This is a genomic window from Streptomyces sp. NPDC050534, assembly GCF_044457745.1.
In the GTDB taxonomy this organism is placed as follows: Bacteria; Actinomycetota; Actinomycetes; order Streptomycetales; family Streptomycetaceae; genus Streptomyces.
Genome location: NZ_JBITHF010000006.1, coordinates 227,486 through 337,900, shown reverse-complemented (window position 1 = coordinate 337,900; position 110,415 = coordinate 227,486). Strand labels below are relative to the sequence as shown.

Genomic DNA, 110,415 nt, shown 5'->3' with positions numbered 1-110,415 from the left:
GTCGGGCTGCTGCACGCGGGTCCGACGATCGCGGCCGAGGGGACGCCGGAGCAGCGGGCGCGCTGGCTGCCGCCGGTGCTGCGCGGTGAGGAGGTCTGGTGCCAGGGCTTCAGCGAACCGGACGCCGGCTCCGACCTCGCGGCACTGCGCACGCGCGCGTGGCGGGACGGCGACGACTACGTGGTGCGCGGGTCGAAGATCTGGACCTCGCACGCCGAAGTGGCCGACTGGTGCGAGCTGTTGGTCCGCACCGATCCCGCGGCGCCGAAGCACCGGGGCATCAGCTGGCTCGCGATGCCCATGGACGCCCCGGGGATCACCGTACGGCCGCTGCGGACGCTGGCCGGGTCGGCCGAGTTCGCCGAGGTGTTCCTCGACGACGTGCGGGTGCCGGTCGCGAACCGGGTCGGCGAGGAGAACGACGGCTGGCGCGTGACCATGGTGACGCTGTCCTTCGAGCGCGGCACGGCGTTCGTGGGCGAGGTGGTCGCCTGCCGGCGCGTGCTGGGCGAACTCGCAGCCGAGGCCCGCGGCAACGGCCGCTGGGACGACCCCGTGCTCCGGCGGCGGCTCGGCAGGCTCAACGCGGAGTTCCGGGCGCTGTGGCGGCTGACGCAGTGGAACGTCAGCGAGGCGGAGGCCTCCGGCGGGGTGCCGGGGGTGGGGGGTTCGGTGTTCAAGCTGCGTTACTCGCATGCTCGGCAGGAGTTGTACGACGCCGCGGCGGAGGTGCTGGGGCCGGACTCCCTGGACCTGGACCGGCCGTGGATGCCCGACCGGCTGTCGTCGCTGTCGTACACGATCGCGGCGGGGACTTCGCAGATTCAGCGGAACATCGTGGGCGAGCGGGTGCTCGGGCTGCCGAAGGGGAGGTGAGCGGTGCGGTTTCAATTGACGGAGGTTCAGCGGGCGTTGCGCGGCGCTGTGCGGGCTGCGATCGGTCGTCGCGCGGCCAACGGTTCGTCGTGGCTGGTCGCGCCCCGCGGCGGAGCCGCAGATCGATACAGCCCCGCGCCCCTGAACGGCACTGCACGGACCGGCGATTCACAGCACCGTCTGGATCGGGATTTCTGGCGGGAACTCGGTGAGCTGGGGTTCTTTTCGCTGCGCATGTCCGAAGCAGACGGAGGAGCCGGACTCGGTCTGCCCGAGGCTGTGTTGGTGTTCGAGGAGGCCGGGCGGGCGTTGGTGCCCGGGCCGCTGATCGCCACGCACCTCGCCGCCGGGGAGGTCCCGGGCGCGGCGGAAGGGGAGGTCGTCGTGGCCGCCGCCGACGGGCGGCTCGTGGAGTGGCTGGACGAGGCCGACGTCGTGCGGCGGGGCGCCGAGGGGGCCGTACCGATGAAGTCGGTGGACCCGCTCACGCCCCTGCACCGGGTCCCCGCGCCGGCACGCACCGACCCCGTCGCCGTTCTGCTGACCTCCGCCGAGCAGCTCGGCACGGCCACGCGGGTGTGTGAGCTGGCCGTGCAACACGCCCGGACGCGCGAGCAGTTCGGGCAGCCGATCGGGGCCTTCCAGGCGGTCAAGCACCTGTGCGCGCAGATGCTGGTGCGGGCCGAGGTCGCCCGCGCCGCGGTCTACGCGGCAGCCGTCACCGCCGACCGGGCCGACATCGCCGCGGCCCGGCTGCTCGCGGACGAGGCCGCCGAGCGCGGCGCCCGCGACTGCCTCCAGGTGCACGGCGGCATGGGCTTCACCTGGGAGAGCGAGGTCCACCTGCATCTGAAGCGGGCCTGGGTCCGGGCGCAACGTGGCGGTGACGCTACGGAGAGTGAGGAGCTGCTCGCGGCCGATCTGGCCGTATGACCGGCACGGGCCTGCGATGTCACGGAATCCGACCTCGCAGATGTCGCGGATTGTGGCATACCGGAATTACGGAGCGTTGATATCGGGTTGTGTCCTATGCGTGACCCGTCACGTCCTGGAGTCGGCGCCCCGCTCCGGTACCTTCTGTGGGATGCGAGTCGTTCCGAGCGCGTGCCGTGCCGGTGTCGCCCCCGGGGTGATGCCCAAACAGGCCTGTTCGACTCCTCGCGGTGAGCGTCGCACAGTATGCCGCACGGGTACTCCTTCGCGCTGGAATATGCCCGAAGCGCTTGTTGGCGTGACTGTACGTCAACCATGCTGTCGTTTAAGGGATTCACGTTCCGTGACCCCTGCTCTGGGCTCTGTACTGGCCGTTGTTCTGGCCATGCAGAAAATGGCTACGATCGTGGCCCTCGTCGCGGCGCGGACGTGGCACGGGGTCATGTGTCCGCCGGTTCGGATGGTGTGAGCGGTGCAGGTGCTTCAGGTGCAGCTGGAAGTCCGGCCCGACCCTGCGGAGGTGGGGCGAGCCCGAAAGTGGGCCCGTTCGCGTCTCGCCGGGTCCGGCATAGAGGCCGACGAGCCGCTCGCCGAGACGCTGATCCTGCTCGTCTCCGAACTGGTCACCAACGCCGTGGTGCACACCGGCTGTCCGGCCGTCCTGCGCCTGTCCCTGCCCGGTGTGGCCGGTGAGTCGGCCACCGTCCGCCTGGAGGTGGCCGACAGCAGTGACCGGGCCCCCGTGCCCCGCTGCGCCGACGGTGACGCGACCGGCGGCCGCGGCCTCGCCCTCGTCGACGGTCTCGCCGACCGCTGGGGCTGGAGCCCCGAGGGTGCCGGCAAGCGCATCTGGTGCGAACTCGACCGCTGCGCACAGTCCCGCCAGGAGGCGGAGTCCTGCATGGGTGGGGCGCCGTTGTACGAGGGGCTGGCGTTCGAGGCGGTGTGACCGGCGCACGGAAGCGGGGAATCCGGTCAGGTCGGTGCACGGTCGCAAAGACCGCTGTCCTGTCAGGTCCGGCCGGGTGCGATGCGCCGGGACGTGCTTCTGTGCGCGCCCATGGCAAATCAGGGCTTAAGTAATAAATCCCCGTAGGGGTGTTGACGCAGCGTGTCCGTTTGATCACCCTATTGGTCTGCGGGTCGCCGTGAGGGGACGGCAAGGGCTTCGGTGACGGGAGCCCTCGTCGAGCGCGGGTCGCGGTTCGGCGCCGGTTCCGCCCAAGGGCCAGGCGGAATCGGCGGGGTGCGCCGAAGTCGGTCGGCGGTGCGTGGTGCCGCGCTCGGGACGGTGGGGGTCCTTCCCGCTCGAGTGCAGCAGAGAGTGGGAGGTGCGCCGCCGGCCGTATGTCCTTACAGGACGGCGACCGGCGCCACGGGGGTTCCCGTGGCGCCGACGAACGGCTCGGGCATCGCCGAGAGCAGGAACGCGTACCGGCCAGCTTCTCCACAGGCTGTGGACAACTCTTCGAGATTCCAGTTCTGGCCCTGCAGCATGCCCATCTCCACCAGGTCGAGCGCGTGCACGGGCAGCCACAGATCCTCGATCTCGGGAGGGAAGATCTCGAAGGTGAGGGTGTCGTTGGCCACGGCGGCGACATCGCGCGCGTGGAACCACTCCGGCGTGCGGACCGAGAGGCCCGGTGAGGGGTAGCCGTACGCCTCCCTGTCCCCGGCGAGGCAGACCTGGATCTGCCCGGTCCGTACGAGGACGATGTCGCCGGCCCGCACGCGGGTACCGCCGAACTCCTCCGCGGCATCCAGGTCCTCGGGGGTGACCGCGTGCCCGCCCGCCAGCCGGTCCACGCCCCGCGCACGGGCCACGTCCAGCAGCACCCCGCGCGAGACGATGTGCCGCGCCTTGTCGATGCCGGCGAACTCGGCGCCGCCGTGCGCCGTGACGGTGCCGGCCGGGCGGCCGTTGTAGAGCCGTCCCGAGTGCGAGACGTGGGGCAGCGCGTCCCAGTGGGTGGCCGCCTGGAGGCCCATGGTCACGGCGTCGTCACTGCAGGCGACCGTGCCGGGACCGAACAGCTCCTGGTTGATCTGCACCATCGTGTGCAGGGGGTTGACCCGGCCCGGGATCATCCCGGTCTGCACGCCGTCCTGCCTCAGGGGCAGGGCGAGCGGGACGCGACGGCCCGTGCGGACGGCCGCGGCGGCCTCGCGCACGACCTCGTCGGTGATCAGGTTGAGCGTGCCGATCTCGTCGTCGGAGCCCCAACGGCCCCAGTTGTTCACGCGCTTGGCGATCTCGTGGAACGAATCCGGCAACGACATCGGTCCTCCCCGGGGGCTTGTCTCCAGGTATCTGACGGGTCATAAAATCTAACGGTCCGTCAGAAACCGCGGGAAGGGGCCGGACGTGGGGAACTTCTTGGCAGGCAAGGTCGTCGCCGTGACGGGCGCCGGGCGGGGCATCGGGCGGGCGGTCGCACTGGCCGCGGCGGCCGAGGGCGCGAGGGTCGTGGTCAACGACTACGGCGTCTCCGTCGACGGCGCCTCCCCGGCCAGCGAGATCGCCGAGGCCGTCGTCAAGGAGATCGAGGCGGCGGGCGGGGAGGCGGTCGCCGTCGCCGACGACATCTCCACCATGGCCGGCGGGCAGCGGGTGGTGGATGCCGCGCTGGCTTCGTACGGGCGGCTCGACGGGGTCGTGTGCGTCGCCGGGATCCTGCGTGAGCGGATGCTGTTCAACATGTCCGAGGAGGAGTGGGACCCGGTCGTCGCCACGCATCTGAAGGGGACGTTCACCGTGTTCCGGGCCGCCTCGGCGGTGATGCGGAAGCAGCGGGCGGGGACGCTGATCGGGTTCACCAGCGGCAACCACCAGGGGTCGGTGTCGCAGGCCAACTACAGCGCGGCGAAGGGCGGGATCATCTCGCTGGTGCGGAGCGCCGCGCTCGGCCTGCACAAGTACGGGGTGACGGCCAACGCCGTGGCGCCTGTCGCCCGTACGCGGATGTCGGCGAACGTCCCGACGGAGCTCGCGGAGATGGGGGAGCCGGAGGACGTGGCGGCTCTCGTGGTCTATCTGCTGTCGGAGCGGGCCAAGGAGTACGGGGTGACGGGGCAGGTGTACACGATCGCCGGGGCGAAGCTGGCGGTGTGGGCCCAGCCGTACGAACTGCGTTCAGCTTTCGCGGAAGGGGGTTCCTGGACGCCGGAGACGATCGCGGAGTTCCTGCCGGGGTCCGTGGGAGTGGATCCGATGCCGATGCTTGAGCGGCTGGCGGCGATGGAGAGGGCGGCGGTGCGGGGGGAGCGGCCCAACGCCTAGGGGGTTGGGGGTTCTGTTGTGTGGCGGGTGCGGGTCTGGTGTGGCTTGTCGCGCAGTTCCCCGCGCCCCTAAAAGCCTTGCAGCTAGGGAGTCTCCGTGGATTTCGGGTTCAGTGGTGAGGACGAGGCGTTTCGCTGTGAAGTGCGGGAGTGGCTCGGGGTTCATGCCTCGGGCGCGAAGGACCGGCGGAGCTGGGAACAGACCCTTGGCGTGGACGGGTGGGTCGGGATCGGGTGGGGGGAGGCGGGGTTCGGGAACCGGACCGCCTCGCTCACTCAGCAGGTGGTCTGGGCCGAGGAGTACGCGCGGTCGGCCGCGCCGCCGCGGTCCGGCCACATCGGGGAGAACCTGCTCGCGCCGACGCTGCTGGCGCACGGGACGGACGAGCAGAAGGCGCGTTTCCTGCCGGAGATCGCGAGGGGGCGGGAGCTGTGGTGCCAGGGGTACAGCGAGCCCGGGGCGGGATCGGATCTCGCCGGGATCCGGACCAAGGCCGAACGGGGCCCGGACGGGACGTACCGGATCAGCGGGCAGAAGATCTGGACCTCTCTCGCCCATGAGGCCGACTGGTGCTTCGTGCTGGCGCGGACCGAGCCCGGATCGACGCGGCACCGCGGGCTGAGCTTCCTGCTCGTGCCGATGGACCAGCCCGGGCGCATCGAGGTGCGGCCGATCCGGCAGATGACCGGGACGAGCGACTTCAACGAGGTCTTCTTCGACGGGGCTTGTGCGCGTGCGGAGCATGTCGTGGGTGGCCTGGGGGGCGGCTGGCAGGTCGCCATGAGCCTCCTGGGGTTCGAGCGGGGGGTGTCCACGCTCGCCCAGCAGATCGGGTTCGCGGCCGAGTTGGGGCGGGTCGTCGAGGCGGCCGTGAAGTCGGGGGCCGTCGCCGACCCCGTCGTACGGGAGCGGCTGGTGCGGCAGTGGGCCGAGCTGCGGGCCATGCGATGGAACGCCCTGCGGACACTGGGGAGTTCGCGGGACGCCGGGGCGCCCAGCGCGGCGAAGCTGCTGTGGGGCGGCTGGCACCAGCGGCTCGGGGAGCTGGCCATGGAGGTGCGCGGGGCGGCCGCCGCGGTCGGGCCGGCCGACTGGTCGTCCGCGGCGCCGTACGAACTCGACGCGTTGCAGCACCTGTTCTTCTTCTCCCGGGCCGACACCATCTACGGCGGCTCGGACCAGGTTCAGCGCACGATCATCGCCGAGCGCGTGCTCGGCCTGCCGAGGGAGCCCAAGGGAGTCGCCTGATGCGCGGAGTGCTGTTCGACGGCAAGCGGGTCGAGGTCGTGGACGACCTGGAGGTGCGGGACCCGGGACCGGGGGAGGTGCTGGTCGCGATCTCGGCGGCCGGGCTGTGCCACAGCGATCTGTCCGTGGTGGACGGGACCATCCCCTTCCCCGTCCCCGTGGTGCTGGGGCACGAGGGGGCGGGCGTGGTCGAGGCCGTCGGCGCCGGGGTCACGCATGTCGTGCCCGGCGACCATGTGGCCCTGTCCACGCTCGCCAACTGCGGTACGTGCGCGGAGTGCGACCGCGGGCGGCCGACGATGTGCCGGCAGGCGATCGGGCGGCCGGGGCGGCCGTTCTCGCGGGACGGGCGGCCGGTGTACCAGTTCGCCTCGAACTCCGCGTTCGCGGAGCGGACCGTGGTGAAGGCGGTGCAGGCGGTCCGGATCCCCAAGGACATCCCGCTGCCGTCCGCCGCCCTGATCGGGTGCGGGGTGCTGACCGGGGTGGGGGCCGTGCTCAACCGGGCGCGGGTGGACCGCGGGGAGTCGGTCCTCGTCATCGGCACCGGCGGCATCGGGCTCAACGTCATCCAGGGCGCCCGGATCGCGGGGGCGATGCCGATCGTCGCCGTCGACGCGAACCCGGCGAAGGAGGCGGTGGCCCGGCAGTTCGGGGCGACGCACTTCCTGACGTCGACGGACGGGGTGAAGGACATCCTGCCCACGGGGGCCGACCACGCCTTCGAGTGCGTCGGGCGGGTGGAGCTGATCCGGCAGGCGGTCGACCTGCTGGACCGGCACGGCCAGGCGGTGCTGCTCGGAGTCCCGCCGGCGACCGCGGAGGCGTCCTTCCTCGTCTCCTCCATGTACCTCGACAAGTCCATCCTGGGCTGCCGGTACGGGTCCTCACGGCCGCAGCGGGACATCGCCCTCTACGCCGAGCTGTACCGGGCCGGGCGGCTGCTGCTGGACGAGCTGGTGACGGAGACCTATCCCGTGGAGGACTTCGAGAAGGCCGTGGCCGACGCGGAGGCGGGGCGGGTCGCGCGCGGGGTGCTCACGTTCTGACGCCGGTGGCCCTCACATCCTGACGCCGGTCCGGAAGGTGCGGCGGTAGGCGGTGGGGGTGACCCCGAGCGCCGTCTGGAGGTGCTGCCGCATCGACTGCGCCGTGCCGAACCCGGCCTGCTGCGCCACCTGGTCCACGGACAGGTCACTGGACTCCAGCAGGTGCCGCGCCCGCTCCACGCGCTGCTGGGTCAGCCACTGGCCGGGGCTGACGCCGACCTCCTCGCGGAAACGACGCGTGAAGGTGCGTACGGACATGGACTCCTGGGCCGCCATGTCGCGCAGCTGGAGCGGCTCGTGCAGCCGGCCGAGCGCCCAGGCGCGGGCGCCGGTGGTGGTGGCCAACTGGGGCTCGGGCACGGGGCGTTCGATGTACTGCGCCTGCCCGCCGTCCCGGTGCGGCGGCACGACCGTGCGGCGGGCCACCTCGTTGGCGACCGCCGTGCCGTGGTCGCGGCGCACCATGTGCAGGCACAGGTCGATGCCGGCCGCGACGCCCGCGGAGGTCAGGACGTCGCCGTCGTCGATGAACAGCACGTCCGGGTCGACGTCGATCTTCGGGAAGAGGCGCTGGAGCTGGTCGGTCTCCGCCCAGTGCGTGGTCGCGGGCCGGCCGTCCAGGTAGCCGGCGGCGGCGAGGACGAACACGCCGGTGCAGATCGAGGCGAGCCGGGTGCCGGGCCGGATGTGAGCGAGGGCGGCGGCCAGCTCGGCGGTGAGCACGCCCTCCTCGAAGACCGGGCCGAGTTCGTACGACGCCGGGACGACCACGGTGTCGGCGGTGGCCAGCAGTTCCGGGCCGTGCGCGACCGTGATCGAGAAGTCGGCGTCGGTCCGCACCGGGCCCGGCGGCCGGACCGAGCAGGTCATGACCTCGTACAGCCGGCGCCCCGCCGCGTCCTTGGGGCGCCCGAAGATGCGGTGCGGGATGCCCAGCTCGAAGGGGAGCAGTCCGTCCATGGCGAGGACGACGACGCGGTGCGGGCGGAACTCCGTGGCGGTGTCCATGACCGTATCCATGGCCCGATTCTAACGAATGCTGTCCTTCGGGCCAGTGGTTGCGATCGCTTCCGGCCTGGATGCTCTATGTCGTGACCCAGACAACCGAGGCCGCAGCCGCCGCAGAGGACACCCCGACCAGCAAGAGGCCGCGCCCGCGGCGGAGCCGCAGAACGTCACTGCACATGGCCTGGTTCGTCGCCGCCGTCACCTTCGTGACGATCATCGGCGCGGCCGCCTTCCGTTCCCTTCCCGGGCTGCTGATCGACCCGCTGCACCAGGAGTTCGGCTGGTCGCGCGGCACCATCGGCGCGGCGGTCTCCGTCAACCTCGCGCTCTACGGCCTCACCGCCCCGTTCGCGGCGGCCCTGATGGACCGCTTCGGCATCCGCAAGGTCGTCGCCGTGGCCCTGACCGTGATCGCGGTCGGCTCCGGCCTGACCGTGTGGATGACGGCGGCCTGGCAGCTGATGCTCTGCTGGGGGCTGCTGGTGGGCCTCGGCAGCGGCTCGATGGCCCTGGCCTTCGCCGCCACGGTCACCAACCGCTGGTTCACCGAGCGCCGGGGCCTGGTGACGGGCATCCTCACCGCCGCCTCGGCCTCCGGACAGCTGATCTTCCTGCCCGTACTGTCCTGGATCGTCGAGAAGCACGACTGGCGGCCGGCGGCCGTCACGGTTGCCCTCGCCGCCCTCGCGGTGGTCCCTTTCGTCTGGCTGCTGCTGCGCGACCACCCGGCGGACGTGGGCCTGAAGCCGTACGGCGCGCAGGAGTTCGTGGAGAAGCCCCCGCCCGCGCAGGGCGCCGCCCGCCGAACGATCAACGTCCTGGTGAAGGCCTCCCGCACCGGCACCTTCTGGCTGCTCGCCGGGACCTTCGCGATCTGCGGTGCCTCCACCAACGGCCTGATCCAGACCCACTTCGTGCCCGCCGCCCACGACCACGGCATGCCCGTCACGGCGGCGGCCTCGCTGCTCGCGGTCATCGGCGTCTTCGACGTCGTCGGCACGATCGCCTCCGGCTGGTTCACCGACCGCTTCGAACCGCGCCGCCTGCTGGCCGTCTACTACGCCCTGCGCGGCATCTCGCTGCTGTTCCTGCCGATGCTGCTGGCGCCGTCGGTCCACCCGCCGATGCTGTTCTTCATCGTCTTCTACGGCCTCGACTGGGTCGCCACCGTCCCGCCGACCGTCGCCCTGTGCCGCGAGCAGTTCGGCGACGACAGTGCCATCGTCTTCGGCTGGGTGCTCGCCTCCCACCAGGTCGGCGCCGCGCTCGTGGCCTTCCTCGGGGGCGTGGCCCGTGACGTCTTCGGCTCCTACGACATGGTCTGGTACGCCTCCGGCGCCCTGTGCGCGGCGGCGGCGCTGATGGCGCTGGTGATCCGGCGCAGGCCGGCGCCCGTGCCCGCGGCGGTCACGGCGACGGCGTAGAGGAACCGGCCTGGACGAACCGGCCCTTGTGGAAGAGCAGCGGCTCCCCGTCCTCGTCGCCGGCGCCCAGCGCGTCCACCCGGCCCACCACGATGAGATGGTCGCCTCCGGTGTGCACCGCGTGGATCGTGCAGTCGATCCACGCGAGCACGCCGGCCAGGCGCGGGGAGCCGGAGACCGGTGCCGCGTCGTGGGCGACGCCCGCGAACTTGTCCGCGCCGCTCACCGCGAAGGACCGGCACAGTCCGCCCTGGTGGCCGGCGAGGACGTTGACGCAGAAGACGCCCGCACGGGCGATGCGCGGCCAGGTCGTCGACGTACGGCCGACCATGAAGGCGATCAGCGGCGGGTCGAGGGAGAGGGACGAGAACGACTGGCAGGCGAAGCCGGCGGGGGCGTCCTCGCCGGGGGCCGCCGGGGCGGTGACGACGGTGACGCCCGTCGCGAAGCTGCCGAGGACGCGCCGGAACTCGGCCGGGTCGACCGGCGCCCGCTCGTCCTCGCCCACGCATCTCAGTTCCGGTCGCGGCAGAGCGTCCACGGGGACCGGAGCCCCGGCCGACCTGAGGTAGCGGACGGCTGCTGCGGCCGCCCCTGCGTGTCCCATCACGTTCTCCATTGAAGCTGACGGTGCGTCAGATGGGAAGGGTCAGCGGCCCCTGTACTCGGGGGTGGTGCGCTGCACGAAGCTGCGTACGCCCTCCCGCGCGTCCTCGGTCGTCATGTTGATCTCCTGCGCGGCCGCCTCGGCGGCGAAGGCGGTGGCGCGGTCGGAGTCGAGCGAGGCGTTGACGAGCTGCTTGGTGAGGGCGAGGGCGCGGGTGGGCCCGGCGGCCAGCCGCGCGGCCCACTCGCGGGCCGTCTTGTCGAGCTCCCCGTCCGCGACGACCCGGTTGACCAGCCCCAGGCGCTCGGCGTCGGCGGCGCAGAGCGCGTCACCGAAGAACATCAGCTCCTTGGCCTTCTGGGGGCCGATCAGACGCGGCAGGAGGTACGCCCCGCCGCCGTCCGGTACCAGGCCGCGCCGTACGAACACCTCGATGAAACGCGCCGATTCGGCGGCCAGTACCAGGTCGCAGGCGAGGGCGAGATGGGCACCGAGTCCGGCCGCCGTGCCGTTCACGGCGGCCAGCACCGGTTTCTCGCAGTCGAGGACGGCGGCGACCAGCCGCTGGGCGCCGAGGCGCAGGGTGCGGGCCACATCGCCCGCGACCCGCTCGCCCGAGCCCCCGCCGCCCCGCAGATCGGCCCCCGCGCAGAAGCCGCGGCCCGTGCCGGTGAGGACCACGGCCCGTACGTCCGGGTCGGCCGAGGCGTCCGCGAGCAGGGCGATGACGCGGTCGCGCTGCCCGGGGGTGAGGGCGTTGAGGGCCTCCGGCCTGTTGAGCGTGATGTACGCGACCCGGCCCGCGGTCTCGTGCAGCACCCACGTCTGCTCGTTCACCGGCACACCGCCAGCGCGTCCAGGGCCACGGCTCCCTGCCCCTGCGGCAGCACCATGAGCGGGTTGATGTCGAGCTCGGCGAGGTCGTCCCCGAGTTCGAGGGCCATGCGCTGCACCCGCAGCACGACCTCGACGAGGGCGTCGAGATCGGCCGGCGGGCGTCCGCGCACCCCGTCGAGCAGGGCCCGCCCGCGCAGGTCGCCGAGCATGTCCCGGGCCTGGTCCTCGCCGAACGGCGGCACGCGGACGGCGACGTCCCGCAGGACCTCCACCAGCACCCCGCCGAGCCCGACCGTCACCGTCGGCCCGAACAGCTCGTCGTGCGTGACACCGACGACCATCTCCACGCCCCGCTCCACCATCTGGCACACCAGGACGCCGTCCAGGGCCACCCCCTCGTAGCGGGCGATGTCCGTCAACTCGCGGTAGGCGTCGCGGACCTGGCTGGCCGAGGTGAGCCCGATCTTCACCAGCCCCAGTTCGGTCTTGTGGGCGATCTGCGCGCCGGACGCCTTCATCACCACCGGGTAGCCGACCAGGCTCGCCGCGCGGACGGCCGCCGCCGCGCTGGTCACCAGCTGCTCGCGCGGGACACGGATGCCGTACGCCCGCAGGAGCTGCTTCGCCGCGTGCTCGCTGAGCTGCCGGCCCGGGCACATCAGGGCCTGCGCCTTGCGGAAGGAGGGGGAGGTGGTGCGGGGGGCCTCGTCGAAGGGCGAGCGGTAGCCGGCGACGAAGCGGTGGTGGTCGAGGTAGGCGCGCACCGCGGTGATGCAGTTCGCGACGGTACGGAAGGTGGCGACCCGGGAGGAGCCCAACAGGATCTCCCGGTAGGCCGGTTCGGTGCCCACGGGAGATCCCCAGACCACGCAGACCAGCTTGTCCGTCCGCTCGGCCGCGTCCACCAGGTCCCGCACCAGACGGTCGCTGAGCGGTGGGAAGGGGCCGGTGATCGGGCAGATCAGGACGCCCACCCCGGGGTCGTCGAGGATCGCGTCGATGATCTTCCGGCCGCGGTGGTCGCCCACCGGGTGCCCGCCGTTGTCGACGGGGTTGGCCACGCTCAGGTACTCGGGTATCCACTGGTGCAGCTCTGTCTGCTTCGCCTCGGACAGCACCGGCAGCCGCAGTCCCGCCTCCGTCGCCAGGTCGGCGAAGTGGGCACCGGTGCCGCCGGAGATCGAGTAGACGACGACGCCCTCGGCGCGCGGCGGCCGGGCGCGGGCCAGCAGGGCGGCGGTGTCCTGGAGTTCGTCCAGTCCGTCCACCCGGATCACCCCGAACTGCCGCATCGCCGCGTCCACCACCGTGTCCGCGCCGGTCAGCTTGCCGGTGTGGGAGGCGGCCGTGCGGGCGCCGGTCTCGGTGCGTCCCACCTTGACGGCGACGACGGGCACCCCCCGCCGGGCGGCCCGGTCGGCGGCGAGCAGGAACGACCGGCCGTCCTTCAGCCCCTCCACGTAGCAGGCGATGGCGCCGACCTCGGGCCGCTCGGCGAAGTAGGAGATGAAGTCGGCGGTCTCAAGGTCTGCCTCGTTGCCGGTGGGCGCCCAGTGGGAGAGGCGGATGCCGAGCTCCTGGAGGGAGAAGACGGGGCGGCCCTGGTGTCCGGACTGGGTGATCAGCGCGATGGCCGGCCCGTCGAGGTCGTCCCGGAAACGCTCGAAGGCGTTGAGGTTGGTGTTGGGCCCCAGCAGCCTCATCCCGGAGCGGGCCACGGAGGCGGCGAGCCGCTCCTGCGCGGCCGCGCCCTCGGCGCCGGTCTCGGCGAACCCGGAGGCGAAGACGACCGCGAACCTCACCTTGGCCTCGGCCAGTTCCTCGATCACGGCGAAGGGGTCGGCGAGCAGCAGGACGGCCAGGTCGACCTGCTCGGGCAGCTCGGCGACCGAGGGTGTGCAGGGGATGCCGAAGACGGACGGGCGGCTGGGGTGCACGGGGTGCAGCCGCGCCCCGACCCGCTCCGCCCACGCCACCAGCTGACGGGTGATGCCGGTGTTGGGCCGCCCCTCGGTGTCCGAGGCGCCGATCACGGCGACGGACTCGGGACGGAAGAACCGGTCGAGGTCGGGTACGTCGGCGTACAGCGGCCGCCCGCCGACGTCGAGGTCGTCGACGTCCGCGGGCCGGCCGTGGACGGCGGGCCCGGGTTGCTCGCCGCAGGCGATGACCCGGGCCCGGCGGGAGTCGGTGGTGAGGGTGCCGTGGGTTGATCCAAGCATCGGTCCGCCCGCTCCTGTGTGACAGCAAATAACTGACGCTCTGTCAGATTACTGAACTGACGCCCAGTCAGGAACGGGTCGGGCCGCAAATGGTTGCGGCCGGCTACAACTCCGCCAGCACTTCCTTCGCCACCCGCTCGCCCGAGCGCACCGCTCCGTCCATGAATCCGTTCCAGTGCGTGGAGGTCTCGGTGCCCGCCCAGTGGATGCCGCCGACCGGCTTGCGCAGGGAGGCGCCGTACTCGGTGAGCACGCCGGGCGGGGCGTAGGCGACCGGGCCGCCGCGGGAGAAGCCCTCGTTGTCCCAGCGCTGGAGGACGAAGGCGGTGGGCGACTTGGCCTTGTCGCCGAAGTAGTTGGCGTAGTCCTTCAGGACGGCGGCCCTGACCTCGTCGGTGCTCGCGGCGTCGTAGGCCCGCATCTCGTCGGCCTCGATGAAGCCCATCAGGGCGCCGTAGGAGGTGTCCGGCGGGGAGTTGTCGAAGGTCGAGCGGACCACGCCGGAGTCGCTGACGACCTGGCCGTTGAGGCCGTCGGCCCGCCAGAAGGGGCTGTCGTAGACGGCGATCGCCTTCCCGATGGAGCCCATCGGCAGGCGCTGGCTCAACTGGTCGCGGGCGGCCGGGAGCAGGGGTTCGTAGGAGATGCGGGCCGCGAGCGGCGGCGGTACGGCGACGACGACCTTCTTCGCGGTCACCGTGATGCCGTCGGCCGTGACGAGGTACGTGCCGCCGGACTGCCTGATCGAGCGCACCGGCGCGCTCAGCACCACGCGGTCGCCGAGGGTGGCGGCCAGCTTGACCGGCACCTGCTGGGATCCGCCGACGAAGCGGGACTCCTGGGCGCCGTTCGCCGTGTCGGTCAGGCGCTCCAGGCTGCCGACGTTCGACTCGTTGCCGGCGGCGGCGATGTAGAAGAGGACGAAGAGCAGGGAGAGTTCGCGGGGCTGCGCCGAGAAGACCGACGTACAGGCCACGTCCAGCAGGAACTTGGCCGACGGGACGATCGCGTTGGCGTTCAGCCAGCTCTCGAAGGTCTGCTTGTCCCACTCGGCGGCCTTCGGCGCGGTCCACGGCGCGTCCAGCGGGATCTGCTTGGCCATGTCGTCGAGGGACGCCTGCACGATCGCGGCGTTGGCGAGGCCCGCCGCGTCGATCGGCGGCACCGAGCCGAGGATGCCGTCGGTGGCGTACGGGGTCCTCGTGCCGTCCTTGTAGAGGAGGTTCTTGCCGGTGTTGTAGGTCGGGAAGGTCGCCACGCCCAGCGAGTCGGCGAGGGCCTTGATGCGGTCCTGGGTGGGGCCGATGAACTCGCCGCCGCCCTCGGTGAAACCGCCGCCCGGCAGCGGCAGGTTGACGACCCGGCCGCCCACGCGGTCGCGGGCCTCCAGGACGGCCACGGTCTTCCCGCCTGCCACCAGGTCGCGGGCCGCCGTGAGTCCGGCGAGCCCGCCGCCGACAATCGCGACGTCCACGGTCCGCGAGCCGGCCGCGGCCGCAGGGCCGGCGGCGGTGCCGGTGAGGGTGACGGCCCCGGCGGCGGCCGCACCGCCGAGCAGTGAACGCCGGGTCACAGGGCGGGGGTTGTGCTGTCTTTCGCGTGCCACGTGCATCCTCCGGGTGGAGAGAGTGTGGAGCCAGAAAGTGAGCAGTGTTCAGATTCTGGCCCCGCAGGGCGGCACGCTTCAACGCTCCCGTCACATCTGGCGCATGCGTAACGGGAGCGCTGCTGCGATCAGTTGGGGGTCTCTACCTCACCGGAAGCCGCGAGAGCGTCCCTGCGCTGTCCTTGGCCACGGCCTTCGCGATCCGCTCCACTGTGATCGCCATCTCGCGGAGATCGTCGTTGAGGGGGCTGGAGACTGACTCGCCATTCGTAAGTTCGGTCAGATCGTTCTCTGCGGCCCCCATCAAGGCCAGGACACCGGTACGGATCTCCCCGGCCACCTGAAGAGGCGGGATCAACGGGTGGCGGTAGACCTCTGTGCCAGGTCCGGAGGCCGCCAGGTGACGCATGAGTGTCTGCCAGGCCCCGCTACGGAACCAGACCCCCTGTCGCTGCCGGAGCGCCTCCGGGTCGCCCCGGTCCGCCAGCTGTGACCATTCCATGCCGTGGCGAAGCCGGTGCAACATGCCGTTGAGAGCCGCCCGCAGATCGAGTTTGGTCATCGAGAAGTGCCGCGGTCCGTGGAACTGAGTGATGACTTCCCGCGCCTCTTTCCACTGGGCCTCGGTCACGTCCGGCGGCACAGGGATGCCGCTTTCGTGATGCCAGTTGGTGACCTTGCACGACGCCCCGGAACGCTTGACGAAACGATGTGTGTCAGGGATAACCACGATCCGGAACATGTCAAAGATCTCTCGCTTCTCGGCCTGGCTCAGATCCGCCAGCTGCTTCCGGGAAGAACGAGCAAGGGCGGCAACGGCGTTGGCTTGGATTCGGACCTGGGCATGCTCGGCCTGCCAGTGCCGTACCTCTGCGAGTTGAACCTCCCAGCCGTCCACTTCCTTCTGCAATTCCCTCACTGCGGCCGCTGCCACCTCCGGGTCCATTCCGGCCTTGATGTACTGGGGGACGGTGCCGGCGATCAGCTGTTTCTGCTCTTCGATAAGCGCCCTGAGGCTTTGCTCCCGCTCGGCGTACTTGTTCTGGCTGCCGGGGCGGATATCGACCCACCGGTCGGCCAGGGCTGTCATCCGGCCTTCGTCTCGGAGAAGTCCCGTGACCTTGTTCCAAACGGTTGCTTCGACTTCGGCGGCGTCCAGGTTCGTACAGTCGCATCCCGGCTTCTTCGCAGCCCTGCCGTTCTCCATGACGACTTCAGGGCGCTGGCCCTGGCAATAGTAACTGCGGTGCTTCACCCGGCCGCCGCCGACGTAGACCCTTCCGCAGCCGCTGGCGATGTGGCCGCTCAGCGCGTAGATGCGAGCCACGTTCTGCGGCGTGTCCAGTGAGCGGCCCTTGAGGGCGTCCTTCAGCTCCATGTTCCGGCAGGGTGTGAGGACCTCTGGAACGGCGATACGCACTGGCTTGCCGTAGACGGGCGTGCCGTCCTCGCGCAGCTTGGTGGCCTTCTTGCGGTCACCGCGGCCGGTCTTGCGGTACGTGGTGCAACCGTCGAAGGTTTCCGCGTGCATCCGCTGGTAGAGATTCGTGCAGGTCCAGGGCTTACCGCTGCGCGTATACATCATCAGCCGGTTCAGCTCGGCGGAGGCCCCCTCGAAGCTCATCCTGTCGTCGACAAGGAGAGAGACGGCCTTGAGGATGACGCGAGCTTCGTCCTCGTTGATGACCAGGAACGAGCCCTTCTGCCCCTTGCCCCCGATCCTGTACCCGTACGGTGCGGGCCCGCCTGGCCAACCTCCGTGTTCGATCTTCTTGTTACGCCCGTCCAGCGTGCGTTGGCGGATGCGGTTCCACTCCGTCTCGGAGAAGAACACGTACTGCTGGAACAGTGCCCAGCCCAGTTCGGTACTGGTGTCGATGCCCTCCTCGACGGAGATGAAGTGGACGCCGATGTCCTGCATGCGCCAAGCCCAGTTGAAGGCGGCTCGTGCGGTACGGCCCACACGAGCCACATTGGCAACCACGATACGGTCGGCCTGCCCATCCCGGGCTCGCTGTTCCAGGCGAAGCATGTCCGGGCGCTGGTCGAGAGAACCGCTGACTCCCACGTCCGAGAAGACCTCGAGGAGAGTGCGGCGGGGATCTTCCGCTTCCCAGGCCCGAAGAACATCGTGCTGGACCTCGAGGCCGTACCCCTTGAGCTGCTCCTCGGTAGAACAGCGCTTGTATCCCAGGGCGACCACTTCCCGGCCCGAGGTGTTTGGGACGGGCAAGTGCGTACGCTTGGTCATGTCAGTCCTTCCGCGACTGGCCGGGCCCCGGGGTATGTGGCGTACCGCCGGGGTCATCCATGTGGCGCAAGACATTTAAGCCGCCGCACTGTCGCTGCGGGGTTGAACCAGGCCCTCATCAGGCTTTCTGATGAACTGTCATCCTGTTTGTCGGTGACTGCCCGCCCGTCCTCTGTCTGGTCGTCGGCGGCGAGACCGGCTGTGGTGCCGACTACGACGGAGGGGCACCTCGGATCTCACGGAAGACGGGAGAGCCTTCCGTCGTCGTTCCGGGCAACGGACTTCGCGATCTTCTCCGCATCGATCGCCACCTCGCGGAGATTGCCGCTGATCGGGTTGGTGTAGCCCTGGAAGTAGAGGCCGGGCGCGTGCTTGGAGGTGCGGGCGCCTTGGACTACCGGCCTGCCCGAGGCGTCCAGTACGCCGAGGTGGCCGACGAGGTCTTCGAGCCCACGGACGTATCCGGTGGCGGCGATGACGGCGTCCGCAGAGACACGGTTGCTGTCGGCGAGGATCACCTTGTCGTCCTCGAAGCCGTCGACGGCGGCCACGATCTCGACGCGGCCCTCGCGCACGGCGTCGATGAGGCCGACGTCGAGGACCGGGATCGCCCCCTCCTTGACTCTGCTGTACAGACCGGTGTCAGGACGCGGTAGCCCATGGGCCGACAGGTCCGGCACGCTGAGCTTCGCCACAGGCCTGGCGAGCCGGTCGACCAGTCCTACCGGCAGCCGCCGCACCAGGATGCTCGTGCGCTGTGCGGGCCATCCCGCGGTGGATCTGCGCACGATGTGCGGAACCGTTCGGACTGATACCCGTACCCGCGAGGCCCCGCCCTCCACAAGGTCGACGGCTATCTCGGCACCAGTGTTGCCGACGCCGACGACCAGCACGTCGCGACCGGCATAGCGAGCCGAGTTGCGGTACTCGCCGGCGTGCAGAAACTCGCCCCGGTATGTCTCCCGACCGGGCCAGTCCGGGACGTAGGGCGTGTGGTTGTACCCGGTGGCCACGACCACGGCGGCCCCGGTCAGTTCGCGCCCGCCGGTGGCGTGCAGCAGCCAGCCGGTGCCGTCGGGGGAGCGTTCGACGCGGGAGACCTCGACGCCGGTGACGATCTCCAGCGCGTGGGCCTCGGCGTACTTCTCCAGGTAGCGCACCATGTCGTCCCGGGCCACCCAGCGCCCGAAGCGGCGCGGTATGGGCAGCCCCGGAAGGGCCGACAGGCGCCGGGTGGTGTGCAGGCGGAGCCTGTCGTAGTGGCGCCGCCAGGCCGCGCCCACGCGGTCGGACTTCTCCAGGACGACGGCGCGTATGCCCCGGACCCGCAGCGTGTGCGCGACGGAGAGTCCTGCCGGGCCGCCGCCGATGATGTAGACGGGGCGGTCCGTGGGGGTTGGGGACGGTATGGAGTCGGCCATGTGCGCGAGCGTAATCACGCACCCGGTTGATGGGTCTCGGTCAAGACCGGAATTGGTTTCGGATTGATCACGGGTGTAGGAGGAGTGGGTGGGGCTTGTGACGTAGGCCACCTCGTTGTGGTGGTTCGGCGGGCGGCCCCACCCGCCCCGTCCTACTTCCCGGACCTGGCGCGGTGGCCCGTCACCTTGGCGATCCAGGTGATGAAGTCGCCCGGGTCGGTGTTGGCGCCGTGGCCCTGGTCCCAGTAGTAGAGGTGGTCCACGTCGTCACCGAGGTCGTCCAGGCGGGCCGCGAGGTTCGCGGAGATCACGTGCGAGGTGTCGGAGTCGTTGGTGCCGAGGCGGATCCACCAGTGCTTGGAGCGGCGGCCGTTGACCTTCTCCACCAGGTGGTACATCGGGTTCATCAGGTGCAGCTTCTCGGGGATGTCGGCGGCGACCCGCCTGGTGCCGAGCCCGGGGGTGTCGTTCTTCGCGCCGTACGCCGTGAAGTGCCGGTTCCCGGTGGTGCCGGCGCCGAACTCGTTGTTCTCGCCGGCCGACAGGTCGAAGGCGTCGAAGGCCGGGACCGTCTTCTTCCGGGCGCCGACGTGGGTGAGGAAGTCCTCCCAGGTGAAGGACGCCCTGCCGTTCTTCCAGGAGATGAAGGTGTTCTTGGCCAGATATGCCGTGCGGTCGGTGTCCGACAGGGCGGCGAGGTACCGGGTCGCCGACGGCTCCAGGTACTGCTCGACCAGGTACGTGTCGTAGTTGCGGGCGGTCAGCGGGCCGAAGCCGTTCAGGCCGCGCAGCCTCAACTGCGCCTGGTATTCGGCGAACTGGGCCTTGAGCGCCTTGGAGACCGTCTGGTCCACCTGCCTGCCCGTGCTCAGCGCGCTGGTGCCCCAGTTCCACTCGTAGGCGCCGTCGGCGTGCTCCAGGTCGGTGATCGGGCACCAGGCGCCGACCGCGAAGACCGCGTCGGAGGCGTCGGCGGCGCCCAGTTCCTTGAGGTACTTCTCGTAGACCGGGCTGTCGCCGGACGCGCCGAGCAGCGACGACAGGGCGCCGCCCGCGCTGGTCCCGGCGGAGACGATCCGGTCCACGTCGCCGGGGATGCGGCCCCGGTTGTGCTTGATGTAGCGCACCGCCGCCTTGAGGTCGACGATCGCGGCCGGGGCGGTGCCGTAGTACTCGCCGGAGGAGCTCTTGAGGCTGCGCCCGCGGGCGCCCGGCTCGACGACGACGTAGCCGGCGGCCAGCGCCAGGAGCTGGTTGGAGGCGGTGGCGCCGCCGGTGGCGTTGGTGTTCCCGTTCGCGCCCGGCGCGGACGCGGAGGCGCTCGGTGCGGCGCTCCCGCTGGGCGCACCGCCGCCGGGGGCGCCGCCGCCGGACATGCCCCCGGCGCCGACACCGGTGGCGTCCGCGACGGAGGAGGGCATGTAGCCGCCGATGGAGTTCGCCAGCAGGATCGGCGCGTTCGCGGGGTCGACCGTCGCGCCGTCGATCTCGACCGGGGCGCTGACGATGAGCGACTGGTACGTCGCGTCCACGGGGTCGGCGACATAGGTGATCGCCTTCCAGAAGTGGTACGTCACCTGGTGCTCGTCGCCGTCGGTGTCCGTGACGGTCGTCGTCAGCCTGGTGTACGCGTCCGGATCGAAGACCAGGCCACCCGCGGAGGACGAGGACTTCGCGTCGCCCGACGCCTGCGCGTCGAGCGCGACGCCGCCCACCGTGGCGACGCCCGCGGCGGCTCCGATGCCCATGACCACGGTCCTGCGACTGACTGCCCTGTGTTTCACGATTCGACTCCCTCAAGGATGCTCGGCCTGCGTCTGTGAAGGTAGAGGGAGTGCAAACAATATTGCCAACAATCTGCCCGGATTCACGGAGGATGCACAGCTTCACGGTGTGGTGGTCGTCGAGGCTGGGCAGCGCACCGTTGATGGCGGGTCAGGCGTCCAGGCGGCGCTCGGCGAGCCAGGTGACGATCTCGGGGTCGTGGTGATCGAAGAACAGCGAGCTGCCGGTGTCGAGGGCGGCGATCTGGGCCATCTGCTCGTCGGTGAGCCGGAAGTCGAAGATGTCGATGTTCTCGGCCATGCGCTCGGCGCGCACGGACTTGGGGATGGCGATGACGCCGCGCTGGGTCAGCCAGCGCAGTACCACCTGGGCGACCGACTTACCGTCCGCCGACGCGCAGGGTTCCGGGAAACCCTCATCTGACGTACCGTCAGATTCATGGACTCGATCTGGCTCAGTGGCGCTGAGTGGCTGGCCGTGCTGCGCATCGGCCTCGGGCTGTGGTGGCTGGAGAGCTGGCGGCACAAGGACCGCAAGGCCTGGTTCGAACGCGGCACCGGCATCGCGTGGGCGGCGTCGATCGCCGCGAAGCACCGCTGGGAGGCGGTACGGTCCGGCTTCGAGGTCATGGTGGCGCCGCGGCCCCGGACGATGGCGTACGTGGTGGTCTACGCGGAGCTGGCGATCGGCCTCGGGCTGGTCGCCGGGTTCCTGACACCGGTCGCGCTGGTCGGCGGACTGCTCCTGAACGTCCTCTACTTCACGCTCATGATCCACGAGGTGGCCGAGCAGGGGCAGAACTCGATGATGGCCCTGATGTCGGTGGTCGCGCTGTTCGCGATGTCGTGGCAGACCTGGTCGCTGGACAGCGCTCTGGGGCTCTTCGGATGAGCGCTCCCCACTTCGACGTGCCCGAGGCCGACGCCTTCACGCGGACGTACTGGGACGCGGCGGCCGAGGGCCGGCTGCTGATCCGCCGGTGCGGGGCGTGCGGGCGGGCGCACCACTACCCGCGGGAGTTCTGCCCCTTCTGCTGGAGCGAGGACGTCGCGTGGGAGCGGGCGAGCGGCCGGGCCGTGCTCTACACCTGGTCCGTGGTCCACAGGAACGACCTGCCGCCCTTCGGGGAGCGGACTCCGTACGTCGCCGCCGTGGTCGACCTCGCGGAGGGGCCGCGGATGATGACGGAGGTCGTGGGGCCGGTGGAGGACGGGCTGTCGGCGGGGATGGAGCTGGAGGTCGCCTTCCGGGAGGGGGCGCCGGTGTTCCGCCCGCGCGGCTGACGCGGTCAATGCCGGTGCGCGGACGAGCCGTACGGGTTTGAATGGGCCGGTGGCCTCCACCGGCGAGCACCTCACCGCGGTCCTGCCCGAACTGCACGGTCCCGGCATCCGGCTGCGCGGTTGGGACGCGGAGTCCGACGCCGATGTCGCGGCCTGGCTGCGCGGGATCACCGACCCGGAGTTCCGGCGCTGGAACACCCCCCACAGGCCGATCACCGATGCCCGCAGCGCCCGGGATTCCCTGCGCTCGAAGACACGGCTGACGGCGGAGGGGAGCGCGGCGTCGTACTGCGTCGTCGCCACCGCGAGCGGGACGGTGCTGGGCCATGTCGGCGTCAATGCCATCGACACCGTTCAGCGCGTGGCCCGCGTCGGCTACTGGGTGCTGCCCGAGGCCCGGGGGCGGGGCGTCGCGGTCGGCGCCCTGGCCGTGGCCTCCCGATGGGCGCTGACCGAACTGGCGCTGCACCGGCTCGAACTCGCCCACGCGCTCGGCCACGAGATCTCGTGCCGGGTCGCCGAGCGGTGCGGCTACCGGTACGAAGGGACCCTGCGCGGCGCGATGTTCGAGTCGGGGCGCTACGACACCTTCCGGGACGTCCATCTGCACGGCCGGCTGGCGACGGATCCGGAGCCGGGGATCCCGTAGGCCCCGGCGAGGGCTCCGAAACAGGAAGGCGCCCAGGACCGCCGTGCGGGATCATGAAGCATGCGCCCCGACGATTGGCACCTCATCGACGACCTGCCCGAATTCCTCGCCCGCGCGGGGGAGTTCCTGCGCTCCAGGCCCGCCCTGCACACCGTCCCGCTGACGGTGACCGAGGGTCTGCGCACGCGCGGACCGGACATGTACGGCGACGAGGCGCCCTGGTTCGGCGTGCTGGAGCGCGCGGGCACGGTCCGGGCGGCCTACTTCCGCACCCCGCCCTACCCGCTCCAGGTCACGCCCCTCGCCTCAGGGGAGGCCGACTCGCTCGCCGTCCACCTGGCCGGCCTGGGCCGCCCCCTGCCGGGCGTCTCCGGCGAGAGCACCACGGCCGCCGCGCTGGCCCGCGCCTGGCAGCGGCACACGGGCGCGACGGCGGCGCTGCACGAGCGCAACCGGCTGTACCGGCTGGGCACGCTCACGGTTCCGCAGCCGTGGCCGGCCGGGCGGGCGAGGGTCGCCGGGGCGGCGGACCGGGAGCAACTGGTGCGCTGGCACCGCGAGTTCACGACGGTCATCGGTCTGGAGGTGCCCTCGCGCGCGGAGAGCTGGGCCGACGCGCGCATCGCCTCCGGCGGGCTCACGCTCTGGGAGGACACCGGCGGCAGCCCGCTCTCCATGGCCGGCACCACCCCCATGGTGGCCGGCCAGATCCGCGTGGCACCCGTCTACACCCCGGCCCCACTGCGCGGCCGCGGCTACGCCGCAGCGGTCACGGCCGAGGTCAGCCTGGCCGCGCAGGCGGCCGGGGCGGACGAGGTCGTGCTCTTCACGGACCTCACCAACCCGACCAGCAACGCCCTGTACCGGCGGATCGGATACCGGCCGGTGGCGGACTTCGCGGTGTACCGCTTCACCGGCTGAGCCCTACGGCCACAGCAGCTCGCGCTCCCAACCCTCGTGCGAACGCCGGTAGTTCAGCCGTACGTGCCGCCGCCGCTCGTCGCCCTGGAAGAACTCCACGGTGTCCGGGTCCAGGCGGTACAGGGTCCAGGTCGGGACCGGTGCGTCCGGTTCCCGCCGAGCCTGGTCCCAGGCCGCCTGCGACATCTGCGCCAACTCCTCCAGCGAGCCGAGGACTTCGCTCTGCCGGCCCGTCAGCGCGGCGGCCAGTGCGCCGGTGGAGCGGGCGTGCAGATCGCCCTGGGAATCCTGCGCCGGTGCGGCGGTGACCGGGCCGCGGAGGCGGACCTGGCGGCCCAGCACGGGCCAGTAGAAGGCGAGGGCGGCATGCGGGCGGACCGCCAGCTGCGCGCCCTTGTGGCTGCTCGCGTGGGTGGCGAACGACCAGCCGTCCTCGTCCGCGCCGTGCAGCATCACGATCCGCACGTCCGGCAGGCCCGCCGCGTCCGACGTGGCCAGCGACATCGTGTGCGGCTCCCGCTGGCCGGCCGCCACCGCCTCGGCGAACCAGGTGGTGAACAGGGGCAGTGGCGCGGCGGGGGCGGCCGCCGGGTCGAAGGGCGGCAGCGCCGTCACCTCCGGGTCCCACACCCGAAGCGACCTCAGCAGTGCGTGCAGATCCGTTCCCATGCGCCGATTGTCACCTGCGGCGCGGCTCAGACCGTACCGAGGTCCGACGACACCCAGCGCTCGGGCCGCATCCGGACGACGACCTGCTCGCCGTGGTTCTTCCAGGCGAAGTCCACGTAGCCGTCGACCTTCCCGGCGGGAAGGTAGCGCGCCGACATCTCCCTGAGCTGTTCGACGGTGGCGGGTTCGGTCGCCGTCACCGGGCCTTCCACGGACACATACCGGATGGTGGGCTCCAGCCGGTCGACCATGAGGCAGAAGCGGCCCGCGGCGGCGATCAGCTCGTTCTTGCGGGACACCTTGCCCGTCATGATCCACACGCTGCCGCCGGGCTCGTACTGGTACCAGATCGGCACGGTCAGCGGGGCGCGTCCCTCCCCCGCGTCCACCGCCAGCGCGGCGATGTGCGGCTCGGCGAGAAACGCCTCGCGTTCTTCGCGGGTCAGGGCCATGTCGGTTCCTCCATACGCCGAAGGGGGTTCGCCCGGTACGTTGAGCCCGGCCTGCGGAGTTCTTCGAGGGAGAGGCGGGGCGAACCGGTGGATCGCACACGGCACTTCAGGACCGCGGTCCTTGCCGGTGTCCTGCTGCTGCTCGGTGGCCTCACCGCCTGCGCCGGCGACGAGAAGGTGTTCTCCCTCTCCGCACCCGAGATCTTCTACGTTCCGGCGAACGGCGGCAAGAAGGTCTTCCCCCTGCGTGTCGACGGCCCGGGGCCCTACACTCCGGGTGCCCGGCGGCTGACCGTGGACGTCGCGCCGAGCTCGCGGCGCGCCGTGCGGCTGCGCGCAAGCAGCCCGCATTGCACGGGGAGCGCCGCTCACGTCGTCTGCGAGGGTCCGGCCGCGAGCCTCAACGGCCTGACCACGGACGTGTTCGCCCCGGTCGCGGCGAAGGGCAGCAAGGCCGGTGACGCCGGGCTCCTCCGGTTGTCGTACGTCACGACGCAGGGCCGCAGGCTCACCGCGCGGACGCGGGTGATCGTGGGGGAGCCGGTGCTGGAGCTGCTGACTCCCGCACCCGCCACGGGGGTTCGTCCCGGCTCCGAGGTGACGTCGCCGGTGGTCGTCCGCAACACCGGCGACGTGCCCGTGCGTGGGCTGGCCCTCGCCGTCGACGCCGGAGATCTCGAGTTCGTGCGGCGCTACGCCAACTGCCGGTACCCGGACCTGCAGCACGGCAGCCAGGCGGTGTGCGGCTTCCCGGGCGTGCGGATCGCGCCCGGCAGGAGCGTCACCGTCCGGCCCGGCCTGCGCCTGCGCGCCTCCGGGGCGGCGATGTACGGCTCCTTCGGCCGCATGGTCTGGCCGCTGGAGGCGGGACCGGGCCCCTACCAGACCATCTCCAAGGGGGGTGGGCACGGGGACGGGCCGGCCCTGCGGGCCGAGGCGGTGAAGACGCCTTCCGGTCGCTTCACCAGGGCGGAGGACCATGTCGACGTCCTGCTCGCCGCCCGCGCCGACTACGCGGTCTCCGGCGCGGACCTGCACGGCGACCCGGGCGACACCCGCAAGGTCCGCCTCGTCGTCCGGAACGACGGTCCGGGCGACCCCGGCGACTCCACCCGGCTGATCTTCGACCTGCCCCCGGGCGCCGCGGTCCTCGAGCAGCCCATGACGGAGATCGACGACGGTGACTTCGAGCCGTACTGCACCGACGACGGGTCCGCGTACACCTGCGACGTCGCGCGCCTGGAACCGGGCAGGACCCGCACCTTCGAGTTCACCCTGCGTCTGGGCGAACCAGGCGCGGGCAGCGTGCGCCTGGAGGACAAGCGGCCCAACCGGTCCGACCCGGCCGACCTGCGGGGCAGGTCGGGGCGGCACGATCCCGACGCGAGCAACGACACGGCGTCCGTCGACGTCACCGGCTGACCGACGGGCGCCTCACCGGCCCAGCACCACGGTCCCCGAGGAGCAGAACCAGCCGCCCGTGCCGGACGCCACGCCCAGCCTCGGCAACTCGCCGTCGTGCGCCCGCACTTGACGCGCCCCGGCCTCGCCGCGCAGCTGCCGCACCGCCTCCACCAGCAGGAACAGGCCGCGCATCCCCGGGTGCTGGGCAGACAGGCCGCCCCCGTCCGTGTTCACCGGCAGCTCCCCGCCCTCGACCCGCAGCCGTCCCTTCTCCACGAACGCCCCGCCCTCGCCCTTCGCACAGAACCCCAGGTCCTCCAGCGTCACCAGCGTCATGTACGTGAAGGCGTCGTAGAGCTGCGCGAAGTCCATCTCGCCGGGCCGCACGCCCGCCCGCTCGAACGCCAGCCGCCCGCTCACCGCCGCCGGGGAGACCGTGAAGTCCCGCCACTCCGACATCGCGGCGTGCGAGACGTGCTCCCCGGTGCCGAGCACCCAGACGGGGGCCGTGCGGCAGTCCCGTACGAACTCCTCGGCCGCGAGCAGCACCGCCGCCCCGCCGTCCGAGCGGATGCAGCAGTGCAGCTTGGTGAAGGGGTCCGCGATCATCGGGCCGGAGAGCACGTCGTCGACGGTGACCGGGTCGCGGAACATCGCGTCCGGGTTGAGGGCGGCGTTCGCCCGCGCCTGCACGGCCACCTCCGCCAACTGCTCGATCGTCGTGCCGTGTTCGATCATGTGGCGGCGCGCGGCCATGGCGTACTTGGCGATCAGCGTGTGGCCGTACGGCACCTCGAACTGGAGCGGGCCGCGGGCGCCGAAGGACAGGTTCCCGGTGCGCCGGCCCGCCTTGACGTCCGCGCGCGCGGTGGAGCCGTAGACCAGGAGCACGGCGTTCGCGTGCCCCGCCGCTATCGCGTCCGCCGCGTGCGCCGCCATCACCTCCCAGGTGGAGCCGCCCACGGAGGTGGAGTCGACCCAGGTGGGGCGCAGGCCCAGGTACTCGGCCACCTCGACGGGCGCCAGCGTGCCGAGCCCGGCGGAGGCGAAGCCGTCCACCACCTCGCGGCCGAGCCCCGCGTCGGCCAGCGCACGGCGGGCCGCCTGGGCGTGCAGGGCGTACGGCGTCGCCTCGTCCACCCGCCCGCAGTCCGACAGGGCCACACCGACCACGGCGACTTTCCGGCTCCCGCGACTCATGAACGGCCTCCTGCCCCTGGGCATATCGCTTCGGCCCTCCTAATATGACGGACCGTCAGATGCGTAGGGAAGAGGGGAAGGCCATGGACGCCGGCTTCACCGCGGAGCAGGACGAGATCCGCCGCACCCTGCGCGAACTGCTCCACAAACGCTGCGGACCCGAGGAGCTGCGCGCCGCCCTCGACACCCCGGCCGGACACGACCCGGCTCTGTGGGCGGCGCTGGCCGACCGGCTCGGCCTGCCCGGACTCGCCCTCCCGGAGGCGTACGGCGGTGTCGGCTGCACGGTGACCGAACTCGCCCTGGCGGCGGAGGAGACGGGCCGCGCGCTCGCCCCCTCCCCCTTCCTCGCCACCACCGTCCTCGCCGCGCCCCTGATCCTCGCCCTCGGCACCGGCGCCCAGCGCGCCGCGCTGCTGCCCCGGCTGGCCTCGGGCGCCCTCACGGCCACGCTCGCGGTCCCCGGCGCCGCGCTCGCCACCGCCCTCGCCCTGACCGGCGACAACGGCGGGGAGTGGGCGGGCGGCGGACGTGCCGGCGGCGTGCAGGCCCGGCGTGCGGGGGAGCGGTGGCGGCTGTACGGGCAGGCCGAGCAGGTGCTCGACGGGCACAGCGCGGGCCTGCTGCTGGTCGCCGCGCACACCGGGGGCTTCGCCCGCTCGCGGACCCTGCTCTTCCTCGTGCCGGGGGACGCGGACGGAGCCGTGCGGACCCGGCAGACCGCGCTGGACGCCACCCGGTCCCTGGCGCGTGTCCAACTGCGCGACGTGGAGGCCGAGTTGCTCGGGGACGAGGGCGCCGACGTGCTCGGGGCGCTCGCCCGCACCGGGGACACGGCCGCCGCCGCCCTCGCCTGCGAGGCCGTCGGGGCGGCCGACCGGGCACTGGAGCGAACCGTGGAGTACGTGCGGCAGCGGGAGCAGTTCGGGCGGGCGATCGGGTCCTTCCAGGCGGTCAAGCACCGGCTGGCCGACGTGTACGTGCGGGTGCAGGCGGCACGCTCGGCGGCCTACTACGCCGCCTGGGCCACCGCCCACGGCGAATACGTGGGCGGGCTCGCCCTCGCGCAGGCGCTGGAGGCCCTGCGGACCGCGGCCGCCGAGGGGATCCAGCTGCACGGCGGCATCGGGTTCACCTGGGAGCACGAGGCCCATCTGTACTTCAAGCGGGCCGCCGGCGACGACCTGCTCCTCGGGCCGGTGCACCGGCTGCGGGCGCACGCCGCGGACGCGGCACGGCTCTTCGAGGGCCGGGAGGTGACGGTGTGATCGGCGAGCGCGCGGTGCAGAAGATCTCCTCGACGCGCGGCTTCGCGAAGGTCGCCCCGCACGTGGTCCCGGCGCTGGACCGCGCCGTCCACCGGCTCACCCGCGGCAGGGTGCTCCTCAGCGCCCGGATGCTCCCGGGCGTGATCCTCACGTGCACGGGTGCCCGCAGCGGGCTGACCCGCCGTACGCCCCTCGCGTGCATGCCCGAGGACGGCGGCCGCACCTGGATCCTCGTCGGCTCCAACTTCGGCCGCACGGACCACCCGGCCTGGACCCACAACCTCCTCGCCCACCCCGACGCCGAGATCAGCTGGAAGGGCGCGGACATCCCGGTGCGGGCCCGGTTGCTGCAGGGGGAGGAGCGTGCGGCGGTGTGGAAGACCGCGCTGGCCTTCTGGCCGCCGTACGCCGCCTATCAGGAACGGGTGGAGCGGGAGATACGGGTGTTCCGCATCTCCCGCAGGTGAGTGGGGGTCAGTGGGTCGAGACCTGGGTGCAGGCGACGTCGTACTGGGACACTGACATGGGGTTGGTGGAGTTCTGGGGCTGTTCGCCGGCGTACTTGGTGCCGGCGGTCCCGTCCGGGTTGAAGGCGGATCCGGGGGCCGACGAGGCGTTGCCCGGTCGAGTGGGCTGGTCCTCGCAGGACTGGTTCGGCTGGCCCGCGAAGGCCGGGGCGGCAGCGAGGGTCGTGGCACCGGTGAGCAGGGCGACCGAGGCCAGACCGAGGGCGGCACGCTTCAGGAAGTTCATGACTGCCTCTCCTTTCGTGAGGCATGAAGGCGTATCTCCCCATATCTACGTAGACCGGGTGCCTTCTGTTCAGAGTGTCGCCAGCCGCTGCACCAGAAGGAACGCGCCGATCCCCAGCATCGCCGCCCCCGACGTGCGGGTGACGGCGCGGGCGGCGGTCGGGCGGGCGCCCAGGACGGCGCGGGCGCCGAGGCCGACCGTGAGGTAGACGGCCGCGCAGCACGCCATGTGGAGCAGGCCGAGGGCCGCCGTCTGGGCCGGTACGGGCAGGTGGTCGCCGGTCGTGGTGAGGAACTGCGGCAGGAGCGAGAGGTAGAGCAGCAGGCCCTTGGGGTTGAGGCCGCTGATCGTGGCACCGCGCAGGAAGAGCCCGCCGGACCGCTCCTCGGCGTCCGCCGCCGGTGCCGCCGGACGGCGCAGCACGCTCCAGCCCAGCCACACCAGGTACCCGGCCCCCGCGACCGTCAGCGCCGTGAGCAGCCCGGGCGAGCGCGCGACCAGGACGGCGAGACCGGCGACCGCGAGCACCGTGTGCAGTGCGTACCCGGCGACCAGACCCGCCACCGCCCGCGTCACCGGCCGGCCGCGCACGCCGGCCGCGATCACATACGCCCAGTCGGCGCCCGGCACGCACACCAGGAGCAGGTCGAGGGCGAGGAAGGAGAGCAGGGTTCCCGAGGACATGAGGGGGACATTAGGCGCGAACGGCCCGAAAGTGTTCCCGAAGTTTGCCCATGATCGCGTGCTCGGTGGAAAAATCTGGCCCATGGACGACGTGGACAGGGAAATTCTTGCCGAGCTTCAGCAGGACGGGCGGCTGACCGTGACCGAACTGGCCGGGCGGGTGCGGCTCAGCGTCTCGCCGTGCCACCGGCGGCTGCGTGAGCTGGAGCGGTCCGGGGCGATCAGCGGCTACCGGGCCGTGGTGGATCCGGCCGCCGTGGGGCTGACCTTCGAGGCGCTGGTCTTCGTCTCCATGCGGCAGGAGGACCGGGAGACCGTCGCCGAGTTCGAGCGGGCGCTCGGCGAGGTGGCCGAGGTGGTGGAGGCGCAGCGGCTGTTCGGGGAGCCGGACTATCTGCTGCGGGTCGTCGCCGCCGACCTCGCGGGCTACCAGCGGCTGTACGACGATCGGCTGGCCACGCTGCCCGGGGTGCAGCGGCTCACCTCCACGCTGGTGATGAAGCACGTGGTGAAGGACCGGCCGCTGCCCGCACAGCACAACAGGCGGTGATCCACGGCTTCGACCGTGAACCACCGCCTGCCAGACAGGACTTGGGGGGCCTGGATACTGGAAAAAGGGGAGGAGCCGCTACTTCGTCGGCTTCTTGCCGGTCACACCCAGGTGCACCAACAGCGCCAGATTCGGCTTGAGTTCGGCCTGCTTGACGCCCCAGGTCTGGAAGCCCTTCTGGTGCGAGGCGACGGCCGCGAGCATCGCGACCAGTGAACCGGCCACCGCGGCCGGGTTCACGTCCTTGTCGACGCGGCCCTTGGACTGGAGTTCGGCGACCGAATCCGCGAGGGAGTTGTTCACGGAGTTCAGGATCTTCATGCGGATCTTGTAGAAGCGCTTGTCGCCCTCGGCCGCACCGAGGTCGACCACGCGCAGGATCGCGTCGTTCTTGCGCCAGAACTCCAGGAAACCGTCCACGAGTTCCTGCGCGGTCTGCCAGCCGGCCTTGCCGACCCACGACCGGCCCTCGAGCAACTCGGTCAACCCGGCTCCCTCGGTGGCCATTTGCTCGGCGATCTCCAGGACGGCGCCTTCGACGTCCGGGAAGTACTGGTAGAAGGTGGCGGGCGAAGTGCCCGCCTTCCGGGCGACATCGATGACTTTGACGTCCCGGTAGGGGGAGGAGCTGAGCATCTCGCTGAGGCAGTCGAGCAGCTTCTGCCGGGTCGCCTGCCCACGCCGGCCGGCCACGCGGCCGTCGACGGTACGCACTTGTCCTGTCATGTCGTCAGCTTACCGAGGGGTGATCGGAGCGCGATTCGGCCGACTGCAAATGGGGTGCATGAGGACGCAGGGGTGGGTGTGCCTGGTCTGCGGGCCGAGTGGGCCGCCGTTACTTTGGCGCTATGGCCGAAAACAGGGCAGCCGCGTACACGGAGGGCGTCCCGTGCTGGGTGGACGCACAGCTTCCCGATGTGGACGCGGGCAGGCGGTTCTACGGTGAGCTCTTCGGGTGGACCTTCGAGGACCGGCCCGAGGTGCCCGGTTCCTGCTGGGCCCGGCAGGAGGGGGAGGCGGTGGCCGGGCTCGCGCGCAAGACGGACGGGCGGCTGCCGACCGTGTGGACGGTGTACTTCGCGACGCCCGACGCCGAGGGGCTGGCCGACCGGATCCACGCCGCGGGCGGCCAGGTCGTGACGGCGCCCGTGCCGCTCGCGGAGCTGGGCACGACCGCGCTGGTCACCGACGCCGAAGGTGCCGTCTTCGGCCTCTGGGAGCCGGCCGGTCATCCGGGCTTCGGCCGGCGGCACGAGCCCGGCACCTTCGTCTGGGCCGAGCTCTACGCCCGCGACACCGAGGCCGCCAACGTCTTCTACGGCGAGCTCTTCCACGAGGCCCTGTTCGGGCCGGACGCGGAGCCCGACTTCGGCCGGGCGCCCGTCGCGGACGTCTTCCCGGCCGAGATGCCGCCGCACTTCCTGGTCCACTTCGGCGTCGACGACTGCGAGGCCGCTGTCGGTACCGTGAGCCGTCTCGGCGGACGGATCCAGGCGCCACCATTCGAGACGTCGTACGGAAGGGTGGCCGTCGTCACCGACAATCAAGGGGCGTCGTTCGCCGTACTGGAACGACTGAGACAGACCGAGCGGTGAAACATACCGATTTGGGGTGAGACATCCCGACTTGGCCCCGGGTTCGCAACCAGTACCCGGGACAGGAAGAATCGGGGTGCGTGCCGCCATGGCGGTGCGGTGGTGAGACGCTGCACGGGGTCGCGTGCAAAGTTGGCGGCGCGGCCCGGACGGGGAGGTGGCAGGCAAGTGGTGGATCAGCTGACACAGCACGATCCGCGGCGTATCGGTCCGTTCGAGGTGCTGGGACGGCTCGGTGCCGGCGGCATGGGGCTGGTCTATCTCGCGCGCTCGGCGTCCGGCCGGCGTGTGGCGATCAAGACCGTCCGTACGGAGCTCGCCGAGGACCAGCTGTTCCGCGTCCGCTTCTCGCGCGAGGTCGAGGCCGCCCGTGCGGTCTCCGGCTTCTACACGGCGGCCGTGGTCGACGCCGACGCCCGCGCGGCCGTGCCGTGGCTGGCCACCGCCTACGTGCCCGCGCCCTCGCTCGAGGAAATAGTGAACGACTGCGGGCCGCTCCCGGCCCAGGCGGTGCGCTGGCTGGCGGCCGGTGTCGCCGAGGCGCTGCAGTCGATCCACGGCGCCGGGCTGGTGCACCGGGACCTGAAGCCCTCGAACGTGCTCGTCGTGGAGGACGGCCCCCGGGTCATCGACTTCGGTATCGCCTCCGGCGTCTCGAACACACGCCTGACGATGACGAACGTGGCGGTGGGCACGCCCGCCTACATGTCGCCGGAGCAGGCCAAGGACTCGCGCAGCGTGACCGGCGCGAGCGACGTCTTCTCGCTGGGCTCGATGCTCGTCTTCGCCGCGACCGGGCACCCGCCCTTCCACGGCGCCAACCCGGTCGAGACGGTCTTCATGCTGCTCAGGGAGGGCCCGGACCTGGAGGGCCTGCCCGACGAGCTGCGCCCGCTGATCGAGTCCTGCATGCAGATGGAGGCCACGGGCCGCCCCAACCCGGCCGACCTCCAGGCCCAGCTGGCCCCCCACCTCTTCGGCTCGGGCTCCGACGACAGCGGTACGGCCTCGGCCTGGCTGCCGGAGAAGGCGGTCGCCCTCATCGAGGGGCGGCGCAACGGACGCCCGGCGGTCAAGCCCGGTACGCAGGGCGGCGGCCGCAGCGGAGGCGGCGCGCGGCCCGGAGGCGTGCCGCCGTTGCCCGCGCACGACCCCGTGGTGCCGGTGCCCGTCGGCGTCCCCGACACCGGACCGGTCCGGCTGGCCGGCGCCCAGGTGCCCATCGGGCCCGGGCCGCGGGTCTCCGACGTCCGTGCCGCCGCCGTGAAGGCGCCCCCTCCCGAGGCGGCGCTGGCCGGCTCCTGGTCCAAGCCGCGCCCCGGCGTCAACGGCGCCGACCCCGTCGTCCCCACGTCGCTGCAGTCCTCGCCCCCCGAGGCCCCGGCGGGCTGGCGCCCCTGGCGCTTCCGCATGTCGAACGACGTGTGGGGCACCCCCTCGGTCGCCGGCGACCTCGTCTACGTCACCTCCTTCGAGGTGCACGCCCTGGACGTGGCCACCGGCCGCCGGCGCTTCAAGACGCGGGACGTCGCCTGGTCGATGGCGATCGCGGACGGCCGGATCCACGCCTCCGACGGGCCCACGCTGTTCGCCCTGGACTGCCGCGAGGGCGCGGACCTGTGGCGGCTGTCCACCGACGCCTGGGTCTACTCGCTCCAGGCCGACCGGGGCACGGTCGTCACCGGCACGCGCGGCGGCGGCGTCCAGGCCTGGGAGGCGTCCGGCGGCCAGAAGCTGTGGGAGCTCACCGGCGCCCAGACCGACTTCGAGTCGCCCGAGGCCGGGCCCGCGGTGCACGACGGCACGGTCTACGTCTGGCAGGACGCCCGGCTGCGCGCCCTGGACGCCCGCACCGGCGACGAGCGCTGGTCGTACCCGATCGGCGACGCGGCCTCCTGCGGCGGAGTGCCGCTGCGGGTCACGTACGCGCCGGACGGCCATGTGTACGTCTGCGCCGGCAGCCGGGTCCTGGCGATCGACGCGGCGAGCGGCCGGGTGCGCTGGCACTTCGAGGCCCCGGCGGTCTTCCTCAGCCCGCCCACCTTCGTGCCGGGTCCCGCGGTGACCGGCGGCGGCATCTATCTCGCCGACTACCTCGGCACGGTCTACGCCCTCGACGCCACCGACGGCCGCGACCGGTGGCGCATCGCCACCGAGTCCCGTGCCTCGACCGAGCCGGTCCTGGTGGCGGCGGGCCATGTGCATGTGGGCAGCGGCAAGGGGCTGTACACCCTGGACGCGGTCACCGGCACGCCCAAGTGGCGCTTCCAGTCGGGCGGCGACATCGTGGGCGCCCCGGCGGTCGCCGAGGGCCGTATCCACTTCGGCTCGACCGACCATCTGCTGTACACGCTGAAGGCCGACGACGGGCGGCTGCGCTGGAAGCTCGCGACCGGCGGCGAGATCACCGGCTCGCCGGTGGTCAGGGACGGCGTCGTGTACGCGTGCAGCAAGGACCGGTGCGTGTACGCGCTGGACGCGGAGAAAGGCACCGGGACGGCCCGCACCACATAGAAGTTCGGTGACGGCCGTCGAACGGGTTCACGGAAGGGTCCAGACGGCGGCCGTCCCAGGCAGACGCTACGCCGGGGACGCGATGGCTGCCACGCGGTGACATGGTCGTGACAGGTCATCGATAGGGTCACGGCATGCATCTACGGGGGCGCAGGCTCAAGTTCACGGCGGTACTGGGATTCGTGGTCCTCTCGCTGACCGGGTTCACCGGACACGGTCACCACGGCATCGGCAAGAGTCACGGGAGCAGCGGGGGCGGCTGCAGCAGCTCCTCGCAGAATCACGACAGCTCGTCGTCGCACCGGCACACCTACTACGACGATGACGACTACGGCAGCACCGGCTCCGGCGGTTCGGGAGTCTCCTCCACGCCCAGCGCGACGCCGCTCCAGGACGCGACCACCAGGCTGGTGAGCTGCGCGACCGTCAAGGAGCCGTACGCGATCGTCGAGGTCACCAACCCGAACGGCACCTCGGGCACCTTCTCGGTCGACGTCACGTTCAAGGACGCGAAGGGCGGCGCCGTCGACACCCGGCTCGACCAGGTGTCCGTGCCGGCGGGCGGGACGGTGGCGGTGCGCGAGTACGTGAGCGGGAGCGCCGCCCGGGTCGACCACTGCGACCTGGACGACCTGGCCCGGCCGGTGAGCTGACGTCAGCGCGTGCGGAACGTTCTCCGCCGCTCGGTGAACAGCTCCGTCTGCCGGTCACCCGGCAGGTTGCCCAGCGCGATCAGGTGCGGCGCCTGGGCGAACCCGGCCGCGATCGCCTGCTCCCTGGCGGCCCACAGGGCCCGTACGGTGCCCTGCACGCCCTCGGCCGGATATCCGGCGATCACCGCGGCGCAGGACGTCGCCGCCGCCAACGCCTCGCCGGGCGCGGTGAGTTCGGAGACGAGGCCGATGTCGTGGGCGCGCTCGGCGGAGATCCGCTCGGCCGTGCCCATGAGCATCATCCGGGCGGCCTCCCCGTACGGCATCCGCAGGGCCGCCAGCACCGACTCGTAGGCGCTGACCATGCCGTAGGTGGTGTGCGGGTCGAAGAAGGAGGCGGTGGTGTCGGCGACGAGGAAGTCGCACTCGCCCAGCAGGTAGAAGGCGCCCCCGCAGGCCATGCCCCGCACGGCTGCGATCACCGGCTTCCAGAGGTCGTTGGACTTCGGGCCGACGTGCAGGAGCGGATCGTCCGCCATGTAGGGGGAGCCGGGCTGCGGTACGACGGCGTCCCGGTCCAGGCCGGTGCAGAACGCCCGCTCGCCCGCTCCGGTCAGGACGACGGCCCGTACGGAGTCGTCGAACCGCAACTCCCGCCAGAGCTCGCGCAGTTCGTCCCGCATGGTGAGGTCGATGGCGTTGAGCCGGTCCGGGCGGTCGAGGGTGACGACCGCGACGCCGGTGTCCTTGTCGGCGGTGAGCCGCACGGCCGTCGTCATGAGCGCTCCAGGACCCACTGCGGCAGCCCGTCCGCGCCGAACACGACCTGCACCCTGGCACCGATGCGGATGCGCTCGGGCGGCACGGAGTCGAGCCGTGCGCCGGCCTCGGCTACCAGGTTGCCGACCAGCCGGATGCGCGGCGCCTCGACGAGTTCGACGACGACGACGTTGTACGGCGCCTGCTCGGCGTAGTCGGGCAGCAGGGGCGGGTGCGGGACGACGTAGGACCAGATGCGGCCCTGGCCCAGGACCCTGCGCCACTCGCATGCGAAGGAGTGGCAGTGCGGGCAGCAGGGGCGGGGCGGGAAGCGGAGCTCGCCGCAGGAGGCGCAGGCCTGGACGCGGAGTTCGCCCCGGCGCGCGTAGTCCCAGAAGGGGGCGCCGTCGGTGTCGGTGACGGGGGAGAGCACCGTGGATCAACTCCTCAGGAGCAGCGCGGAGGTGGGGACGCCCTCGCCGGCGGTGACGAGGCAGGTGGCGGCGCCGGGAACCTGCGCGGTGCTGGTGCCGCGGAGCTGCTTGACGCCTTCGTTGATGAGGTTGAAGCCGTGGACGTACGCCTCGCTGAGCCCGCCGCCCCCGGTGTTCACCGGCAGCCGGCCGCCGATCTCCAGGGCGCCCTGCTCGGTGAACGCGCCGCCCTCGCCCCGGCCGCAGAAGCCGTAGCCCTCCAGGGAGAGCGGTATGAGCGCCGTGAACGCGTCGTAGATCTGGGCGACGTCCACGTCCTGGGGCGTGAAGTCGGCGTGCTTCCACAGGTGCCGGGCGGCTGCCCAGGCGGGGCCCGTGAGCGGGTCGTCGTTCCAGTAGTTGACCATGCCGTGGTGCTGCGCGGGCAGGCCCTGGGCGGCGGAGTGGACGTGGACGGGGGTGTGGCGGCAGTCGCGCGCCCGTTCCGCGGAGACAACCACACAGGCCAGCGCCCCGTCCGTCTCCAGGCAGTTGTCGAAGAGGCACAGCGGCTCGCTGATCCAGCGGGAGGTCATGTACATCTCGCGGGTCAGGGGCCTGTCGTACATGATCGCGGCGGGGTTCTGGTTGGCCCGGTTGCGGCAGGCGAGGGCGACGTTGAACAGATGGTCCCGGGTGGCGCCGAACTCGTGCATGTAGCGGCGGGCGAGCATGGCGATCTCGTCGACGGGGCGCAGCAGGCCGTAGGGCCGCGTCCACTGGGCGGGCGTGGGCAGTTGGACCGTGGTGTTGCGCCAGGGCCGCGGTCCGCTGCCGCGCTTGCGGGAGCGCCAGGCGACGCCGACGCTCGCCTGGCCGGTGGCGATGGCGGTGGCCAGGTGCGCGACGGTGGCGCACGAACCGCCGCCGCCGTAACCGACCTTGCTGAAGAAGGTGAGGTCGCCGAAGCCGGCCGCCTTCGCCAGCTCGACCTCGTCCGTCTCCTCCATGGTGTACGAGGCGAGGGCGTCGACCTCGCCGGGATCGATGCCCGCGTCGTCGAGGGCGGCGAGAACGGCACGGCAGGCCAGGGTTCTCTCGTCGTCCGGAAGGTTCTTGGCGAAGGGTGTCTGACCTATGCCGACGATCGCGGTGGCGTCCTTGAGGCCGATGCCTGACGACATGCTGCGCGCACCTCCGCATGCTGAAGCGGCTGCTGACAGGGCGTCAGGCTACAGCTAATCTGACGGGTAGTCAGCTAGTGGGTCTGGAGGTCGTGGTGCGCGGTGACTTGGAGTGGGGGAGCGTCCCGGAGCTCGTCCGGTCCGCGGCCGGTCGGTACGCGGACGTCGAGGCGGTGGTGGACGGGCGCACAAGGATCTCGTACGCCGAACTCGGCGCCCGCGTCGAGCGGTCGGCGGCGGCCTGCATGGCGGGCGGGGTCGCGCCCGGCGACCGGGTCGCCATCTGGGCCCCGAACTCGCTGGACTGGATCGTGGCGGCGCTCGGCGCGGTGTCGGCCGGAGCGGTGCTGGTACCGCTGAACACCCGCTTCAAGGGCGGCGAGGCGGCCGATGTGCTGCGGCGCAGCGGGGCGCGGCTGCTGTTCGTGACCGGCACGTTCCTGGGCACGTCGTACGTGGCCTCGCTGCGGCGGGAGATCGCCCGGGGTCCTGGGCTGCCGGACCTGGAACAGGTGGTGGTGCTCTCCGACGACGCGCCCGCCGACTTCCGCACGTGGAAGGACTTCCTGGCCGGCGGCGACGCGGTGAGCGGGGCGGAGGTGCGGGCGCGCGAGGCGGAGGTGGACGGCTCCCAGCCGTCGGACATCGTCTTCACCTCCGGCACGACGGGCCGCCCCAAGGGTGCGGTGATCACGCACGCGCAGACGCTCAGGGCGTACGAGATCTGGTGCGATCTCGCCGGGCTCAGGCGGGGCGACCGCTATCTGATCGTGAACCCCTTCTTCCACACCTTCGGCTACAAGGCCGGCGTGCTGGCCTGTCTGATGCGCGGCGCGACGATGATCCCCCAGCCGGTCTTCAGCATCGAGACGGTGCTGGCGAACATCGCCTCGGAGCGGGTGTCGGTGCTGCCCGGCCCGCCGACCCTGCACCAGTCCCTGCTGGACCACCCCGCCCGCGACACCCACGACCTCTCCGCGCTGCGGCTGGTGGTGACGGGCGCCGCGGTGGTGCCCCTGCAGCTGGTGGAGCGGCTGCGCGGGGAGCTGGGCGTGGAGACGGTCCTGACGGCGTACGGCCTCTCGGAGGCCAGCGGCATCGTGACGATGTGCCGGCGCGGCGACTCCCCGGCGGTCATCGCCTCCACGTCCGGGCGGGCCATCCCGGGCACGGAGGTACGGGTGGAGGCGCCGGACGGGCGGCCGGGCGAGGTCCTGGTGCGCGGCTTCAACGTCATGCGCGGCTACTACGAGGACGCGGCGGCCACGGAGCGGACGCTGACGGAGGACGGCTGGCTGCGCACCGGGGACGTGGGCGTGCTGGACGAGGACGGCAACCTGCGCATCACCGACCGCATCAAGGACATGTTCATCGTCGGCGGCTTCAACGCCTACCCGGCGGAGATAGAGCAACTGCTCGGCCTGCACCCGGCGGTGGCGGACGTCGCGGTCGTCGGCGTACCGGATCCGCGGCTGGGCGAGGTCGGCAGGGCCTATGTCGTCAGACGGGCCGGCTCGGTGCTCACGGGCGACGACCTGATCGCCTGGGCCCGGCGGGAGATGGCCAACTACAAGGTGCCGCGGCAGGTGGAGTTCCTGGCGGAGCTGCCGCGCAACGCGAGCGGCAAGGTGGTCAAGGGGGAGCTGCGCGGCCGGACGCGCTAGCCCTGTTCCGGGCATGCGACGACCGCGGCGGCTCCCCTCCGCGCCGCCGCGGCCGATCCCCTTGCGGGGAGCCCTACTCGGCCGGCTTGAACGGCTCCGAGGTGGCGTGCAGGTCCTTGGTCTCGACGGGCTCGTCGGTGGCGTGCAGGTCGTCCGTCGTCACGGGCTCGTCCGTGGCGTGCAGGTCCTGGGTCGTCACCTCGCCGTCGGTGGTGCCGGTGGCGTGCAGATCGGCCGGCTTGAGCTTGTCGCTCATGGTCGTCAACTCCCCTTCAAGGCGGATCACATGGATGGATCGGCAGGGCCCGCCCGGTCACTCCCCCGAGGGTGGCCGGACGGGCCCTTCCGGGGCGCTCACACTAGTTCCCTGGTGGGAGGCCCCTCAGCAGTGACCCGTCTGCCCCCCGACGCGACGGATCGACTGCGTCCAGCATGGCGTGCGGCGATAAACGAACGATGAACGCCTCGGCGCGGTCGTCAGGCCGCCTGCACGGGCGTCAGCAGGGCCCGCACCTCCGCGGCCTCCGGCGAGCCCAACTCCTCGTAGATCCCCATGGCTTCACGCCAGCAGACCTGCGCGCGGCCGGTCTGGCCGATGCCGCCGAGGGCGCGGCCGAGGACGGTCAGGACGTTGCCCCGGCGCCACTCGCCGCCGATGCCGCGCAGCACGGTCAGCGCCATCTCGGCGTTCGCGGCGGCCTGTGCGGGGCGCCGGGCGGCGAGGTCGACCTCGGCCAGGCGGAACAGGCTCATGCCCTCCCACAGGCGCTGCCGGCTGTCCCGGAACACCTCCAGCGCCTCGTGCAGCCGCTCGGCCGCGGTGTCCAGCTCGCCGCTCTGGGTGAGCGCCAGGCCGAGCGCGTACCGGGCGTTGGCGCCGCGCATGGAGTTGCCCATGGCGTCGTAGATCTCGATGCCCTCCCGGGCGAGGGCGACCGCGCTGCCCGTGCGCCCGGTGGCGAGGTGGATGCGGGAGAGGTTGCACAGGGCGCTGGCCTCGCCGGGGCGGTCGCCCAGCGTGCGGAAGTGCTCGATGGCCTGCGAGAGGTGCGCCTCGCCGTCCTGGTGACGGCTCTGGTAGAGCGCGATGATGCCGCGCGCGTTGCTCGCCCAGCAGACCGGCAGGAGGTCGCCCGCCTGCTGGGCGAGGAGCGTGGCGCGCTCGGCCTCCTGGCCCGCCTGCTCGAAACGGCCGCTGACGTGATGGACGTTGACCAGCGTCGTCAGCGCGCGCGCCTCGGCCCGTGGGTCGCCGTGGCGCCGGGCCGACTCCAGCAGGGCCTTCGCGGTCGCCTCGTAGCCCTTGGAGTTGGCGCCCGACTCGGACAGGTCGTGCGCGGCCCAGAGCAGGTCGATGGCGCGGGGGAGGGTCTCGGCCCGTCCCGCGGACTGCGCGGCGCAGGCCAGCAGGCAGACCGCCTCCGCGTACAGCCAGTCCTGCGCCTCGTGCCGGTCCCCGAACCCGAGGCCCGGGTACGCCGTCGGCGCCAGGTGGTCCACCAGCCGGTCGCCCGGCCGCTCCATCGCGTACACCCCGGCCGCCGTGGCCAGGTAGAAGTCCAGGAGCCGGGTCATGGCCGCCGCGCGCTCACCCGGCGGCCACTCGTCGCGCTCGGCGCACGCACGCGCGTAGAGCCGGACCAGATCGTGGTAGCGGTAGCGGCCGGGCGCCGCCGACTCCAGCAGGGAGGTGTCGACGAGGGACTCCAGCAGGTCCTCCGTCTCCTCCGGCGGCAGGTCCAGGACCGCCGCGGCTGCCGCGAGCGAGATGTCCGGGCCGTCCGCGAGGCCCAGCAGCCGGAACGCCCGTGCCTGGGGCGGCTCCAGCGCGCCGTAGCCGAGTTCGAAGGTCGCCTTGACCGCGAGGTCGCCGGCCTGGAGCTCGTCCAGGCGGCGGCGCTCGTCCGCCAGCTTCGCCGCGAGGACCGAGACGGTCCAGGTACGGCGGGCGGCCAGCCGGGAGGCCGCGATACGGATGGCCAGCGGGAGGAAGCCGCAGGCCGCGACGACGTCCAGGGCGGCCTCCCGCTCGGACGCCACCCGCTCCTCGCCCACGATCTTCGTGAACAGCGACAGCGCCTCGTCCGGCGACATCACGTCCAGGTCCACCAGGTGCGCGCCGGCCAGGTCCACCATCCGCACCCGCGACGTCACCAGGGCCGCGCAGCCCTCGGTGCCGGGCAGCAGGGGCCGCACCTGGGCCGCGTCCCGGGCGTTGTCCAGCAGCACCAGCACGCGGCGGCCGTCCAGGACCGAGCGGTACAGCGCCGCGCGCTCCTCCAGGGAGTCCGGGATCGCGGAGTCCACCGTGCCGAGCGCGCGCAGGAAGGAGCCCAGTACGGTCTCCGGCTCCGCCGAAGCCGCCCCGGCGCCCTGGAGGTCGACGTACAGCTGCCCGTCCGGGAAGGCGGCCCGGGCCTGGTGGGCGACGTGCACGGCGAGCGTCGTCTTGCCCACGCCGCCGATGCCCGCGACCGCCGAGACGGCCATGACGCGGCCCTCGGCCGAGGCCAGCACCTCGCCCAGCTCGGCCACGAACGCCGAACGGCCGGTGAAGTCGGGAACGGTCGCCGGGAGTTGGGCGGGACGCACCGGCGCCGAGGCCGGTTCGGCCGCCGGGGAGGGCGGTTCCGCGAGGCCCTCGTCCGCCCGCAGGATCCGCTGCTGGAGTTCGCGCAGACCGGGCCGCGGGTCCACGCCCAGCTCGTCGGCCAGCAGCTGCCGGGTGTCCGTGTAGACCGCCAGGGCCTCCGCCTGCCGGCCGCTGCGGTACAGCGCCAGCATCAGCAGCTCGCGCAGCCGCTCGCGCAGGGGGTGCTCGGCGGTCAGCGCGGTCAGCTCCGAGACGGCCTCCGCGTGGCAGCCCTGCTCCAGGTCCATGTCGAGGCGGGACTCCAGGAGTTGCAGCCGCCACTCCTCGAGGCGGACCCGCTGCGCCTCCGCGTACGGGCCCGGCACCCCGGCCAGCGCCTCGCCGTCCCACAGCGCGAGCGCGCGGCCCAGCATGGAACGCGCACGGCACAGGTCCCCGGCGCCGCGCGCCTTCTCCGCCTGGGCCGCCAGCTCCTGTGCCACCGCCAGGTCCAGCGCGCCCTCGCCGAGCCCGCGCACCGCGTAGCCGCCCGACTCGCTGACCAGGACCCCGGGGTCCAGCACCTTGCGCAGCCGGGAGGCGTACGTCCGCAGCGCCGCGAGCGCCTGCGACGGCGGCTCCTCGCCCCACAGGGCGTCGATCAGCTCCGCCGCGGTCGCGGTGCGGCCCTCGCGCAGCAGCAGGGCGGCGAGCAGGGCGCGTTGCTGCGGGGAGCCGGTGCCGACGGCCTCCTCGCCGCGCCGGGCCCGCACCGGACCGAGCACGGCGAAGCTCAGCGCGGCAGGCTCCGCCGAGGAGCCGGCACGCCTCTGTTCCGGCACTCGCGGTACACCGTCCATCGCCGTTTCCCCCAGACCCATCGAGCAACTCCGTCAGTCTGCCTTGTCCATGGCGGATGCGTCAGCTGTGGAGGGTGCGCTCACCGACAGACGCGCGGGATGTCACAAGGCCCTCACCGGGTCTTCGCACACTTCCGGACAGACCCGAGCGGAAAGATCCACGCAACCGCATAGCTGACGGACCGTCAGATCAGCGCTACCGTGGCCGCCATGGACACCCAACCCGGCACCCAGGCCACGTTTCCCCTGATCATCTCCGTCGACGACCACACCGTGGAGCCCGCCGACGTCTGGACCAGCCGCCTGCCGAAGAAGTACCAGGACACCGGGCCCCGCATCGTGCGCGCCCCGCTGAAGGAAATGTCCTTCCTGGGCGGGCGGTTCAGGCCGGTGATGGGCGCGCCCGGCGACGACGGCCCGATCGGCGACTGGTGGGTCTACGAGGACCTGCACCGCCCCCTCACCCGCCTGGACACGGCGGTCGGCTACAGCAGGGACGAGATCAAGCTCGAGATCATCACCTACGAGCAGATGCGGCCCGGCTCCTACGACGTCCCGCAGCGCCTCGCCGACATGGACGTCAACCACGTCCAGTCCGCCGTCTGCTTCCCGACCTTCCCGCGCTTCTGCGGCCAGACCTTCACCGAGGCCAAGGACCGCGAACTCGGGCTGCTGTGCGTGCGGGCGTACAACGACTGGATGGTGGAGGAGTGGTGCGGCCCCGAGGCCCGGGGCCGGCTGATACCCCTCACGCTCATACCCCTGTGGGACGCCGAACTCGCGGCCGCCGAGGTGCGGCGCAACGCGGCCCGCGGGGTCCGCGCGGTCGCCTTCTCCGAGATACCGCCGTACCTGGGCCTGCCCTCGATCCACGGCGACGACTGGGACCCCTTCCTCGCCGCCTGCGACGAGACCGGCACGGTCGTCGCCATGCACATCGGCTCCAGCAGCCGTATGCCCTCGACCTCCAAGGACGCCCCGCCCGCGGTCGGTTCGACCATCACCTTCGCCAACTGCTGCTTCTCCATGGTCGACTGGCTGATGAGCGGCAAGTTCGAGCGCTTCCCGAATCTGAAGGTCATGTACGCCGAGGGCCAGATCGGGTGGATCCCGTACATCCTGGAGCGTGCCGACGTCGTCTGGGAGGAGAACCGCGGCTGGGGCGGGGTCGCCGACAAGGTCCACCGCCCGCCGTCCGAACTCTTCGCCGAGCACGTCTACGGCTGCTTCTTCGACGACGCCTTCGGGCTGAAGAACCTCGACGCCATCGGCCTGGCCAACGTCCTGTACGAGACCGACTACCCGCACTCCGACTCCACCTGGCCCAAGTCCCGCGAGGTCGGCGAGGCGCAGATGGGCCACCTGGCACCGGACGTGGTGGAGCGGATCGTCCGGGGCAACGCCATCGAGCTGCTGGGCCTGACCGCGGACGGACTGTGGAGCGGGGCGCGGTGAGCGCCGGCCTCGTCTACGGCATCCAGCTGCCCGTCCAGTCCCAGAGCACGATCTATGCGGAGGACTGGGAGGCCGGGGCCGGGCCCGGGGACCTGGTGGAGATCGCCCGAACCGCCGAGCGCGCCGGTTTCGACTACGTCGCCAGCTGCGACCACGTCGCCATCCCGCGCCGTCTGGCCGCCGCCATGAGCACCGTCTGGTACGACCCCGTGGCCACCCTCGCCTTCCTCGCGAGCGTGACCGAGCGCGTGCGGCTGCTCAGCCACGTCGCCGTCGTGGGGCTGCGGCACCCCCTGCTGACCGCCAAGCAGTACGCGACCCTCGACCACCTCAGCGCGGGCCGGATGATCCTCGGCGTCGGAGCCGGGCACGTACGGGAGGAGTTCGAGGTCCTCGGCGCCGACTTCGAGCGGCGCGGCGCCGTGCTTGACGAGTCCATCGACGCCCTGCGCGCCGCGCTCGGCCCGCAGGAGTTCCCCGAACACCACGGCAAGGTCTACGACTTCGAGGACCTGGGCCAGCGACCGAGGCCCGCCCAGGAGAGGGTCCCCGTCTGGGTCGGCGGCTCCTCGCCCGCCGCCGTGCGCCGGGCCGCCCTCAAGGGCGACGGCTGGCTGCCGCAGGGCGATCCGCGCGACCGCCTGCCCCAGCAGATCAGCACGCTGAAACGGCTGCGCGCCGAGGCCGGTGTCGAGGACCCGATCACCGTCGGCGCCATCACCGAGCCGCTGTACGTCGGCGCGCCCGGCTGGGACGTCGGACGGCGCACCCTGGCCGGCTCCCCGGACCGGCTCGCGGAGTCCCTGCGGGCGTACCGCGCGATGGGCGTGCACCAGATCCAGGTGCGGTTCCGCTGCCGCAGCCGGAGCGAACTCACCGACCAGATGGCCGCGTTCGGCGCCGACGTGGCGCCCCACCTCTGAGGAGTACGGCATGGGCAAGCTGGACGGACGCGTCGTGATCGTCACCGGGGCGGCGCGCGGACAGGGGGAGCAGGAGGTCCGTCTGTTCAGAGCGGAGGGGGCCGAGGTCGTGGTCGCCGACGTCCTGGACGAACAGGGCGGGGCGCTCGCCGAGGAGCTGGGCGCCCGCTACGTCCACCTGGACGTGAGCCGGGAGGAGGAGTGGCGGTCGGCGGTCGGCACGGTCAAGAACGCCTTCGGCCGGATCGACGGCCTGGTCAACAACGCCGGCATCCTGCGCTTCAACTCCCTGCTCGACACCCCCCTCGACGAGTTCATGCAGGTCGTGCAGGTCAACCAGGTCGGCTGTTTCCTCGGCATGAAGACGGTGGCGCCGGTGATGGAGGACGGCGGCACGATCGTCAACACCGCCTCCTACACGGCCGTGACCGGCATGGCCGCCGTGGGCTCCTACGCCGCCACCAAGCACGCCATCCTCGGCCTCACCCGCGTCGCCGCGCTGGAACTCGCCGACCGGCGCATCCGGGTCAACGCGATGTGCCCCGGCGCGATCGACACCGCGATGTCCAACCCCGCCCAGCTGGACCCGACGGCGGACGTGGAGGGCATGAGCCGGGCGCTGGACGAGTTGTACCGCAAGCTCGTGCCGCTCGGCCGGATCGGGCGGCCGGAGGAGGTGGCCCGCCTGGCCCTCTTCCTCACCAGCGACGACTCCTCCTACATCACCGGGCAGCCGTTCGTGATCGACGGGGGCTGGCTGGCGGGGGTGTCGGTCGTCTGACCCACATCTGACTGGCCGTCAGCTATTGACGGTGCATGCGGGCGGTGCAACAGTTCGGCGGCAGAGAATCTGACGGTGCGTCAGGAACGTAGGGATGGTGACCCGCCTTGGAATTCGGGCTCTTTGTACAGGGATACGTGGGCAAGCGCGCCGAGACCGACCCGCTCGCCGAACACAAGGCGCTGATGGAGGAGACCGAGTACGTCATCCAGGCGGACAGGTCGGGCTTCAAGTACGCCTGGGCGTCCGAGCACCACTTCCTGGAGGAGTACTCGCACCTCTCCGCCAACGACGTCTTCCTCGGGTACCTGGCGCACGCCACGGACCGCATCCACCTCGGCTCCGGGATCTTCAACCCGCTCGCCCAGGTCAACCACCCGGTGAAGGTGGCCGAGAAGGTCGCGATGCTCGACCACCTCACCGAGAACCGCTTCGAGTTCGGCAGCGGCCGCGGGGCCGGCTCGCACGAGATCCTCGGGTTCATACCGGGCGTGACCGACATGAACTACACGAAGGAGATCTGGGAGGAGACGATCGCCGAGTTCCCGAAGATGTGGCTCCAGGACGAGTACGTGGGCTTCCAGGGCAAGCACTGGCAGCTGCCGCCGCGCAAGGTCCTGCCCAAGCCGTACGGGAAGTCGCACCCCGCCATGTGGTACGCCGCCGGGTCGCCGCCGTCGTACGCGATGGCCGCGAGGAAGGGCCTCGGGGTGCTTGGGTTCAGCATCCAGAAGGTCTCCGACATGGAGTGGGTGCTGGAGCAGTACAAGACGGCGGTCGTGAACGCGGAGCCCATCGGGGACTTCGTCAACGACAACGTGATGGTGACGACGACGGCGATCTGTGCGCCGACGCACGCGGAGGCGATCGACATCGCCGTGCACGGCGGACTGCACTATCTGCCCTCGCTGGTGTTCCGGTACCACGACACCTTCCCGCGGCCCGAGGGGTTCCCGGTGTGGCCGGAGACGCTGCCCGAGTACACCCCGGAGTTCGTGGAGCTGCTGATCGAGGAGGAGTTGCTGATCTGCGGCGACCCGGACGAGGTGCTCACGCAGTGCAAGCGGTGGGAGCAGGCCGGGGCGGACCAGCTGAGCTTCGGGCTGCCGGTGGGGGTGCCGAAGGAGGAGACGCTGCAGACGATCCGGCTGATCGGGGAGCACGTGATTCCGAAGATCGACACGGATCCGGTGCATCGGACGTCCCGGTTCCGGTCTGCCGTGTGATCGCCGTTGCGGGGTGCGGGTCGTCTGTGGCTGGTCGCGCCGTTCCCCGCGCCCCCAAAAACTCCAGCGCAACGGAGGCCTGAGGAGGCCAGGTTCATGCTCGATCACGTCATCAAAGGGGCGACGGTTGTTGACGGGACCGGGGAGCCCGCACTTGTCGCCGACGTCGGCATACGGGATGGCCGCATCGCCGTCATAGGAAGTGTCACCGAGGAGTCGCGCACCACCGAGGACGCGTCCGGGCTCGTCCTCGCGCCCGGGTTCGTCGATCCGCACACGCACTACGACGCCCAGCTGTTCTGGGATCCGTACGCGACGCCCTCTCTCAACCACGGGGTGACGACCGTGGCCGCGGGCAACTGCGGCTTCACGCTCGCCCCCTTGAATCCGTCCCGGCCCGAGGACGCCGACTACACCCGGCGGATGATGTCCAAGGTGGAGGGCATGTCGCTGGTGGCGCTGGAGGAGGGGGCGCCCTGGAGCTGGCACACCTTCGGGGAGTACCTGGATGCCCTCGAAGGGAGGATCGCCGTCAACGCCGGTTTCATGGTGGGCCACTGTGCGCTGCGGCGGCATGTGATGGGGCCGGACGCGGTCGGCGGGCAGCCCAGTGAGGAGCAACTCGCCGAGATCGTACGGCTGCTGCACGAGGCCATGGACGCCGGTGCCTGGGGGTTCTCCACCACCCAGTCCTCCACCCACTCCGACGGCGACGGGCAGCCCGTCGCCTCCCGGCACGCCGAACCGGCCGAGCTGCTCGCGCTCTCGAAGGCCGTCGGCGAGCACGAGGGGACGCAGATCGAGGCGATCGTCGCGGGCTGCCTGGACCAGTTCAGCGACGCGGAGATCGATCTGCTCGTGGAGATGAGCGCCACGGCCGGGCGGCCCCTGAACTGGAACGTGCTGACCGTGGACGCGGCCGTCCCCGAGCGGGTGCCCCGGCAGCTGTTCGCGAGCGAACGGGCGCGCAAGGCGGGCGGCCGCGTCGTCGCGCTGACCATGCCGATCCTGACGCCGATGAACATGTCGCTCGGCACGTTCTGCGCGCTGAACCTGATACCCGGCTGGGGGCCGGTCCTGGGACTGCCCGTCCCGGAGCGGATCGCCAGGCTGCGGGACGCGGACGTAAGGGCCGAGATGCTGCGGCGCGCCCAGTCGAAGGAGGCAGGCGTCTTCCGGCGGCTCGCGAACTTCGGGCGGTACGTCATCGGCGACACCTACAGCGAGGCCAACGCCGGACTGTCCGGGCGGGTGGTGCGGGACATCGCGCAGGAGCGGGGGCTCGACCCCTTCCACTGCCTGGTCGAGATCTGCGCCGCCGACGACCTGCGTACGGTCCTGTGGCCGATGCCCACCGACAACGATCCGGCGTCCTGGGCGCTGCGGGCCGAGACCTGGCAGCACGAGGACGTCCTGCTCGGCGGGTCCGACGCGGGCGCGCACCTGGACCGCATGTGCGGGGCGCCGTACACGACGAGGTTCCTCGGCGACTGTCTGCGCCGCCGCAAGCTGGTCGGTCTGGAGCAGGCCGTGAAGATGCTGACCGACGACCCGGCGCGGCTGTTCGGGCTGCGCGAGCGGGGCCGGGTGCGGGAGGGCTTCCATGCGGACCTGGTGCTCTTCGACCCGGAACGGGTCGACGCGGGCCAGGCCACCCTGGTGCACGACCTGCCGGGTGACAGTCCGCGCCTGGACGCCAAGGCGCTCGGGGTGCGGGCCGTGTGGGTCAACGGGGTCGAGGCGATCCGGGACGACGTGGTGAGCGGGGCCGTACCGGGCACGGTGCTCAGGTCCGGGCGGGACACGACGACGGTGAGCACCCGGTGAGCCAAGTGGCCGACGGGCAGCGGCTGTTCGTCGGCGGTGAGTGGGTCGAACCCGGCGGCGGCCACTACGCCGTCACCGACCCGGCGACCGAGGAGACCGTCGGCTGGGCGCCGGAGGCGTCGCGGGATCAGGTGGCCGCGGCGTGTGCCGCGGCCCGCGAGGCCCTCGGACCGTGGTCGAGGACCCCGCCCGCGGAACGGGCCGCGGTCCTCGGCCGCGCGGCGGACATCATCGGCACCCACTTCGCGCCGTACGCCGAACTGGCGCGGGCGGAGACCGGCGCCACCACCGGGACGGCGCGCGCGATGCAGGTCGGGGTGGGCATGGCCCGGTTCCGGCGGTACGCGCGCGTGGAACCCGCCGAGTGGGCGATCGCGCCGCAGATCAACGAGGCTGGACCGATGGGGAAGGCGGGCGTGATGGGCGCGCTGGCCGTGCGCCAGCCGGTCGGTGTCGTCACCTGCATCACGTCGTACAACAACCCGTGGGCGAACCCGGCGGGCAAGATCGCTCCCGCGCTGGCCATGGGCAACACGGTGGTCGTGAAGCCGGCTCCGCAGGACCCGCTGTCGGTGTACCGGATGGCGGAGGCCCTGGAGGCCGCGGGCGTACCGCCGGGCGTGGTGAACGTGGTCTGCGGGCAGTCGGCCTCGGTCGGCGAGGCGGCGGTGGAGTCGGCCGACGTCGACATGGTCAGCTTCACCGGCTCCACCGCGGTCGGGCAGCGCATCGCCGCGGTGTGCGGCCGGGACATGAAACGCCAGCTGATGGAGCTGGGCGGCAAGGGCGCGGCCCTCGTCCTCGACGACGCGGACCTGGCGTCGGCGGTGACGGGGATCGGCACCACCTTCTCCTTCTACAGCGGCCAGATCTGCACGGCACCGACGCGGGTGCTGGCACAACGGGGCGTCTACGACCGCCTGGTCGAGCAAGTCGCCGCCTATGCAAGCCGGTTGAAGGTGGGGAACCCGAGGGAACCGGACACGGTGGTCGGCCCGGTGATCTCCGCGGCGCACCGCGACGGGGTGGAGTCCTACGTCGAACTGGGCCGCAAGGAAGGCGCGGTGGTGGTCACGGGCGGCGAACGTCCCCCGTCCGAGCGCGGGTTCTACGTCGCCCCCACCCTCCTCGCCGACTGCACCAACGACATGCGGGTGGCCCGCGAGGAGATCTTCGGCCCGGTGGTCGTTGTCGTCCCCTTCGACGACGAGGACGAGGGCGTCGCCCTCGCCAACGACAGCGACTACGGGCTCATCGACTACGTGTGGTCCGGGGACGTGGCCCGCGCCTTCCGCGTGGCCAGGCGGCTGCGGGCCGGCGGGGTCGGCGTGAACACCGTCGGACGCAACATGGAGGCGCCGTTCGGAGGGTTCAAAAGGAGCGGTGTCGGCCGCGACGTCGGCTCGTACGCCCTGCACGCCTACAGCGAGGTGCAGGCCATCGTCTGGCCGGGCTGACCCCGGCCGGCGCCGCCGTCACCGATCCAGATCGACCCGCACGGTCAGCAGCGCCGCCCCGACCACCCGCACGGCCAGGCTGTTCATCCGGGGCAGGGTGCGCAGCCGTGCGACCGGGTCGTCGTCCGGCAGGAGATGGGCCGTGCCGGTGTACCAGCGACCACGAAGGCGGACCCGCACCCGCGGGTCCGCCTTGATGTTGCGCACGTACTGCGACCGCTCCCCGAACTCGGAGACCAGCCAGAACGAGTCCCCGACCCGCCGCCCCCCGACGGGCGTCCGGCGCGGCAGCCCGGAGGTGCGGCCGGTCGTCTCCAGGAGCGTGTGGCCCGGCAGCCTGCGCATGACCGCGTTGAGACGGCGCTGGAACGCCGTGACGGCGCGGTACTTGGTCTCCGAGTGGCGGGGCATGTTTTCGGTTCTCCTGTCGCTGCGCGGTCCCGATGCTCTTCAATGTTGCTCTCGGGGGATCGGACGAACGGCGGAACTTCGAACGTTCCTGCACGAAAGACGGTGGCGTCATGCGGGTGGTGACCTGGAACCTGTGGTGGCGCTTCGGCCCCTGGGCCGAGCGGCAGAAGGCCATTCTCGCAGGGCTGCGGGAGCTGCAGCCCGACGTCGTGGGGCTGCAGGAGGTGTGGTCCGCCGACGGCGAGAACCTCGCCGAGTGGCTCGCCGGCGAGCTCGGCCTGCACTGGACCTGGGCCGCCTCGCCCGCCTCCGAGCGCTGGCAGCGGCGGATAGGCGAGCCGGGCGTCGAGATCGGCAACGCGGTACTCAGCCGCTGGCCGGTCGTGGAGCGTGAGGTGCTGCGGCTGCCCGCGCCCGAGGAACTGGACGACGGGCGCCTCGCCCTCTACGCCCGCCTGGACGCCCCCGGCCACCCGGTGCCGTTCTTCACCGTCCACCTGTCGTCGCCGCTGCACGCCTCGGCCGTGCGCCGTACCCAGGTCACCGCCCTGGCCGAGTTCGTCGCCGCCCACCGCGGCGGCACGGACTTCCCGCCCGTCGTCACCGGGGACTTCAACGCCGTGCCCGACTCCGACGAGATCCGCCTCTTCGGCGGCTTCCGTACCGCCCCCGTCGTGCCGGGCCAGGTCTTCTTCGACGCCTGGGAGTACGCCGACCCGGCCGCCCCGTCCGCCACCTGGGACACGGCGAACGATTACGTGCACCCGGGCCTCGGCCCGAGCACGCGCATCGACTACGTCCACGTCGGCGCCCCGGCCGGCCCCGACGGCATCGGCACCGTCCGGCACGTGCAGCGGGCGGGCGACGGCCCGGTCGACGGCGTGTGGCCGTCGGACCACGCGGCGGTGGTCGTGGACCTGGCCGCCCCTGCTCCGGTTCAGCAGACGCCCGAGGACGACGGGACTCTCGCCACGGGCACTAGCGCCGCCCCAGGAAGATCGGGTTGCTGAACGCCGCCAGGGCCCCCGGCACCGGCCCCGCCGCCGTCTCGTGCCGCAATTCCGCCCGCACGTAGGCGGCGTAGGCCGCGGTCGTGTGCCATTCCGCCGTGCCCGAGCCTGCGACGGGGAGCGGGTCGCCGGTGAACAGGACGCCCTGGTCGGTGACGATGCGGATCGTGCAGCGCGGGGCGCCGGTGGCCTCCACGCGGACCGTGACGGGGGTGTCGGCGGCGACCTCCAGGCGTTCGCCGATCCCGGCGTGCTGCCCCTTGTCCCCGCTTGCCGTGAAGGTCAGCGAGATGTTCTTGGACTCGGCGACGTAGGAGCGGCCCGCGCGGATGCCGTCCTGGATCGCGGTGCGGGTCAGGTCGTCGGCGAGGACGACGGTCTGCGGGAGGCCGACGGCGTCCGGGTCGCGGTGCGCGTCGCTGTTGCCCATGGCCGGAATCCACTCGCGGCCCTCGCGCACGGACGCGACCAGCAGGTTGTCCCACTCCGCGAGCGCCACCTCGTCGTCCGGCGTGTACGGCCCGTTCCACACCTCGATCGCGTCCGCCTCGCCGAACCCGAACTTCCAGCCGCACCCGATGCAGGTGGCGTGCGGATGGGCCGGCACCACCAGGCCGCCGGCCCGCCGGATCTGCCGGGCGTACCTGCCGAAGCGGTTGTCGCGGGCCCGGTAGCGCCAGTCGACGAAGGTGCCGGGCTCGGTGCCGAGCGCGACGACGTGGCCGTTGCGCGTCGTGATCTCCTCGCCGAGCAGGATCAGCAGGTCCTCGCCCGCCTCGGTGGCCCAATGGGGGTGCGAGGTATGGGTGTTGTGGTCCGAGGAGTTGATGAAGTCGAGCCCGGCCGCCCGCGCGAGGGCCGCGATCTCGGCGGGCGTGCGGCGCCCGTCGGAGTACCAGGAGTGGAGGTGGCAGTCGCCCCGGTACCAGGCGCGGCCGCGCCCTCTCGCCCGCTCCGGCGGGTACACGGGCGCCGGCGTCCGGCCCGGCTCCCCGTACGTCAGCGTGACCGTGAGTTCGTACGACAGCCCCTGCGGGGCGACCGTGTACGGCCCCAGCGCCACATGCCAGGTGCCCTCCCGCACCGGCCCCGGCACGTACCCCGGCGTGGCGTCGTCCGCGCGGATGAAGAACTCCGAGCGCGCGCCGCCCGACCAGCCGCGGAAGCCCCGGCCGCCGGGCTCGGTGCCGCGCTCGTCGAAGATGCCGATGTCGAGGGCGTTGCCCTGGGTGCCGGCCGGGACGGACGGCTTGTCGTAGGTGTAGGCGACCTTGATCTCCCGTACACCGGAGGGGACTTCGACGGGTACGTACACGAAGTCCGGCGAACCGGTGGGCAAAGTGCCGCGAATCGTCGCTGTCGTCGGGGTTCCCTGGTCCTGGCCGTCGGCCGCCGCGAAGCTCACGCTTCCCAACGTAAGCGCCGCGGCCGTGCCCGTCACGAACAGGGCGCGTCGTCCGATGCCGTGGGCGTCCTCACACATACGAGCCACCTTCGTGTCCGGGTGTGAACTTCCGTGAACGGAAAGGGGATCGGGGCTCGACGATATGACATGTACATGGATTCGGAAGTTCTTCCAGCGTTCTCCGTGAAAACAGGGCCGACTGGTCGGTATGGACATCTGTGGCCCCGCCGGGTACAGATGGCTCATGCGTATCGCTGTCACGATCTTCCTCACCGACGAGACCGTCACCCCCGTCCGGCTCGCCCGTGAGCTGGAACGGCGCGGATTCGCGGGGCTGTACCTGCCCGAGCACACCCACATCCCGGTGGAGCGGACGACCCCGTACCCGGCGGGCGGCGAGCTGCCGCCCGAGTACGGCCGCACCCTCGACCCCTTCGTCGCGCTCGGCCAGGCGGCCGCGGTCACCGAGCGGCTCGGCCTCGGCACCGGCATCACGCTGGTCGCGCAGCACGACCCGATCGCCCTCGCCAAGCAGATCGCGACCCTCGACCACCTCTCCGGCGGCCGCTTCACCCTCGGCCTCGGCTTCGGCTGGAACGTCGAGGAGGCCGCCGACCACGGCGTGGAGTGGAGGACCCGGCGCGACCTGGTGCGCGACCGGATGGCGCTGATGAGCGCCCTGTGGTCGGAGGAACCGACCGCGTACGAGGGCGAGTTCGGCAGCGTGCGGGCCTCCCACGTTCACCCCAAGCCGGCGCAGAAGCCGCGCGGCCCGGTCGTCGGCCCGCGCACCTTCGTCGGCGGGGCGGCCGGCCCCAAGCTCTTCTCCCACATCTGTGCGTACGCCGACGGCTGGATGCCGATCGGCGGGGGCGGCCTCACCGAGTCGCTGCCGGTGCTGCGGTCGGCCTGGGCGGACGCGGGCCGCGACCCGGACGCCCTGCAGATCGTCCCGTACGCCGTCTACCCGAGCCCCGGCAAGCTCGCGCACTACGCGGACCTGGGCATCGAGGAGGTCGTGGTCCAGCTGCCGCCGGCGGGGGAGGCGGAGGTGCTGCGGGTGCTGGACGACTACGAAGCCTTCCTGGGCTGACTTCCCGGCGCTGATCAGCTCGACCGTATGCTCGAAGGATGACGACTTCCGTGAGCTCCGGAACCGGCTCTTCCGACCGCCCCGGCGGCACCGGCCCGACCGGGAACTCCATGCGTCGCGCCCTCAAACGCGCCCGGGACGGCGTCGCGCTCGACGTCGCCGAGGCGGCCGTGCTGCTCCAGGCCCGCGGTGAGGATCTCCAGGACCTCGCCGCGTCCGCGGCCCGGGTCCGTGACGCGGGCCTGGAGGCGGCGGGCCGCCCCGGTGTCATCACGTACTCGAAGAGCGTCTTCGTCCCCCTCACCCGGCTGTGCCGGGACAAGTGCCACTACTGCACCTTCGTCACCGTGCCCGGCAAGCTGCGCCGCGCCGGGCACGGGATGTTCATGTCGCCGGACGAGGTTCTCGACATCGCCCGCAAGGGCGCCGCGCTCGGCTGCAAGGAAGCCCTGATCACCCTGGGCGACAAGCCCGAGGACCGCTGGCCCGAGGCGCGCGAGTGGCTCGACGCGCACGGCTACGACGACACCATCGCCTACGTCCGCGCCATCTCCATCCGCATCCTGGAGGAGACCGGCCTGCTGCCCCACCTCAACCCGGGCGTCATGTCGTGGACGGACTTCCAGCGGCTGAAGCCGGTCGCCCCGTCGATGGGCATGATGCTGGAGACGACCGCGACCCGCCTGTGGTCCGAGCCCGGCGGCCCCCATTACGGCTCCCCGGACAAGGAACCGGCCGTCCGCCTGCGGGTGCTGGAGGACGCGGGGCGTTCCTCCGTCCCCTTCACCTCCGGCATCCTCATCGGCATCGGGGAGAGTCACGAGGAGCGGGCCGAGTCGCTGTTCGCACTGCGGAAGGTGTCTCGGGCGTACCACGGCATCCAGGAACTGATCATCCAGAACTTCCGCGCCAAGCCGGACACCGCGATGCGCGGCATGCCGGACGCCGAACTGGACGAGCTGGTCGCGACGGTGGCCGTCGCCCGGCACATCATGGGCCCGAGCGCCTGTCTGCAGGCCCCGCCCAACCTCGTCGACTCCGAGTACGAGCGGCTGATCGGCGCCGGCATCGACGACTGGGGCGGGGTGTCCCCGCTGACCATCGACCACGTCAACCCCGAGCGCCCCTGGCCGCAGATCGAGGAGCTGGCCGCGAAGTCCGCGGCGGCCGGCTTCGAACTGCGTGAACGCCTCTGCGTCTACCCGGAGTTCGTGCGCCGCGGCGAACCCTGGCTGGACCCGCGCCTGCGCCCGCACGTCAGCGCCCTGGCCGACGCGGAGACGGGCCTCGCCCGGCCGGACGCCGTCGTCGAGGGCCACGCCTGGCAGGAGCCGGAGGAGGTGTTCGTCCCGTCCGGCCGTACGGATCTGCACACGTCGATCGACACCGAGGGCCGAACCTCCGATCGCCGGGACGACTTCGACGAGGTCTACGGCGACTGGGCCGAACTGCGCGCAGCGGCCGCCCCCGGCATGGCCCCCGAGCGCATCGACACCGACGTCCGCCAGGCCCTGGCGACGGCGGCCGACGACCCGACACGGCTGACGGACGACGAGGCCCTCGCGCTGCTGCACGCGGACGGCCCGGCGCTGGACGCGCTGTGCCAAGTCGCGGACGACGTACGCAAGTCGGTGGCCGGCGACGACGTGACGTACATCGTCACGCGCAACATCAACTTCACCAACGTCTGCTACACGGGATGCCGCTTCTGCGCCTTCGCCCAGCGCCGCACCGACGCCGACGCCTACACCCTCTCCCTGGACCAGGTCGCCGACCGCGCCCAGCAGGCGTGGGAGGTGGGCGCGGTGGAGGTGTGCATGCAGGGCGGCATCCACCCGGACCTGCCGGGCACGGCGTACTTCGACATCGCGAAGGCGGTCAAGGAGCGCGTGCCCGGGATGCACGTCCACGCCTTCTCCCCGATGGAGGTCGTCAACGGCGCGACCCGCACCGGCCTGTCCGTCAGGGAGTGGCTGAGCGCCGCCAAGGAGGCGGGCCTCGGCTCGATCCCCGGCACGGCGGCGGAGATCCTCGACGACGAGGTCCGCTGGATCCTGACCAAGGGCAAGCTGCCGACGGCGACCTGGATCGAGGTGATCACGACGGCGCACGAGCTGGGCATCCGCTCGTCGTCGACGATGATGTACGGCCATGTGGACCAGCCCCGCCACTGGCTGGGGCATTTGAGGACGCTCGCGCGTATTCAGCAACAGACCGGCGGCTTCACCGAGTTCGTGACGCTGCCCTTCATCCACACCAACGCGCCGGTCTACCTGGCGGGGATCGCCCGCCCGGGCCCGACGATGCGGGACAACCGGGCCGTGACGGCGATGGCCCGCCTGCTTCTGCATCCGCACATCCCCAACATCCAGACGAGCTGGGTGAAGCTGGGCACGGAGGGCGCCGCGGAGATGCTCCGCTCCGGCGCCAACGACCTGGGCGGGACCCTCATGGAGGAGACGATCTCCCGCATGGCGGGCTCCTCCTACGGCTCCTACAAGTCGGTGCGGGACCTGATCGCGGTGGCGGAGGCGGCCGGCCGCCCTGCGAGGCCGCGTACGACGCTGTACGGCGAGGTCCCGGAGGAACGGCAGCGGGCCGCGGCGGCGTCCGACGGACACCTCCCGGAACTGCTGCCCGTACTGGACTGAGCCCGTACTGGACTGAGCCCGTACTGGACTGAGCCGTCCCGGACGGAGCAGCGAGGGCGCCACAGTACGATGATCGGACCCCTGTTCCATCGGGTCCGAGGGGTCCTGTAACCGAGGAGATGCGTGCCGTGCCAGCCTCGAAGGTCTGGGTGACCGGCCTGACGGTGGGAGCGATAGCCGCGGTCACGGTCCTGGCCGTGCAGGCCGACAAGGGACCGAAACCGCACGCGGTCGCGGCCAGGCCCAGCACGTCGGCGCCGGCGCATCCGAAGCCCGCGCAGTCCAAGGGACCGGTCGCGGTGCCGGACGGCTCCGGCACCGGGCGCCGCATCGTCTACTCGCTCGGGCGGAAGACGGTCTGGCTGGTCGACGCGAGCGACGCGGCCCGGCGCACCTTCGCCGTCTGGCCCGGGACCGTCGCCCCGGAGCCCGGGACCTACACGGTCGGCACGCGTTCCGAGGGCCCCATCACCGGCTCGGACGGCGTGAAGATCGAGCACATCGTGTACTTCACCGTGCGGTCCGGCTCCAACATCGCCTTCTCCAACGCCGTGGACGGCTCCTCGCCGCCGCCCGCCTCCGGGACACCGACGGGCGGCATCCGGATGCGGACGGCGGACGGGGCGGCGATGTGGACGTTCGGGACGGCCGGTACGAAGGTGGCCGTCGTCAAGTAGGCCCGGGGGTCAGTCCTCGCCCCGCCGGCCGGTCAGCTGCACGACGATCAGGACGACCCCGCTCAGCACGAACACCCGCAGCGCCGCGTCGAGTCCGTTCCAGGTCTTCGACTGCCACATGGAGAACCACTCGCCGCCGACCGCGATGAAGCCGGCACCGAAGAGCAGCAGCAGCATCAGCAGGCCGTAGGTCGACACGGCACGGGCACGCGCGTGGTCGCGCCGGGCCCAGAGCCAGGTGCCGTAGACGAGGACCAGTGCGGCGACGGTCTCCCAGACGATGATGGCGACGTAGGCGGTGTTCTGCAGCCCCTTGCTGGTGACGGCCCGCCACATCAGGTCGTCGTCCTTGAACGTGGTGTCCATGGCCAGGACGTGCTGCACGAACGCCTGGTTGGTGCCGAAGTCGGTGATGTTCCCGAAGGCGACCAGAGCGATGTAGAGGGCGACGGTGGCTGTCAGGAGGGCGGCGGACAGGGAGAGGGCGTTGCGGGGGGTGGTTGTGGTCATGACAGCCATTCTCCCTGTGCCGGCCGACCGCGAGTGACCCGGACCGGGCCCGGGTCCGCCGCGAGCGACACCTGACCACTCCGGATCACTCAGGACCGTTCGGGACCATCCGTAGCGCATTTCGCATACCAGACCACCCCCTAAACCCACCGTCCTCGTTCGATTACAGTGCTGAGCTGTCATGCGTCGGACGGTGCCGGAGGGAGGCCCTGGTGAACGCGACGGCTGGGGCCGTGTGGGGCCGTGCCGAGCAGCAGGACTTCCGGAGCCGGGTGCGCGGGACGCTGCTCGGGGCCGCTGTCGGCGACGCGCTGGGCGCGCCCGTGGACGGGCTGGAACTCGACGCGATCCGGGACGAGTACGGCGCCGAGGGCGTCGTCGACCTCGCCTTCGCCTACGGCAGACGCGGCGCCGTGACCCATCTCACCCAGCTCACCCTGTTCAGCGTGGACGGGCTGATCCGGGCCCAGGTCCGCCGCGACACCGGCGCCTGGCATCCGCCGACCGATCTGCACCGGGCGTATCTGCGCTGGGCGGCCACCCAGCGCGACTGGGGGCCCGACGAGCGCCGCAAGGACGACGGCTGGCTGGCGCGCGAGGAGTGGCTCTACGCCCGGCGGGATCCCACCCGGTCGCTGCTGCTCGGGTTCGGCGACGAGAACATGGGGACCCTGGACGCGCCCAAGAACCCGGGGGAGGCCGGGCCCGAGGCGACCGCCCGGTCCGCGCCCTTCGGGCTGCTGGTCGGCTGGGAGCCGCAGCTGGTGGTCCAGCTCGCGGTGGAGTGCGCGGCCCAGACCCACGGGCATCCGGCGGCTCACCTCTCGGCGGGGGCGTACGCCGTGATCGTGCACGGCCTGGCCCGCGGCGAGAGCCTCGACGGCGCCGTGCAGCGGGCGCTCGCCCTGCTCGCCGCTCGCCCGGGGCATCAGCCGGTCTCGGACGCGCTCCAGCACGCGCTCGGCGCGGTACGGCAGGGGATGCCCACGCCGGCGCGGGTCGCCGAGCTGGCCGGTGACGGTACGGCGGAAGGCGTGCTGGCCGCCGCCGTGTACTGCGCGCTCGTGGGCGAGGACGTTCGCCACGGCCTGTGCCTCGCCGTCAACCACGACGGGCCCTCGGGCGCGACGGCCGCCCTCACCGGCGGTCTCCTGGGCGCCCTGCACGGCGAGACGGCCCTCCCGCCGGGCTGGCTCGCCGAGCTGGAAGGCCGTCCCACCCTCCTGGAACTCGCCGACGACTTCGCCATGGAGATGACCCAGGGCCCGGCCCTGCACGGTCCGGCCGGCTCGTCGCCGGGGTGGCTCGCCCGGTATCCGCGGGCCTGAAGCGTCAACTTCTCTGCGGCTGCGGCTGCGGCTACTGCGCCTTGCGCGCCGCCTCCTCGGCCGTGCGCTCGAGCCGGTCGCGGTACTCCTTCCACCACGCCGCGTCGTCCGTCGGCAGGCTGGAGTTGTCGTCCCGCATGCCCACGGCCCCGTCGAGGGTCTCGCGCAGGATGTCGGCGTGCCCGGCGTGCCGTTGCGTGTCGGCGAGGACGCGCACCAGGGCGTGATGCAGGGTCATGTCGTTGTCGCTCGGCCACCACGGCACATGGCCCTGTGCGTCGAGGGGCAGCGCCTCCACGGTCGCGTCGGCGTGCGCCCACGCCTCGCGGTAGCGGGCGACGACGTCCTCCCGCAACTCGTCGGCGGTGGCCCACATGTCGGCGTTCGGGTCGTCGGTGCAGGCGGGCGCGGCCCAGGGGCTCGGCACGCCGGACGGGCGGCCGAACGTGTCGCCCAGGTAGCCCAGTTCGACGAACGTCACATGCTTGACCAGGCCCAGGAGATTGGTGCCGGTCGGCGTCAGCGGGCGGCGGACGTCGTACTCGGAGAGGCCCTCGAGCTTCCAGAGCAGGGCGCTGCGGGCGTCCCGCAGATAGCGCAGCAGGTCGGCCTTGAAGTCGGGTGGCGTCATACGGTCAGTCTGCCCGTACGGAAGAACGCGTGAGGACCCGGGCCTGAACCACGGCCCGGGTCCTCCACGAATGATGACGGAGCGTCAGTCCTTCACAGGAGTACGTCCCGTGACGTCCTCCACCTCGCCCGCCGGCACCGGCACGGCGGCCGCCGCGCTGTCGTCGTCCGTGTTGATCCGCTCGATGACCGCCAGCCGCTCCGGGGTGTCCTCCGGCTTCAGGTGGCCGACGAGGATGTACAGCACCAGCGAGACGGCCAGCGGGATCGACACCTGGTACTGGAGCGGGACGCCGCCGTCGACGCTCCAGTTGATGGGGTAGTTCACCAGCCAGAAGGCCAGCAGACCCATCGACCAGCTGACGAGCGCCGCCGTCGGGCCGGAGCGGCGGAAGGGGCGCAGCAGGCCCAGCATCATCGGGATGGCTATCGGGCCCATGAGCCCCGCGACCCACTTGATGACGACGGTGATGATGTCCTTGAAGGCGGGGGAGTTGACCTGCGTCGCCACCGCCATCGACAGACCGAGGAAGAGCACCGTGGTCACCCGGGCCGCGATCAGGCCGGAACGCTCGCCCCAGGCCCGGGCCTTCTCGGACACCACCGGCGCCACGTCCCGGGTGAACACCGCAGCGATCGCGTTGGCGTCGGAGGAGCACATGGCCATCGTGTGGGAGAAGAAGCCCACGATCACCAGACCCAACAGGCCGTGTGGCAACAGCTGTTCGGTCATCAGGCCGTAGGAGTCGGAGCCGTCCGGCTTCTGCGCGTGCACCAGCAGCGGCGACACCCACATCGGGAAGAAGAGGACGACCGGCCAGACCAGCCACAGCACCGCGGACAGCCGCGCCGAGCGCTCGGCCTCCCGGGCGCTGCCGGTCGCCATGTAGCGCTGGGCCTGGTTGAGCATGCCGCCGTTGTACTCGAAGAGCTTGATGAAGAGGAACGCCAGCAGGAAGACCGTGCCGTACGGGCCCACCAGCGGCTTGCCGTGGCCGTGCAGGGCCGGCTGGTCGAAGGCGTCGAAGAGGCCGATGCCCTTGTCGTTCAGCTTCAGCACCACGGCCACGAACATCGCGACGCCCGCCAGCAACTGGATGATGAACTGGCCCAGTTCGGTCAGTGCGTCCGCCCACAGCCCGCCGATGGTGCAGTAGACGGCGGTGATCGCGCCGGTGATGAGGATGCCCTGGTTGAGCGAGATGCCGGTGAAGACCGACAGCAGGGTCGCGATCGCCGCCCACTTCGCGCCGACGTCCACGATCTTCAGCAGCATGCCCGACCAGACCAGCGCCTGCTGGGTCTTGAGGTCGTAGCGGTTCTTCAGGTACTCGAGGGGCGAGGCCACGTGGAGTCGTGAGCGCAGCCGGTTGATGCGCGGCGCGAACAGTTTCGAGCCGATGGCGATGCCCAGTGCGATCGGGAAGGACCACGTGACGAAGGACGTCACACCGTAGGTGTACGCGATGCCCGCGTAGCCCGTGAACAGGACCGCGCTGTAGCCCGACATGTGGTGCGAGATGCCGGACAGCCACCACGGCATCTTCCCGCCGGCCGTGAAGAAGTCGCTGACGTTGCCCACTTGCTTGTGCGACCAGATGCCGATGGCCACCATCACGCCGAAGTAGCCGATGAGCACGACCCAGTCGAGACTGTTCATGTGCCCCCCTTCCAGGGTCCGCCTTGTGAACCGCGCTCAGTTGGTTGGCACTTCGCCTGAGCGGGGTAGGGGCGTGGGAAGCCGGGAGAGGCCGCGAAGTGCCCGCTCATCGTGGGTGCGGTAGCGCGGACACGACAAGCGGACGTAGGGTCAAGAGCAAGTAAAGATGTTCGTCTTGCTGACCTCTGTTCACTCACATGAACAAACGGAAATGCCCGGACAGCGCCCTCAGCGCATCAGCTCCCCCGCGTTGACCAGCAGCGACTGCCCGGTGATGGCCCGCGCCCGGTCCGATGCGAGGAAGACCGCGGCGTCGGCCACGTCCCCGTCCGTCGCCAGGTCCGGCAGCGCCATCCGCTCGGTGAGCCGCCGGAGCACGTCGGGCTCGGGCGCCCCCTCGGTGTGGGCGGTGAACCGTACGTACGCCTGCACCGGCGGCCCCCACATCCAGCCCGGCAGCACGGTGTTGACCCGGATGCGGTGCGGGCCGAGCTCGCGGGCGAGGGAGTACATGGCGCTCGTCAGCGCGCCCTTCGAGGCCGCGTACGCCGCCTGCCGCACCTGGCTGGGCGCCGCCACCGACGACTGCGTGCCGATGAACACCACCGAACCGCCGCGCTCCTTGAGCGCCGGCAGACAGGCCCGGGTCATCCGCAGCGAGCCCAGCAGGTTCACGTCGATCACCGACTGCCAGGTGGTGAAGTCCGCGTCCTCCACGCCGCCGAAGTAGCTGTCCCAGGCCGCCACATGGACGATCGCGTCGATCCGCCCGAACCGTTCCCGCGCGAGCGCCGCGAGCTGCTCGCACTGTGCCTCGTCCGTGATGTCGGTCGGCCGGTACGCCGTGTGCGCCCCGTCCGGATCGATGTCGGCGGCGCTCTTGGCGAGGTTGGCCTCGGTGCGCGCCCCGAGCACCGCGTTCCCGCCGTCCCGTACGACCGCCGCCGCGACCTGATGACCGAGCCCGGCGCCGACCCCCGACACGACGACCGTTCTGCCCGTTAGCAGTGACATGACTGACCTCCGCCCTGACCCTGGCGCATTTTCTGACGGAGCGTCAGAGTATGGGCGAGCGGCCGACGAAGGAAGGGGAACGCCCATGTCCGAGGAGACCGGCACCCGCAGCGGGACGTACGCGGAACTGGCCGCCGTGGGGCCGTACGGGGTCCGTCCGGGCCATGCCCTGATCACCATGGTCGAGCCCCACCCCGGGCACGAGTACGCGTACAACCGCTGGTACGAGGACGACCACTACTACGCCGGCGCGATGGCCATGCCCTGGATGTACGCCGGACGCCGCTGGGTGGCGACCCGGGACCTCCAACTGCTGCGCTATCCGGAGCAGTCGGCGATCGCCAGTCCGGTGACCGCGGGCTGCTACATCTCCACGTACTGGATCACGGACGGCCGCTACGACGACCACATGAAGTGGACCGTGGCCATCAACAAGCGCCTCAACCGCGACGCCCGCGTCTACCAGGACCGTACGCACGTCTTCACGGCGTTCCAGGACCACGAGGCGACGGTCTACCGGGACGGGGCGGCCGGGCCGCGCGACTTCCACGCCCTCGACCATCCCTACGCGGGTCTGGTCGTGGAGGTGATCGACGCCGAATCGGCCGAACAGCGCGCCGAGTTGCTGGACTGGCTGCGCTCGCGGCATCTGCCGAAGCGGGTGGCGGGCTCACCGGCAGCGATGGTGACCGTCTTCCGGCCGACACCGCTGCCCGGCGATCGCATGACGTACGTGAAGCAGGTCGAGGGCGTGGACACGAGGCTGACCCTGCTGTGGTTTCTGCAGGCGGATCCGCGCGAGTGCTGGGAGGCGTATTTCGCGGACCTGGACGCGCCGGTGCGGGAGGCCGGACTGGGGAGGGTGGAGCTGGTGGCGCCGTTCGTCCCGACCGTGCCGGGGACGGACAAGTACGTGGACCGTCTGAGGTAGCGGACGGCCGGTGCGGCCGGGCACAAGCCGAGCCCCCTCGGCAAGGACGGCGAAGCTGGACGAGAGGGCTCTTCCTGTGGTGCTTGTGCAGTTGTGGAACGTGAACTCGGGCCGAGGATCAGAAAGATCCTCCCCTTACGCCTTGATCGAGCCGACGAAAGTGTTCCAGGCGTCGGCCGGGAAGGCCAGTACGGGGCCCTCGGGGACCTTGGAGTCCCGGACGGCCATGGCCGCGCGGACCGGTGACTTGATCTCGACGCACGCGCCGTTGCCGGTGGAGTACGAGGACTTGGTCCACGTGTGCGTGCCGCCCTGACGAATTGCCATTTTTGCTCCGAAGTGCCAGTTGTTGAGTTGCTGTCACCGCACGACGGATCCGACTCCGGATCCACAGCGCGGTTTGCGCCAACCTCTGGTGTGTGGTGGCGTGATCGACGCTACTCGCGAACCTCGGCATGCGAAGCGACTATTCGCTCGACCGGGTGGCATATTCCAGGTGGGTCTTCCAATTCGACCCGGGGAAGGTGTACGGTGCGGCGCTTCAGCGGGCATATTCCTTTGCGATGTCCGCGATGAACTGCCGGGACTGGTCCGGATTCAGGGCCTGGGCGCGCAGGTGCTCGTACATCACGCTGTATTTCTGCACGTCGTTGGCCTTCTCCAGGTACAGGTCGCTGGTGACGCCCTCGATGTAGACGACGCTGGAGTCGGCCGCGTCCGGGAACTCGAGGATCGCGTACTGGCCGTTGAGGCCGGGATGCGCCCCCATGTCGAACGGGATCACCTGCACGGTGACGTGCGGCAGCTGGGACTGCTCCACGAGGTGCTCCAACTGGTCGCGCATCAGGGAGCGGTTGCCCACCACGCGCCGAAGCGCCGCCTCGTCCATCACCGTCCACAGCCGCAGCGGGTTCTCCGGGGCGGTGATTCGTTCCTGCCGGCGCAGCCGCACCTGGACACGCTTCTCGATGTCGGCGGCCGCGGTCTCGGGGAGCGCTCCCGCGATCAGCGCCTCCGCGTACTGCCGGGTCTGCAGCAGGCCCGGGACGACCTGGGGGTCGTAGACCCGAAGGCTCGCCGCGTCCGTCTCCAGGCCGATGTACACGCTGTAGGGAATGTCGCCGAAGGAGTGCCACCAGCCTTGCTGGCGGCTGTCCTTGGCCATCTGCATGAGCGAGTCGACGATCCGGTGGTCCTCCACCTCGTAGACCCCGCACAGGTCACGGACGTCACGTTGGCTGATGCTGCGCCGGCCGTTCTCCAGCCGGCTGATCTTCGACTGCGACACCAGAAGCCGCTCCGCCACTTCCTCGGCCGTCATGCCCTTGAGCTCACGGAGCCGGCGCAGCTCCTGGCCCAGCCGGCGCCGCCTGACGGTGGGATTGACATTGGACGCCACGGGACGTGCACCTCCGGCTGCGTGCCTCGACTAGCCACTTTGCGTATCTGCTGTTGAGCAGACTGCCACCAAGGCGCGCGCCACCGCTGGGAAACAGTCGGATATGCGCTGCATACGCGCCAGTTCGCCGCCCTGTCCGCACATGCGGCCGCGCGGGGCGGCGGAACCGTCACGTCATCCGCAGGGGCGGATGTGGCATGACGGTCCCGCGGCCCCGCGCGGCCAGCGGCTCCCGTACCGGGTCTTGGGGACTGCCTGTTCAGGCTCGGTGCGGCGCTCGGCGGTGCGTGGTGCTGCGGTTGCGGTTCCTGTCGCTCGTCGTGGTGCTGCGGCTCAGTGCGCCACGACGCGCGCCATGGAGCCGCGGCGCGGCTGCATCGGAACGCCACGAGCGGGTTCCGGCGCTGACCTGGCCGGTACCGCGGCCTGACGGCCGGGCGGTGCGGCCGGGCTGCGGCGCGGCTGGGCCGCCACGCCGTTCTGGACGTCCATCACGGCGTGTGCCACGAGGCCGCCCATGGGGTCGTGCCTGATCAGATCCCGCAGCCGGGAACGCGAGGACCGTCCCTCGTTGCCCGGATACAGGTGCTTGCCGAGGCCGACCGCGTGGGCCAGGGCGGCGAGCGCCGCGGTCCGCGGGTCGGGCGGTACGCCGGTACGGATCGCGGAATCCAGCCGGGCCCTGATCTCCCGGCTGATTTCGGTGTCCGTCGCCTGGTACCGCGTCGTCGGCAGCACTCCGCACATCTGGCCCGCCACGGCATGCACCATGCCGCACCGCTCCAGATGAGAGAGATAGGTCTGGCGCAGCCCGAGACGGGGTCCGCCAATCCAGTTCACTGCCCGCACGGGAGCGCCGCGCCTACGCAGCAACTCCAACGCGCAGTCCAACGTTGGATCTCCAGTCGGCCGTGGGGCTACCACGGCGATACGATCCCCGTCTGGGGCTATCCGTCCGGCCAGCGCCAGCTCCACTAGCTGCGCTCCGGCCAGACCGAGGTCGAGCGACTGCGGCTGTGCAGTGGTACCCGTGGTCGGGTCCAGTGCCAGCAGCAGAAGCTCCTCCGGAATTGTTCTGCGGCTCCTGCCCATCCATGCCTCCCCGCGTGGATGAAAGACAGGGTGACCCCTCTCACATTGGTCTGTCGAGGGTGCGTGACCTCTTTGTGAGGGAACCGGTAGGTATGTCGTTCTCGTCTACCGCAGGGGTTAAGCCCGCACACAGGACACTGGTACATGGTTCGGACAGCGCGTTTGACCGGTGTCCGGGCGGCGGTTCACGGTTCGGTAGGCGCACGGCGAGCGTGCGGCATGGAGGAGGCATCGGTGGCGGGCGAGTCCCCCGACAGGTCCAAGAAGCGCGAGTCGTCGGCAGAAGCGACGTCGGGGAGCACGGGGCCGGTTCCCGAAGCCCGCACGGAAGCACGCGATCCACGTCTGGCGGTGGCCCGGGACGCGGAGGCCTCCGGCGGTCCGGCGTCCGGAAAGGCCGGGGCTTCCGGCGGCGTGGACACGGCGACGAAGGTCTTTTCCGTACGGGACCTGAAGCCCGAGGCCGGCTCCGTACGGGAGCTGGAGTCCGAGCCGGAGGCCGACGAGGAGTCCGGGAAGGGTGCCGCGGACGGCGGAGACGTTTCCGCTGAAGGCGCGGACGCCGCTGACGGTCCCGAGGAGCACGCAGCGACGGACAGTGACGCGCCCGACGCGTCGCGCGACGCCCGCCTGCGCGCCGCTGTGGCGGCCTGGGTCCGCTCGGGCGACTCCAAGGACGCCGAGGACGCGCCAGGCCCGGAGAAGGCGTCTGAGGGCGCCGGAACGGGCGATTCCGCGGACTCCGAGACGTCGGACGACGCGGAGGACGCCTCCGGCGACGGGGACGGCGACGGGGACGGGGAGACCGAGTCGGCGGAGTCGGAGTCGGAGTCGGAGGCTGACGGAGACGCCGGTACCGCCGCCGATGACGCCGACGCCGACGCCGAGGTCGTCGAGGACGCTGTTCCCGAGGGCGAGGGTGACTCTTCGGAGGAAGCCGAGGAAGCCGAGGCCCCCGAGGACGCCGCTCCGGCCGACTCCGCGGAACCCGATGACGACAGCCCCGTTGACGACAGCCCCGAGGACGCTCCCGTAGAGGACGGCGACGGCAAGGGCGGGAAAGCCGCCGGGGCCAAGCACGTGGATCAGCCGACCGCCGTCTTCAAGCGGCCGGCCAAGCCGCAGGTCGATCAGCCCACCACGATGCTCAAGCTCGGCGGCGCGGCCAAGGCCCCCGAAAAGGCTCAGGACGAGCCGAGCAAGCCGACCGAGCCGAAGCCGAAGCCGGCCAAGACGCCGGAGGCGGAGCGCACCAGCAAGTTCGTCGCGCTCAAGCCCCTCGACGATCCGTCCGCGAAGAAGCCCGCGGACGCCACCGCCGCGATCCCGCAGGTCGGTCCCGAGCGCACGGCTCAGCAGCCGCTGCCGCCGAAGCCGCCGCTGGACCTGCTGGCCGAGCTGACGAACACGCCTCCGCCCCCGCAGACCCCGGTCCGGACGATCGTCCGCCGGGTCAAGATCTGGACCCCGCTGGTCCTGCTTCTGGTGATCGTCTTTGCGATCGTGCAGGCCGTGCGCCCGCTGCCCACGCCCACCCTCGCACTGACCGCCGACGACTCCTACACCTTCGACGGCAGCAAGGCCGACCTCCCGTGGCCGAGTGAGGGCCAGGGCTGGATGGACGTCAACGGCATCGGCACGATGGGGAACTTCGGCAAGCAGACCCCCGTCGCCATCGGCTCCGTCGCCAAGGCGATGACCGCGTACATCGTCCTCAAGGACCACCCGCTCAAGTCGGGCTCGGAGGGCGCGAAGATCACGGTCGACGCGACGGCGGAGAAGGAGGGCGGTTACGACAAGGACGGCGAGTCCACCCTCAACACGGTCAAGCAGGGCGACACGCTCACCGAGAAGCAGGCCCTGTCGGCCATCATGATCCCCTCCGCGAACAACATCGCGCGCCTGCTGGCCCGTTGGGACGCGGGCACCGAGGCGGCGTTCATCAAGAAGATGAACGACACCGCCAAGGACCTCGGGATGAAGAACACGACGTACACCGACGCCTCCGGTCTGAAGGAGTCCACCGTCTCCACCGCCGAGGACCAGGTGAAGCTCGGCAACGAGCTGGTGAAGATCCCGGCCCTGATGGACATCACCAAGCTGCCCAACTGGGTCGACCCGTCCGGCCACAAGTGGCGCAACTACAACGCCCTGGTCCCCTACAACGGCGCGCTCGGCATCAAGACGGGCACGACCACCAAGGCCGGCGGCAACCTCCTGTTCGCCGCCACCAAGCAGGTCGGCGGCGAGACGGTCACCGTCGTCGGCGCGATCCTCGGCCAGCACACGGCGCCGATCATCGACACCGTCAACGCGGTCAGCAAGACCGCGATGATCGGTGCCCAGGACGCGCTGACCTCGAAGAAGATCCTCAAGAAGGGCGACGTGGTCGGATACGTGGACGACCAGCTCGGCGGCCACACCCCGATCGTGCTCACCAAGGACGTCCCGGCGGTCGGCTGGGCGGGCCTGAAGGTGAAGCTGTCCTTCGACGCCGACGACGTACCGCACTCCGCGAAGGCCGGCACCAAGGTGGGCACGCTCACCGTGGGCGACGGCACGAGCGGCGCGGTCAAGGTGCCGGTCGCACTGCAGAAGGACCTCACGGAGCCCGGCTTCGGTGCGAAGCTGAAGCGCGTCGCCTGATCCGGTCACGGGACCTCCACACCCCGTCGGGATGCCCACCAGGGCGCCTCCCGGCGGGGTGCGTGCTAGCGTCACGAAACGGGGCATGCCGTCGCTCACGGGAGGCGACCGGGAAATCCCCGGGGACGCTGCCGCGAACGGGCGGGCAACGGGATACGTCCCAGAACAGAAGACGGGACACCACGGGGAGTGCCTTCAGGTGGCCACTGCGGAGCCGACACGCGCCGACGACGCCGATCCGGGCCGGGGAACCGGCTCGCGAATACGTGTGCCCGAACCCCGTACGGACAGCCGTGACACGGCCCGTACGACGGGCGGCGCAGAGGGCGCTCCGTCACGCGTGAGAGCCGCCGTCCTCGCCCTGCGTGAGCGTCTGCTGCGTCACCCCGTACTGTCGATCACGGCCCTGGCCGGGATTTTGCACATCGTCTGGTTCTTCACCTCCGCGAACAGCGGCGGCGACCTGGCCGCGCAGGACGCCTGGGCCGAGTTCGTCGGCCGGCACCCGGACTCCGCGTACAACCTCGCCTGGTACGGCGGCATGCACCCGGTGTCGTACAGCATGGTGTCGCCGTATCTGATGTCGGTGCTCGGCGTCCGTACGACGATGATGATCGCGGGGACCGTCTCGGCCGGACTGCTCACGATGATCCTCATCCGCAGCCGGTCGGTGAAGAACCCGCTGTGGGCGTCGCTCGCGGGCGTCTTCGCGTTCCTGTGCAACGCGGCCTCGGGCCGGGTGACCTTCGGGCTGGGCACGATGTTCGCGCTCGGCGCGGTGGCCGTCGTCTTCTGCTGGCCGCACAAGTGGCGCTACAAGCGCTGGGCGAAGGCCCTGTGCGCCGCGCCCCTGGCCGCGCTGGCGACGATGTCGTCCCCGGTCGCCGGCCTGTTCGTGGGCCTGGTCGCGGTGGCCCTCTTCCTCCAGAAGCGGCGTCCGGGAGCCTGGGCCCTGGGCATCGCGCCCAGCGCGGTCGTGGCCGTCTCGGCCTGGCTGTTCCCCTTCTCCGGCACCCAGCCGATGACGTTCGGCTCGGTGATCCTGCCGCTCCTGTGCTCGATCGTCATCTTCGCGCTCGTCCCCAAGCACTGGACGACCGTCCGTCTGACCTCCGCGGTCTACGGCCTGTCGGTCCTCGCGGTGTGGCTGGTCAGCTCGCAGATCGGCTCCAACATCACGCGCCTGGCGATGCTGTTCGCGGGGGTCGTCCTGGTGGCCGCGCTCCCGTTCCAGATCCCGCGTTCGCGGGAGTGGTACGTCGCCGTGCTGGCCTTCCTCGGCTTCACCTTCTGGATCGGCTTCAAGGCCGTCGACGACGTCGTCCACACCACCCCGGCCGCGTCCTGGGCGCGCGAGCTGGCGCCGCTCGTCAGCGAGCTGCAGGACGTCGGCGCCGAGAAGGGCCGCGTCGAGGTGGTCCCGGCCCGCTCCCACCGCGAGGCCTCCGCGCTCGCCCCGTACGTCAATCTGGCGCGGGGCTGGAACCGGCAGGCCGACATGGAGCGCAACCCCCTCTTCTACGACGACACGCTCAACTCGGCGAACTACCACGAGTGGCTGCAGCGCTGGGCCGTCCACTACGTCGTGCTGCCCAAGGGCGAGCCGGACGGCGACGGCGGTGAGCGGGAGCGGGAGCTCGTCCAGCGGGGCATGCCGTATCTGAAGCAGATCTGGGGCGACGCCAACTGGCAGCTGTTCCGGGTCACCGACCCCGTGCCGCTGGCCGATCCGCCCGCGATCGTCGACCGCGCGGAGCAGGGCGAGCTGACCATCGAGGTCAAGAAGCCCGGCCGCGTCCTCATCCGGGTCCCCTACTCGCCCTGGCTCGGCCTGGTCGACGCCAAGGGCAAGGGCGTCAAGCCGCCGAAGGAGACGGCCGCCTCCAAGCACCGCGCCGACGGCATGCCCAAGTCCTTCGACAACGTCAACGGCTGCCTGATGCAGACGGAGGAGGACGACAAGGGGGACAAGTGGACGATCCTGGTGGCCCCGAAGGCGGGGCTGTACCGGCTGGGAGCGCCGTACCAGCTGCCGCGCGGCACGCCCTGCCCCGACGAGCTGAAGTGACCGCGCGGCGCCCCCGGCCGGTTCGCCGCTGCCGTCAGGCGAGGGCGCTCTCGACCGCCGCCACGAGCTCCGCCGCCTCCGGCTCGGTCTGCGGGGAGAAGCGCGCGACGACCTTGCCGTCCCGTCCGATCAGGAACTTCTCGAAGTTCCAGCGGATGTCGCCGGTGTGCCCCTCGGCGTCGGCGAAGCCGTTCAGGCGGTCGTAGAGCGGGTGCCGGCCCTCGCCGTTCACCTCGACCTTCTCGGTCATGGGGAAGCTCACGCCGTACGTCGCCGAGCAGAACTCGGCGATCTCCTCGGCGCTGCCGGGCTCCTGGCCCATGAACTGGTTGCAGGGCACGCCGAGGACCGTGAAGCCCTGGCCGGCGTAGCGCTCGTGGAGGCGCTCGAGCCCGGTGTACTGCGGGGTCAGCCCGCACTTGGAGGCCACGTTCACGATGAGGACGGCCTTGCCCGCGTACTGGGAGAGGCCGGCGGAGCCGCCCTGGAGGGCGCCGATCTCCACGTCGAGGGGTGCGGCACCGTTGCTGTCTGCAGTCGTCATGAGCGGATGCTAACTCCGGTACGTGTCGTGCCGGTTCTGCGCCCCGGTCAGGACGTCGCCCGCCGCCGTACGGGAATAGAGGACCGAGCGGCCCGCCCGTCGCCGCTCCACCAGCCCCGCGTCCAGCAGCACCTTCAGATGCCGGCCCACCGAGCCGAGGCCCTGACGCGTCACGGCGGTCAGCTGGGTTGTGCTCATGGGGGAGGCGAGCAGGACGAGGACGCCGGCGCGGGCGGGGCCGAGCAGGGCGCCGAGCGACTCCGGCACGACGTCCCGGGCGCCGCCGGCCAGGGCGCCCACACACGGATACACGGCGGCGTACCGCTCGTGCCCCTCCCAGGACACCCAGCCGTGCCGCTGCGGGGTGACCGGCACGAAGACCAGCTCGGCGCCGGAGAGGTCGCGCGGCGGATACTCCTGCGGGTTGACCTGCAGCCGGTTCTCGCCGAGCCAGCGCGTCCGCCCCGGCCGCAGCCCCTCCAGCACGGCCGCCCAGCCGCCCTGCCCGAACTGCGCGGTGCGGGCGGTCACGTCGGCCTGGAGGATGCGCCTGCGCCGGGGCCAGTCGGGTCCCACGGCCGTCTCCCACACGAACTCCAGCAGGTCAGCCGCCCGCCCGGGCAGGTCCTCCCGGTCGAGTTCCGCCGGGAGCGGCACGCCGGCGAGGGAGACGAGGAGATGCGCGCGGGCCTCCTCCGGGCGGGCCGCGCGGACGCGGGCGGCCCCCTCCGCGAAGGTCTCCCCGTCCCTCGGCGTGGGCGTGAGGAAGTCCGCGATCCACTCCCGCCCCAGCCCCGCGCGCACGACCGCCGCGCCGACCGGATCGGCCGCGAGGCGGCGCCGGTAGCCGGGCAGGTGATCCCGCAGCCAGGCCTGTTCGCCCGGGTGCGCGCCCACGCCCGCGTGCAGGAGCTTCAGGCAGGCGAAGGTCTCCGCGAGCGGGGAGAGGACGAACCGGCTGCGGGCGAGGGTGTCGGCGCTGATCTGCCACCAGCCCATGGCTCTTCACCTTTCGCGGGGCGTGCATCTTTCGCGGGCGTGCACCTTTCGCGTGTGCGCGAAACATTATCGGCCGGGTTTCCGGGTGCCCAGACTCCCGGCATGCGCAGCTACCGAGAACTGTTCCGCACACCGGAGTTCACCCCGCTCTTCCTCGCCTCCGCCGCCCAGGGCGCGGCCCAGACGATCGGCGGTCTGGCGCTCGGCACCCTGGTCTACGGGATCACCGGGTCCCCGCTGCTGTCGGCGGTGAGCATGTTCGGGCCGCAGCTGGCGCAGGTGCTCGGGGCCACCTTCCTGTTGTCGGGCTCCGACCGGCTGCCCCCGCGGGCGGCGCTGACCGGCATCGGCTGCGCCTTCGCGGCCGGTACGGCACTCCTCGCGCTGCCCGGACTGCCCGTCGCGGGCGTCTTCGGCGTCGTCCTCCTGCTGGGGCTGGTCGCGTCGCTCGGCGGAGGGGTGCGCTGGGGGCTGCTGAACGAGATCCTGGCCAAGGACGGCTATCTGCTGGGGCGTTCGGTCTTCAACATGCTCTCCGGGCTCGTGCAGATCACCGGGTTCGCGACCGGCGGGGCCCTGCTGACGGTGCTGCCCGCGCGCACCTGCCTGCTCATCTCGGCGGCGCTGTACGCCACTTCGGCCCTCGGCATCCGCCTGGGTCTGACCGCCCGCCCACCGCGCTCCTCCGGCCGCCCGTCCGCCGCCGAGACCTGGCGCACCAACTCCCTGCTGTGGTCCTCCCGCCCGCGCCGCCTCACCTACCTCGGCCTGTGGCTGCCCAACGGCCTGGTCGTCGGCTGCGAGTCCCTCTACGTCCCCTACGCCCCGCACGCCGCGGGCACGCTGTTCGCCTGCGGGGCGCTGGGCATGTTCGCCGGTGACGTGACGGTGGGCCGCCTCGTGCCACCCGCGCTCCGGCCCCGGCTCGCCACGCCGCTGCTCCTGCTGCTGGCCACGCCGTACGTGTTCTTCGTGCTGCACCCGGCACTGCCCGTCGCCGCCCTCGCGGCGGCCCTGGCCTCCGTCGGCTTCGGCGCCGGCCTCGTCCAGCAGGAGCGGCTGATGGCGCTGACCCCGGACGAACTGAGCGGCCACGCCCTGGGGTTGCACTCGTCCGGGATGCTGACGATGCAAGGCGTGGCCGCGGCCGTGGCGGGCTCGGTGGCCGGGCTCACCTCGCCCGCCGCGGCGATGACCGTGATGGCGCTCGCGTCGCTCGGGGTGACCCTGACGCTGGCCGCTGCCGCCCGGCGGACTCCTGAACCCGGGCCGACGCCGGCGCTGCAGGAGTCGTAGCGGCGCCGGAGGTGAGGTACACGGCGGCGTCGGCCTTCACCGAGACGTCGTCCGTGCTGATGCCCTCCTGGCCGGGTGGCGCCTCGGCTACACGGCCGGCTCGTCCCGGAGCCGCAGCAGCGAGCCGGCGGCCTGGGCGTCGCCGGCCAGGTCCGTGGCGTCCGCCGCTCCCGGGAAGAGCCGCCCCCAGGCGACGGCCCGACCGATCGCCCCGAGCCGCCAGGCCAGGCGGAGGGCGCGGCGGAGGTCCCGGGCGGTGCGGCCGCCGCCGGTCCAGGGTTCGAGATAGGCGTCGCGCAGGCGGGGCAGTACGCCGGGGCCGTAGCGTTCGGCGGCGTGCCCGGCGGGCACCACGAAACTGCAGAACGGGTGCGAGACGGCGGCGTCCCCCCAGTCGAAGAAGGTGAAGCGCCCCGGGCTCGGCACGAAGACCTGCCCCGCGTGCACGTCCGCGTGGTCGAGGGAGTCAGCGATGCCGAGACCGGCGAGCTCCTCGCACCACTCCGCGACGCGGGGCCGCAGTCCGTTCAGCACGGCACGGTCGGCCTCCGTCAGCGCGCCGTTCTCCGCCACGAGCCGGTCGAAGACGCGCGGCAGCGTGGCCGTACGGGCGCCGGGCACCCCGAGGGCCTCGATCTTCCCGGCGTACGGCAGCAGGGAGCGCTGCAGGCAGGCGTACCGGCCCAGCAGCGCCTCCCAGGTACGGGGACCGTCCGGCCCGTCCCTCAGTACGTCCGCCAGCAGCGGCCCCCCGTCGGGAAGCAGCGACCAGCCCCGGCCGGCGTCGACGGCGAGCGGCTTCAGCACATGCTCCGGAACCCATTCGGACAGCGCCTCGGTGAGCCCTGCCTCGAAGCGGCCGGCGGGCGGGCCGGCCTTGAACCACACGGGGCCGGCGCCTTCGACCGACAGCCGCACCAGCACCGACCAGGGCCGCAGCCGCACCCGCCGGGGCCCGGTCTCGCGCAGCCCGTGGGCGTCGAGGACGTCGCTCACCCAGTCGAGGGCGGCGGCGCGCCACTCCTCCCGCTCCCAGGGCGTCACGACATCCGGATACCGCCCGCGGTCGACGACCGCATCACCGTTCATCGCGCCATCTCACCACCGCGGGCGCCGTCGCCTCATCTGGATAAACGTCGATTCACGGCGACCCGACGACGTCGCCGGTCCGCCGGCCGGAACCGCTGCCGGCCCGGGAGTAGCCGTCAGGCGGACCGCGGGACGATGCTCAGGGCGCGGTAGTCGTAGCCGTCCTGCTGGAAGCCCGGGGCCTCCCAGACGAGCTCCACCTGCTGCCCGGCAGACAGAGTGCGGAACCCCGTCATTTGGATGTGGGCGAAGTGGCCGAAGCAGCCCCCGGGCGTCTCGGGCGAGTCGAGCACGCCCCAGCCCTCCTCGTCGTACCACTCGCGGACGGTAGCGATGACCATGGGTGAAATCCTACGGCTCGCGGTGCGCGCAACAGGCGCCGGGCGGGGCGGGGCCGAGGGCAGACGCCGGCTCAACTGCCGTTCAGCGTCTGGTGGGGAGCGCGGCGGTAGGTGCCGCGGTAGAGGGACGCGAAGCGGCCGGGGTGGTGAAAGCCCCAGCGGGCGGCGATCTCCGTGACAGTGATCCCGGCGGTGGGATCGCCCGCCACCAGATCCCGGTGCGCCTGCGCGAGCCGCACCCGGCGGAGGTGCGCGAGCGGGGTGGTGTCCAGGTGGCGCCGGAACGCGTACTGCAGGGCCCGGGTGGTGACATGCGCGGCCCCGGCGATCTCGGACACGGTGACCGGCTGGTCGGCGTGATCGTCGATGTAGGCGAGGGCGCGGCGCAGGATCAACGGGTGTGCGTCGCGCTCGTCGCGCCCGTCGGCACCCGCGTCGTCGGGGAGCGCGGTGTTGGGGAAGGCGGACAGGACGCTGGCCGCCAGGTGCTGCGCGGCGGTGGACGCCACCAACGGCTGGTCGGCCACCGCCGGGTCGGCGAGCACCTGGTCCCGCAGATAGGCGATGGTGCGGCCCAACTGCTGCGCGACCGCTGTCGTATGCGGCCGGTGCCCGGTCAGCCGGACCGGCGGCTCGCCCCGCTCGCCGGCCACCTGGGACAGCAGGGCGGGCTCGAGCATCGTGATGGTGTAGCGCGCGTTGCAGATCCGCCCGGCGTACGGCCGGTCGGGCGGCGCGAACATCACCACGTCGCCGGGGCCGAAGTCGTCCTGAACCCCCTGGAAGCCGTGATCGCGCACGGTGCCGTCGTGCATGACGCACAGGCAGATCTTGCCGAGCGGCGTGACCGAGTAACTCATCTCGAAGGACAGGTCGGTCTCGTCGATGCTCACCGCGTCGATGCCGGTGCGGGTGATGAGGGCGCGGCTGGCGTCGGGCGTGGTGCTGCCGATGCGCATCCTGGCGTAGGCGCGACTGAGGAAATCCTCCGTCACGCCCAGGTCGTCGCTCTCGAACGTCAACTTCTCCATAGCCGTCTGATTCCCGTCATCCGCGCAGGCATGTACGCGCTGATCAGGCGCTTTTCGCATTCTGAACGGCGTACGGCCAGGGAGTTCGCCACACGGCTGTCGCCCGGGCCCCCGAGGCGCGGAGGCTTCGAAGCATGATCGGAGCAGACGAGGACGCGGACGACGTGGCGTCCCTGCAGCTGGAAGTGGAGCAGCTTCGTCAGGCGGTGGACTCCCACGCCCTCGTCGACCAGGCGATCGGCGTGGTCATCACCGTGGCGGGCCTGCGCCCCGACCAGGGCTGGGAAGTGCTGAAGCACATCTCCCAGCACACCAACGTCAAGCTCCGCGAGGTCGCCCGCTGCCTGGTCCAGTGGCCCGCCGGCGTCAGCCCCCTCCCCGAAGTCATCCGCACCGCCCTGCCCCACGCGGTCGACCACGCCCGCCACCAGGACATGAACGTCTCCCACGAGGACGCCGAGGAACACGAGACGGCGGGTTGCGGGTGGCGCTGACGGGGTGGGGCGCCGCCTGGGTACGACGGATGCCGGAAGTACATGGCAGAAGCGGAGGCAGAAGCTGAAGCATTCAAGGGACGCTCGCCGACGTCACCCGGGAGCCTTCTGACGCGGTCCCCCGGAGGCCCTCCGGTGCAGCCGCATACGAAGCTGGCGCGTCCCCGGCCCTAACGACGCCAGCTCGCTCCCGATGGGCCGCGAAAGGATGATTTCGGCCGCTGCCCGTTCCGCTGATGGGTACGGTCGGCGGACTTCCGATCCTGCAGCCATGCGGTGGTGTGATCCGCGAAGTCGACCGCCCCGGCGGCGTCCGGATCCCACCATTGGCCGCGCGTGTACCGCTTCCCGCAGACAATCGAGCCAGGTATGGTCCTGCAGCCGTCAGGCTGCTTCGGCCGGGACCCGTCCGGCTTGGATGGCGTCGACCAGGGCCTGGTGGTCTTTCTCGTTCTGGTCGGCGTACAGCTCGGCGAACGTCGCCAGCGCGCGGTCGAAGGCGTCGCCGCCGCCCAGGTATGCGGCGATCGCGATCCTGTCGCCGGACCTGGCGTGGGCGCGGGCCAGCGTGGCACCGCACAGCCGGCCGAACAGGGCCATCCTCTTCGGCGACATGTTCTCGGCCACGGCGATTCCCTTCCAGTCCCGCAACTGGCGTATGTAGAAGTCCCGTTGTTTGCCGTCCATGCCCTGGACGTGTTCCCAGCCCAGGAAGATGTCGCTGGTGGCCTGCATGAGCCGCTGGCCGGCGACGACGCGCTCGCCCTGGGTGGTGAACGTACTGCTGCCGACGTAAGGCGCCAGAACCGACTCGTCGGCTTCCTTGGCCTGGAGGAACAGGGGATCCTCGTCGTCCTTGCCGAGCAGCAGGATGATCCAGCAGCGGGTTCCCACACTGCCCACACCGACCACCTTGCGGGCCACGTCGGCGAAGCGATAGCTCCCCAGCAGGAACCGGCGGTCCGTCTCCAGGGTCTGGCCATAGCGCTCGATCAGCCGGCTGAGCTCCTTCTCCAGCTCGCCGCGTTCGGTGTCCGGCAGCAGATCCTGGAGCCGTACCAGCAGCGGAGGATCGGGAGCGATCTGACGCTTTCCGTCGATGAAGTGAGTGAGCTTGTCGAAGACCTGCAGCGTGTCATGCGCACGGGCCCGCTCCCGGGTCTTCTCCCAGCGATCGCGCACCCCGGCGCTCAGCAGCGGGGCGAACTGCTGCTGCAGGTCGTCCGCGTCGAAGCGGGTGTACCAGACGTCGAGATTGCCCATCCCCGCGAAGGCACGCATGCGCTCGCGGTAGGACTGCACGGCTGCCTGGACCACCGATGCCCGCTCCTTGGCGCTGAAGCCGTTCGCCCGGCCCGCGATGACAAAGCTGGCCGACAGCCGCTTGACGTCCCATTCCCACGGTCCGGGCAGCGTCTCGTCGAAGTCGTTGATGTCGAACATCAGGCGGCGTTCCGGCGAGGCCAGCAACCGGAAGTTCAGCAGGTGCGCATCACCGCAGCACTGCACCCTGAACCCGCTGCGCGGCGTCTCCGCGAGGTCCGCGGCCATGATGGAGGCGGCCCCGCGGTAGAAGCGGAACGGCGCCTCGCTCATCCTGCCGTAGCGGATCGGTACGAGTTCCGGCACCCGCGTCGCGGACTGCTTCTCGATGATCTCCACCGGGTCCGTGCGCTTCGGCGGAGGCACGAACTCGGCGTGGCTGGACCGGGGTACGTCTGCCCGCGCGGCCTTGCCACGGGCGACCCGATCCTGCGGAGTGAGGTGCCGTGTCTCGTCGTTGGAGAGATGGTTGTCGTTCATTGCGGATGCTCCAGGATGTGGGGGGCGACGGGCAGAGCGCTGGCCATGGCCGTCAGGAACGGATCGACTGCTCCGATACTCGGGACCACGCGCCGTCGGCACAGAGATCGCCGAGGTCGTGGGCCTTGCCTTTGACGTCGAGCGCCTACCGCCCGGGTCGCTGTCACAGCGGGAGGCGCTACTCCGGCCCCGCCGAATGAGATGGGCGCCTCCACTTACAACGCGTCTCCGGTCCCTCATGCCTCGGCATCGGAGTGCCTAGGTGCGACGCGGAGCGCCCGGATGACGAAGGCGTCCATGGCCACGAGAACGCAGATAGAGGAAGTCCGCCACGATGAGGAGACCCGCCCGCGGGTGACGATGATCGCCGCGAACGCGAGACTGGTGGTCCTTCGGGGGGTGGCGCCCGAGTGAGCTCTGGTGACATGACTGGTCATGAGTGTTTCCTCGTCGAACTTTCGGGTCTATGTGGCGTTGCGCTCCTGCTGCAGAATGCTCTTGAAGCCGTCCGCGAGGGCTCGCGCGAAGCGGAAGATCCCTCCCAGCGTCATGACCAGCCCTGTCAGGAGGAGCCAGCTGCCCCATGTGGCCTGCGCTTCTGCGGGCGACTCGGTTCGCGGAGACCCTGTCGCCGACGGCTCTACGGGCGCCTTTCGCAGGACGTCCTTGACGATCGCCAAGGCACCGGCAAAGGCGTGGACAACCACCCCCAGCAGCATGTTCAGACCGATGAGCATGGCCCAGTCGATCTGTTTGAGCTGCTCCGGGGCTCGTTGTGTCTCGATGGTCTTGATCTGACTGCCCCTGGACGACATTTCGACTCCTCCGCTGTCTCACCGGTTGCGTACGACCCTCAGGTTTTCGGTGGACGCTCTACCTGCACTGTCGCTCGTGACGACCGGCCCGACATCACCCGAAAAGGACTATTAATAGGGCAGACCGGGCGGGGCGCCCCTGCTGGCGGCCGGTGGTCGCTACCGCGAGCCGACCGAACGCGCCGGCGGCCGGTGGCCGTCGTCGGGCTTTCAGCCGGGCAGCTCGCGCATCTCGAGCACGCGCAGACCCAAGGACTGGAAGCGGATCAGCAGACCGTAGAGGTGAGCCTCGTCGGTCACTGTGCCGAAGAAGCGGGTGTTCTCGGGTGCCGGAATGGTGTCGAGCTCGGGAAAGGTCTCGGTGAGTGCGTCCGGCACCACACCGGCGATGCGGAACTCGTAACGCATGTGAGCACCCCCTTCTCGCGGAGCAGCGTGTCGAGGGCTGCCTGGCTTCCCCTCTCATCCTCGGGCTCGAACGCCGCGCTCGCATCGCCCGGTTCGGGCGACCGTCCCAGGGCTGCCGGGCATAGATGCCCGGTCACAGCACTCCGAGGTCCCGGGCCCGGCGGACGGCCTCACTGCGCCGGGTGACAGAGAGCTTGCGGTAGATGCTCTTGAAATGTGTCTTGGCCGTGTTGGCGGAGATGTGCAGCTCGGCCGCGATCTCCTCCGTGGACAGCAGCTGAGCCGCCTTGCCCAGCACTTCTCTCTCGCGCTCGCTCAGCGACGCCGCGACGGGCAGTTGCTCGTGGCTCCCCGCTCGCGAGAAGCCCAGGACCCGGGCGGGCAACCAGCCGTGCGCCCCCGTCAGTTGCGGGTCCTGGCGAAGCATGCGGCGTATCCAAGGACCGCTCTCGACGAACACACGCCGCAGCTCCTCCGGCCGGGCGAGCCCGAGTGCCTCCCGCAGGAGACGGTGCGCCTCCTCGGTGGAGCCGGTGGAAGCGTCCGTCGCGGCCACCTGCGCCCGGATCAGGCACGCCTGGGCCCGGAGCGACGGCGTGACGGTCTCATCGGCCGGCAGGCCGACCAGGGACTCCGTCACGCCGTCGCTGTCTCCCGCCGCCAGGAGTGCGCGGGCCCGGGCCACGGCGTGCTCCGGCCGGTCGGAGCTCACGGCGTCGAGTACGTCCAGGGCCGCGGCCGCGTCCCCGTGCGCCAGGTGAGCGGAGGACTCGGCGATGGTCAGCTCGTCCACCGCCCACTCGTAGCGGTGCTGGGGCGCCGCGGCCGAGCCGGCGGCTTGGACTGCGGCGAGCGCGCCCTCCCAGTCGCCCTCGGCCGTCGCCAGCCTGGCCCCGATGACGGCGGCCTCAACTGCCGCGACGGGCTCCGGCAACGGTCGTTCGCTCATGGTCGCCCGGTCGAGATGGGTCCGAGCGGCCGTGAGGTCGTCGTGCTCGGCCGAGACGCCCGCGAGGACGAGGTGATCGATGCCGGGCCGGTGCTCCGGCGGAAGCGCGGAGCGGTCGGCGGCGGCGAGCGAACCGTGTGCGTGCGCCTCCGCCTTCCGCAACTGTCCCCGCAACAGCTCGGCCATGGCCAGTGACGCCAGCGCATCGCAGAGCGGGGGGTCGATCCCCGGCTGCCCGCATGCCTCCGCGGCGGCGGTGAGAGAGGAAGCTGCTCGGTCCAGGTGCCCGGCACCGAGTTCCGCCGAGCCGAGCGCGGCCAGTGCCATGGCGCGTATCTCGGGATGCCGACCGATCAGGGGCGGGGGAATTTCGGGCAGTAGACGGTCGGCGTCGGCGGCCGCCTGCTCGGTGGCCGCCAGGTCGCCGGACTGCCGCCCGGCCAGGACCCGGACGAAGGCAAGGCCGAGGCGCGGCGCCGGTACCGAAGTGTCGATCACGTACGGGTCCGCGCGTCGCAGTGCGGCTGTGCAGCCGGCGAGGTCCTGGTCGGCCAGTCGGCATGCCGCTTCGACCAGTGCCGGAGCGGCACCGGTCTGGTCGGCCGGCATGGCGGCGAACGCACGGCGCAGCCGGTGCGTCTCCAAGCCGGTGAAGAGCCGGCCGATCGCCAGGTTGTCGATCAACTGCCCTGCGGCGAACTGCCAGTCACCGGCGGCGGCGGCCTGCACCACGGCCTCGGTCAGTCGCCCGGTCCCGGCGAGCCAGTGCGCCGCCCGTGTCCTCAACCGGGGCTCCAGGCCGGGCAGGCGTTGGCGCAGATGCGCCTGCAGGACCTCGGCGAACAAAGGATGCAGCCGGTACCAGGCCGATTCGCCGACCTGTTCCAGGAAGGCGTTGGCGCCGGCCAGCTCTGCCAGCCTTTTCTCGGCGTCGTCGCGGCCGGTCAGCGCGTCCGCCAGGCCGGGGTGGACGCGATCGGTGATGGAGACACGGAGCAGCAGGTCCTGGGTGAGTGGCGGCTGCGCGTCGAGTACCTCTTTGAGCAGGTAGCCGGCGATCGTGGTGCGGTCGGTGGCGAACCCGCGGACGAATGCCTGGGGATCGGCGCTGTGCTGCATGGCCAGGGCGCACAGGCGCAAGCCCGCCGCCCATCCCTCGGTGCGTTCGACCAGCAGCCGGATGCCGTCCTTCGTGAGTTCCAGGCCGTGCTCGCGCAGGAGCCTGTCGGCGTCCTCTTCGGTGAACCTCAGGTCAGCGTGCCGTATCTCGGTGATCTCGCCCGTTGCCCGGTAGCGGTACACCGGCAGCAGCGAATCCGTCCGGCTGGTGAGGACGAGGCGCAGACCGTCCGAGGCGTGCCGGAGCACGAACTGCAGCCCTTCGGCGATCTCGGGTGCGTGCACCGCGTCGAACTGGTCGAGCACCAGGACCACAGGCTCCCGCCGCTCGGCCAACGCTGCCGCGAGACGCACCAGGAGTGCTTGGTCCACACCCTCGGCGCGCGTGGGGCTGCCCACGTCGATCGGCAGCAGTACTCCGTGCCGGTGGAACGCTTCCAGGACGTAGGCCCAGAAGGCGCCGGGAGGGTCACCGGGCTCGGCGGCCAGCCATGCAGTGGCACGCGACGCCATGCCCCCGGTGACCCACTGGGCGGCGAGCACCGTCTTGCCCGCGCCGGCCGGGCCGTTGACGAGCGTGAGCGGTCCCCGTGCCCCTGCCGTCAGACGCTCCAGCAGCGCAGGGCGGTGCACGACAATCCTGGGCACCGGCGGGACGGCGAACCTGACGGCGAGCATCGGGTCACCGGAAGGCGTCAGCCTGCGGTGCGGAGGACGGGCGGGGTGATCGGGCGACACCTTCCACTCAACCGCTGATCGGAAGTGATCACCAATCGGGCGCTGCCGTGGCCGCGTGCCAGGCCGCCACCCCTTGACGTCCTTTCTGTCAGGAGTCGAGGATCTTGCGCTTTTCGCTCTCGAACTCAGATTCGGTGAGGACCCCTTGGGACTTCAGCTCACCGAGCTCTTTGAGCTTGTCCATCTTGGTGGACGTGTCTTCGGCCGGCGGCTGGACAGCCGCTGATTCCTGATTGCTCTGCTGGGCCCAGCGGCCCTGCTGACGTCGGGATACGCGATTGGAGACGACAGTCGCGGTTCCGGCGACTGCGGCGGTCCGCGCGACTCCACGGATGAGACCAGGCATCTTGCCCTCCTTGAGGTTTCTGACTGCGGAGATGAGCCGACCAGCGGCCACGGGCTCGGCAGGGAGCCCAGGTTTGGGCCGGCCGTTCAGGTGGGGACCTCCTCGACGGTTTCGAGTGCCGCCAGGACGGCCTGGACCGGGATCCGGCCGCCGGCTACCAGCTGCGCACCCCCGTGCCGGAGGGCCTCGGCGAACGGCGCGGCCCAGAGGTTCTCGTACACCAGTACTCCTGCGGAGTCGCCGGGCGAGAGGACGGAGGCGGCCTCCTCGAGGTCGTCCATGTCGAGCAGCCCTGAAGAGACACCTTCGAAAACGGTCAGATCGGGCTTTCCATGCACGGCCAGATCGGAGATTTCCATAGCCTTGACGGACCCGTCGGATTCCTTCTTGATGAACATGAAGTCGATGATCCGGATAATGCCCCGGTCGACGAGGTCAACCAACAGCGGCAGTCCCTCACCCGTCATGCGACTACCCGGAAACTCCACTACCAGGTAATCGACCGGCCCCATATGGTCGAAATCGGTGCTCACGGCAATCCCTCTCCTCGCAAGAAAAGGGCGCGCTCGGTCCAGTCGGTGCACGCCCTTTTGCCGTCAGTGATGCAGGAGTTCCTCCCTGGCGTGGTCGTACTCCTCCACCGATATGTCGCCCCGAGTCCGCAGATCCGAGAGCGCGTTCAGTTCGGCAGCGGTGCTCTGCTCTGCGTCGGCACTGCTCTGCATCTGGGCCTGGGCGGAGCGCCCGGTCTCCGGATGTCCGCGGCTCATCTCGTTCTCCGCCATGGTCCCGCCCCGTGCCATCACGTATACGAAGACGCCGAGGAACGGAACAACGATCACGCAGAACAGCCAGGCCGTCTTCGCCAGGCCGTGCATGTGACGGTCACGGAAGATATCGCCTATGACGCGGAAGAGAAGCACCAGCCAGATGACGCCCAGCGTGATCAGCGCGACTGTCCAGAATGCGCCCAGCAGGGGATAGTCGTAGGCCAGATTCATGGCATTCATTGCATCCTCCTAAGTGCTACGGATTCCAGCCTGCGCCAGCTCCGGGGCGGATACACCACCCGGTATGGGTGACTCCGGTCGCCCATATTTGGATTTCACATATCGCTATTGCCGTCCGGGGCAGGGCGAGCAGCCTCGCGGATCTTGCCCACGGCCGCGGCGATGCGGGCGGTGCCCGACGGGAGCGATGGCCGTGTGGGTGCCTGCGCCTGTTCTGTGCGCATGCTGATCGGATCCCTGGCATCCCTCGCGCCGAGGTTGAGAACGCACCGAGCCGGTGCGGCGACCAGCGAGGCGATACACACCGCGGTCTGGTTTCCGGGTCCAGGCCCCGACCGTTCATAAGCTTCGCCTCGCCCTGTCACAGACGACCCGGCCGGCACCCCAGGCTCGCAGCGAGCGGACGTGCGGGAGTCTCTCGGCGAGTTCACGGCTACTGCCTACGGGGCTCCGGTTCCTGCCCCGGCTCCGGGGCAGGAGGAGGTGTGAGCCTCGCCGTCGCGACGTATGAGACCACGACCGCGACGATCACCAGCGGCATGACGGTGAGCCCCTGTGCGCCGATCAGCAGGGTGGCGAGCAGGACGGAGACCAGCGGAAGTCTCAGCATTGCGGCGCTCATCGCTCCGATACCCATCGCGAACCCCGCGACCAGGGTCAGCCCAGGCACGTGGGAGAACAGGATGCCGCCCGCCGACCCACGAACATCGCGGGAAAGATCGGGCCTCCCCTGAAACTGCTGAGCGATGCGCAATAGGCCAGGCCCTTGCACAGCACCAGCAGCAACAACGCCCCGACCGAATAGGCGGCGCTGTGCGTGAGGAGCGGGTCCAGCGCCGTCTGCCCCGAATACAACACGTCGGTCGCTGCTTTGTCGGTGCCCTCCGCGTAGCCGATCGCCAGCCCCGCCACGACCAGGCCCATGACCACCGTGGCGGGCACCCGTCGCCTCTCGATGTGCGTCTTCAGCCGGACGGCGAGCCATCGGATACCCACGCCCACGACTGCGGCTGACAGTCCGATGACCAGAGCCCAGCCGAATTCCGCCGCGGTCGGGGTCGTGGCCTTGGGGACGTCGTGCAGTGCCAGCGAGTAGGTGCCCAGCCCGGTCCAGGATCCCAGTCCGACGAAGATGAGTGCGCCGATGCCCGCAGCCAGCAGACCGGGCACCAACACCAGCGCCATCATCGGCCCACCCAACCCCGAGGCTTCCATCAGGAGGAACGCTCCCAGCAGGGGTGATCCCAGCAGCGAGCTGACGGCCGCGAAGCTGCCCGCCGCGCCCAACACCGCGGTCACCTGCTCCGGGGGGTCCCGCTTGACCATGCGGACGGCGCCGGCGGCAAGCCCGCCGCCGAGCGCCAGGAGAGGGGACTCGGGTCCGAGGACAGCTGCGAAGCGAGCGTCGCCAGGGCGGCGAAGAAGATGCCGGGCAGCTCGATGGGTGTGGGCGCGCCGCGGGCCTTGAACCCGGCTGTCGGTTCATGGCCGCCGTGTCCCGGCAGGTACTGAACCGTCAGTCCCGCAAGCAGTCCCCCCACGGCGAGCAGCGGCAGCGGCCACCACGGTGGCGTTCCGTCGAACCCGAGTGACTTGGGCAGATCCGTGTAGATCTTGGGCTGCAGTTCGCCGACCAGTGCCAGGAAGCCGAACGCCGCCGCGGACACCGGCACGCCGATCAGCGCGGCCATCACGAGAAGCACCAGGTACGCGCGGCTCCGAAGGAGTGTCAGCGGGTCCGGCGGTGACGCGGCCTCAGGTCCCGTCTTGGCCTCCGGCATGCGCATTGCCTCCTCGCGATGCGGACCTCGTCGGAGGTCTCACCGGCTGCTTTCTGCGAGCCTGGAATGCCCTGCCACCTGATGCGAGCGGCATGGTTCCGAGCCTGGCACGCTGTTCCCACGCGGGCATTTCAACGCCGCCCATGCGGGTAACTCCGACGCGTTGCCCTTGATCAACCGGAGTCTTCCGAGGCCGATGACTCGCCGTGGTCGGCCGACCGGGCGTCTTCTGCGATCCGGACAGCGCCGAGGAGGATCCGCGCGATCATTCCCACCAGAATCACGTCGACCAGCATCTGCACCATGGTCAGAACCCGTGCCGTCGTGGTGACCGGGGTGATGTCGCCGAAGCCGACCGTGGCGAACACGGTGACGGTGAAGTACAAGGCATTGGTGCGCCCCAACGTCTCCGGGAACGAGTCGGCTTGGTTCTTGGACAGGAGCACGTACGCTGCCGCGAAGATGATCAGGAAGATCGGCCCGGCGGTGGCCAGGGTCTCGATGGCACGTAGCCGGGGATAGTCGGATCTCGTGACGGTCCGGACCTGCCAGGCGAGCACGCCGGCGAAAAGCAGGAGACTTACCGTCAGGGCGATCGCCGTACCGATGTCGAGCCCCTTGTCCAGCGGCACCAGATAATAGACAACCACCGACAGGATCACGGCCAACAAGGATCGGGCCGCCGAGAGCAGCAGTCGACTGCGCGACACGCGAAAGCGCTCGGCCTGCCGGGGTCTTTTCATGACGTCACCATGGGCGCGCGTAGGTCGTGCTCACGCAGGTTTCGGGCCCAGGGGGGCGGGCTCGGGCTTCGCGTCCGCAGAGCCGCTTTTACTATCCCGGCTGAAGACTTCGGAAACGCTCTGGGCGCTGCCCAACGCGCCTCCTGCAACCCATTCGGGGGACCTTTCGCGGGGCGGGCACAGATACAGCTCCGAGTAGATCTGTACCGCTGTACAGCAGGGAGGTACGGCAGCCCCGATTTCCCGGGCCAACCGCTCTGCGATTCGCGTTTCCGCAGGTCACAACCTCCCCCGCGCTGGGCCCTGGTGAAGTGCTACATCACACGGGCACAGCCCGACGAAGCGCGGCGGACGCTCACCGAACTCGGGGAAGCGGCTCCACCACGGCGCCGGGACGAAGCGCTCATGTGGGTCCCGCTCGGTGCGCGTCACTCTGCTGGGCAGGTCTGTGCAACGGGGCCGCGGAGGTTCAAAGCGGTGACGGTCCACTGATGGCCGCCCTGGCCCGCGGCTACGAGGCCCAAATTCGGCAAATGGGTCGCCCCTGGGCAGGAACGGCGCTCACGAACCTGTTCAGCCACGCTGCCGAAGCGGACAAGTCCGCAGCTGCACCAGGCCGTCCATCTTCAGCTGGTTGAAGGCTCGGTGCGCGGTACCGACCGAGACACCGTAGGCCTGCGCGACGTCGCCGACCGTGGGCACGTCCTCGCCGGGGAGCATCGTGCCGTCCTTGATGGCGTCCGCGAGATGCCTCGCGATCACTTCCCAGGGAGCGAGCTCGCGCGGCGGAGCCGCTTCCACCTTGATGGTCCGGCCGATGGGACCCACGACCGCGTGGACGGCCTGGCGGTCGGAGGTGGCCAGGAAAGCCGCGTAGTGCTTGAGGGTTGTCGCTCCTCCTCCGCCGTGCCCAACACGGCCGGCGACCGTTCGTACGTCGGCACCCGCGCCCAGGAGCTCGGTCACGTTGTACGCACGCAGGTCCTTCAAGCGGTGGGTGTGAACCTTCAGTTCCTCCGCGAGGCGGCGGTAACGCTGGCTGACGCTCGACGGCACGAGCGGGGCGGAACTGTCGGCTTCACCGGAGAACACGAAGGCGTCGCGGGCGAGTCGCCGCCGAGCGCCTTGCGGCGTTCCTCGGCGCGGGCTCGGTGGGCGGCCAGGACGGAACGCGTGATCACGTCGATGGCCTGCTTACGGCGCTGGTGGGTCTTGGTGTCCTTGATTCTGCGACCGTTGTTGGAGTGCTTCACGAAGAGTTCGAGGCGGTCGAGGTTGATGTCCGACCAGCGCAGGGCACACATCTCGCCGCGGCGTGAGCCGGTGACCATCGTCATGAACAGGAACGTTCCCCAGTCCAAGTCCCGCTGCCAGGCGGTGTTCAGAGCCAGGACCGCCTCTTCGGGAGTGGGCGGGTCGGGGTTCGGCTTGGGTTGGGATGGAGGTTCGGCGAGGGCCGCGACGTTCGTCGTCACGTAGCCCCAGCGCAGGCCGCGGTTGAGAGCCGGGCGCAGGATGAAGTGAATCTTGCGGACGGAGTTCGCGGCGAGCGGCTCGCAGACGTGCTTTCGCTTCGTCTTGGGTTCGGTCTTGCCGTTGCGCCGGCCTTCGCACTGTTCCTGGCACTGCCGGAGGCGGGCGTAGAACAACTCCAGCATCTCGGCGGTCAACTTGCCGGCCTTGAGGTCGCCGAACGTGGGCTTGAGGTAGTTGCGGATGATGCCCTCGACCCGCTCGTACGACGTCTCGTCGAGCTCCGCGACCCCGAGCCACCGGTCGAGCAGGAACGACATGGTCACCTGCGTCTTGGGGTGGCGGTTCTCGTCGACCTGGTGGAGGAGCTTCGTGCGGGCCTTCTCGGCCTCGGCCTCCGTGTCGGCCTGCTCGTGGAGGTAGATGTCCTTCTTCGTGAGCGGGTCACGCCCGGCGTAGACCCGGACCTGGAAGCCTGCCCCGTTGGGGCGGATACTGCCGCGCTGGTCAGACACTGTGCCCCCGGCAGGATTCGAACCTGCGACACCCGCTTTAGGAGTTCGATCAACCCGGTCGTCTGGAGGGCTCGCCCTTGGGTCGATGTCTCGTGCATGACTGTCCCGGGGTGCCCATGTCCGCTGTCGTTGATGTCATTTGGTGATGTCAGGACTCGTTGTGGTTTTGAGGTGCCTGCGCATCGCGGTTCGCAGGCCTTCGAGTTCGGTTCGGGGGAACGGCCGGCCCCACTGAGACGCGTAGGCCTCCTCGCCCTGCTCGTAGTCGATCCGGTCGAAGGCCCGGACGGCCGACCGTGCGAGTGCCGCAACCGCGTGGCGACCTGACCAAAGAACCGTCCCTGAGCTGTCCGGCGCCCGGTCGTCGTCGACCCTGACCAGGCGAACATCGACCGCGGACCCCTCCCGGTGGAAGAGCCACCGGTACACCTGAGGTTCCCCCTCCAACTCGGCGCGTGTGTCTTCGTCACCCAAAACCAGCCTGGCCACGGCATACAGGAATTGCTCGGGTCCGTCAGTGACGTATGAAGCAATGGCCTCCGCCTCGCCTCGATCGTCACTGACCTTGACGAAGGCCCATCCGTGATCGCACAGCGTCCACGTGATCGTCAGAGAACTCATCTCATCCCCCTGAGGTGGACCCTGTGACCAGGTGCCGTAGGGCGTCCAAGGACATCAGCTTGGGAAGCTGCGGTCATTTTCGGCTGATCTTGGCGCTGACCTGGGTGAACGGCGGACGTACGGCTTCGAGGGGCTCGGTTGTCTTCACCGTGATTCCCCGCTGTTCCCCGCATTATCCGGTGCGCTTGTGGTGCGGTCGTTCCGTTCCTCGGTTACCCGGTTCGGCTTGTAGCGCTCGGGAAAGTCGGGGTGCTCCTGGTAGGTGAAGGCAAGATCGAGTAGGTCGTCGCACGGCCAGAGGTCGCCGTCGAACTGGCAGTCGTCGCGGTCGTCCTAAGGTCGCTCGGGGTCGTCTTCGGCCGGACTGAGCGTGTGCCGGTTCAGCACGCGTTGCTTGGCCTCGACTTCGCGCAGCACGCGGACGGGGTCGTGCAGGGCCACGTGCTGAGCGATCGCTGTGGGGAAGCTGGTGAGATCCCCTCGGCCGAAGTCGACTGCGGCACCGTGCGCGGTCCATTCTGCGGAGAATCCGGCCCTTTCACAGCGCCGAGCCAGGTCGGCGTCCTCGTCCAGGCGCGCCTTGAGGAACGCCACCAGGTCGCTGGTCATGGCGGCATCCTCGACCATGGGGCGTGCGCCGGCACACGCTTTACGCCTGTCACTCACCTCCAAGCCTTGTACCAACACGCTTTCCAACTGTGGTGGTGGGATGGTGGGCGTCGCTCAGGGGCGTTCAGCTGCGTTCGCCGCTGTCCGGGAGCGCTACCGGCGTCGGCCTCGGGTCCGCTGCGAACGGTCCTGAACCAAGCTGAATGAGACGGAAACTGAGACGGGGTCCCGATGGAACGAGTGGAAGCCGAGCTGTTCACTGATGCCGGCAACGACGCTGTGGTGCGCCTGCCTGGCCGTCGCTTTCCTGGAGTCCTGGTCCAGGGCGACACCCTCAGGATCCTCTCCGCCGACGTAGCCGAACTCGTCGAACTCTGCGCGGTCGGCGATCTGGAGGAGGCCCGCCAAGCGGCAAGCCTCCTCCAGGAGGAACTCGGGGCGAAGCTACAGCGCTACACCGATGCTCTCGACGCCCACGGAGAGCGACACCCCTTCTGATCCGTAGCTCTGCAGAGATCGGTCACTGAAGGTCATACAGACCGCCGGGCGGAGTTGGTTCGACGCTTGGGCCGTGGAGTTCATGCGACTGAATTGGCACTGGCTGCTGGCCCATCTGGAGTCATTGCCCTGGCCCGACCCGTACTCGGTGCAGGTGCTCATCCAGGACGAAGAGGACGACTGCTTCGGTCTTTGGATGCTGTACGAGGGACGTCTCGTGGAAGTGTCACTGCCTCACACCGACCGCTACCTCGTCCCAGGGCACACGATCACCGGCGTCTTCACGCGGACCGACCGACCCCGCCACTCGTAGCCGCTGAAGTGCTTGTGCTCTGCTCGCGGTGATCGGAGCGCAAGCACACCACAACAACCACCGCCATCCCCAGCTCCCATCCCATCCGTCGTCGACCCACACACACTTCGCTGCGGTACTGCACTGCCACCGGCCGTGTGCCTCCCGACGTCGGGCGGGCGCGGACCGGGGGAACACTTACTGACGCCGTGCGCACAATTCCAGCCAAGTGGCGGACTTCACAAGGGTTGTTCGGCCCGCGCGGAGGCGCCCGGCGAAGTGGGGCAAATTGCCCGAGGTTCACCATGAGAGTGTCATATGCAGGTAATGAGTCATGTGTGCCGCTAACGCGAAGACGGCAGCCGCGAAGTGATGATCTTGTGAGCCCCTGATCAACTGTGTGAGGATCCCCCGGCCGACGAGGTCGGCTCAGACCAAAACACTGGGGGAACTGCTTTGTACAGATCGAGAGTTAGAAACCTGACGCTCATTGCTGGGGCGGCGGCACTGACCATGTTCACTGCGCCCGGCGCCATGGCTGACACGCCATCGCGCACTGCGACACCATCGACGGTGATCGAGAAGGCGACGGGCACGCAGGAGATCCTCAAGGGCTCGGGCACTCTTGCTGCAGAGGGCGCCCAGGTGACACTTCCGACCCGCGCGGACGATCCGATCAGCGCGACCAAGGGAGAGGACACCATCAAGCTTGCCCTTCCCGGAGTTGGCGAGAAGGAAGCCTCAAGCACAAGCGGCACGGCCGTCTTCGCCGGCCGCGATGACTCGGTCTCCACTGCCGCGCAGGCGACGACAGACGGCGGCTTCCGCGCGCTCTTCACCCTGGAAGACGCCAACGCTCCGCGGCAGCAGTCGTTCAAGCTGACTCTGCCGGAGGGCGCCACGATACGGCAGACCGCCGAGGGCGGCTTGGTCGTCTTCGACGCCTCCGGAAAGATCACCGGTGGGCTGGAGACGCCTTGGGCGAAGGACGCGAACGGCGCGCCGGTGCCGACGTCCTACCGGGTCGAGGGAGACACCGTCACCCAGGTCGTAGAACCCGGGGCGAACGCCGCGTACCCCATCGTCGCCGACCCGAAGTGGACGTGGGGGATCATCAGCGGAACGGTCTACTTCAACAAGAAGGAGACAGCCCACCTCGCCTCCAACGCCGGGTTCGTGGCCGTGTTGTTCGCGGCCGCTCCGCCGCCGTTCGATGCCTACGGCATCCTGAACGCGGCGAACATATCCCGGGTGGCTTGGAACGCGGGCTCCGACGGCAAGTGCGTTGAGGTGAAGGTGCCGACCTTCCTCCCGTACGAGTACAAGGGCGGATACTGCAAGTAGGTCCGCCGTACGCTGCGGAGAAACAGAGAGGGCACACGTAGGTTATGGACAGCTTTGCAGGACCGACCATCCTGGTGCTGGTTGCCGCGGTGATCGTCGTACTCAAGTACCGTCGGCGCATGGCTGGGCAGACTCCACTGCTTGCGGTCAGCGGAACTCCCGGGCGCATCGCCGTAGCCGTGGCCTTCGCGGTCGGCTGCGCCTGGGCATGGTCCCAGGGTCCCTCGGTCATCAACGCAGGGGTCTTGGGCTTGAGCCTTGCTCTGCTGGTCGGGGTCGCCGCGGAATTCTTGGCGCGCAGGAGCGCCCGGCGCATGTGATGAGCACGGGGGCCCGAAGGGCGATCTGACGAGACCGCGGTCGTCGGTCCCCGAGAGCTACCTTGTGGCCTTGGGGGCCGATGCCGCCCCTCTACGTGCGCACGTCGTTCAGGACGCCCAACGTGAGGCCGTGAGCCACATGGACCGCCTGCTCAGGAGGCGCCCCCGGTCGTCAGTGACCGCGCTCGTCGATGTCAGCCGTAGATGCCAGAGGGGCCTCACCTACGAAAGTTCGTAGGTGAGGCCCCTCTGGCCTGGTGCCCCCGGCAGGATTCGAACCTGCGACACCCGCTTTAGGAGAGCGGTGCTCTATCCCCTGAGCTACGAAGGCGTTGTTGCGGCGGCAGGGCTGACCTGCAGCTGTGCCACCGACCACAGTGTAGCGGCTGGCGCTGTGGGGGCTGGGCGGTTGGTCGGGTTGGGCGCTGGGGGCAGGTCAGTGGGCGGGTGGCCGGCCCGTCGTCGAATCCTCCCCGCAGTCCCGGGCTTGGTGATACCTTCTCGAAGGAATGTTTTCGAGGTCCGGTATCGCGTCGGGCCCCAAGGGGGAGGTCATCGGAATGACGGTGGTGGCAGGTATCGGCACGGGCGTGCCGGCAGGCGGTGGGCATCGGCCTGCCTATCTCGTGTTCTGCGACGTCGACGAGACGTTGATCGACTGCAAGAGCATGTTCGAGTTTCTGCGGTTCCAGCTGGTGCGACGGTACGGGGAGGAGGGGGAGGAGCGGTATCGGCGTATCGCGGGCGAGTTGCGGCGGCAGTCCGCCGCGGGAGCGCCCCGAGAGGACGTCAACCGGGCCTACTACCGCTCGTACGCCGGTGAGAGCGCGGCCGAGATGGCCGAGCTCGGGCGGGAGTGGTTCTCGCTCGCGGCGGCCGACCCGGGGTTCTTCATCGCGTCCACCGTCGCCGAACTGGACCGGCACCGTGCCGCCGGCGCCGAGGTCGTGCTCGTCTCGGGGTCCTTCGCGCCGTGTCTCGATCCGGTCGCCGAACGGGTCGGCGCCCGGCACGTCCTGTGCACCTCGCCCCTCGTGATCGGCGGCCGCTACACCGGCGACGTGGCCGAACCCGTGATCGGCGAGGGCAAGCGCGCGGTCGTGCTGCGCATGCTCGCCGAGTACCCGGGCGTCAGCCCGCGCGACTGCTACGCCTACGGTGACCATCCCTCCGACTTCCCCATGCTCGACTGCGTCGGGCACCCTCGGGGCGTCGGTGACGCTCCCGCCGTACTGGCCTATCTCGCCCGGCGCGCGGAGCCGGTCGTGGCCGCCGTCTCCGGATGCGCGCTCGCCTGCTGGTCCATGGGCCGGGACGAGCACTCCGACGCCTGCTCGGGGGAGTGCGCCCTGCCGCTGGGCTGAGGGGCTACGGGTGAAAGCCGGGGAATGAACGGTCGGTTCGGGGACGGTCGGGCTCAGGCTCCCGTCCCCGAACTCGTCTGCGCTCAGTCGATGCTCCGGCAGATGTGCGGCTCCAGCCCGGCGTCGTCGGCGTCTCCCGCGAGCCGTAGGACGGGCCTCTTCGGCTCCGGCCCGGTGCTCAGCAGGTACCGGTTGCCGTCGCGGCGGACGGAGGCCAGGGTGCCGTTGGAGAGGACATGGAGGCGGGGGAGGGCCTGCCTCGGTGTTGTCGGCGGAGTTGCGGCCGGCGTCGTGAACTGGGTCGGTTTCGGCAGGGTCTTCGGTGTTGGCATCGTCGTATCTCCTGGTGGCTCGGGGGTCTTCGTTCGTGTCTCCGCTGCTTGCCATGAGGGCTTCGGGGGTGTGGCCGTACCGCCGCGCTACCTCGCCCCGGCCAGTGCCGGCTCCGGCAGCGGTGCCGTCGGGGCGGTCGTGTGCCGGGGGATCCTCGCCGGGCGGGCGTGCCGGGTCGGGGCCCAGCGGAGCAGGGCCGAGCCCACCGACATGCCACCGCCGAAGGCGGACAGGACGGTCAGGTCGCCCTCCGTGAACAGGCCCCGTCGGTGCGCCAGATCGAGGGTGATCGGGACGGAGGCGGCGCCCGTGTTGCCGTGCAGGGCCAAGGCCAGGTGCATGCGGGCCGAGTCCAGGCCGAGCTCGGGCCAGACCTCGGCCAGCATCACGCCGTTGGCCTGGTGCGGCACGAAGTGGCGGACCGCGCGGGGCGGTACGTCCGCCTTGGCCAGCAGCGTACGGACCGCACCGGGCAGGTTCTCCTGCACGAAACCGCGCACCCCGCGCCCGTCCATCGTGAACCAGTGCGCGCCCTCGGCCAGCGTGTCCGCCGACGCCGGCCGCCTGCTGCCGCCCGCCGGCACGCTGATCAGCCGGTGCTGGTCGCCGCGCGTGGTCAGGCTGGTGGTGATGCCGCCGGTGGCCGCCGGCACCGGGCCGAGCACCACCGCCCCGGCCCCGTCCCCGAACAGGATGGCCGTCTTGCGGTCCGCCGGGTCCAGGATGCGGGAGTAGACGTCCGCACCGATCACCAGGGCGTACGGTCCCTGCCCGGCGCTCACCGGTTCGGCGCGCAGCATGCGCTCGGCCGCCGTCAGCGCGAACATGAAGCCGCTGCACACGGAGTTGACGTCGAAGGCCGCGGCCCGGCGGGCCCCGATGAGGTCGGTCACGATCGCCGCCGTGGCCGGCTGGGGATGGTCCGGGGTGGAGGTGGCGACCACGACGTACGCGATCTGGTCGGCCTCCAGGCCTGCCTGGGCGAGCGCCTGCCGGGCCGCGTGCGCCGCCAGATCCGAAGTCGCCTCGTGGGCCGCTGCGCGGTGCCGTCGCCGTATGCCCGTCTTGCGTTCGATCCACTCCGCGGTCACTCCCGCCGCCGCGCCGACCTCGTCGTTGTCGACGACGGTGGCGGGCAGGTAGGAGCCGGTCGCGATGATGCCGATCGGGTTGTTGTCGTCCATGGTGGGTCTCTCCTTCGAACGGTGCGAGGGGACAGGTCAGTTGGCCGGGGTGGTGGTGAACTCGCCGAAGCTCGGGCCCTGCAGCTTCAGCTGGGCGTGGATGTCGCCGCCGAGGCCGAAGTGGCCGATGGCGCCGCCGTAGTTCTGCTGGTAGCTCATCCAGAGCACGACCACGTTGATCACCCGGTTCGCGCCGAGGGTGCCCGGAGCCGGGAAGGGGTTGGGCAGGGTCGCCCGGTAGTGGGCCATGCCGTTGCTGTCGCTGATGAAGGCGTTCGGCACGCCGAGCGGGCCGGGGCGGGTCGGGCCCGCCGGGTCGAGGTCGTGCTCGCGCAGCGACATGACCGTGTAGAGGCTGTCCGGGATCAGGCCGGTGAAGGCGAAGGAGAAGTCGGCGGTGCGCCGGTGCGCCGGCACCTGGACCTCCAACTGGCCCCGTGCCTTGGCCCATTGGCCCAGCGTGATCGGCTCGCGCACCTTCGGTCCGTCCTCCTCGCGCAGGTCCGGGATCGGCGCGCCGTGCAGCGGATAGCTGGGTCGCCGCACGTCGTGCGCGTCGGGGCGCTGCTCGGGGGCGAAGAGCATCGGGTAGTTGTTGCAGGGCAGGGGGAGGGGCAGCGTGTAGAGCTGGACCTGGGCGTCCGGGCCGGTGGGGTCCGCGAGGTCGAGCTCGCGGACGATGCCGTACGGCAGGTTCTGCCCCAGCGGCGGCAGCGGGCTGTCCGGGGAGACCACGGCGCCGCCCCACTCGGAGACGGTGGTGCCGTCGGCGCCGGGGCGGTTGACGCGGCCGATGACGACGAAGTCGCCGTTCTCGTCCACGATCTCGCTGGGCGGGTACAGCGGGCCCTGTGTGGTGACGCTCAGGTCGTAGGTCCGGGTCATGGGGGCGGCCGCGACGGGTGCGGCGGCCACGGGTGAGATGGTCATGGCGGGTGCTCCTTCGCCGGTTCGAAGCCGGTTGAGGCAGGTCGAGACAGAGAGGGTGGCCGGTCGGTCGCACGGGCCGGACGAAGGCCGGTCGAGGCCGGTGGGCCGGTGGTCGGTTTCTGTGAGCCGGTTGGGTCCGGATGCGAACGGCCGGCCGCGGGACGCCTTGCAGGAGGGGTCACGCGGCCGGCCGTCGGGGGAGGGGCGAGGGGTCAGGCGGCGGTGACGCGCTCGTAGATGCGGGTGTACAGGCCGTTGTCGCCCCCGGTGATGTAGGTGTCGCCGGCCTCGCGGACGATCTGCTGGTAGCGCGGGGAGGTGAAGGCCTCCATGTACGTCGCCGGGTCCGCGTCGAAGCCGGACACGAACATCACGCCGGGCTCGGTGCTGGCCAGCGAGTGGAAGGCCTGGAAGCTCTTCACCTCGTCCGAGGTGCGCACGACGTCGAAGATGGTCTCCTCGCGCCAGGCGCGGTACTGCCGGTAGACGCGCGGCACGACCTCGACGTGCCGCATCTGCACGTACCGGGTGTCGGGCAGGGCGCCGGCGGCCGGCTTGGGCGCCTCGACGAACTGCAGGAACTGCCGGCGGAAGTCGCCCTCGCCCAGCGGGCCCACGGCTTCCCACAGCTTCCACCAGTCGGCCCGCAGCTCCTCCATGTGCTCGAAGCCGTCCATGGGGGCGAGTTCGAGGACCGAGTTGCTCTCCAGGCCGCGGTAGAGGATGCGGCCCTCGAAGCGGGACGCGTCGTTGTGGCGCTGCCAGGCCTCGGCGACGGCGTCGATCTGCTCGGGCTTGGCGAACAGCTCGGTGGCGGTGATGAGGGCGGCGGAAGCGGACATGGCGGTTCTCCTTGAATGTGGGTGTCGCTGCGTGAAGTGGTGAGTGTGGTTCTGCAAGTGATGTGCGTACGTGGGGAGTTGAGCGGGCGCCGACTCAGGCGCCGACCAGTACCGGCTGCCCGGTGGCCGCGGCCCCCGCCGCCGCGGCCGCCTGCTGTGCGGTCCGTACGGTGTGCTCGACGGCGTACTGCGCCCTGCGATGCTCCTTCGCCTCGATGACCGGCGCGTCGAAGGCCGTGTAGGTGACGGTCGTGATCGAGGCGCGGCGACCGGCCTGGTGCAGGGAGATCTCCGCGGCGAAGGAGAGCCGGCCCGGGTCGTCGAGTTCGGCGCGCAGGGTGTGGTAGACGATGGTGGCGTCGAGCGGGAAGAGGAAGTTCTCGAAGTCGGTGTTGAGCGACTCGATGACGTAGTAGTACGACCGGTCGCGATGGCGCGAGGCGTGGTAGCGCTCGCTGACCGCGAGGAACATCTGCCGTGCGGCCTCGACGACCACCATGCCCTGGACGTGCTCGCCGGTCTGGTGGTCGATGAGCAGCTCGTTGTCGTTGTGGACGCGCAGGGTCGCGGAGAACAGGTCCTCGCCGTCCCGCCTGAGGTCGGCTATGAGGGTGTTGCAGCTTCGGTGTTTGTGGGCCTCGCCGCGGCCGGCCAGCGCCGGCTCCCGGAAGTCGAACTCCAGCCGCTCGGCGAGGCCGAGGAGCAGGGCCTGTTCGCGGACGAGCTCCCACTCGCGGCGGGTGACGCCCTGGCCGGCGCGGACCCGGATCGGGAGGGTGTCCCAGGAGTACACCCCGAGGTGCATCTCGTCGGTGAACTGCGTGACCGTGAGGACGTCATCTTGTGCGGCGAATCCGACAAAACGGTCACCGACGAGCAGCAGGGTACGGGGGGCGGCCGTGGCTGACATGCGTTTCTCCTTGATGGGGCGGCCGTACCCGAGGGTGGCCGCGGACGGGAGGAGCGTCGAAACAGGTACAGCTGACGTGCGGGGCCTGCCGCCTCTTCCGCGCCGGTTTCTCCGGGGTGGCGGGGCCGATGTGAAGAACGTAGAGCACCTTGGACGTGGACGCAACCATCTAGTTGGTTTTTTAGAACTATCCAGTTGGTTTCCGGGTGGACTAGGCTCATGGCATGGCTGAGACACCCAAGGGACAGCAGACCCGCGCCAAGCTTCTGGAGGCCGCCGAGGTGGAGTTCTCCGAGCACGGTCTCGCGGGTGCGCGCGTGGATCGCATCGCGGAGCGTTCCGGCGTCAACAAGCAGCGGATCTATGCATACTTCGGCAACAAGGAAGCCCTGTTCGCCGCCGTGATGACCAAGGTCTACGCGCACATGTCCGCGGCCGTCCCCATCCCCACCACGGAGGAGGGGCTGCGCTCCTACGTCGGCGAGGTCTTCGACTACCACCGCCAGTCCGACCTGGTGCGGCTGCTGGCCTGGGAGGGGCTGCACTACCGGGACAAGCCGATCCCGGACGAGAAGGAGCGCGAGGCGTACTACGTCCACAAGACGGCCGCGCTCAGCCTCGCCCTCGGCATCGACGACCCCACGGCGGCCGCCCGGGCACTCATCGCCCTGATCGGTGTGGCGTCGTGGCCTTTCATCGTGCCGCAGCAGCGCCGGCTGATGCTGGGGCCCGACGGCGACACCGAGTCGGGCTGGGCGCTGCTGCGGGCGAGTGTCGTCGCGCACGGGCACTCGATCATCGACAACGTGCTGCAGGGGTCGGTCTGAGGGGCGCCGGCCTCCGAGGGCCGCGCAGAGCGAGGCCCTTCCGCCTTGCGGGACAAGGGAGTTCGGAATCGTCCGGGCTCCCTTTTTGCTGGCCGGAGAGCTGAAACCAACTGGATGGTTCTCAAAAACCAACTAGATGGTTGCGCCCGCTCCCGAACCCGGCTACCTTCTTCATCACCAAGCCGCACCCGCTTCACCCGGGTCGCCGGCATGGCCTGATGAACCGTCAACCAGGGGCACAGTCCCGGGAATTGAGGAAGCCGTGCACACCACCGCCCCCGTCATCGTCGTCAGCGGCGCCACCGGCGGCATGGGTTCGGCCGTGGTCGAGGAGCTGGCCCGGTCCGACGCCACTGTCGTGCTGCTCGGCCGGGACGCGGACCGCCTGGAGCGGACCAGGACCGAGATCGACGCCTGCACCGGTGGCGCCGGCCGGCTGGTCCCGTACGAGACCGACATCAACTCCGCCGCCTCCGTGGACATCACGGCCGCCGCCCTGGTCGCCGAGCTCGGCCGGGTCGACGGGCTGGTGCACACGGCCGGCGACGGCCCACTGGCCCCACTGGAGGAGGCCACCGACGCGATGTGGCAGGCCACCTTCAACGGCAAGCTCATGGGCGCGGTCCGGCTCACCCGGGCACTGGCCGGCCCGCTGGCAGCGGCCGGCGGCGGGTCGGTCGTGCTGGTCAGCGGGGTCTTCCGCAAGGACCCCGACCCGCTCTTCCCGGTGAACAGCGCGGTCAACGCCGCCCTCGCGGCCTTCGCGAAGGCGGTCTCGAAGGACCTGGGCCGCAAGGGCGTCCGGGTCAACGTGCTCGACCCCGGCGCCGTGCGCACCCCGCTGTGGAACGAGATCGCCAAGGCGATCGGCGACCGCACTGGCGCCTCCGCCGATGAGGTCAGCGCCCAGGTCGCCGCCGGGACCCCGCTCGGCAGGCTCGCGGAGCCGGCCGACGTCGCCCGGCTGACCGCCTTCCTTCTCTCGCCGGCCGCCCGTCACATCGCGGGCGCCGCGCTCACTCTGGACGGCGGGGCGTCGGCCGGGCTGTAGCCGCCGACCAGGCCGACCGACCGGCCCGACCGGCTCGTCCGACCCGCCCGCCGGACCAGCCCGCCCGCCCGGCTCGCCCGACCAGCCGCCCGCCCGACGTTCCGGCCCCTCCGCGCACCGCACGTCACCAGGCGCGGACCTGAGCTTCGCCCGCCCGCAAAACACACCCGCAAGACCCCGCACAGCCGAGAGTCCCGTACACCCGGCACCCGTACGCCCGGCCCATGTGACCGGCACCCGTACGCACGGCCCCCATGCGACCGGCACCCGTACGTCCACCTCGTACACCCAACTCTCGTGCGCCCAAGTCCCTTACGCCCCAAGGAGCTTCGCCATGCCCATCCTCTCCATGACCACGTGGCCCAACCAGACCGACGAGAAGTGCCAGGAGCTCGTCGAGGAGCTCACCGCCACGGTGCACCGCGTCATCGGGGCGCCCCTCGACAAGATCACCGTCTACATCCAGGAGATCCCTCAGAACCGCTGGGGTGAGGGCGGAGTGCTCGGTACGAACCCCGAGTTCGCCGAACTCAGCCGCCGCCGCGCCGCGCCGGCCGACGCCTGACCGCGCTCCGCCCCCTGCTTCGCCCCCGCTCCTCCTCCCTCCCCCCCCCGCCAACCCGGCTTTTTCCAAGGAGAGTTCCCATGGCCATCCTGACCCGGTCCGCGCGGACCGACCGGACCGACCGGACCCCGGTCGTACCGGCCGGTGAGCCGTCCGCCCCGCAGCGGTCCTCCACCACCACCGTCCTCGCGGCGGCGCTGCTCGCCTTCTTCGTCATCTCCCTCGACGGCTCGGTCGTCAACGTGGCCCTGCCGGCCATCTCCCACAGCCTGCGCGGCTCCATGGCCGACCTGCAGTGGATCGTCGACGGCTACACGCTGATGTTCGCGGCGTTCATGCTGTCGGCCGGTACCTTCTCGGACCGGATCGGTGCCACCCGCGCCTACGCCTGGGGCCTGGCCGCCTTCACCGTGGCCTCCCTGGCCTGCGGCGTCGCGCCCAATCTGGGCACGCTGATCGGTGCCCGCATGGTGCAGGGCGGCGCCGCGGCGCTGATGGTGCCGGCCTCGCTCGCGCTGATCCGGCAGACCTACTCCGACCCGGGCAAGCGGGCGCGGGCCATCGCGATCTGGACGGCCGCCGGCTCCGTCGCGGTCGCCGTCGGTCCGGTCGTCGGCGGCATGCTCACCAGCGGACTGAGCTGGCGTGCGGTGTTCTACCTGAACCTCCCCGTCGGTGCCCTCGGCCTCGCCCTGCTGACCCGTATCCAGGCCTCGCCGCGCCGTGAGGCCCCGGTCGACCTGGTCGGCCAGCTCTCCGTGGTGGCGTCCCTGGCCGGTCTGACGTACGCCGTGATCGAGGGCGGACGCGCGGGCTGGGGCAGCCCGGACGTGCTGGGCACGCTGGCGCTGGCCGCCGTGGCGACCGCCGTGTTCGTGTGGACGCAGTCGCGCCGGGAGCGCCCGATGGTGCCACTGAGCATCTTCAAGTCCCGCACGGTGGTCGTCTGCCTGGCGGCCGGCTTCAGCATCAACGCGGTGTTCTACGGCGCCATCTTCCTGCTCGGCATGTACTTCCAGCAGGTGCGCGGCGCCTCTCCGGTCAGCACCGGCGCGATGTTCATCCCGATGTGCGCGCTGATCTCCATCGTCAACATGGCGGGCGTCAAGCTGGCGGCGCGCAAGGGTGCGTGGGTGCCGATGACGATCGGTCAGCTGGTCATGACCGCCGGATCGCTGCTGATGCTGACGGTCACCGACCACACGTCGTACCTGGTCCCCGTGCTGCTGCTGGTCCCGATCGGCCTGGGCGGCGGGCTCGCGGTGCCGTCGCTGACGGCGGCCATCCTGGAGAACATCGACGGCGAGCGGGCGGGCACGGCGGCCGCGGTGCTCAACACCTTCCGGCAGGTGGGCAGTTGCATCGCAGTGGCGGCGTTCGGTGCCCTCATCGCGGACACGTCGCACTTCCAGCAGGGCTTCGACACCAGCTTCGTGATCAGCGTGGTGATGCTGCTGACCACGGCCGCGGCCACGGGGCTGCTGCTGCGGCGGGTGACCAAGCGGGACGGAGCCAAGGCGTAGGCGCTCGGCGGCCCGCCGGTTCCAGGCCCCACGTCCGTCGTGGCCGGTCGCGCGGTTCCCCGCGCCCCCTCCGGGGCGCGGGGCTTCCGCATGTCCGGCCGGACGCCGGGCAAAGCCCCGTTAAAAAACCTTCACGAAGGAATTTAAATGCTCCATGATGGATCGCATGACCGTCATGGAAGAACGCGCCCTCCCGCAGCCCCCGCCCGACACCACCCGCTCCCGCCTGGCCGAACTGGAGCTCATATGTGAGCTCGCGCACGAGGGGCCCGGCCCCGGCGCGAGCGACCAGCAGCACGCGCGCGGCAAGCTGACCGCCCGTGAGCGCGTCGAACTGCTCCTGGACAAGGGGTCGTTCACCGAGATCGAGGCCCTGCGCCGGCACCGCGCCACCGGGTTCGGGCTGGAGGCGCGGCGGCCCTACACGGACGGTGTCGTCACCGGCTGGGGGACCGTCCACGGCCGTACCGTCTTCGTCTACGCCCACGACTTCCGCATCTTCGGCGGCGCACTCGGCGAGGCGCACGCGACCAAGATCCACAAGGTGATGGACCTGGCGCTCGCCGCCGGGGCGCCGCTGGTCAGCCTCAACGACGGGGCCGGGGCCCGGATCCAGGAAGGTGTTTCGGCGCTCGCCGGCTACGGCGGGATCTTCACCCGGAACGTCGCCGCCTCCGGGGTGCTGCCCCAGATCAGCGTGATGCTCGGGCCGTGCGCCGGCGGTGCCGCCTACTCGCCCGCCCTGACCGACTTCGTGTTCATGGTGCGCGGCATCTCGCAGATGTTCATCACCGGCCCGGACGTGGTCAAGGCGGTGACCGGTGAGCAGGTCTCCCACGACGGGCTCGGCGGCGCCGACGTGCACGCCACGGTCTCCGGCGTGGCCGCCGCGGCCTACGACGACGAGGCGAGCTGCCTGGAGGACGTACGCCATCTGCTGTCGCTGCTGCCCTCCAACAACCGCGAACTGCCGCCCCACGAGGAGCCGTCGGACGATCCGGAGCGGCGTTGCGACCTGCTGCTCGACCTGGTGCCGGCCGAGCCGAACCAGGCGTACGACATGCGGGCGGCGATCGAGGAGATCGTCGACGACGGCGACTTCTTCGAGGTGCAGCCCGGGTGGGCGGCCAACCTGGTGTGCGCGCTGGCCCGGCTGGACGGGCACGTCGTCGGCGTCGTCGCCAATCAGCCGTCGGCGACCGCCGGGGTGCTGGACATCGCCGCCTCCGAGAAGGGCGCGCGGTTCGTGCAGTTCTGCGACGCGTTCAGCATCCCGCTGGTGACGCTGGTCGACGTGCCCGGATTCCTGCCCGGGGTCGGCCAGGAGCACGCCGGCATCATCCGGCACGGGGCCAAGCTGCTCTACGCGTACTGCAACGCGACCGTGCCGCGGATCTCGCTGGTGCTGCGCAAGGCGTACGGCGGCGCGTACATCGTGATGGACTCCCGCTCCATCGGCGCCGACCTGGCGCTGGCCTGGCCCACCAACGAGATCGCCGTGATGGGCGCCGAGGGCGCCGCGAACGTCGTCTTCCGCCGGGAGATCGCCGCCGCCGACGACCCCGAGGCGGTGCGGGCGCGGCGCATCGCGGAGTACAAGTCGGAGCTGATGCACCCCTATTACGCCGCCGAGCGCGGTCTCGTCGACGACGTGATCGACCCGCGCGACACCCGCGCGGTGCTGATCCGCTCGCTCGCCGCGCTCCGCGCCAAGCACGCCGAGCTGCCCTCCCGCAAGCACGGGAACCAGCCGGTATGAGCAACCGCACCGAGGAGTTCGTCGTGCGCGTGCTGCGCGGCGAGCCGACCGCGGAGGAACTCGCCGCGGCCACCGCCGTATTGATGGAACTGGCCCGGCGGACGCCTGCCGCGGAGGAGCCCGCGCCCGTCCGGTCCGTACCCACCTGGCACCGCCCCGCCCTGACCACGCACCGCGCCGCCACGTCCTGGCGCCACTGAACGGGAGGACCACCGATGTCCACGACCCAAGCCCGCACCCATGACAACCGCCCCACCGCGTACGCCGCCCCGCACACGGAGACCTACTCCCTGGAGGAGGTGGTCCGCATCAGCGGCCTCGACGCCGGGACGCTGCGCTGGTACGAGGACCAGGGACTGATCGAGGGCGCCGCGGAGGACCCGTACGGCGTGCGGGCCTACAGCCCGGTCCATCTGCGCTGGCTGGAGTTCCTCAACCACCTGCGCAGCACCGGGATGTCGCCGGCCGCCATGAACCACTACGTCGAGCTGTACCGGGCGGGCGACTCGACGATCGCCGCCCGTCGCGAACTGCTGCAGGATCACCGGGAGGTGCTGCGTGCCCGGGCCGCGGACTTCGCCGCCACGCTGCGCTACCTCGACTGGAAGATCGGCTTCTACCTGGAGCGGGAGGCGGCGCTGGTGCGGGCCGGCGCGTCGGCGGCGAGCGTGGCCGAGGCGTAGGCGGCGGCCACCGGCTCCAGGCGCAGCACGCCGTGCGAGGCCACCGTGTGCACGTCGCGCCACAGCCGGTTGAGATCGCCGCCGCCGTCGCGGAGGTGGCCGCCGCTGCGGAAGAGCCGGTCGACCGCGCCGGCGAGCAGTCCGGCGGCCACGGCGGCGTCCCGCTGGTTGCCGGCGACGAGGGCCGCGTCGACGGCCTCGGTGTCGGCGCGGCGGGCCGCCCGCCGCAGCAGCAGCTCCGCCGCGTCGATGTGCGCGGAGGTGACGGCGAGCGTCTCGCGCACCGCTGCGCTGTCGTGGTGCGGGCGCCCGCCGCCGGGCGCCTTGGCCGCCGCCCACTCGGACCACAGCGCCAGCGCGCGGCGGGCGGCGCCCAGCGCCGGGGCGCAGAACATCAGGCCGCCGGCCAGCTGGGCGGGGACGGAGTGGCAGCGGGCCAGGCCCGCAGCGTCGCCGCCGCGCATCAACTCGGGCAGCGGGAAGGAGCGGTGGTGCGGAACGAAGGCGTCCCGCACCACGGCGGTGTGACTGCCCGTGCCGCGCAACCCGGTGGCGTCCCAGGTGTCGAGCACCTCCACCGCCTCGGCCGGCACGGCGAAGACGCGCACCGCCTGTGCCGCCGGGGCCGCCACGAGCACCCACTGCGCGCTGCCGATCCCGCTGACGCACCCCCACGTGCCCGTCAACCGCCAGCCGCCGCCGACCGGTTCGGCCCGTCCGGCCGGTGGCGTCAGCGCCGCCGAGATCCGCACGTCGGGCGAGGCTCCCCACACCTCGCGCTGCCCGTCCTCGGGGAGCAGCGCGGCGAAGCGCCCGTGCGCGGCCCAGAGCATGCCGACCCATGCGGCGGAGGTGCAGGCCTCGGCGACGGCCGCCACCTCGTCGAACAGGGAGGTGAACTCACCCTCCGTGCCGCCCCATCTGCGCGGCACGAAGTGGCGGGCCAGCCCGGCGGAGGTCAGGTCGGCGACGACCACCGCGGCCAGTGCGCCGTCCGTGTCGGCGCGGCGGGCGTGTTCGGCGACCGTGTGCAGAGTGGAGGTCGAGGGCATGTCTTTGCTCCTTGTCGGGATCCGGTACCAAAAAAGTGCGTTCAAGAAGGTATTGTTTTGAGAACCTGGCCGCCCCCACCTCCCGCTACGACCGAAGGGACGCACGATGGCGAAGCAGGCGCGCTCGCTCCGCACTCATGAGCTGGTCCTCGACGCCGCTGCGGCCGAGTTCGTCCGCCATGGCTACCCGCGCGCCAACCTGCAGCACGTGGCCGCGCGCACCGGACTGACCAAGGGCGCGCTCTACGGCCACTTCGCCTCCAAGGAGCACCTGGCCCGGGCTCTGACCAGCCACCTCGACGAGGTGGCGGCCGAGATCCTCGCCCGGCACGCGGACGCGGACCTCCCGGCGCGCGAGCGGCTGCGCGCCCTGTGCTGCGAACTGGCCGGACGCGTCGAGTCGGACGTGCGCTTCAACGCGGCGCTGCGGCTGGTGCTGGACGAGGCTCCCACGGCACCCGAACCCCCCGGGCTGCTGGCGGACCTGCGTGCCCTGGGCGAGGAGCCGACAACGGCCTCGCTGGCCGACCTCGCCGCCGTGATCCTGGTGGGTGCCTACTGCACGGCGCCCGATCTGGAGCGGCGGGGTCTGGCCGAGCGGGTGTGCGAGTTGTGGGACGCGGCTTCGGCGGGGGAGGGCGGTCAGGCCGTCAGCGAGACGGCGGCGCGGTGAGCCACGGCCGCCCATGTGGTGCGGCAGGTGGCGAGCGGGGTGTCACCCTGCACGGCGTCCAGGGTGAGGCGTGTCCGGCCGGTGCCGGGGTCCGGGACGCGCTCGCGGACCACCAGGTCGATGGGCTGGTCCAGCTCGCCGAAGGCCAGGCAGTCGGCCTCCATGCCGAGCAGGGTGTGGCCGGTGCCGGGGACCGGGCCGCCGGGGTGCAGCAGCAGGTGGCCGAGCTGGCGGAAGCCCTCCAGAGTGACCATCAGCGGCACGTGGTCGCTGGGGTGGTCGAAGAAGATCGGGTGCTCCACGTCGATGAGCAACTGCCAGGGCCCCTCGGTGCGTTCGCGCACCAGCACGCTGTCCTTGGCGCGCAGCCGGCCCACCGCGGAGGGGTGCACCCGCTGCAGCGTGCGGGGAGCCGGTCCGGTCACCGCCACGCCGCGCGGCTTGGCGCCCCGGCCGCGCAGCATCGCGTACCGCTTGTCGTCCACGGCGACGACGTGCAGCGCACCGCGGCCGCAGGCGCGGCCGCCCACGGTGAGGACGACCTCGAGACGCATGCCGAAGCGGTGCGGCGGGCGGTTGCCGACCCACATCCACTGTGCTTCGAGCACCAGGGGGGCGGGCTCACCGCCGACGCGCAGGGCGGACGGGTCGGTGATCTCGAACTCCGACCCGAAGCCGATGAACCGGTGGGTGAGCGGGACGCCGTAGTGGGCGTGGGCGAGGTAGACCAGTGCCTGGCGGATCGTCTCCATGAACAGCAGCGGGTCGCTGGTGCCGTCCGTGCCGGGGGAGTAGAGGGCGTGGTCGCGCGGCCACTGGGCGGCGACCAGGAAGCTGTGCTCGCCCGTGCGGACCGCGTCGGTGAGGAAGACCTCGGCGATGGCGGCGCGGTGCACCATGTGCCGCGGGACGGCCTGCAGATAGCTGAGAGGCAGCTTCCCGGACAGGACGGAGCCGCCGGAAACGGCCGTGGTGACAGGTATGACGGCAGGCTGATGCATGGTCTGAACCCCCAGTGAATGCATTCACGCAGACAGCAACATCGGCACGAGGCTTCCGCTCATCGAGCCGCGACTTACAATACATTCTCGAAGGTATATTTCAAGGAACAAAGGATGGACGCCATGGCCGTGGAACGCAGCGCCTCCAGGTCCCGGCCTGCCCGGGACTCCGCCCCCCGCCACCGGGACACGGGCCTGAAGCAGGAGCGTGCCGTACGCACCCGCGGGCAGGTGCTCGACGCGGCGGCAAAGGCGTTCGCCACCAAGGGCTTTCCCGCGGTGACCGTGCAGGACGTGGCCGAACTCGCGGGTGTGACCAAGGGGGCGGTCTACTTCCACTTCGCCAACAAGGAGGCGCTCGCCCAGGCGGTGGCCGATGAGTTCTACCACCTGCTCGGCGTCATCGGGCAGGAGGTGGAGGAGGGCGAACTGCCGCCGCTGCGGGCGGTGTCGGAGCTGCTGGAGCGCACCGCCGTCGCCTTCCGCGACGACACCATGGTCCAGGCGGGCGCCCGCCTCCAGATCGAACGCTCGCTGATCGGCGCCGAGATGCCCATGCCCTATCTCGGCTACACCGAGTCCCTCACCGCCTGGCTGCGCCAGGCCCGGACCGAGGGACACCTCCCCGCCGGCGCCTCGCCGGAGGCCACGGCCCGCGTCCTGGTCTCGGCCTTCTTCGGTGCCCAGCACATCTCCTGGGTCCTCGACGACCGTGCGGACATCGCGGACCGGGTGCAGGAGATCCTCGCAGCGGTGGTGCCGCCGGCGGCGGCGTAGCTCCGGGTGGCGGTCAGGACACCGGCACCCGGGTGAACCGCCCCGCCACCCGCAGATCCCCCTCGATCCGGTCCGCCGCGGCGCGCAGCTCCGGCAGGATGTCCCGCTCGCATTCCTCGACGGTGTGGCGGGCCGCGTGCATGGCCACGTTCAGTGCGGCGACCACCCGGCCCCCGCGGCCGTGGACCGGGACCGCGATCGAGCGCAGGCCCTCCTCCAGTTCCTCGTCGACGAGGGAGTGGCCCCGGGTGCGTACGTCGTCGAGGAGGCGGGCGAGCGCGTCCGGGTCGGTCAGGGTGTGCGGGGTGAACGGGCGCAGGGTGAGGGGGAGGGGGCGGTCGGCCAGGGGCAGGTCCGCCAGCAGGACGCGGCCCATCGACGTCGCGTACGCCGGCAGCCGCGTGCCGAGTGTGATGTTCACGCTCATGATGCGGCTCGTGGCGACCCGCGCCGTGTACTGGATGTCGTCCCCCGACAGCACCGCGAGCGAGGCCGACTCGTGGACGCGTCCGGCGAGTTCGGCCAGGTGCGGGGCCGCGATCTCGGGCAGGGAGGTACGGGACAGGGGCGGAAAGCCGAGCGCGAGGACACGCGGGGTCAGTTCGAAGACGCGGCCCCGCGCGCGCACCAGCCCCAGGTGCTCGTACGTGATCAGCGCCCGGCGGGCCGTCGCGCGGGCCAGACCCGTCGCCCTCGCGACCTCCGTCAGGGTCAGTCCGGCGCGTCCCTCGCCGAACGACGTCAGCACGGTCAGGCCGCGTGCCAGGGATTCCACGAACTCCCGGCCCAGTTCCTGCTTCGACGCCCCGGTCCAGGCCGCGAGCCCCATGGGCGCGGCGGCCGGCTGCGCGGGCGGCACCTCGCGCAGGTCGTCCTCCATGGCCCGCACCGCCTCGCGCAGCCGCGGCAGCAGCGTGTCGCGCAGGCCCGCCGCCGTGTGCCGGCTGGTGTGGCTCACCACGTTCGCCGCGCACACGATCCGTCCCGTCCGCGGATCCCGCACCGGCACCGACACGGCGACCAGCCCCGGTTCGATCAACTGGTCGTCCAGCGCCCAGCCGTCCGCGGCCGCCGCCGCGCATCGCCGCTCGAACTCCCCGTCGGCGAAGCCGTGTTGAAGAGGCGGTACGGCGGGGAAGGCCCGGTTCTCCGGGTCCGCCGACCGGCGCTTCCGCCACGCCCGCCACTCCTGCTGCGTCCACAGCGTCGCGAACAGCGGGCCCGGCGCGGTGCGTTCGGCCGGGAGCAGGTCGCCGATGCGGAAGCTGAGGGACATCGCGCGGCGGCGGGTGGCCTGGTGGATGAAGCGGATGCCGTCGCGGTCGGCGACCGCCAGCGACACCGACTCGTCCAGCTCGTCGGCGAGGGCGTCGGCGCGCGCGTCGAGCAGCGCGGGCAGGCGCAGGGCGGAGAGGTAGGCGTTGCCCAGTTCCATCAGGCGGGGAGCCAGCACCACGTCCCGGCCGTCGAGGCGGACGTAGCCCATGCGGGCGAGGGTGGCGGCGATCCGGTCGACGGTGGAGCGGGCGAGGCCCGTGGCTCGTTCGAGCCCGCTCGGGCTCAGCGTCCCGCCCGCCTCGGTCAGCCGCAGCAGCACGGCGATCCCGCGGACGAGGGGCGTGACCGCCTCGGCCGGTACGGCGGCGGATGAGGCGGCCGGGTCCGCGGCGGAGGAATCAGCCGGTACGGCCGAGGACGCGGCGTCGGCGTCCGTCGTGGGCTTCGCGGGCATCGGATCTCCGGTACGGCGGTCGGGGCACGCCCACGGTAGTGCGCGGACCGGCCCTCGCACTCCCGGCCTACCCCCTCACCACCTGCACCCGGTAGCTCCCCGGCCGGCCGGTCCCCATGACCGTGATCCGGATGTGCCGCCTGGGGTCCTTGAAGGTCTCGCCCGGGGTGAAGGGGGCGTCCGAGAGTTCCGCCTGGACGTTGGGGCTGCGGGTGCAGCCGCCGCTGTCGCGCCGGGCGTCGAACACCTTGACCGGGCCCATGCCGGTGTCCACCCGGGAGTCGACCTTGTAGATCAGGACGCCCGGCCGGCACACGGCCGCGTCGTTGCCCGCGTGGACGCGCACCTCGACGGCATAGACCGTCCGGGGGCTGACGGGCACGAAGACCAGCTTCGGGCCCCCGGGGCGCTCCAGGGGCGTCAGCGTGTACTCCGTCGTGCCGGTGGCCGCCGCGCAGCTCACCTGGGAGGCGTCCAGCCAGCCGAGTTTCCACTTGTGCCAGCCGAGCAGATCGTTGTCGGCCCCCCAGTCCTCGCTCATGATGTCCCAGTGCCCGACCGCGCCCCCGCCCTCCTGGGTGTAGAGGTCGGGCAGGCCGAAGACATGGCCGTTCTCGTGCGGCAGCACCCGGTAGCCGGTGCTGGCGTAGTTGCCGGAGCCGTCGTCCTGGCGGGAGTAGACGAAGGAGGCGTTGGCGACCGGGACGCCGTCGGCGACCGGGGCGTCCGCGTTGCCCGCGAAGGTCACCGACAGGACCGTGTCCAGGGCGGACGGGCCGGCGTTGGGCGTCACCAGCACGTTCAGGAAGTCGTACTCGCGGAAGTCCACCTGCGGGTCGGCGGCGCTCACGATGTCCTGGACGAGCTGGCGGTAGCCCTCGTCGAAGGGGGCGCCGCGTTCTATGTCGTACGCCTTGAACGGCTTCGGCATGCGCAGCCAGTGCGGGATCGGGGTCTCGGGGCGGTAGTCGAGGCGGCCGTAGGAGGCGGTGCGGAACCACTGCCGGGTCCTGGGGAAGAACTCGTGGAAGCGGTCGAGGGCGCTGCCCGGGCCGGGTGCGTCGGAGAAGTCGACCATCAGGGTCAGGGCATGGACGGTGCCGGTGGAGCGGGAGTAGCCGGTGCCGGTCGGTACGCCCTCCGAGAGCTGGACGGTGCGGCCGCCGTCGATCATGCAGGGGCCGAGCTTCGCGGTGCGGGCCGGCGCGACCGGTCCCGCTCCGGCCGCCGTGGAGCGTGCCGC

Annotated in this window: 104 protein-coding genes, 1 tRNA gene and 2 pseudogenes (2 of these 107 only partly in view); 49 read left to right on the top strand and 58 right to left on the bottom strand. The window is 71.2% G+C overall.

Annotation, left to right across the window (positions count from 1 at the left end; genetic code table 11):
- From ACIBN2_RS21635 to ACIBN2_RS21625, 3 genes are all read left to right on the top strand, one after another.
- A protein-coding gene (locus tag ACIBN2_RS21635) for an acyl-CoA dehydrogenase family protein (protein WP_399136286.1) crosses the window boundary here: on the top strand, nt 1-876 show its 3' portion. The gene continues 258 nt to the left of window position 1, outside the view; only the last 876 of its 1,134 coding nucleotides appear in the window; the start codon falls outside the window, past its left edge; it ends in the stop codon at nt 874-876.
- A gap of 3 nt (nt 877-879) precedes the next feature.
- Nucleotides 880-1,809 (top strand): acyl-CoA dehydrogenase family protein, encoded by a 930-nt coding sequence (locus ACIBN2_RS21630; protein WP_399136284.1) that lies wholly within the window; start codon nt 880-882, stop codon nt 1,807-1,809.
- Between the two features lie 487 nt (nt 1,810-2,296).
- Nucleotides 2,297-2,758, top strand: coding sequence for an ATP-binding protein (locus ACIBN2_RS21625; RefSeq protein WP_399136282.1), 462 nt, complete (start codon nt 2,297-2,299; stop codon nt 2,756-2,758).
- Nucleotides 2,759-3,162: 404 nt separating this feature from the next.
- On the opposite strand, the gene ACIBN2_RS21620 is transcribed toward ACIBN2_RS21625, so the two are convergent.
- Entirely contained in the window at nt 3,163-4,089 is a 927-nt protein-coding gene (locus ACIBN2_RS21620) for a cyclase family protein (RefSeq protein ID WP_399136280.1), read from the bottom strand.
- A gap of 85 nt (nt 4,090-4,174) precedes the next feature.
- Here ACIBN2_RS21620 and ACIBN2_RS21615 point away from each other — a divergent pair, with 85 nt between their 5' ends.
- From ACIBN2_RS21615 to ACIBN2_RS21605, 3 genes are all read left to right on the top strand, one after another.
- Nucleotides 4,175-5,089, top strand: a complete 915-nt coding sequence (locus ACIBN2_RS21615) for an SDR family NAD(P)-dependent oxidoreductase (protein WP_399136278.1) — start codon at nt 4,175-4,177, stop codon at nt 5,087-5,089.
- A 96-nt stretch (nt 5,090-5,185) separates the two neighbouring features.
- Nucleotides 5,186-6,337 carry an acyl-CoA dehydrogenase family protein gene (locus ACIBN2_RS21610; protein WP_399136276.1) on the top strand — a complete coding sequence of 384 codons (1,152 nt, stop codon included), beginning with the start codon at nt 5,186-5,188 and terminating at the stop codon, nt 6,335-6,337.
- On the top strand, nt 6,337-7,386 hold the full coding sequence (locus ACIBN2_RS21605; protein ID WP_399136274.1) for a Zn-dependent alcohol dehydrogenase: 1,050 nt from the start codon (nt 6,337-6,339) through the stop codon (nt 7,384-7,386). Before ACIBN2_RS21610 ends, ACIBN2_RS21605 begins: the two co-directional genes overlap by 1 nt.
- A gap of 12 nt (nt 7,387-7,398) precedes the next feature.
- On the opposite strand, the gene ACIBN2_RS21600 is transcribed toward ACIBN2_RS21605, so the two are convergent.
- The gene (locus tag ACIBN2_RS21600) at nt 7,399-8,406 is read right to left on the bottom strand and encodes a GlxA family transcriptional regulator (protein ID WP_399136272.1); all 1,008 of its coding nucleotides are present in this window, start codon (nt 8,404-8,406) and stop codon (nt 7,399-7,401) included.
- 71 nt (nt 8,407-8,477) lie between these two features.
- Here ACIBN2_RS21600 and ACIBN2_RS21595 point away from each other — a divergent pair, with 71 nt between their 5' ends.
- Complete coding sequence (locus ACIBN2_RS21595; protein WP_399136271.1) at nt 8,478-9,818, top strand: MFS transporter; 1,341 nt, start codon at nt 8,478-8,480, stop codon at nt 9,816-9,818.
- Here the strand turns inward: ACIBN2_RS21595 and ACIBN2_RS21590 are convergent.
- From ACIBN2_RS21590 to ACIBN2_RS21555, 8 genes and pseudogenes are all read right to left on the bottom strand, one after another.
- Entirely contained in the window at nt 9,802-10,425 is a 624-nt protein-coding gene (locus tag ACIBN2_RS21590; RefSeq protein ID WP_399136269.1) for a flavin reductase family protein, read from the bottom strand. The two genes, ACIBN2_RS21595 and ACIBN2_RS21590, sit on opposite strands and share 17 nt — an antisense overlap.
- Before the next feature lie 42 nt (nt 10,426-10,467).
- A complete protein-coding gene (locus ACIBN2_RS21585; RefSeq protein WP_399136267.1) occupies nt 10,468-11,268 on the bottom strand; it encodes an enoyl-CoA hydratase/isomerase family protein in 801 nt (266 codons plus the stop codon).
- Nucleotides 11,259-13,484: an acetate--CoA ligase family protein gene (locus ACIBN2_RS21580; RefSeq protein WP_399136265.1), complete on the bottom strand. Its 2,226-nt coding sequence runs from the start codon at nt 13,482-13,484 to the stop codon at nt 11,259-11,261. Before ACIBN2_RS21580 ends, ACIBN2_RS21585 begins: the two co-directional genes overlap by 10 nt.
- Nucleotides 13,485-13,587: 103 nt before the next feature.
- Nucleotides 13,588-15,096: a flavin monoamine oxidase family protein gene (locus ACIBN2_RS21575; RefSeq protein ID WP_399136263.1), complete on the bottom strand. Its 1,509-nt coding sequence runs from the start codon at nt 15,094-15,096 to the stop codon at nt 13,588-13,590.
- A 136-nt stretch (nt 15,097-15,232) separates the two neighbouring features.
- Nucleotides 15,233-17,341 (bottom strand): recombinase family protein, encoded by a 2,109-nt coding sequence (locus ACIBN2_RS21570; RefSeq protein WP_399136261.1) that lies wholly within the window; start codon nt 17,339-17,341, stop codon nt 15,233-15,235.
- A 236-nt stretch (nt 17,342-17,577) separates the two neighbouring features.
- Nucleotides 17,578-18,762 carry a flavin-containing monooxygenase gene (locus ACIBN2_RS21565; RefSeq protein ID WP_399136259.1) on the bottom strand — a complete coding sequence of 395 codons (1,185 nt, stop codon included), beginning with the start codon at nt 18,760-18,762 and terminating at the stop codon, nt 17,578-17,580.
- A 152-nt stretch (nt 18,763-18,914) separates the two neighbouring features.
- Nucleotides 18,915-20,510, bottom strand: a complete 1,596-nt coding sequence (locus ACIBN2_RS21560; RefSeq protein ID WP_399136692.1) for a subtype B tannase — start codon at nt 20,508-20,510, stop codon at nt 18,915-18,917.
- Nucleotides 20,511-20,697: 187 nt separating this feature from the next.
- Nucleotides 20,698-20,931: pseudogene (locus ACIBN2_RS21555) on the bottom strand (aldo/keto reductase); the annotation flags it as partial.
- Between the two features lie 54 nt (nt 20,932-20,985).
- Here ACIBN2_RS21555 and ACIBN2_RS21550 point away from each other — a divergent pair.
- The 4 genes from ACIBN2_RS21550 to ACIBN2_RS21535 are packed head-to-tail and all read left to right on the top strand — an operon-like array spanning nt 20,986 to nt 23,400.
- Nucleotides 20,986-21,438 (top strand): DoxX family protein, encoded by a 453-nt coding sequence (locus ACIBN2_RS21550; protein ID WP_399136258.1) that lies wholly within the window; start codon nt 20,986-20,988, stop codon nt 21,436-21,438.
- Nucleotides 21,435-21,830: a Zn-ribbon domain-containing OB-fold protein gene (locus ACIBN2_RS21545; protein WP_399136256.1), complete on the top strand. Its 396-nt coding sequence runs from the start codon at nt 21,435-21,437 to the stop codon at nt 21,828-21,830. The genes ACIBN2_RS21550 and ACIBN2_RS21545 overlap by 4 nt, the downstream gene beginning before the upstream one ends.
- Before the next feature lie 49 nt (nt 21,831-21,879).
- Nucleotides 21,880-22,479, top strand: coding sequence for a GNAT family N-acetyltransferase (locus ACIBN2_RS21540; protein WP_399136254.1), 600 nt, complete (start codon nt 21,880-21,882; stop codon nt 22,477-22,479).
- 60 nt (nt 22,480-22,539) lie between these two features.
- Nucleotides 22,540-23,400 carry a GNAT family N-acetyltransferase gene (locus tag ACIBN2_RS21535; RefSeq protein WP_399136252.1) on the top strand — a complete coding sequence of 287 codons (861 nt, stop codon included), beginning with the start codon at nt 22,540-22,542 and terminating at the stop codon, nt 23,398-23,400.
- 3 nt (nt 23,401-23,403) lie between these two features.
- On the opposite strand, the gene ACIBN2_RS21530 is transcribed toward ACIBN2_RS21535, so the two are convergent.
- Nucleotides 23,404-24,069, bottom strand: coding sequence for a pyridoxal 5'-phosphate synthase (locus ACIBN2_RS21530; RefSeq protein ID WP_399136250.1), 666 nt, complete (start codon nt 24,067-24,069; stop codon nt 23,404-23,406).
- Between the two features lie 26 nt (nt 24,070-24,095).
- Entirely contained in the window at nt 24,096-24,521 is a 426-nt protein-coding gene (locus tag ACIBN2_RS21525; protein WP_399136248.1) for a pyridoxamine 5'-phosphate oxidase family protein, read from the bottom strand.
- Nucleotides 24,522-24,608: 87 nt separating this feature from the next.
- Here ACIBN2_RS21525 and ACIBN2_RS21520 point away from each other — a divergent pair, with 87 nt between their 5' ends.
- The gene (locus ACIBN2_RS21520) at nt 24,609-25,943 is read left to right on the top strand and encodes a hypothetical protein (protein ID WP_399136246.1); all 1,335 of its coding nucleotides are present in this window, start codon (nt 24,609-24,611) and stop codon (nt 25,941-25,943) included.
- 12 nt (nt 25,944-25,955) lie between these two features.
- Here the strand turns inward: ACIBN2_RS21520 and ACIBN2_RS21515 are convergent, their stop codons facing one another.
- Nucleotides 25,956-27,125: a thiolase C-terminal domain-containing protein gene (locus tag ACIBN2_RS21515; RefSeq protein WP_399136244.1), complete on the bottom strand. Its 1,170-nt coding sequence runs from the start codon at nt 27,123-27,125 to the stop codon at nt 25,956-25,958.
- 83 nt (nt 27,126-27,208) lie between these two features.
- On the opposite strand from ACIBN2_RS21515, the gene ACIBN2_RS21510 reads away from it, so the two are divergent.
- The gene (locus ACIBN2_RS21510) at nt 27,209-28,393 is read left to right on the top strand and encodes an acyl-CoA dehydrogenase family protein (RefSeq protein WP_399136690.1); all 1,185 of its coding nucleotides are present in this window, start codon (nt 27,209-27,211) and stop codon (nt 28,391-28,393) included.
- Nucleotides 28,390-28,860 (top strand): nitroreductase/quinone reductase family protein, encoded by a 471-nt coding sequence (locus ACIBN2_RS21505; RefSeq protein WP_399136242.1) that lies wholly within the window; start codon nt 28,390-28,392, stop codon nt 28,858-28,860. Before ACIBN2_RS21510 ends, ACIBN2_RS21505 begins: the two co-directional genes overlap by 4 nt.
- Nucleotides 28,861-28,867: 7 nt before the next feature.
- Here ACIBN2_RS21505 and ACIBN2_RS21500 read toward each other — a convergent pair whose 3' ends face one another.
- Nucleotides 28,868-29,146, bottom strand: coding sequence for a hypothetical protein (locus ACIBN2_RS21500; RefSeq protein WP_399136241.1), 279 nt, complete (start codon nt 29,144-29,146; stop codon nt 28,868-28,870).
- A 69-nt stretch (nt 29,147-29,215) separates the two neighbouring features.
- A complete protein-coding gene (locus tag ACIBN2_RS21495; RefSeq protein WP_399136239.1) occupies nt 29,216-29,830 on the bottom strand; it encodes a LysE family translocator in 615 nt (204 codons plus the stop codon).
- Between the two features lie 82 nt (nt 29,831-29,912).
- Between ACIBN2_RS21495 and ACIBN2_RS21490 the strand changes: the two genes are divergently transcribed.
- Nucleotides 29,913-30,380, top strand: coding sequence for an Lrp/AsnC family transcriptional regulator (locus tag ACIBN2_RS21490; RefSeq protein WP_399136237.1), 468 nt, complete (start codon nt 29,913-29,915; stop codon nt 30,378-30,380).
- Nucleotides 30,381-30,458: 78 nt separating this feature from the next.
- Here the strand turns inward: ACIBN2_RS21490 and ACIBN2_RS21485 are convergent, their stop codons facing one another.
- A complete protein-coding gene (locus tag ACIBN2_RS21485) occupies nt 30,459-31,094 on the bottom strand; it encodes a TetR family transcriptional regulator (protein ID WP_037783139.1) in 636 nt (211 codons plus the stop codon).
- A 134-nt stretch (nt 31,095-31,228) separates the two neighbouring features.
- Between ACIBN2_RS21485 and ACIBN2_RS21480 the strand changes: the two genes are divergently transcribed.
- From ACIBN2_RS21480 to ACIBN2_RS21470, 3 genes are all read left to right on the top strand, one after another.
- Complete coding sequence (locus tag ACIBN2_RS21480; RefSeq protein ID WP_399136235.1) at nt 31,229-31,975, top strand: VOC family protein; 747 nt, start codon at nt 31,229-31,231, stop codon at nt 31,973-31,975.
- Nucleotides 31,976-32,143: 168 nt separating this feature from the next.
- Nucleotides 32,144-34,489 (top strand): PQQ-binding-like beta-propeller repeat protein, encoded by a 2,346-nt coding sequence (locus tag ACIBN2_RS21475; RefSeq protein WP_399136233.1) that lies wholly within the window; start codon nt 32,144-32,146, stop codon nt 34,487-34,489.
- 134 nt (nt 34,490-34,623) lie between these two features.
- Nucleotides 34,624-35,142 carry a hypothetical protein gene (locus ACIBN2_RS21470; RefSeq protein ID WP_399136231.1) on the top strand — a complete coding sequence of 173 codons (519 nt, stop codon included), beginning with the start codon at nt 34,624-34,626 and terminating at the stop codon, nt 35,140-35,142.
- Between the two features lie 2 nt (nt 35,143-35,144).
- Here ACIBN2_RS21470 and ACIBN2_RS21465 read toward each other — a convergent pair whose 3' ends face one another.
- From ACIBN2_RS21465 to ACIBN2_RS21455, 3 genes are read right to left on the bottom strand one after another with little or no spacing between them, the layout of a single operon-like run.
- Nucleotides 35,145-35,921 (bottom strand): enoyl-CoA hydratase/isomerase family protein, encoded by a 777-nt coding sequence (locus ACIBN2_RS21465; protein ID WP_399136230.1) that lies wholly within the window; start codon nt 35,919-35,921, stop codon nt 35,145-35,147.
- On the bottom strand, nt 35,918-36,334 hold the full coding sequence (locus ACIBN2_RS21460) for a Zn-ribbon domain-containing OB-fold protein (protein ID WP_399136229.1): 417 nt from the start codon (nt 36,332-36,334) through the stop codon (nt 35,918-35,920). The genes ACIBN2_RS21465 and ACIBN2_RS21460 overlap by 4 nt, the downstream gene beginning before the upstream one ends.
- Before the next feature lie 6 nt (nt 36,335-36,340).
- Entirely contained in the window at nt 36,341-37,498 is a 1,158-nt protein-coding gene (locus ACIBN2_RS21455; RefSeq protein ID WP_399136228.1) for a lipid-transfer protein, read from the bottom strand.
- Between the two features lie 95 nt (nt 37,499-37,593).
- On the opposite strand from ACIBN2_RS21455, the gene ACIBN2_RS21450 reads away from it, so the two are divergent.
- A complete protein-coding gene (locus ACIBN2_RS21450) occupies nt 37,594-39,162 on the top strand; it encodes a FadD3 family acyl-CoA ligase (protein ID WP_399136226.1) in 1,569 nt (522 codons plus the stop codon).
- A 73-nt stretch (nt 39,163-39,235) separates the two neighbouring features.
- On the opposite strand, the gene ACIBN2_RS21445 is transcribed toward ACIBN2_RS21450, so the two are convergent.
- A complete protein-coding gene (locus ACIBN2_RS21445) occupies nt 39,236-39,418 on the bottom strand; it encodes a hypothetical protein (protein WP_393868718.1) in 183 nt (60 codons plus the stop codon).
- A gap of 221 nt (nt 39,419-39,639) precedes the next feature.
- Nucleotides 39,640-42,594, bottom strand: a complete 2,955-nt coding sequence (locus tag ACIBN2_RS21440) for a BTAD domain-containing putative transcriptional regulator (RefSeq protein ID WP_399136224.1) — start codon at nt 42,592-42,594, stop codon at nt 39,640-39,642.
- 210 nt (nt 42,595-42,804) lie between these two features.
- On the opposite strand from ACIBN2_RS21440, the gene ACIBN2_RS21435 reads away from it, so the two are divergent.
- The 6 genes from ACIBN2_RS21435 (at nt 42,805) to ACIBN2_RS21410 (ending at nt 50,263) form a co-directional block, all read left to right on the top strand.
- Nucleotides 42,805-44,049, top strand: coding sequence for an amidohydrolase family protein (locus ACIBN2_RS21435; RefSeq protein WP_399136222.1), 1,245 nt, complete (start codon nt 42,805-42,807; stop codon nt 44,047-44,049).
- Complete coding sequence (locus ACIBN2_RS21430) at nt 44,046-44,972, top strand: LLM class F420-dependent oxidoreductase (protein ID WP_399136220.1); 927 nt, start codon at nt 44,046-44,048, stop codon at nt 44,970-44,972. The genes ACIBN2_RS21435 and ACIBN2_RS21430 overlap by 4 nt, the downstream gene beginning before the upstream one ends.
- A 10-nt stretch (nt 44,973-44,982) precedes the next feature.
- Nucleotides 44,983-45,753: an SDR family NAD(P)-dependent oxidoreductase gene (locus ACIBN2_RS21425; protein ID WP_399136218.1), complete on the top strand. Its 771-nt coding sequence runs from the start codon at nt 44,983-44,985 to the stop codon at nt 45,751-45,753.
- Between the two features lie 107 nt (nt 45,754-45,860).
- Nucleotides 45,861-46,979: an LLM class flavin-dependent oxidoreductase gene (locus ACIBN2_RS21420; RefSeq protein WP_399136217.1), complete on the top strand. Its 1,119-nt coding sequence runs from the start codon at nt 45,861-45,863 to the stop codon at nt 46,977-46,979.
- 96 nt (nt 46,980-47,075) lie between these two features.
- On the top strand, nt 47,076-48,806 hold the full coding sequence (locus ACIBN2_RS21415) for an amidohydrolase family protein (protein WP_399136215.1): 1,731 nt from the start codon (nt 47,076-47,078) through the stop codon (nt 48,804-48,806).
- The gene (locus tag ACIBN2_RS21410; protein WP_399136213.1) at nt 48,803-50,263 is read left to right on the top strand and encodes an aldehyde dehydrogenase family protein; all 1,461 of its coding nucleotides are present in this window, start codon (nt 48,803-48,805) and stop codon (nt 50,261-50,263) included. Before ACIBN2_RS21415 ends, ACIBN2_RS21410 begins: the two co-directional genes overlap by 4 nt.
- 18 nt (nt 50,264-50,281) lie before the next feature.
- Here ACIBN2_RS21410 and ACIBN2_RS21405 read toward each other — a convergent pair whose 3' ends face one another.
- Entirely contained in the window at nt 50,282-50,674 is a 393-nt protein-coding gene (locus ACIBN2_RS21405) for a nitroreductase/quinone reductase family protein (RefSeq protein ID WP_399136211.1), read from the bottom strand.
- A gap of 110 nt (nt 50,675-50,784) precedes the next feature.
- Here ACIBN2_RS21405 and ACIBN2_RS21400 point away from each other — a divergent pair, with 110 nt between their 5' ends.
- Complete coding sequence (locus tag ACIBN2_RS21400) at nt 50,785-51,684, top strand: endonuclease/exonuclease/phosphatase family protein (protein ID WP_399136209.1); 900 nt, start codon at nt 50,785-50,787, stop codon at nt 51,682-51,684.
- On the opposite strand, the gene ACIBN2_RS21395 is transcribed toward ACIBN2_RS21400, so the two are convergent.
- Nucleotides 51,653-53,167 carry a CehA/McbA family metallohydrolase gene (locus ACIBN2_RS21395; RefSeq protein WP_399136207.1) on the bottom strand — a complete coding sequence of 505 codons (1,515 nt, stop codon included), beginning with the start codon at nt 53,165-53,167 and terminating at the stop codon, nt 51,653-51,655. The two genes, ACIBN2_RS21400 and ACIBN2_RS21395, sit on opposite strands and share 32 nt — an antisense overlap.
- A 166-nt stretch (nt 53,168-53,333) precedes the next feature.
- Between ACIBN2_RS21395 and ACIBN2_RS21390 the strand changes: the two genes are divergently transcribed.
- The 3 genes from ACIBN2_RS21390 (at nt 53,334) to ACIBN2_RS21380 (ending at nt 57,510) form a co-directional block, all read left to right on the top strand.
- On the top strand, nt 53,334-54,182 hold the full coding sequence (locus tag ACIBN2_RS21390; protein ID WP_399136206.1) for an LLM class F420-dependent oxidoreductase: 849 nt from the start codon (nt 53,334-53,336) through the stop codon (nt 54,180-54,182).
- A 38-nt stretch (nt 54,183-54,220) separates the two neighbouring features.
- Nucleotides 54,221-56,833, top strand: a complete 2,613-nt coding sequence (locus ACIBN2_RS21385; protein WP_399136205.1) for a bifunctional FO biosynthesis protein CofGH — start codon at nt 54,221-54,223, stop codon at nt 56,831-56,833.
- A gap of 119 nt (nt 56,834-56,952) precedes the next feature.
- Complete coding sequence (locus ACIBN2_RS21380; protein ID WP_399136203.1) at nt 56,953-57,510, top strand: hypothetical protein; 558 nt, start codon at nt 56,953-56,955, stop codon at nt 57,508-57,510.
- A 9-nt stretch (nt 57,511-57,519) separates the two neighbouring features.
- On the opposite strand, the gene ACIBN2_RS21375 is transcribed toward ACIBN2_RS21380, so the two are convergent.
- On the bottom strand, nt 57,520-58,020 hold the full coding sequence (locus tag ACIBN2_RS21375; protein ID WP_399136201.1) for a DUF2165 domain-containing protein: 501 nt from the start codon (nt 58,018-58,020) through the stop codon (nt 57,520-57,522).
- 212 nt (nt 58,021-58,232) lie between these two features.
- Here ACIBN2_RS21375 and ACIBN2_RS21370 point away from each other — a divergent pair, with 212 nt between their 5' ends.
- Entirely contained in the window at nt 58,233-59,348 is a 1,116-nt protein-coding gene (locus ACIBN2_RS21370) for an ADP-ribosylglycohydrolase family protein (protein WP_399136199.1), read from the top strand.
- Nucleotides 59,349-59,379: 31 nt separating this feature from the next.
- Here ACIBN2_RS21370 and ACIBN2_RS21365 read toward each other — a convergent pair whose 3' ends face one another.
- The 3 genes from ACIBN2_RS21365 to ACIBN2_RS21355 all read right to left on the bottom strand — a co-directional run bounded on the left by ACIBN2_RS21365 (nt 59,380) and on the right by ACIBN2_RS21355 (nt 62,652).
- Nucleotides 59,380-59,979 carry a DinB family protein gene (locus ACIBN2_RS21365; protein WP_399136197.1) on the bottom strand — a complete coding sequence of 200 codons (600 nt, stop codon included), beginning with the start codon at nt 59,977-59,979 and terminating at the stop codon, nt 59,380-59,382.
- Nucleotides 59,980-60,063: 84 nt separating this feature from the next.
- Nucleotides 60,064-61,638, bottom strand: a complete 1,575-nt coding sequence (locus ACIBN2_RS21360) for a sodium:solute symporter family protein (RefSeq protein WP_399136196.1) — start codon at nt 61,636-61,638, stop codon at nt 60,064-60,066.
- A gap of 228 nt (nt 61,639-61,866) precedes the next feature.
- Complete coding sequence (locus ACIBN2_RS21355; protein WP_399136194.1) at nt 61,867-62,652, bottom strand: SDR family oxidoreductase; 786 nt, start codon at nt 62,650-62,652, stop codon at nt 61,867-61,869.
- Between the two features lie 85 nt (nt 62,653-62,737).
- Between ACIBN2_RS21355 and ACIBN2_RS21350 the strand changes: the two genes are divergently transcribed.
- Entirely contained in the window at nt 62,738-63,583 is an 846-nt protein-coding gene (locus ACIBN2_RS21350) for a hypothetical protein (RefSeq protein WP_399136193.1), read from the top strand.
- A 135-nt stretch (nt 63,584-63,718) separates the two neighbouring features.
- On the opposite strand, the gene ACIBN2_RS21345 is transcribed toward ACIBN2_RS21350, so the two are convergent.
- The 3 genes from ACIBN2_RS21345 to ACIBN2_RS21335 all read right to left on the bottom strand — a co-directional run bounded on the left by ACIBN2_RS21345 (nt 63,719) and on the right by ACIBN2_RS21335 (nt 66,074).
- Complete coding sequence (locus ACIBN2_RS21345) at nt 63,719-63,910, bottom strand: DUF397 domain-containing protein (protein ID WP_393868694.1); 192 nt, start codon at nt 63,908-63,910, stop codon at nt 63,719-63,721.
- A 214-nt stretch (nt 63,911-64,124) separates the two neighbouring features.
- A complete protein-coding gene (locus ACIBN2_RS21340) occupies nt 64,125-64,982 on the bottom strand; it encodes a helix-turn-helix domain-containing protein (RefSeq protein WP_384251875.1) in 858 nt (285 codons plus the stop codon).
- A 333-nt stretch (nt 64,983-65,315) separates the two neighbouring features.
- Nucleotides 65,316-66,074 carry a GPP34 family phosphoprotein gene (locus ACIBN2_RS21335; protein WP_399136192.1) on the bottom strand — a complete coding sequence of 253 codons (759 nt, stop codon included), beginning with the start codon at nt 66,072-66,074 and terminating at the stop codon, nt 65,316-65,318.
- Between the two features lie 234 nt (nt 66,075-66,308).
- On the opposite strand from ACIBN2_RS21335, the gene ACIBN2_RS21330 reads away from it, so the two are divergent.
- Nucleotides 66,309-68,720 (top strand): D-alanyl-D-alanine carboxypeptidase, encoded by a 2,412-nt coding sequence (locus ACIBN2_RS21330; RefSeq protein WP_399136190.1) that lies wholly within the window; start codon nt 66,309-66,311, stop codon nt 68,718-68,720.
- A 199-nt stretch (nt 68,721-68,919) separates the two neighbouring features.
- Complete coding sequence (locus tag ACIBN2_RS21325) at nt 68,920-70,788, top strand: MFS transporter (protein WP_399136189.1); 1,869 nt, start codon at nt 68,920-68,922, stop codon at nt 70,786-70,788.
- Nucleotides 70,789-70,822: 34 nt separating this feature from the next.
- Here ACIBN2_RS21325 and ACIBN2_RS21320 read toward each other — a convergent pair whose 3' ends face one another.
- Nucleotides 70,823-71,332 carry a glutathione peroxidase gene (locus ACIBN2_RS21320; RefSeq protein ID WP_399136187.1) on the bottom strand — a complete coding sequence of 170 codons (510 nt, stop codon included), beginning with the start codon at nt 71,330-71,332 and terminating at the stop codon, nt 70,823-70,825.
- 9 nt (nt 71,333-71,341) lie between these two features.
- Nucleotides 71,342-72,331, bottom strand: coding sequence for an ArsR family transcriptional regulator (locus ACIBN2_RS21315; RefSeq protein WP_399136185.1), 990 nt, complete (start codon nt 72,329-72,331; stop codon nt 71,342-71,344).
- Between the two features lie 102 nt (nt 72,332-72,433).
- Between ACIBN2_RS21315 and ACIBN2_RS21310 the strand changes: the two genes are divergently transcribed.
- Nucleotides 72,434-73,627, top strand: coding sequence for an MFS transporter (locus ACIBN2_RS21310; protein WP_399136184.1), 1,194 nt, complete (start codon nt 72,434-72,436; stop codon nt 73,625-73,627).
- A gap of 87 nt (nt 73,628-73,714) precedes the next feature.
- On the opposite strand, the gene ACIBN2_RS21305 is transcribed toward ACIBN2_RS21310, so the two are convergent.
- The 3 genes from ACIBN2_RS21305 to ACIBN2_RS21295 form a co-directional block, all read right to left on the bottom strand.
- Entirely contained in the window at nt 73,715-74,716 is a 1,002-nt protein-coding gene (locus ACIBN2_RS21305) for a phosphotransferase (RefSeq protein WP_399136182.1), read from the bottom strand.
- 116 nt (nt 74,717-74,832) lie between these two features.
- Complete coding sequence (locus ACIBN2_RS21300; protein WP_399136180.1) at nt 74,833-75,057, bottom strand: cold shock domain-containing protein; 225 nt, start codon at nt 75,055-75,057, stop codon at nt 74,833-74,835.
- Between the two features lie 71 nt (nt 75,058-75,128).
- Nucleotides 75,129-76,088, bottom strand: a complete 960-nt coding sequence (locus ACIBN2_RS21295; protein WP_399136178.1) for a helix-turn-helix transcriptional regulator — start codon at nt 76,086-76,088, stop codon at nt 75,129-75,131.
- 134 nt (nt 76,089-76,222) lie between these two features.
- Between ACIBN2_RS21295 and ACIBN2_RS21290 the strand changes: the two genes are divergently transcribed.
- On the top strand, nt 76,223-76,582 hold the full coding sequence (locus tag ACIBN2_RS21290) for an ANTAR domain-containing protein (RefSeq protein ID WP_399136176.1): 360 nt from the start codon (nt 76,223-76,225) through the stop codon (nt 76,580-76,582).
- Between the two features lie 384 nt (nt 76,583-76,966).
- Here the strand turns inward: ACIBN2_RS21290 and ACIBN2_RS21285 are convergent, their stop codons facing one another.
- From ACIBN2_RS21285 to ACIBN2_RS21225, 13 genes and pseudogenes are all read right to left on the bottom strand, one after another.
- A complete protein-coding gene (locus tag ACIBN2_RS21285) occupies nt 76,967-78,385 on the bottom strand; it encodes a DUF2252 domain-containing protein (protein ID WP_399136174.1) in 1,419 nt (472 codons plus the stop codon).
- A gap of 464 nt (nt 78,386-78,849) precedes the next feature.
- Nucleotides 78,850-79,200 carry a hypothetical protein gene (locus tag ACIBN2_RS21280; RefSeq protein WP_399136172.1) on the bottom strand — a complete coding sequence of 117 codons (351 nt, stop codon included), beginning with the start codon at nt 79,198-79,200 and terminating at the stop codon, nt 78,850-78,852.
- Between the two features lie 210 nt (nt 79,201-79,410).
- Nucleotides 79,411-79,608: a hypothetical protein gene (locus ACIBN2_RS21275; protein ID WP_399136170.1), complete on the bottom strand. Its 198-nt coding sequence runs from the start codon at nt 79,606-79,608 to the stop codon at nt 79,411-79,413.
- A 133-nt stretch (nt 79,609-79,741) separates the two neighbouring features.
- On the bottom strand, nt 79,742-82,354 hold the full coding sequence (locus tag ACIBN2_RS21270; protein WP_399136169.1) for a LuxR C-terminal-related transcriptional regulator: 2,613 nt from the start codon (nt 82,352-82,354) through the stop codon (nt 79,742-79,744).
- Nucleotides 82,355-82,502: 148 nt separating this feature from the next.
- Nucleotides 82,503-82,760 (bottom strand): SHOCT domain-containing protein, encoded by a 258-nt coding sequence (locus ACIBN2_RS21265; protein WP_399136167.1) that lies wholly within the window; start codon nt 82,758-82,760, stop codon nt 82,503-82,505.
- Between the two features lie 86 nt (nt 82,761-82,846).
- Nucleotides 82,847-83,272 carry a DUF6325 family protein gene (locus ACIBN2_RS21260; protein ID WP_399136688.1) on the bottom strand — a complete coding sequence of 142 codons (426 nt, stop codon included), beginning with the start codon at nt 83,270-83,272 and terminating at the stop codon, nt 82,847-82,849.
- A gap of 84 nt (nt 83,273-83,356) precedes the next feature.
- Nucleotides 83,357-83,761, bottom strand: coding sequence for an SHOCT domain-containing protein (locus tag ACIBN2_RS21255; RefSeq protein ID WP_399136165.1), 405 nt, complete (start codon nt 83,759-83,761; stop codon nt 83,357-83,359).
- Between the two features lie 442 nt (nt 83,762-84,203).
- Nucleotides 84,204-85,551 (bottom strand): annotated as a pseudogene (locus ACIBN2_RS21250) (chloride channel protein).
- A 173-nt stretch (nt 85,552-85,724) separates the two neighbouring features.
- On the bottom strand, nt 85,725-86,294 hold the full coding sequence (locus ACIBN2_RS21245; protein WP_399136163.1) for a potassium channel family protein: 570 nt from the start codon (nt 86,292-86,294) through the stop codon (nt 85,725-85,727).
- A gap of 573 nt (nt 86,295-86,867) precedes the next feature.
- Complete coding sequence (locus ACIBN2_RS21240) at nt 86,868-87,284, bottom strand: GntR family transcriptional regulator (RefSeq protein WP_399136161.1); 417 nt, start codon at nt 87,282-87,284, stop codon at nt 86,868-86,870.
- 17 nt (nt 87,285-87,301) lie between these two features.
- Entirely contained in the window at nt 87,302-88,282 is a 981-nt protein-coding gene (locus ACIBN2_RS21235) for a hypothetical protein (protein ID WP_399136159.1), read from the bottom strand.
- Between the two features lie 135 nt (nt 88,283-88,417).
- Nucleotides 88,418-88,903 (bottom strand): hypothetical protein, encoded by a 486-nt coding sequence (locus ACIBN2_RS21230; RefSeq protein WP_399136157.1) that lies wholly within the window; start codon nt 88,901-88,903, stop codon nt 88,418-88,420.
- Nucleotides 88,904-89,236: 333 nt separating this feature from the next.
- Nucleotides 89,237-89,512: a DUF6221 family protein gene (locus tag ACIBN2_RS21225; RefSeq protein WP_399136156.1), complete on the bottom strand. Its 276-nt coding sequence runs from the start codon at nt 89,510-89,512 to the stop codon at nt 89,237-89,239.
- Between the two features lie 231 nt (nt 89,513-89,743).
- On the opposite strand from ACIBN2_RS21225, the gene ACIBN2_RS21220 reads away from it, so the two are divergent.
- The 4 genes from ACIBN2_RS21220 to ACIBN2_RS21205 all read left to right on the top strand — a co-directional run bounded on the left by ACIBN2_RS21220 (nt 89,744) and on the right by ACIBN2_RS21205 (nt 91,966).
- A complete protein-coding gene (locus tag ACIBN2_RS21220) occupies nt 89,744-90,010 on the top strand; it encodes a DUF6959 family protein (RefSeq protein ID WP_399136154.1) in 267 nt (88 codons plus the stop codon).
- Nucleotides 90,011-90,083: 73 nt separating this feature from the next.
- The gene (locus tag ACIBN2_RS21215; RefSeq protein WP_399136152.1) at nt 90,084-90,323 is read left to right on the top strand and encodes a hypothetical protein; all 240 of its coding nucleotides are present in this window, start codon (nt 90,084-90,086) and stop codon (nt 90,321-90,323) included.
- Between the two features lie 552 nt (nt 90,324-90,875).
- The gene (locus ACIBN2_RS21210) at nt 90,876-91,646 is read left to right on the top strand and encodes a hypothetical protein (RefSeq protein ID WP_399136151.1); all 771 of its coding nucleotides are present in this window, start codon (nt 90,876-90,878) and stop codon (nt 91,644-91,646) included.
- 44 nt (nt 91,647-91,690) lie between these two features.
- A complete protein-coding gene (locus ACIBN2_RS21205) occupies nt 91,691-91,966 on the top strand; it encodes a hypothetical protein (protein WP_399136150.1) in 276 nt (91 codons plus the stop codon).
- Nucleotides 91,967-92,221: 255 nt separating this feature from the next.
- Here the strand turns inward: ACIBN2_RS21205 and ACIBN2_RS21200 are convergent.
- Nucleotides 92,222-92,297, bottom strand: a tRNA-Arg gene (locus ACIBN2_RS21200).
- Between the two features lie 229 nt (nt 92,298-92,526).
- Here ACIBN2_RS21200 and ACIBN2_RS21195 point away from each other — a divergent pair.
- Nucleotides 92,527-93,330: an HAD family hydrolase gene (locus ACIBN2_RS21195; protein WP_399136148.1), complete on the top strand. Its 804-nt coding sequence runs from the start codon at nt 92,527-92,529 to the stop codon at nt 93,328-93,330.
- 83 nt (nt 93,331-93,413) lie between these two features.
- Here the strand turns inward: ACIBN2_RS21195 and ACIBN2_RS21190 are convergent, their stop codons facing one another.
- From ACIBN2_RS21190 to ACIBN2_RS21170, 5 genes are all read right to left on the bottom strand, one after another.
- A complete protein-coding gene (locus ACIBN2_RS21190) occupies nt 93,414-93,662 on the bottom strand; it encodes a hypothetical protein (RefSeq protein ID WP_399136146.1) in 249 nt (82 codons plus the stop codon).
- Nucleotides 93,663-93,749: 87 nt separating this feature from the next.
- On the bottom strand, nt 93,750-94,847 hold the full coding sequence (locus tag ACIBN2_RS21185) for a 3-oxoacyl-ACP synthase III family protein (RefSeq protein WP_399136145.1): 1,098 nt from the start codon (nt 94,845-94,847) through the stop codon (nt 93,750-93,752).
- A gap of 36 nt (nt 94,848-94,883) precedes the next feature.
- Nucleotides 94,884-95,777, bottom strand: a complete 894-nt coding sequence (locus ACIBN2_RS21180) for a hypothetical protein (RefSeq protein WP_399136143.1) — start codon at nt 95,775-95,777, stop codon at nt 94,884-94,886.
- 212 nt (nt 95,778-95,989) lie between these two features.
- On the bottom strand, nt 95,990-96,619 hold the full coding sequence (locus ACIBN2_RS21175; RefSeq protein WP_399136141.1) for a hypothetical protein: 630 nt from the start codon (nt 96,617-96,619) through the stop codon (nt 95,990-95,992).
- 94 nt (nt 96,620-96,713) lie between these two features.
- Complete coding sequence (locus tag ACIBN2_RS21170) at nt 96,714-97,529, bottom strand: AfsA-related hotdog domain-containing protein (RefSeq protein ID WP_399136139.1); 816 nt, start codon at nt 97,527-97,529, stop codon at nt 96,714-96,716.
- A 224-nt stretch (nt 97,530-97,753) separates the two neighbouring features.
- On the opposite strand from ACIBN2_RS21170, the gene ACIBN2_RS21165 reads away from it, so the two are divergent.
- The 7 genes from ACIBN2_RS21165 (at nt 97,754) to ACIBN2_RS21135 (ending at nt 103,937) form a co-directional block, all read left to right on the top strand.
- Nucleotides 97,754-98,356, top strand: a complete 603-nt coding sequence (locus tag ACIBN2_RS21165) for a TetR family transcriptional regulator (RefSeq protein ID WP_393868458.1) — start codon at nt 97,754-97,756, stop codon at nt 98,354-98,356.
- Between the two features lie 262 nt (nt 98,357-98,618).
- Nucleotides 98,619-99,407 carry an SDR family NAD(P)-dependent oxidoreductase gene (locus ACIBN2_RS21160; RefSeq protein WP_399136137.1) on the top strand — a complete coding sequence of 263 codons (789 nt, stop codon included), beginning with the start codon at nt 98,619-98,621 and terminating at the stop codon, nt 99,405-99,407.
- Between the two features lie 334 nt (nt 99,408-99,741).
- The gene (locus ACIBN2_RS21155) at nt 99,742-99,972 is read left to right on the top strand and encodes a tautomerase family protein (RefSeq protein WP_108008478.1); all 231 of its coding nucleotides are present in this window, start codon (nt 99,742-99,744) and stop codon (nt 99,970-99,972) included.
- Nucleotides 99,973-100,052: 80 nt separating this feature from the next.
- Entirely contained in the window at nt 100,053-101,495 is a 1,443-nt protein-coding gene (locus tag ACIBN2_RS21150) for an MFS transporter (protein ID WP_399136135.1), read from the top strand.
- A gap of 166 nt (nt 101,496-101,661) precedes the next feature.
- On the top strand, nt 101,662-103,254 hold the full coding sequence (locus ACIBN2_RS21145) for an acyl-CoA carboxylase subunit beta (RefSeq protein ID WP_399136133.1): 1,593 nt from the start codon (nt 101,662-101,664) through the stop codon (nt 103,252-103,254).
- A complete protein-coding gene (locus tag ACIBN2_RS21140) occupies nt 103,251-103,454 on the top strand; it encodes an acyl-CoA carboxylase epsilon subunit (RefSeq protein ID WP_399136131.1) in 204 nt (67 codons plus the stop codon). Before ACIBN2_RS21145 ends, ACIBN2_RS21140 begins: the two co-directional genes overlap by 4 nt.
- Nucleotides 103,455-103,469: 15 nt before the next feature.
- Nucleotides 103,470-103,937, top strand: a complete 468-nt coding sequence (locus ACIBN2_RS21135; protein WP_399136129.1) for a MerR family transcriptional regulator — start codon at nt 103,470-103,472, stop codon at nt 103,935-103,937.
- On the opposite strand, the gene ACIBN2_RS21130 is transcribed toward ACIBN2_RS21135, so the two are convergent.
- Nucleotides 103,871-104,989 carry an acyl-CoA dehydrogenase family protein gene (locus ACIBN2_RS21130; protein ID WP_399136127.1) on the bottom strand — a complete coding sequence of 373 codons (1,119 nt, stop codon included), beginning with the start codon at nt 104,987-104,989 and terminating at the stop codon, nt 103,871-103,873. The genes ACIBN2_RS21135 and ACIBN2_RS21130 overlap by 67 nt on opposite strands.
- Before the next feature lie 106 nt (nt 104,990-105,095).
- On the opposite strand from ACIBN2_RS21130, the gene ACIBN2_RS21125 reads away from it, so the two are divergent.
- Nucleotides 105,096-105,662 (top strand): TetR family transcriptional regulator, encoded by a 567-nt coding sequence (locus tag ACIBN2_RS21125; protein WP_399136125.1) that lies wholly within the window; start codon nt 105,096-105,098, stop codon nt 105,660-105,662.
- Here the strand turns inward: ACIBN2_RS21125 and ACIBN2_RS21120 are convergent.
- Nucleotides 105,632-106,663, bottom strand: coding sequence for a ScbA/BarX family gamma-butyrolactone biosynthesis protein (locus ACIBN2_RS21120; RefSeq protein ID WP_399136123.1), 1,032 nt, complete (start codon nt 106,661-106,663; stop codon nt 105,632-105,634). The two genes, ACIBN2_RS21125 and ACIBN2_RS21120, sit on opposite strands and share 31 nt — an antisense overlap.
- Nucleotides 106,664-106,777: 114 nt before the next feature.
- Here ACIBN2_RS21120 and ACIBN2_RS21115 point away from each other — a divergent pair, with 114 nt between their 5' ends.
- Nucleotides 106,778-107,440 carry a ScbR family autoregulator-binding transcription factor gene (locus ACIBN2_RS21115; RefSeq protein WP_399136122.1) on the top strand — a complete coding sequence of 221 codons (663 nt, stop codon included), beginning with the start codon at nt 106,778-106,780 and terminating at the stop codon, nt 107,438-107,440.
- Between the two features lie 13 nt (nt 107,441-107,453).
- On the opposite strand, the gene ACIBN2_RS21110 is transcribed toward ACIBN2_RS21115, so the two are convergent.
- Together ACIBN2_RS21110 and ACIBN2_RS21105 are read right to left on the bottom strand one after the other, a co-directional pair.
- Nucleotides 107,454-109,172: an IclR family transcriptional regulator C-terminal domain-containing protein gene (locus ACIBN2_RS21110; RefSeq protein ID WP_399136120.1), complete on the bottom strand. Its 1,719-nt coding sequence runs from the start codon at nt 109,170-109,172 to the stop codon at nt 107,454-107,456.
- Between the two features lie 67 nt (nt 109,173-109,239).
- Nucleotides 109,240-110,415, bottom strand: partial view of a M6 family metalloprotease domain-containing protein gene (locus ACIBN2_RS21105; protein ID WP_399136118.1) — the 3' portion only. It continues 102 nt past the right edge of the window; the window shows 1,176 of its 1,278 coding nt (coding positions 103-1,278); its start codon lies beyond the right edge, outside the window — the gene reads right to left on this strand; its stop codon occupies nt 109,240-109,242.

What these genes read in the sequence shown, in the direction of transcription:
- ACIBN2_RS21455 (WP_399136228.1), bottom strand. Translation starts at nt 37,498, where the DNA reads ATGTCGTCAGGCATCGGCCTCAAGGACGCCACCGCGATCGTCGGCATA.
- ACIBN2_RS21515 (WP_399136244.1), bottom strand. Translation starts at nt 27,125, where the DNA reads ATGAGTCGCGGGAGCCGGAAAGTCGCCGTGGTCGGTGTGGCCCTGTCG.
- ACIBN2_RS21535 (WP_399136252.1), top strand. Translation starts at nt 22,540, where the DNA reads ATGCGCCCCGACGATTGGCACCTCATCGACGACCTGCCCGAATTCCTC.
- ACIBN2_RS21165 (WP_393868458.1), top strand. Translation starts at nt 97,754, where the DNA reads ATGGCTGAGACACCCAAGGGACAGCAGACCCGCGCCAAGCTTCTGGAG.
- ACIBN2_RS21605 (WP_399136274.1), top strand. Translation starts at nt 6,337, where the DNA reads ATGCGCGGAGTGCTGTTCGACGGCAAGCGGGTCGAGGTCGTGGACGAC.
- ACIBN2_RS21500 (WP_399136241.1), bottom strand. Translation starts at nt 29,146, where the DNA reads ATGAACTTCCTGAAGCGTGCCGCCCTCGGTCTGGCCTCGGTCGCCCTG.
- ACIBN2_RS21590 (WP_399136269.1), bottom strand. Translation starts at nt 10,425, where the DNA reads ATGGGACACGCAGGGGCGGCCGCAGCAGCCGTCCGCTACCTCAGGTCG.
- ACIBN2_RS21115 (WP_399136122.1), top strand. Translation starts at nt 106,778, where the DNA reads ATGGACGCCATGGCCGTGGAACGCAGCGCCTCCAGGTCCCGGCCTGCC.
- ACIBN2_RS21150 (WP_399136135.1), top strand. Translation starts at nt 100,053, where the DNA reads ATGGCCATCCTGACCCGGTCCGCGCGGACCGACCGGACCGACCGGACC.
- ACIBN2_RS21310 (WP_399136184.1), top strand. Translation starts at nt 72,434, where the DNA reads ATGCGCAGCTACCGAGAACTGTTCCGCACACCGGAGTTCACCCCGCTC.
- ACIBN2_RS21385 (WP_399136205.1), top strand. Translation starts at nt 54,221, where the DNA reads ATGACGACTTCCGTGAGCTCCGGAACCGGCTCTTCCGACCGCCCCGGC.
- ACIBN2_RS21360 (WP_399136196.1), bottom strand. Translation starts at nt 61,638, where the DNA reads ATGAACAGTCTCGACTGGGTCGTGCTCATCGGCTACTTCGGCGTGATG.
- ACIBN2_RS21315 (WP_399136185.1), bottom strand. Translation starts at nt 72,331, where the DNA reads ATGGGCTGGTGGCAGATCAGCGCCGACACCCTCGCCCGCAGCCGGTTC.
- ACIBN2_RS21495 (WP_399136239.1), bottom strand. Translation starts at nt 29,830, where the DNA reads ATGTCCTCGGGAACCCTGCTCTCCTTCCTCGCCCTCGACCTGCTCCTG.
- ACIBN2_RS21355 (WP_399136194.1), bottom strand. Translation starts at nt 62,652, where the DNA reads ATGTCACTGCTAACGGGCAGAACGGTCGTCGTGTCGGGGGTCGGCGCC.
- ACIBN2_RS21170 (WP_399136139.1), bottom strand. Translation starts at nt 97,529, where the DNA reads ATGTCAGCCACGGCCGCCCCCCGTACCCTGCTGCTCGTCGGTGACCGT.
- ACIBN2_RS21125 (WP_399136125.1), top strand. Translation starts at nt 105,096, where the DNA reads ATGGCGAAGCAGGCGCGCTCGCTCCGCACTCATGAGCTGGTCCTCGAC.
- ACIBN2_RS21130 (WP_399136127.1), bottom strand. Translation starts at nt 104,989, where the DNA reads ATGCCCTCGACCTCCACTCTGCACACGGTCGCCGAACACGCCCGCCGC.
- ACIBN2_RS21140 (WP_399136131.1), top strand. Translation starts at nt 103,251, where the DNA reads ATGAGCAACCGCACCGAGGAGTTCGTCGTGCGCGTGCTGCGCGGCGAG.
- ACIBN2_RS21255 (WP_399136165.1), bottom strand. Translation starts at nt 83,761, where the DNA reads ATGAATCTGGCCTACGACTATCCCCTGCTGGGCGCATTCTGGACAGTC.
- ACIBN2_RS21260 (WP_399136688.1), bottom strand. Translation starts at nt 83,272, where the DNA reads ATGGGGCCGGTCGATTACCTGGTAGTGGAGTTTCCGGGTAGTCGCATG.
- ACIBN2_RS21300 (WP_399136180.1), bottom strand. Translation starts at nt 75,057, where the DNA reads ATGGTCATCGCTACCGTCCGCGAGTGGTACGACGAGGAGGGCTGGGGC.
- ACIBN2_RS21280 (WP_399136172.1), bottom strand. Translation starts at nt 79,200, where the DNA reads ATGTCGTCCAGGGGCAGTCAGATCAAGACCATCGAGACACAACGAGCC.
- ACIBN2_RS21465 (WP_399136230.1), bottom strand. Translation starts at nt 35,921, where the DNA reads ATGACGACGGCCGTGCGGCTCACCGCCGACAAGGACACCGGCGTCGCG.
- ACIBN2_RS21230 (WP_399136157.1), bottom strand. Translation starts at nt 88,903, where the DNA reads ATGAGTTCTCTGACGATCACGTGGACGCTGTGCGATCACGGATGGGCC.
- ACIBN2_RS21550 (WP_399136258.1), top strand. Translation starts at nt 20,986, where the DNA reads ATGGACTCGATCTGGCTCAGTGGCGCTGAGTGGCTGGCCGTGCTGCGC.
- ACIBN2_RS21205 (WP_399136150.1), top strand. Translation starts at nt 91,691, where the DNA reads ATGGACAGCTTTGCAGGACCGACCATCCTGGTGCTGGTTGCCGCGGTG.
- ACIBN2_RS21185 (WP_399136145.1), bottom strand. Translation starts at nt 94,847, where the DNA reads ATGGACGACAACAACCCGATCGGCATCATCGCGACCGGCTCCTACCTG.
- ACIBN2_RS21440 (WP_399136224.1), bottom strand. Translation starts at nt 42,594, where the DNA reads ATGGACGGTGTACCGCGAGTGCCGGAACAGAGGCGTGCCGGCTCCTCG.
- ACIBN2_RS21290 (WP_399136176.1), top strand. Translation starts at nt 76,223, where the DNA reads ATGATCGGAGCAGACGAGGACGCGGACGACGTGGCGTCCCTGCAGCTG.
- ACIBN2_RS21320 (WP_399136187.1), bottom strand. Translation starts at nt 71,332, where the DNA reads ATGACGACTGCAGACAGCAACGGTGCCGCACCCCTCGACGTGGAGATC.
- ACIBN2_RS21285 (WP_399136174.1), bottom strand. Translation starts at nt 78,385, where the DNA reads ATGAACGACAACCATCTCTCCAACGACGAGACACGGCACCTCACTCCG.
- ACIBN2_RS21275 (WP_399136170.1), bottom strand. Translation starts at nt 79,608, where the DNA reads ATGCGTTACGAGTTCCGCATCGCCGGTGTGGTGCCGGACGCACTCACC.
- ACIBN2_RS21490 (WP_399136237.1), top strand. Translation starts at nt 29,913, where the DNA reads ATGGACGACGTGGACAGGGAAATTCTTGCCGAGCTTCAGCAGGACGGG.
- ACIBN2_RS21180 (WP_399136143.1), bottom strand. Translation starts at nt 95,777, where the DNA reads ATGACCATCTCACCCGTGGCCGCCGCACCCGTCGCGGCCGCCCCCATG.
- ACIBN2_RS21510 (WP_399136690.1), top strand. Translation starts at nt 27,209, where the DNA reads ATGGACGCCGGCTTCACCGCGGAGCAGGACGAGATCCGCCGCACCCTG.
- ACIBN2_RS21560 (WP_399136692.1), bottom strand. Translation starts at nt 20,510, where the DNA reads ATGGGCATCGGAGCCGCCGCGGGCGTCGCCACGGTGGGCGGCGTCGCG.
- ACIBN2_RS21525 (WP_399136248.1), bottom strand. Translation starts at nt 24,521, where the DNA reads ATGGCCCTGACCCGCGAAGAACGCGAGGCGTTTCTCGCCGAGCCGCAC.
- ACIBN2_RS21600 (WP_399136272.1), bottom strand. Translation starts at nt 8,406, where the DNA reads ATGGATACGGTCATGGACACCGCCACGGAGTTCCGCCCGCACCGCGTC.
- ACIBN2_RS21445 (WP_393868718.1), bottom strand. Translation starts at nt 39,418, where the DNA reads ATGAGCGACAAGCTCAAGCCGGCCGATCTGCACGCCACCGGCACCACC.
- ACIBN2_RS21120 (WP_399136123.1), bottom strand. Translation starts at nt 106,663, where the DNA reads ATGCATCAGCCTGCCGTCATACCTGTCACCACGGCCGTTTCCGGCGGC.
- ACIBN2_RS21570 (WP_399136261.1), bottom strand. Translation starts at nt 17,341, where the DNA reads ATGACCAAGCGTACGCACTTGCCCGTCCCAAACACCTCGGGCCGGGAA.
- ACIBN2_RS21245 (WP_399136163.1), bottom strand. Translation starts at nt 86,294, where the DNA reads ATGAAAAGACCCCGGCAGGCCGAGCGCTTTCGCGTGTCGCGCAGTCGA.
- ACIBN2_RS21220 (WP_399136154.1), top strand. Translation starts at nt 89,744, where the DNA reads ATGGAACGAGTGGAAGCCGAGCTGTTCACTGATGCCGGCAACGACGCT.
- ACIBN2_RS21225 (WP_399136156.1), bottom strand. Translation starts at nt 89,512, where the DNA reads ATGACCAGCGACCTGGTGGCGTTCCTCAAGGCGCGCCTGGACGAGGAC.
- ACIBN2_RS21380 (WP_399136203.1), top strand. Translation starts at nt 56,953, where the DNA reads ATGCGTGCCGTGCCAGCCTCGAAGGTCTGGGTGACCGGCCTGACGGTG.
- ACIBN2_RS21110 (WP_399136120.1), bottom strand. Translation starts at nt 109,172, where the DNA reads ATGCCCGCGAAGCCCACGACGGACGCCGACGCCGCGTCCTCGGCCGTA.
- ACIBN2_RS21470 (WP_399136231.1), top strand. Translation starts at nt 34,624, where the DNA reads ATGCATCTACGGGGGCGCAGGCTCAAGTTCACGGCGGTACTGGGATTC.
- ACIBN2_RS21365 (WP_399136197.1), bottom strand. Translation starts at nt 59,979, where the DNA reads ATGACGCCACCCGACTTCAAGGCCGACCTGCTGCGCTATCTGCGGGAC.
- ACIBN2_RS21135 (WP_399136129.1), top strand. Translation starts at nt 103,470, where the DNA reads ATGTCCACGACCCAAGCCCGCACCCATGACAACCGCCCCACCGCGTAC.
- ACIBN2_RS21345 (WP_393868694.1), bottom strand. Translation starts at nt 63,910, where the DNA reads ATGGCAATTCGTCAGGGCGGCACGCACACGTGGACCAAGTCCTCGTAC.
- ACIBN2_RS21305 (WP_399136182.1), bottom strand. Translation starts at nt 74,716, where the DNA reads ATGAACGGTGATGCGGTCGTCGACCGCGGGCGGTATCCGGATGTCGTG.
- ACIBN2_RS21575 (WP_399136263.1), bottom strand. Translation starts at nt 15,096, where the DNA reads ATGCACGTGGCACGCGAAAGACAGCACAACCCCCGCCCTGTGACCCGG.
- ACIBN2_RS21400 (WP_399136209.1), top strand. Translation starts at nt 50,785, where the DNA reads ATGCGGGTGGTGACCTGGAACCTGTGGTGGCGCTTCGGCCCCTGGGCC.
- ACIBN2_RS21620 (WP_399136280.1), bottom strand. Translation starts at nt 4,089, where the DNA reads ATGTCGTTGCCGGATTCGTTCCACGAGATCGCCAAGCGCGTGAACAAC.
- ACIBN2_RS21190 (WP_399136146.1), bottom strand. Translation starts at nt 93,662, where the DNA reads ATGCCAACACCGAAGACCCTGCCGAAACCGACCCAGTTCACGACGCCG.
- ACIBN2_RS21480 (WP_399136235.1), top strand. Translation starts at nt 31,229, where the DNA reads ATGGCCGAAAACAGGGCAGCCGCGTACACGGAGGGCGTCCCGTGCTGG.
- ACIBN2_RS21270 (WP_399136169.1), bottom strand. Translation starts at nt 82,354, where the DNA reads ATGCTCGCCGTCAGGTTCGCCGTCCCGCCGGTGCCCAGGATTGTCGTG.
- ACIBN2_RS21375 (WP_399136201.1), bottom strand. Translation starts at nt 58,020, where the DNA reads ATGACCACAACCACCCCCCGCAACGCCCTCTCCCTGTCCGCCGCCCTC.
- ACIBN2_RS21195 (WP_399136148.1), top strand. Translation starts at nt 92,527, where the DNA reads ATGACGGTGGTGGCAGGTATCGGCACGGGCGTGCCGGCAGGCGGTGGG.
- ACIBN2_RS21435 (WP_399136222.1), top strand. Translation starts at nt 42,805, where the DNA reads ATGGACACCCAACCCGGCACCCAGGCCACGTTTCCCCTGATCATCTCC.
- ACIBN2_RS21405 (WP_399136211.1), bottom strand. Translation starts at nt 50,674, where the DNA reads ATGCCCCGCCACTCGGAGACCAAGTACCGCGCCGTCACGGCGTTCCAG.
- ACIBN2_RS21580 (WP_399136265.1), bottom strand. Translation starts at nt 13,484, where the DNA reads ATGCTTGGATCAACCCACGGCACCCTCACCACCGACTCCCGCCGGGCC.
- ACIBN2_RS21390 (WP_399136206.1), top strand. Translation starts at nt 53,334, where the DNA reads ATGCGTATCGCTGTCACGATCTTCCTCACCGACGAGACCGTCACCCCC.
- ACIBN2_RS21295 (WP_399136178.1), bottom strand. Translation starts at nt 76,088, where the DNA reads ATGGAGAAGTTGACGTTCGAGAGCGACGACCTGGGCGTGACGGAGGAT.
- ACIBN2_RS21545 (WP_399136256.1), top strand. Translation starts at nt 21,435, where the DNA reads ATGAGCGCTCCCCACTTCGACGTGCCCGAGGCCGACGCCTTCACGCGG.
- ACIBN2_RS21415 (WP_399136215.1), top strand. Translation starts at nt 47,076, where the DNA reads ATGCTCGATCACGTCATCAAAGGGGCGACGGTTGTTGACGGGACCGGG.
- ACIBN2_RS21155 (WP_108008478.1), top strand. Translation starts at nt 99,742, where the DNA reads ATGCCCATCCTCTCCATGACCACGTGGCCCAACCAGACCGACGAGAAG.
- ACIBN2_RS21145 (WP_399136133.1), top strand. Translation starts at nt 101,662, where the DNA reads ATGACCGTCATGGAAGAACGCGCCCTCCCGCAGCCCCCGCCCGACACC.
- ACIBN2_RS21530 (WP_399136250.1), bottom strand. Translation starts at nt 24,069, where the DNA reads ATGGGAACGGATCTGCACGCACTGCTGAGGTCGCTTCGGGTGTGGGAC.
- ACIBN2_RS21565 (WP_399136259.1), bottom strand. Translation starts at nt 18,762, where the DNA reads ATGGCCGACTCCATACCGTCCCCAACCCCCACGGACCGCCCCGTCTAC.
- ACIBN2_RS21350 (WP_399136193.1), top strand. Translation starts at nt 62,738, where the DNA reads ATGTCCGAGGAGACCGGCACCCGCAGCGGGACGTACGCGGAACTGGCC.
- ACIBN2_RS21395 (WP_399136207.1), bottom strand. Translation starts at nt 53,167, where the DNA reads ATGTGTGAGGACGCCCACGGCATCGGACGACGCGCCCTGTTCGTGACG.
- ACIBN2_RS21175 (WP_399136141.1), bottom strand. Translation starts at nt 96,619, where the DNA reads ATGTCCGCTTCCGCCGCCCTCATCACCGCCACCGAGCTGTTCGCCAAG.
- ACIBN2_RS21425 (WP_399136218.1), top strand. Translation starts at nt 44,983, where the DNA reads ATGGGCAAGCTGGACGGACGCGTCGTGATCGTCACCGGGGCGGCGCGC.
- ACIBN2_RS21265 (WP_399136167.1), bottom strand. Translation starts at nt 82,760, where the DNA reads ATGCCTGGTCTCATCCGTGGAGTCGCGCGGACCGCCGCAGTCGCCGGA.
- ACIBN2_RS21335 (WP_399136192.1), bottom strand. Translation starts at nt 66,074, where the DNA reads ATGGGCAGGAGCCGCAGAACAATTCCGGAGGAGCTTCTGCTGCTGGCA.